Consider the following 112,533-nt stretch of genomic DNA (forward strand, 5'->3'; position numbering starts at 1 on the left):
CGAGATGCTGGCCGGCTTCCACGAGATGGACGAGCACTTCCGCACGGCGCCGCTCGCGGAGAACCTGCCGGTCATCATGGGCCTGCTCTCGGTGTGGTACGTGAACTTCTTCGGCGTGCAGAGCGTCGGCGTCATGCCGTACGAGCAGTATCTGAAGCGGTTCCCCGCCTACCTGCAGCAGCTCACCATGGAGTCGAACGGCAAGCACGTGACGCACGACGGCGCGGTCGTCGGCTACGACACCGCCCCCGTCTACTGGGGAGAGCCGGGCACCAACGGTCAGCACAGCTTCTACCAGCTCCTCCACCAGGGGACCCGGCTGATCCCCGTCGACCTGATCGGTTTCGGCAAGAGCCTCAACCCGCTGGGCGACCACCACGACCTGCTGATGGCCAACGTCTTCGCGCAGGCGCAGGCCCTCGCCTTCGGCAAGACCGAGGAGGAGGTCAGGGCCGAGGGCACCGCGGACGACGTCGTGCCGCACCGGGTCATGGAGGGCAACCGCCCGACCAACGTCCTGCTCGCCGAGCGGCTCACCCCGCAGATGCTCGGCGTCCTGGTGGCGCTGTACGAGCACATCGTGTTCGTCCAGGGCACGATCTGGGGCATCGACTCCTTCGACCAGTGGGGTGTGGAGCTCGGCAAGGTGCTCGCCGGCCAGATCGCCCCGGAGCTGATGAGTGACGAGGAGCCCGAGCTCGCCCACGACTCGTCCACCGACACCCTCATCCGCCGGTACAGGGGGCTGAAGTAGGCCTCACCTGAGCCCGGGTAAGGCCCGGGCGGAACTGGAGGAGCAATGGCGACCGACAGGCCCATGCAGCTCGGCATGATCGGCCTCGGCCGGATGGGGGCCAACCTCGTCCGGAGACTGATGCGGGACGGCCATCGCTGCGTCGTCTACGACGTGAACGAGAGCGCGGTCCGCGAACTCGAAGGTGAGGGCGCGACCGGCGCCTCCTCCCTCCAGGACTTCACGGCCAAGCTGGACAGGCCGCGGGCGATCTGGCTCATGTTGCCCGCGGCCGTCGTCGAGCCGATGCTCGGCAAGCTGGTCGAACTACTCGACGAGGACGACGTCGTCATCGACGGCGGCAACTCCTACTACCGGGACGACATCGTCCGGGCCAAGCGGCTCGCCGCGAAGGGCATCCACTACGTCGACTGCGGCACGTCAGGCGGGGTCTGGGGGCTCGAGCGCGGCTACTGCCTCATGATCGGGGGCGAGGCCGCCGCGATCTCGCGGCTCGATCCGATCTTCCGTACGATCGCGCCCGGCGCCGGCGGCGTGGAGCCCACACCGAGCCGGGCACAGGGTGACGGGACCGCCGCGGAGGGCTACCTGCACTGCGGTCCCAGCGGCGCCGGGCACTTCGTGAAGATGGTCCACAACGGCGTCGAGTACGGCATGATGGGCGCGATCGCCGAGGGCCTGTCCATCATCCACCACGCCAACGTGGGCAAGGAGGGCCGCGAGATCGACGCCGAGACGGCGCCGCTGCGCGATCCCGAGGCCTACCAGTACGACATCGACGTCGCCGAGGTCGCGGAGGTCTGGCGTCGCGGCTCGGTCGTCTCGTCGTGGCTCGTCGACCTGCTCGCCGACGCGCTCGCGCGCTCGCCGCAGCTGGACGGTTTCGAAGGACGCGTCTCCGACTCGGGCGAAGGCCGCTGGACGGTGGACGCGGCGATCGACGAGGGCGTCCCCGCGCCGGTCATCACGGCGGCGCTCATCGAACGCTTCGAGTCGCGGGGGCTCGGGCACTTCGCCGACGCGGCCCTGTCCGCCATGCGCAGCGAATTCGGCGGCCACGCCGAAAAACGCACCTGACCTAGGCGTGATCATGCGCAGGTTCGCCGGGAACCCCGCCGACCTGGCCTGATCCTGGGCGTGATCATGCACACATTCGGCCGGAGGCGCTCCGACCTGGTCCGATCCCGGGCGTGATCATGCGCAGATTCGGCGACAGCGTAATCGGCCTGCGCGGACACCTGCCGTGATCATGCGCAAGACCGCGGCCCGCCGCATGACGGAAGACGAGATCGAGGCGATCGCAGAGAAATGTCGGACGGCTTTGGTACATGTAGGCCATGGGTGTGACCGTCGACGAGTTCCTCAAAATGCTGAACGACCTTCCCGAGGTCAAGTTGAGCGACAGCGACAGCTGGATCGCGTTGAAGGTGCGCGACAAGGGCTTCGGCTACCTGTGGGAGCGCACCGAAACCGTGGGCCTCAAGGCGACGATCGAGGAACAGATCGCGCTCGTGGCGGAGCGCCCTGAGGTGTTCGAGGTCCAGTTCACCGCGGGCCGGTTCGGTTGGGTCGTCGTACATCTGGCGAAGATCGACCCTGAGGAACTGTTCGAGCTGGTCACCGAGGCCTGGTGCCTGACGGCCCCCAAACAACTCGTCGAGGCCTTCGAAGCCCGCCGCTGACCCTCGCCGTGATCATGCACGAATTCGGCAGCGCCCCCTCGCATCTGCGCCAAGCCCGTTCGTGATCATGCGCACATTGGGCGAAAGGGTGCCTGACCAGGCCCGATCTCGGCCGTGATCATGCATAGGCTCGAAAACAGTCCTCTCACATCGGACGTCTCCTCGCACGCGTCCGTCCATCCAACAGGCCTACCCAGGCGGTGAACCACGTCCTGTTCATCCAGTCCCTCGACCGTTCCGTCGCCGGATCTCGCCGGTGGAGATCCTCGTAACCACCGGCGCGATCCTGTCTACGGAGATGCTCCCCGCCGCCTGTAGGGATCGTCGTTGCTCATCCCTTGACGGTGAAAGCTACTTCTGCAGGAAGGAGCGCAGCAGAGCCGTCACTTCCTTCGGCCTCTCCTCGTTCACGAAGTGGCCGGTATTCTTCAGGACTCGTCCCTGGACGTTCACGGCGTACTCACGCCACTGGTTGGGGACCCCTGAACCGAAGGAATACTGACCACCGATCGCGAGGATGGGCATCTTCAACTTGCCCTGAGCCAGGAACTCCTTGTTCTGCTGAACATCTGTGCGGAGCCCACGGTAGACATTCATCCAGGCCGTCGCGCGGCCGGGCTCCTTCAGGAAGTGGGCGTAGTAGTCAAAGTCCGACGCCGTGAACGGCGACTTGTCGTCCGCCACGTACTCAAGCATCATGTCGTGGACGAGGACGCGTTCGTGACCGGCCATGAGCTTTTCAGCGAGGGGCAGCTGGAACAGGCCGAAGTGCCACGGCGAGGGCTTGTTCGGGTCGGCGTTGAGCGCCGGGTAGGTGTAGATGCTCTTATCCGGGATGGGAGCTTCCATCACAGCCATGCTCCGCACTTCCGACCGGAACTGCGCCGCGTAGCCGTAGGCGACCCACATACCAATATCGTGGGCGACAACCTGGACGCCGTTGTTGAGCTTCAGCTGCGTCAGCAGCTGATGCACGTCCTTCGCCAACTGCGCTGCGTCGTAACCACCCGCGGTGACCTGGGACTCACCAGCACCACGCAGGTCGACGGCGATCACGGTGTGGGTCTTGGAGAGCGGAACCATCTCCTGCCGCCACTCGGACCAATCCTCAGGGAACCCGTGGATCATCACCACAGGTGAACCTTTACCACCCCGCATGTAGTGCATACGAAAGCCATTTACTTCCGCGTACTTGGACTGAAAACCAGCGGGTGGCTGAGACTGCGGGAAGGACGACGGTGACTGCGCCGCCACGGAGCTATGCTCGCGACCCTCGCCCCATGCTCCAGAGCTCAAAGCCGCGGAGACCACCAGGAGGGCCACCAACGCCGCAATGAGCGCGATGAACCTGTTGTTCCTTCCTATTCCGATGCCCGGATCTTCGCTGGATTGCTTGGTGTCGTTCACTTTCTTGTTCTTTCTCTGTGTGTTTCGGCGTTCACTGCAGGCGCTGGTACGCGGTGCCGACGTGCACGGTTGCGGTCTGTCGATCAGGTGAGGATCGGCGCGGCCGACGCGGCGAACGAGGCCAGGGCTTGACGGGACCACTCGTCTTGAGAGGACGGCTTCAATGGCAGGCCGGTAACTGGCGAACTCGGCATGAAGCCCAGCGTTCTTACGACGTTCACGCAGTCAGCGACGCTGAGCTCGCCTGACGCAACTTCGTTCTCCGGCGCGCCCATCATGCACCACAGAGGACCATTTAGTCCAAAAAGGTGATCGACAAGCGTACAGCGATACACGCCCAGACCGGAGCCGTGCTCCTCGCCACGCCGGGCAATGAGCGGCGCGATCCCGACCTCGCAGGCCTGCCTGCGGTACTTGTCGTGGCCGTAGCCGCGGTCGGCGTAGTGCGTGTCTGGTCGCCGGCGGGGCCGGCCGCGACGGCCCCGCACTGGTGGGATCGCGTGGATGAGCGGCATCAAATGAGTCAGGACCAAGCGCACACGCTTGCCGAAGCCGCGATAGCCTAGTTTGGACGGAATCGTCCTATTAGCTCCTGGTCGACGGATCGACCGAACTCATCGGGCCAACCACCCACCGCAACTCGAGGACGGAGCACGCAGGAGCCATCAGCCGCGGAACCGACTGCGCCGATGCTGGGGTAAGACGGCGCAACGGATCTGACACTAACCAGGCGGAACAACCGTTCACGCAGCTGCGCACGGACGGATCGTTCTGACCGGTCGTACGGACAATTTCTTGTAGGGGATTTCTGACGTCGATGACACCATCCGCCGCCTCTCCGCTTACGCGGAGGCAGGAGCTGACCTCCTCTACGCACCGAACCTGCCAGACAGGGCCTCCATCAGCGCAGTCATCAGGGCTGTCGCCCCCAAGCCGGTCAACGTCCTCGTCAGCCCCCAAGATGCGGCTACCCACGCGGAACTCCAGACGATCGGTGTCCGCCGGATCAGCCTTGGGGTCGACCCGTACACGCACGCCCTCGCGGCTACACAGGCGGCTGCGGCGAAGCGTGCGAAGGGAGACCTGACGGCACTCGCATCAAATCTCAACTTCGGCCACATCATCGACCTCATCAAGGGCTAACACGGCCGCGCAGCCGCGCACTGGGCCCATGGAGCCAGATCGCAACGTGAGCTGTTTTGAATGCCCGCGTGACTCGCGCAGATACACCCTCGGGTGCTTACAGAGCGGAGCCCGGTCAGGAGCAAGCGATGAGTAAGGAGAACACATGATCCAAAACGAAGAGGCGACGGCGACACACCGCGCACCGCGGGTGCGCGTGGTCGCGGCATCGTCGTGCGCCGCGGCCGTCCCGACCCAGCTTGCAGCCGCCCGCGCTGCCACCGCTGCTGCGGAGCCCGGTAGCAGGCGGGGCTGGGCGTCCGTCGGTGCGGTCGCGCTCGGCGCGTTCGTCGTCGTCATGACGGAGACGCTGCCGGTGGGGCTGCTGCCGCAGATCGCCGACGGACTGCATGTCTCGCTCGGCCTCGCAGGGCTGATGGTGCTCGTGCCGGGCTTCAGCGCCGCGGTGTCGGCGCCGCCGTTCTTCCTCTGCTCCGGCCGCTTCAACCGGCGCTCGGTCATTCTCGTCCTGTGTCTAACGGTGCTGGTGTCGAACGCGGTCGTCGCGGTGGCGCCGAACTTCGTCCTGGTGCTGATCGCCCGTATGCTCTTCGGCGCCGCCCTCGGAGCCTTCTGGACCGTGGTCGCACCGGTCGGACCCAAGTTGGTGGGCCCGGCCGGCGGAACTCGCGCCATCACCATCATCGCGGCCGGTATTTCGGGTGGGACGGTGGTGGGGCTGCCTGCGGGACAGTTCCTCGGCAACCTCGTCGGCTGGCGTCCCACTTTCGCCATTGCGGCGGCGGCAACACTGCTTATCGTGGTTGTGCAGACGGTCCTGCTGCCGGGTATTCCGCCGGACGGGCGTACGCACCTGCGTGATCTCGTGGGAGTCGTGACGCGGCGGGCCGCCCGGTTTGGGATGGCAGCGGGCGCGATGGTGTTCATCGGACAGTTCGCCGCCTGGACCTATGTCACCCCGTTCCTGATGGACCACACGCATTTGTCCAGCGGCGTGATCTCCCTGCTGTACGTCATCTACGGCTGCGGTGGCATCGTCGGTTCACTCGTCGCCGGATCGCTGTTCAAGCGCGGAGTGATCGGCAGCTTCGCCGGGGCGGCGACGGTGGTGGCAGCGCTGCTCATCGGGCTGGCGAGCGCGGGCACCTTACCCTGGCTGGCTGGCCTGTTGCTCGTGCTGTGGGGTTTGGTCTGGGGAATCGTGAACCCGGGAACGCTGGTCTGGATGCTCGACTCGGCCCCGGAAACCCCGGAAGCCGCGTCTGCGGTGAATGTGACGAACCTTCAGATAGCCCTGGCGGCAGGGTCCGGCCTCGGCGCGATCCTTGTTTCGTCGACCACCTTGCAGACGGTGTTCCTCACGGCGGGCTTCACCGTCCTTGCCTCCGCCGTGCTCGCCGCGGTGGCGGCGCGGTTCATAACACTCGCCCGGAGGGAATGAGAAGACCGGAGCGAGGCAGGGGGTGGCCGGGCGCTCAGAGCCCCGGGCGCACTCGGCGCTCTTGAGAGCCACAGTGATCGGGCTCGCTGAGACTTCATCCGGGGCAGTCAGGAAGGTAGTCCCGACGGGTCATTCGCCCTTGGGAAATCTGCTTGACCCACCAAAACGACTCCATGATCATGCACGTCCATGCCTCCCGTACACCCTGTGCATGATCACGACCCGCATCGCGGCCGGCCGAGGGCACTGTCACCGAAGGCGTGCATGATCACGCCGGAGGGGTGGTGAGGAGGTTGGTGATTTCCCCCTCATACAACGGGGTGGGATCGAGGCCCATGGACGCGAAGTTGCCTTCGATCTCGAGGCTGACCAGGCCGTGCAGCCGGGCCCACAACGTCGTCGCCCGGACGGCGATCACCGCGGCGGCGCCCGGCATCCCCCGGCCGGCCGCCCACTCGGCCAGCGGAGCCTCCAGCTCCCCTCCCGCCACCGGCCCTTCGGCGGCGATTCCCTCCAGCACCTCCACGGCGACGTTCATCGCGATCTGCGACGCCTGGACCAGCGGCTCGGAATGCGCGTCGTAGCCGTACAGCGGCGCCCTAAACAACAGCCGGTAGCGGTGGGGCTCCTCCAGCGCCCATGCGCGATAGGCCTTCGCCAGCGCCCGCAGCCGGTCAGCCGGGTCCTTCCACGCACCCGCCGTCGCGGCCTCGCAGGCCGCGGCGAGATCCCGGTACGCGTCGACGACGAGGTCCGTGAGCAGGGCGTCCCTGTTGGCGAAGTACCGATACAAGGCAGGCCCTGACACCCCGAGGACCTTCGCGACGGCGTTCAGCGACAACGCCTGCGGTCCGCCGTCGGCGAGCTGGCGGAGCGCCACCTGCTTGATCTCGTCCCGCACCTGAGCGCGAAACCGGCCGCGCAACCCCGGTCCACCGGCGTGCGCCCGTCCGTCCACCTCGATCCCTCCCGGGCTTGACATGAACCGTACCGTACTAGTTATAACTTCTAACATACGCATGAAGCTATAACGCGGAAGGTGATGACGTGCGAGCCACCGAAGTCGTGCTTCCGGCCATCGGCGAGCCGGAGTCCATGCAGTTACGGACCAGGGAGTTGCCGGACCTCCAGGCGGGTCAGGCCCTCATCCAGGTCGAGGCGAGCGGCGTGTCCTTCGCCGAGCAGCAGATGCGGCGAGGCAAGTACTACGACCAGCCCGCCTTCCCGTTCGTCCCCGGCTACGACCTGGTCGGAATCGTCGAGGCCCTCGGCGACGGCCCGGCCGCCCCCGGCGCCGGCATCTCGGTAGGCAGCCGCGTCGCCGCTCTGACGAAGATCGGCGGCTGGGCCGACCGCGTCGTCCTCGACACCGCGGATCTGGTGGCCGTGCCGGACGGCGTGGACGCGGCGGCGGCCGAGACGGTCGTGGTCAACGGCGTGACGGCCTGGCGCATGCTCCACCGCTCGGCTCATGTGCGGGCCGGCGACACGATCGTCGTCCTCGGGGCAAGCGGCGGGGTCGGATCAACACTCGTGCAACTGGCCGCGCACGCCGGGATCCGCGTGATCGGCACGGCCTCCCCCCGCAGCCACGACCGCGTCCGCGCGCTCGGCGCGATCCCGGTCGACTACAACGACGACGTGCCCGCACGGGTCCGCGAGATCGCCCCGGACGGCGTGGCCGCCGTGTTCGACCACGTCGGCGGCCCGGGCATCGTCGCCTCCTGGCGGATGCTCGCGCGCGGCGGCACCCTCCTCTCCTACGGCAGCGCGTCGACCCGCGATCTGCCCGGCAGCGGTCTGCTCACGGTGCTCAAACTGGTCGCCCGGCTGATGATCTGGAACGCGCTGCCGAACGGGCGTCACGCGTCGTTCTTCAACCTCTGGGCCGGCAAGGCCCGCCATCTCGGTCGCTACCGCGCGGACCTGCGCGCCGACCTCACGCAGGTGTTCACCCTGCTCGCCTCCGGCGACATCACCGCCCAGGTGGCCCGCGCCTTCCCCCTGGCCGACGCCGCGAAAGCCCTGCGCTACGCCGAGGCCGGCGGCTTCACCGGCAAGGTCGTCATCCTGCCCGGCACCGAGACCGCGAACCAGGCCGAACCCCCGAGCCAGACCGAGACCCACGCCAGAATTGAGGAGACCTCATGACCATCCCGGCGACGATCGACCAGTCCGCTCCGGTGCTCTCCCACCACGATGTCGACATCCACGCGCCGATCGACACGGTCTGGCGGCTGCACACCGGCATCGACGCCTGGCCCACGTGGCATCCCGACATCACGGCCGCACGGCTCGACGGCGCCGTCGAGCCTGGCTCGTCGTTCACCTGGACCAGCTACGGCTTCACGGTCACGTCCACGATCTACGACGTGTCCGCGTGCTCCCGATTGTTGTGGGGCGGGACGGCCGACGGCATCACCGGCGTACACGAATGGCTCTTCGTCGAGACGCCCGGCGGAGTCCACGTCGCGACGAGCGAGTCCTTCGCGGGCGCGCCCGTCGAAGCCGATCCGGACACGATGCGATCGATGCTCGACATGTCCCTGCGGGCCTGGCTCGCGCGGCTCAAGGCCGCCGCCGAGCAGACCGTCTGAGCACAGGTACGGCGATGCAACAGGCACCCCCCGGGGGGTCCTCCGAGGAACGCGAACCTGCGCATGATCACGCGGAAAAGGTCAGACGCGGAAGACGGTTACGCCTGCCTCGGTGAGACGAGCCGCGGCGTCATCGGACAGGCCGTCATCGGTGATCAGGGTGTCGATCGCGTCGATCGAGCAGATCCGCGCGAAGGCCCGGCGGCCGACCTTGGACGCGTCGGCGACGACCACCACCCGGGCGGCCCTCTCGATCAGCTGGCTGTTGACGCTCGCCTCACCCTCGTGATGGGCGGTGGCCCCCGCGTCGACGTCGATCGCGTCGACCCCGAGGAAGGCGATCTCTATCGCCACCTGGTCCAGCACACCCGACGCCAGCGGGCCGATCAGCTCATAGGACTGCGGCCGGGCCACTCCCCCGGTCACCACGATCTTCACGTGCTGGCGGACGGTCAGCTCCGCCGCGATGTTCAGCGCGTTGGTGACGATCGTGAAGCCGATCTCCGGATCCGCCGCCGTGGCCAGTGCCCGCGCGACCTCGGAGGTGGTCGTGCCGCCGTTCATCCCGACCACCGTGCCCGGCTCCACGAGGGCCGCGGCGGCCTTGGCGATCCGCTGCTTCTCCCCCGCGTGCCGGGCCGTCTTGTACCGCAGGGGCAGGTCGTAGCTCACGCTCTGGGTGACCGCGCCGCCGCGCGTCCGCATCAGCAGTTGCTGGCCCGCCAGCTCGTCGAAGTCACGCCGGATCGTCGCGGTGGACACCTCCAGCGACTGCGCGGCCTGCTCGACCGACAACCGGCCCTCCTCCGCGAGGAGCTCGAGGATGGCGTTCCACCGCTCGTACCTGCTCACCGTGCCTCACCCTGCCTGCTCACGCCGCCCACACCCCACCCCGTCCCGCTGGATCTCGACCGTTCTCCGCACCGGCTCCGGCGTGCCCACCGCGCAACAGCCTGGCACACGCTGGAGACCCACCCCCAGATCTGCACAAAGCTGTTCAATAATGCTATGAAATATGCAGAAACGAACCATACCTGGAGGCGGCATGACCACCTACACCGAGGCCGAGATCGCCTCACAACCGGACTGCTGGCGCGAGGTCGCCGGCGTTCCGGCCCAGGCCCTGCCCGCCCCGGGCGAACGCGTCGCCGTCGTCGGCTGCGGCACCTCGTGGTTCGTCGCCCAGAGCTACGCGGTCCTCCGCGAGCGCGCGGGGCACGGCGAGACCGACGCCTTCGCCGCCTCCGAGGTGCCGCTCGGGCGTCCGTACGACCGCGTGGTCGCCCTCACCCGGTCGGGGACCACCACCGAGGTCCTCGATCTCCTGAGCCGGGCGAAGGAATCCGCCATCAGGACCACCGCCATCACCGCGGACGCGGACACGCCCGTGACCGGGCTGGCGGACGAGACGATCGTCCTCGGCTTCGCCGACGAGCGGTCCGTGGTGCAGACCCGCTTCGCCACGACCCAGCTCGCCCTTCTCCGCATGCATCTCGGCGAGGACCTCACCTCCGTCATCGCGGACGCCGAGCACGCGCTGGCCGAGCCGCTTCCCGAGCCGCTCCTCGCCGCCGAGCAGTTCTCCTTCCTCGGCACCGGCTGGACGTACGGCATCGCACAGGAGGCGGCGCTGAAGATGCGGGAGGCGTGCCGGGCGTGGACCGAGGCCTACCTGGCCATGGAGTACCGCCACGGCCCCATCGCCATCGCGGAGCCGGGCCGGATCACCTGGATGCTCGGGACCGCCCCCAGCGGGTTGCGCGACCAGGTCGAGGCCACCGGCGGCACACTCCTCGAATCGACCCTCGACCCCATGGCCGAGCTCGTCCGCGTTCAGCGGGTGGCCGTCGCGCGCGCCCACGCGGCCGGCCTCGATCCGGACCGGCCGCTGCACCTGACCCGGTCGGTCATCCTCCCGGCCTGACCCCGCACGCGGCCGCGTCTCACGAGGACGCGGCCCCGTCTTCCGCGAGCAGTCGCCGTACGGCGTCGACGACGGTCCACCTGCGGCGCTCGCGGTCGGCGGAGGCGTTCTTGCCCAGCTCGGGGGTGACCGAGGACCACGCCCCGGCTGTCGCGATGACCAGCGTCAGGATCTCGGCGGGCGAGTAGCGAGTGGGCACCACGCCGTCCCGCTGTGCCCGCGCCACCTTCTCGAGCTTGTTCGTGTTGGACGCCACGATGGCCTGGAGCGGGGCGCCCTGCGGGCGCTCCAGCCGGTACCAGGTGGCCAGGCGCACGGTCGCGGGATCGTCCTCATAACGGTCGAACAACCGCCCGGCGTACCCCGGCAGGTCCTCGGCGTCGAACGGCACACGCTCGATGGTCGCCGCGACGAGGGCGGTGAAGACCGCGTCGAACAGCTGGTCCTTGTTGCCGAAGTACGCGTAGATCATCGCCTTGTTGCACCCGGCGGCCTCGGCGATGCGATCGACCCTGGCGCCGGCGATGCCGAGCGCGGCGAACTCGGCGGCCGCCGCCTCCAGTAGCCGTTTCCTGGTCAGATCCGCGTCCCGCGCCATGCCGTGAGCCTACCACTGAAGCAACTAACCAGTCAGTTGACATATCCGCCCGCCGAGTGTTTCTCTATGCATGTATCCAACCAGTCAGTTAGTTACGCAAGAGGGAACACCCATGACCAGGACCTGGCTCATCACCGGCAGCTCCCGCGGCTTCGGCCGAGAGCTGGCCAAGGCGGCGCTCGATGACGGCGACAAGGTCGTCGCGACCGCCCGCAGGCCGGAGCAGCTCGACGATCTCGTGAAGGAGTACGGCGACGCCGTACGGGCCATCGCGCTCGACGTCACCGACGCCGCCGCGGCCCACGCGGCCGTGCGGACGGCGGTGGACGAGTTCGGGCGGCTCGACGTCGTCGTGAACAACGCCGGCTACGCCAACAGCGCCTCCATCGAGGACTTCACCGACGACGACTTCCGCGCGCAGATCGAGACGAACCTGTTCGGCGTGGTCAACGTCACCAGGGCGGCCCTGCCCGTGCTGCGCGGGCAGCGCTCGGGCCACTTCATCCAGTTCTCCTCCATCGGCGGACGCGTGGGCGGCACGCCGGGCATGGGCGCGTACCAGACCGCCAAGTGGGGGGTCGAAGGCTTCTCTGAAGTCCTCAGCAACGAGGTGAAGCCGTTCGGGGTCAAGGTCACCATCATCGAGCCGAGCGGCTTCCGCACCGACTGGGGCGGCTCGTCCATGCGGACCCCGCCGGTGAGCCCCGACTACGACGAGACGGTCGGCGCGTTCAACCGCTACCGGGAGTCGACCGCGCACGAGTGGCCGGGCGACCCCGCCAGGGCGGCCAGGATCATCCTCGACGTCGTGCGGCTGGACGAGCCGCCGCTGCGCCTCCTGCTCGGCGCGCGCGCGGTCGAGATGGCCGCGGAGGCGTCCCGGGTACGCGCGGCGGAGGCCGAGAAGTGGGCCGACGTCAGCCGGTCCGCCGACTTCCCCTCCTGACCGGTCACGCGGCGGGGACGCGTACGGTCTCCGCCCACGCGGGCGGGTCGGGAGGCCCGGAGTGGTCCGCGCCGATCAGGACGCAGATCACCCGGCACGACGGCGCCTCGGCGGGCCAGGGCGTGAGGCCGTCCGTGAGGACGATCAGCACGCTCGGCCGGTCGGGCGCCGCGAGCGCGGCCGCGATGCCGGCGCGCATGTCGGTGCCTCCTCCGCCGGACAACGTGACCTGGGCGGCGTCGGTCACCCGGGACACGGCCTGCACGTCGGCGTCGCACGCGAGCACCGTGACCCGGTTGCCCCGGATGCCGACCTCGCGCAGCACTCCGGCGACCTCCGCCATCGCCGCGGCCAGGTCGTCCTGGCCCATCGACCCGGAGGTGTCGACCACGACGGCCACGCGCGGCAGCGGGCGGCGCAGGCTCGGCAGCACGACCCCGCGCAGGGCGGGTGTGCGGCGTGACGGCCGGCGGTAGGTGTAGTCGACCGCGCCTCCGGCCCAGGCCACCGCCTCCCTGACCGCCCCCGCCAGCATCCTGCGCCAGTTCACGACCGGTTCGAGGACCTGGTCCGCCCATCGCCGCCACCCGCCTGGCAGGTCGCCGCGACCGCGCAGGTGAGCCCGCATCGCCTGCGCGGTCGTACGGCGTAGCGCGCCGGCCTCCACCGGGCCGATCCCCCCGGCGGCACCCCGCAGGTCCCAGGGGGCGCTCCTCCCATGGGCGCCGGAGCCGCAGTCGTGCACGTTGGCCTGCGGCGGTATCCGGGGCAGGTACGCCTCGAACAGCAGGCCCGGCGGAAGACCGAAGAGGCCGGGCACCAGGCGGCCCTCGGGCAGCGCCACGCCGTCGGCGACCAGGTCGTCGTTGATCTCGCAGTCCTGGGCGACGTTGACGCGCAGGCGATCGCGGTGGGCTGCGGCGGGCAGCCGGTCGGCCCGGCCGTGGTGGTCGCGCAGGAGGTGTGCCACCTCGTGGATCCAGACACCGGCGAGCTCCTCCACCGGGGTCGCGTCGACGAAGCCCGGCGACACGTAGCAGCGCCACCTCCGGTCGACGGCCATCGTCGGCACGGCCGTGCTCGGCACGACCGACAACGCGTACAGGGCGGAGGCGAGGTAGGGGCGGTCGAGCGCCGCGCGGTAGCGGGCGGCGAGCAGCTTGACCCGGTCGAGCCCTGCGACGTCGAGGTCACCCATCAGACGGCAACGCACCCGACAGCTGGAGCAGGTCGACGAACGCGTCGATGCCGCCCGGCACGGGCCAGTCGGTGTCACGCAGCGCCGCCAGGTCGACGGCCGCGCGAGCGGCGACGTCGGGGACGCCCGCCTCGACGGCCTTGGCCAGCACCGCCCATCCCGCCTCCCACCGGGGCCGGGTGAGGTCCGCCTGCACGGCCGCGACGACCGCGGTGAGGAAGGCCAGTTGCCGGTCGCCGCGCTCGGGCAGGTCGAAGGCCCCGGGGTCGGCCAGCACCCGATCGGGGTCGGGCAGGTCGAGGTGCTCGAGGTAGGACAACAACTCGATGCCGGCGCCTTCGCCGACGGCCCCGACCAGAGCGGCCGCCAGCGCCTCCCTCCCCGCCCGCGACGCGTGCCCGACCGCGAGCAGCCGCAGGGCCATCTCCCACGTGCGCGGCGACGGCCAGGCCCCGCCCCTGCCTTCCGCGTCGTCGGGCATCAGGTGCACCAGGCCGGGGCGCGCGGTGAGGAAGCCGGAGATGGCGCCGCGCGCACGGGCGACAGCGCCGTTGACCCTCGCCGGTTCGACGACGGGGATCGGCACATGCGGCCAGACGCCCGCCATTCCGCGCGCGACCGTACGCGGGTCGTGGGTCCATCGCAGGTGGATGAAGCGGTTGGCCAGCGGCGGGCTGAGATGCCAGCCGTCGGCGGCGCTCGACGGCGGATTGGCCGCCGCGACGATCCGCACCTGCTCGGGCAGGACGAGGCTCCCCACTCGCCGTTCCAGGACGACACGCAGCAGGGCCGCCTGCACGGCCGGAGGGGCGGAGGACAACTCGTCGAAGAAGACCAGGCCCCGCCCGGCCCGCACCAGCCGCACGGCCCAGTCGGGCGGCGCCATCGGCACACCGGTCGTGGCCGGGTCGTCGCCGACGATGGGCAGCCCGGCGAAGTCCGACGGCTCGTGCACGCTGGCGATGACCGTCTCCAGCGGGACGCCGAGCCCGGAGGCAAGCCGTTCCAGGCCCGCCGACTTCCCGATGCCGGGTTCGCCCCACAGCAGCACGGGCTGGTTGGCCGACACGGCCAGGGCCAGCGCCTCGAGCTGTGGATTCTCGCCCCGCTCCGTCCGGGACGACCGGGCGCGGCGGTTGAGCTCGTCGGCCCCCGCGAGCAGGTCCGGCGATGCGCCTGCGATGTCCATCAGCCCTCGTCGTCCTTCACCAGATGCGGGTTGCCAATGCCGGGATGCTCGCGGGCGACCTGGTCGCGCAGGAAGCGCAGGTCGCCTCGTCGCGTCCGCCGGATCACGTCGCCCAGGGACCAGCCTGACCCGTCGACCACGTCGGTGCGGGCGCCCGCGGCGAGCAGCGCGCGCACAAGAGCTTCCGGCCCGTGTCCGTAGACGGCCGCCATCAGCGGGGTCCGCCCCTGATCGTCGCGGGCCTCCAGGTCGACTCCCGCCTCCAGCAGGTGCGGCAGCAGTCGCACGTGGTCGAGCGAGGCCAGTCCGTGCAGCAGCGTGCGCAGCCCGCCGTCGCGCACGTGCGGGTCCACCCCGGCGTCCAGCAGGCGCAGCACCCCCGGGGTGTCGCCGTACTGGACCCGCCTGAACAGGTCGCGTCGCTGGCGGCGCAGTTCCTTCGGCAGGCGTCCCCGCCCCGACGTCCACGCGTCCCCGGCGGCGAAACAGCCCGCGACCGCGCCGCCGAAGGCCCGCATCGCCCGTTCCCGCCGCCGCTCCTCGACGCTGTGGGGCATGCGAAGCACTCCCCCGCCCGACGACAGCAGGTGCCATTCGCCCCGGCACCGGACGCGCACGGGGGCGGGAGGCTCGGGATCGGGCGGTCCGGCCGGGCCCTCGCCGGGTGCCAGGTCGGGAAAGAGCGCCGTTCTGACCAGAGGGTGGAGGCGGTCGGCGGTGATGCGGCCGCGCCGCATCAGGTCGAGGTCGGGCAGACGGCGCCAGCACAGGTCGGGGAGCCGGACGATCCCACCTGCCTGGGCGGTGCTGACGCGCAGAGCTCCCTCATCGGGGGCACGGTCCAGCGCCACCCTCGAGCCGTAACCGTAGACGATCTCGAAATGCCGCTCGCCTGTCTCGTCGGCCAATCGGGCCGTCTCCCGCTCGATCCCGGCCAGGTTGAGCGGCAGCGTCTCCAGCCGTCGCGTCAGGCCGCCCCACCCCCAGCCGCGCACGACCGGTTCTCGCAGGTCGAGGTGGATGCCGACGGCCGCCAAGGCCGCCTCGACCTCGCCGCGCTCGTGCAGCAGTGAGACCCATTCGGTGTGCGCGACGGGGTCGTCACGACCGGGGTCGGCCGTGGGCAGTTCATCCTCGGCGAGCGGTCGTCCGTCCCTGGTGAAGAACGGGATCCTCTCACCTCCACCGGCGCGCAGGCGCAGTTCTCCGGCGCGCCGCACGTCCCATAGATGGCGCGACGTCAGCCAGGCGCGCCCGTCCCGCCACCGGGCGGCGTCTTCCTTCGCATCGGCCGGCCCGAGGTGCAGGGTGAGCCGCTGCGTTCCCTCGACCACCGGGGGCGTCGTGACGAACAGGGAGGGACCCCAGCCGAGGGACCTCGCCCGGTACTCCGCCAGGACCACGATCCGGCCGACGGCGAGCGTCCCGTTCCACGGAGTCGTCCGGGGCAGATGCCAGCGGAGCAGGTCGGGCGCGAAATGCGTGAGGTCGTCTTCGACCTCGGCCGCCACGGACCCGCCGTATCGCTTCGCGACGGCGGCGGGATCGAAGGCGACGTCGACGCCGGCCGCCGAGCAGGCGCCCCGCCAGTCCCCGGCCAGGCGGCGCTCAGTCGCCTGCTCGATCATCCAGCGCGGCACCGCGTAACGCCGGACCCGCTGCCAGGCGGCCGCCTCCTCGTCGCCGAACGACGTCGTGGCTCGTGTGCCGGTCATCGGTAAACGCTTGCGATGGCGGCCACGTCGGGATGGCCCGGTGCGGCCGGGCGGAGCAGCGGCGCGATGGAGCGCTTCACCTTTCGCGGCACGCCGGGACCCAGCCCGAGGTATTCCAGTCGCGTGCCCGCCCCGATGCCCGACAGCAGCGTCTTGGCGCCCCGGCCGGTGACTCCCGTGTGCCGCAACTCCAGGCGCCGCAGGGGGCTGCCGACGAGTGCCTCGGCCAGCGCGTACGCCCCGGCGTCGCCGGTGGCGTTGGCGGGCGCGCCCAGGCTGCGCTCCGACGGCGGCCTGCCGAGGTCGAGCGTCTCGATGCCGCCGAGGGCCTCGGCCAGCGCACGTGCTCCGGCCGGGCCGATCCCGTTGCCGCCCAGGCCGAGCCGTACGGGCCGGGCGGGGTCGGCGGCGCCGGCGAGGACCGCGGCGCCCTCGTCGCCGAGGTGGTTGGCCGGCAGGTAGAGCTCGCGCACGCCCGCGTCACGGATGAGCGCGGCCAGCAGGGGCGCCGCCCCGGCGTCGAGGCCGTTGCCCCCGAGGTAGAGCCGTTCGATCGGCCGGGGCCTGGCCGTCAGCGCGTCGAGCAGCGCGCCGAGCCCCTTGATGGTGAGACCGGTGTTGACCAGATCGAGCGTGCGCAGGGAGGTGTTGCGGCGCACCATGGCGGCCAGCGCCCGGGCTCCCGCGTCGCCGATCGGGTTGCGCTTGAGCCACAACGCGCGCACGGTGTCGTCGGCGGCCAGCCGGTCGGCAAGCGCGGCGGCTCCGTCGGCGTCGATGCGGTTGCAGCCCAGGTACAGCGTGCGCAGGCCGTGCCCGGGGCCGAGCGCGCCGGCGATCATCCGGGCGCCTTCCGAGCCGATGGCGTTGGTGCCGAGCAGCAGGTGGACCGCGTGCGGCGAGACGGTCACCACGGGCAGCAGCCGGGTGGCGCCGGCCAGGCCGAGCCCCTGTTTGCACAGGTCGACCCGCCCGTCCTGCCGTACGGTTCCCACTGGGAACGTCTCGTCGGCCTCGACCGGGTCGGCGGCGGCGAGCCTGGCCAGGAGCGGGCCGAGCGCCTCGGGATCGGCAAGCGGTACGTCCGGATGCTCGATCGCGGGGCAGCGCACGGGGGTCGGCTGGGTCATCACCACTCCACCGGTCGGAAGTCCTTCAGAAACAGTCCGGACATCCGCTCACCGCCGACGCCCCGCACGATCGGGTCGTAGACGCGCGCGGCGCCGTCGATGACGTCGAGCGGCGGCCGGAAACCCGACTGCCGCTGCGCCGTCTTGTTCGGATGGGGCCGCTCGTCGGTCACCCAGCCGGTGTCCACGCTGTTCATGTGGATCCCGGAGACCGCGTAGTCGGCGGCCGCCGTGCGGGTCAGCATGTTCAGCGACGCCTTCGCCATGTTCGTGTGCGGATGCCTGACGGTCTTGTTCACCCGCGAGAAGCTGCCCTCCATGGCCGAGACCTGGACCACGTACCGGTCGGGGTACGGCGAGGCCTCCATCAGCCCGCGCAGCCGCGAGGTGAGCAGGAACGGCCCGAAGGCGTTCACGAACTGCACCTCCAGCCACTCGGCGGGGTCGACCTCGTGCAGGCGCAGGCTCCAACTGTTGCGCTCGCGCAGGTCGAGAGGTTGCCCGGTCTCGTCCGTACGGCCGGCGGGGAAGAGCGAGCCCGCCGGTTCGTCCGCCGCCGTCAGAGTCTCGGGGAGCGCGATCATCCCGGGGAACGCGAGCGCCGGGCGCGGCGCGGGTCCCGTGATGGAGATGCGGGCCGCGGGCCCCGTCAGCGGCGCGCCCTCGGCTGCGCGCACCTCGTGGTGGTAGGCCGGCGGCCGTCTGATCGTCTGTGCCGCGTTGTTGACCAGGATGTCGAGGTGCGCGAATCGCTCGTGCACCGTGTCGAGCAGCCCGGCCACGCCCGCCACGTCGAGCAGGTCGACGCCATGCACGTGCAGCCGGTCGAGCCAGAGAGCGGAGTCGCGCACCGCGGCGAAACGCCGGGCGGCGTCGCGGGGGAACCGGGTGGTGACCAGCACCTCGGCTCCGTCGCGCAACATCTTCAGCGCGACGTGAAAGCCGATTTTGATGCGGCCTCCGGTCACGAGGGCCGTCCTGCCGCCCAGGTCGCATCGGGCGTCGCGGCGGAGCAGGCTCTCCCGCGCGCAGTCGGGGCACATCAGGTGGTACACGGAGTGGACCTGGCCGTACGGGGTCTTGCACACATAACACCGGCGGGTGCCGACCAGCGGCCGCAGGCTCGCCGGGGGCCGCTCAGGAGACTCGGGCTCGGGGGTGGGGTCCTGGTGTGCGAAGCGCTCGGACGCGGCCACGGCCTCCAGATCGCGCCGCCGGCGCTCGGCGTACCTGGCCGCCTTCCGCGCCTTCTTTCCCGCGTGGTACAGACGCGCGGCGGCCTCGCGGACGGGCGCCCACCGCGGGTCGCCGGGGTCGGCCGCACGCGCGTGCTCGAGCACCCGCAGGCAGGCTTCGACGTCCGGTTCGGCCAGGGTGTCCGCGACCCCGGCCGCATCCGGGGGGAACGACGCCATCGGCTCTCCTCACGAACGGGCGGCGAGGCCGGCCGGATTCGAACCGGCGTCCTCCCCTTTGAGAAAGGGGCGCGACGACCCCTGCGCTACGGCCCCGCCGGGCGGAAGCTTAGCGATCTGCCATGCCTTGGGAGAAAACGGCGAAGCCGGCCGGATTCGAACCGGCGTCCTCCCGATGAGCAGTCGGGCACGACGACCTCTGCGCTACGGCTTCGCCTGCGCACACCCTAGCGATCTTTCATGACATAGCGCACTCTGCACAGAACTGCGCATTAGTGCTATGAAAGAAGCAGAAATGAACCGTCCCCTTCGGAGGCGAGCCGTGCCCCCACGCCCCCGGCCGTCCGCGCCGTGATCCTCACCGTCACCCTCAACCTGGCCCTCGACGTGACCTACGTGGTCGGCGATGTCGACTGGAACGGCATGAACCGCGTCAGCTCGGTCCATCGCCGAGCAGGCGGCAAAGGCGTCAACGTCGCCCGCGTGCTCACCTCCCTCGGCCACGAGGTCGTCGCCACGGGCCTCGCCGGAGGCCGTACCGGCGAGGACGTCCTGGCCGACCTCGCCCTCGCGGGCGTCGCCGCCGACTTCACCCCCATCGCCGCCGAGTCACGCAGCACCCTCGTGGTCTCCGAAGCCGGCCCATCCGCATCCCGGCGGAACGCCTTGTTCAACGAGCCCGGCCCGGTGGTGACCGAGGACGACCTCATGCGCTTCACCCGGCACTTCGCCGGTCTCGTCCGCGGGGCGGACGCCGTCGTGATCTCAGGGAGCCTGCCGCCCGGCGCTCCCCCGGACTTCTACGCCGGGCTCGCCGCCATGGCCGCCGAACGAGGCGTGCCCGTCATCGTGGACGCCGACGGCACGCCTCTGCGCCATGCCCTGAGCGGCCGCCCAGCGATCGTCAAGCCCAACGCGGAGGAACTCGCCCGCGCCGCCGTCCTCCCCCGGACGGCGACGCCGCCCCGGTCGGCCGACGCGGCGGAGGCGTTGCGGAGAGCCGGCGCGGAGTCCGTCGTGGTCTCGCTCGGAGCACACGGCGCCCTCGCGGTCACACCCGGCGGATCCTGGCGGGCCCACATGCCGCGCGAGGTCGCCGGGAACCCCACCGGTGCGGGAGACGCCCTCGTGGCGGGGCTCGCCCTCGGCCTGGTGGAGGCCACCCCCTGGCCGGACCGGCTGCGCCGCGCCACCGCACTGGGGGCCGCCGCGGTCGCCGCCCCTCTGGCCGGCGACGTCGACCCCGACGTCTACCTGGCCCTCCACCCCGAGATCGGCATCGAGCCCGTCTCCTGACCCCCCGACCACCAGAAAACGGAGTCCTCCCATGACTCTCGCCCGCATCGGCGACATCGTCCGCGACGCTCCGGCGGGCGTCGGCGCCTTCAACGTCATCCTGCTGGAGCACGCGGAGGCGATCGTCACCGGAGCGGAGGCCGCAGGCTGTCCCGTCGTGCTGCAGATCAGCGAGAACGCGATCCGCTATCACGGCGCCCTCGCCCCGGTCGCGGCGGCCTCACTGGCCGTCGCGGGCGCCGCCGCCGTACCAGTGGCAGTGCATCTCGACCACGCCACCGACCGCGCCCTGGTCGAGGAGGCCGTCGCGCTCGGGCTGGGCTCGGTCATGTTCGACGCCTCCGCGCTCGACGACGAGGCCAACGTGGCGGCCACCGCGGACGTCGCCGCCTGGTGCCACGAGCGCGGTGTCTGGGTGGAGGCCGAGCTCGGCGAAGTCGGCGGGAAGGACGGCGTGCACGCGCCGGGCGCCCGGACCAAGCCTCGCGAGGCCGCCGACTACGTCGCGCGGACAGGCGTCGACGCCCTGGCGGTCGCCGTCGGCACCTCCCACGCGATGACCACCAAGGACGCCGTGCTCGACCTCGACCTCATCGCCGAGCTGCGTGCCGCCGTACCGGTGCCTCTCGTGCTGCACGGCTCCTCGGGCGTGCCCGACCACACCCTCCGCGCAGCCGTACGGCACGGCATGAAGAAGATCAACATCGCCACGCATCTGAACAAGGCCTTCACCGAGGCCGTCCGCGGGCACCTCGATGCCCATCCGACCGCCGTGGACGCCCGGGCGTACGTCCGGGCCGGGCGTGACGCCGTGGCCCGCGAGGTCACGCACCTGCTCGGCGTCCTCGGCCCCGTACCTGGCTGACCGTGCCCCGGGAGGGTGCGCCTTGCATGGCCCGGCCCATCGCTCTTGAATGTGAAACAGTGCCTGGCGCTTTGGACGGAGACAGCGTTGATTCCTGGACTGGCCGATGTGGAGGCGGTCGCCCGTGCCGGGTCCACGATTCTCGGTGCGGTGAAGAAATCCGACCAACGTACACGGCGAGACGTGCGCGAATCTCTCATGGAGCTCTTCGCGATACTCGACGACTGGTGCGACATGGCGGAGGAGACGACGCTCTTCCTCACACCGGGGACCCACCCCAGAGACCTGGACATCGCTCCCCGGCAAATGCGCGCCGAGGTCCTGCCGGCGATCCTCAAGGACATCGACGGTCTCTACACGGAGAAGGCGCCGATACTGGTGCGCTGGCGCGCCTCGAAGCGCCGTCAGGCGGCCCGTCTCAGCCTCCGGACACTCCTCAAGATCTATTGCCCTGACCTGTTCGATCAGGTCCTCAACGCGACGGAGGACCGAGCGGAGTGGATTCTCCGGTACAGGGCTCAGGTCGCCGCCGTTCCGGAATTCGGGGAAGAGCACAGAGCTCTGGCCGATGACGCCACGGCGACCGCGCGTGCCCTGTTCGCCGCTCGTGCACGACTGCGGGAATTCATCGTCGCCACCTATTCGATCGGCGACATCGAGCACGCGGCGGAATAGGCCGGCGGGCGGATGTCACCCGTCGAACGAGAACCTGTGGTCACCGGCGCGGGAATGCGGGGGACGACATGCGGCTGTCCCGCCTGTAGTTCACAGAGGTGACCGGTTCCACGGGATGCCGGGCGCCGGGTAGGTGGCTAGCATGCGCGGATGCCTTCGGTGCAACTGCGTCATTCGGTCCGCGCGGTCGTCCTCGACGGAGACGACCGCATCCTGCTGTGCCGGCACGTCATTCCCAAGCCGACCGGAACGATCGTCGTGTGGGCGGCACCCGGTGGAGGCGTTGAGCCCGGCGAAGCCGACCTTGTCGCCCTGCGACGGGAGTTGGACGAAGAGGTGGGACTCGCCATCGACGCCGACCCGCCGCACGTCTGGCACCAGGAGGTCGTCGACCCTGGCCACGTGGCGGGCCATGGCGGAGTGATCAACGATTACTTCCTCGTTCGCACCGGATCGTTCCACCCCCGCGGCACGATGTCCGATGACGAACTCGCCGCCGAGAACATCGTCGCCTTCCGCTGGTGGCGGCTATCGGACATCGCGGGCTACCGCGGTCCCGACTTGTTCTCACCGCGCGATCTGGCCACGCCGTTGGCGGCGCTGATCGCCGACGGGGTTCCGTCCAGGCCCGTATCGCTCGGCCTGTGAGCCAGGTGTCCGCTCTGCCGTCCTATCGGCGCGGATGAATGCATGATCACGAAACCGGTTTGCGTAGGCCGGGGTATGCGTGACCGAATCCGCGCATGATCACGGCGGAGGGGGTGGGAGGGTGACGACGGTGGCGGTGTGGCGAGCTTGTTCGGCCGCCCACACGACTCGGTGGGAGTCGAGGCTCGTGGCCGCGTCCGTCCAGACGAGGGAGGGATCGCCCGCGGCCACCGCCCTGAGGAACGCGTCCACGAGTGCCCCGTCTCCCCCGCCGTGCCCGTCGGCCGCGGCGGCCCCGCTCTCGGCGCTCGTGTCGACGACCTCCTCCCTGCCGGTACGGAAGTCGGTCACCTTCACCAGGGTCCCGTCGCCCTCCAGGTACCCGTGTGTGCCGAAGATCCTGGTCCTGCGCTGCTCCTGCGGCGTGAAGGCCGTCATGGTGAAGGTGACGGTGCCGCCTCCGGCGAACTCCCAGGAGACGACCTGGTGGTCGACGACGGAGTTGTCGCAGGCGTAGACGCAACGGCCGTAGGGGCCTTCGCGCAGGGCCCGCCGCACGCCCTCCTCGGTGTGGTCGGAGGTGACGACGCTCAGCGGCCAGAACGTCCGGTCCGGGTCGTTCAGGCAGTCGAGGTAGAGCCGGGGCGCCGAGTAGGGGCAGGTCGCCTCGACCGCGCAGTCGAGGCACCGGTCGGCCGCGCCGTCCGGCCGGTTGGCCGGGGTGAAGTGTTTCAGCGACCCGAACGACGAGACACGTTCGACCCGCCGGCCGGTGACGTGGAGCAGCCAGTCGATGTCGTGGCACGACTTCGCGAGCAACATGGGCGCGTCCTGCTCACGCCGCCAGTTGCCGCGGACGAACGAGTGGGCCTGGTGCCACCAGCCGACCGGCTCGAGGTGCTGCACGCTCACGATCTCGCCGATCCGTCCGGCCGCGAGAAGCGAGGTGAGCACGCGGGTGTAGACGGTGTAGCGGAGAACGTGGCAGACCGTGAGGATCACTCCGGCCTCGGCCACCGCGTCAACGATGCGAAGCGCGTCGGCCTCCGAGGTGGCCATCGGCTTCTCCAGCAGGAGATGGTGGCCCGAACGGGCGAACGCCACGGCCTGGTCGGCGTGTTCGCCGTCCGGGCTGGCGATGACGGCGGCGTCCGCCGACCGCTGGGCGGCGAGGGCCGTCCAGTCGGCGTGGACGTGTTCCGGCGCGAGCCCGTGCTCGACGGCGAAGGCTTCCCGCCGCCGCGGATCGGGATCGGCGACGGCGACCACGCGGGCGCCCGCGGCCACGGCGTGCCTCGCGTAGACCGTGCCGCGCATGCCCGCTCCGACGACGACCAGTGTGACCGGTCGGCTCATCCTGGATCCTCTCCGCGGGTCACCCCTTGAGCCCGCTGAACGACATGGTGGCGATGAAGTGCCGCTGGGCCACGACGAACGCCGCGATCAGCGGGAAGGTCGCAAGCACGTTGCCCGCCATCAGCGCCGACCACTGGGTGTGCCGGGCTCCGGCGAAGGTGGTGAGACCCACCTGCAGCGTGTACGTCTCCTCGGAGTTGATGGCGATCAGCGGCCAGATCAGGTCGTTCCACGCGCCGAGGAACGTGAAGACGGCCAGGGTGGCGAGCGCGGGACGAGCGAGCGGCAGCACCACCCGGAAGAACACGCCGAGGCGGTTGCAGCCGTCGATCCTGGCGGCCTCCTCCAGTTCTCGCGGCAGGCTGAGGAAGAACTGCCGCATCAGGAAGACCCCGAAGGCCGTCGCCAGCCACGGGACGAACGCCGCGGACAGCGTGTCGATCAGGCCGAGGTTCTTGAAGACGAGGAACGTCGGGATCATCAGCACCTGGGTCGGCACCATGACGGTCGCCATGATGGCCACGAAGGCGACGCCCCTGCCGCGGAAGCGCAGCCGGGCGAAGCCGTACCCGGCGAGTGAGCACAGCACCAGATGGGAGACGACGGCGACCGCGGTGACGAGCAGCGTGTTGCCGAACCAGCGCGGGTAGCTGTCCTCGGTGAGCACCTTGAGGTACCCGCCGAAGTCGATGTGGCTGGGCCACAGGCGCGGCGGGTACGCGTTGATCTCGGCGTCCGGCATGAACGACGTGATGAGCATCCACACCAGCGGCGCCGCGAACAACAACGACAGCGGCATGAGGACCAGGTGGTAAGGCCACTGACGCCTCATGAGGGCGCCTCCCCTCGCCGGGCGTGCCAGAGGGCGGCGCCCGAAACGATCAGGGTGACCACGAACAGCGCGTAGGCCACGGCCGCCCCGTATCCGGCGTGGAACAACTGGAAGGCCTGCTGGTACAGGTAGAACACGATCACCGTGGTGGAGTCGAGGGGCTGACCTTTGGTGGTCGTGTACACCAGGTCGAACAGTTGCAACGCGTCGATCGTCTGCCAGATCACCAGGAAGACGGTGGCGGGCCTGAGCTGGGGCAGGGTCACCGCGCGGAAGACCCGCACCGCGCCCGCGCCGTCCACGCGGGCCGCTTCGAGCAGTTCGCGCGGGATGTCCTGCAACGCGGCCAGGTAGACCACGATGGGCAGGCCGACCGAGCCCCACAACGACACCACGACCAGGGTGAGCAACGCCTGGGAGGGGTCCTGCAGGAACCCCTGCCGGGCGACGCCCGCGCCGGCGAGCAGGTCGTTCACGATGCCGAACTGCGGATCGAGGATGAAGTTCGCGAGGATGCCCGTGGCGGCTGCCGAGACGACGTACGGCACGAACAGGCAGGTCCGGTAGAACGCGCGGAACCGGATCGGCCGGTTGAGCGCGAGCGCGATCGGCAGCCCGATGACGAGGGACCCGGGGACGTACAGGACGGAGTACAGCAGGGTGTGCAGGGTCGCCGCCCGCAGGTCCGGGTCGTCGAGCAGGTCGCGGTAGTTCTGCAGTCCCACGAACGAGCCGGGGGCCAGCAGGTTGTCGTCCCGCAGCGAGAGGATCAGCGCCCAGACCGCCGGGAAGATCGACAAGCCGACGATGACGAGCGTCGCCGGCCCGACGAAACCCCACCCGGTCAGCTGCGGCATCAGCCGTACCCGGGGCCTGGCGTGCCGCCTGCGCAGGGTGAGCGCGTCGGCGGCCATGTCAGCCCTTCGCCAGGATCTTGTCGGCCTCGGCGGCGGCGTCGGACAACGCCTGCTGTGCCGTCGCCTGGCCGAGCAGCGCCTTGTCGATCGCATCACCGACGGCCGCGGAGATGTCCGGGTACCCCTCGATCGCCGGGCGGGCCTGCACCGCGTTCTCCTGGTTGGCGAGGAAGGCGTCCGCCCCGGTGAACTGCTCCGCGAACTTCTCGTAGGCGGGCAGCTTCGAGGTCGCCTGGCGGATCGGCAGGTTGCCCGACCCGAGCGACCAGCGGGCGTCCTGCTCGGGCTTGGTCAGCCAGGCGAGGAAGTCCTTGGCGGCCTGGGCCCGCTTGGAGCCGTTGTCGAACACCACCCAGTTGTCCGGGCCGGAGATCGTCTGGTGGTTGCCCCCGTAACCGGGGAGCGGCACGACGCCGTAGTCGACCTGGTGGTCGGCGAGGTCGCGCATCGCCCACGGGCCGGCCATCTCCATGCCGACCTTGCCGCTGTAGAAGAGCGGCAGGAACTTCTCGCCGTTCTGGTCCAGGTAGACGGACTTGTCCTCGACGGCCATGGCCCGCCACAGGTCGAGGCTCTGGGCGGCCTGCGGCGACGCGAAGGCGGCCGTCTTGCCGTCGGAGCCGAGGATCGACCCGCCCTGTTGCCAGAGCATCGGCCAGAAGCGCCAGACCGTGTCCTCGTCACCGGTGACCACGTACGACGTGCCGAAGACGCCCTTGCCGGGGTCGGTCAGCCTCTTCGCCGCCGCGCGGAAGTCGTCCCAGGTCCAGTCCTTGGTCGGGTACGGCAGGCCGGCGGCGTCGAAGAGCTTCTTGTTGTAGATCAGGCCCAGGTTGTCGACGACGGACGGGACGCCGATGACCTTTCCGTCGACCGTGGCGGCCTCACGCGCGGCGGGCCAGAAGTCGTCCCAGCCGAACGACGGGTCCTTGACCATGGAGGACAGGTCGACGACCTTGGGCGTGGCGGCGAGGGTCGAGGACCAGGAGCCGTACATGTACGCGACGTCCGGCGGCTCGCCGCCCGCCAGCGCGGCCTGGACCTTCTGCAGCATCTCGTCCACGTTGGTCGTGCCGACCTCGGGGTCGACCTCCACGCCCGGGTGGGTCTTGTTGTACTCGTCGGCGAGGTCCTTGAGGATCTGGCCCTCGGCCTCGGTCTGGCCGTGCCACCACACGACCTTGACCTTGCCGCCTTCATCGTCGGACTGGCCGCCGCACGCTGTCGCGAAGCCGAGCGCGGGGACGATGGCAAGGACGATGGCGAGCTTGCGGATCATGGCTTCATCTCCTCTCGGAGCGACTCGGGCAGCAGGTCGGAGTGTGCGCGCACCATCTCGTCGCACAGATCCCAGATCTGCTCCAGGGTGAGGGTCGCCGCGGTGTTCGGGTCCACCATCGCGGCGTGGCGGATGTGCTCGGGCCTGCCGTCCACGGCGGCCCGGACGGTGAGTTCGCCGACGGCGGCGAAGGAGCGGTTCAGCGCGGCGCACTGCGGCGGGAGGTCGCCGACGGCCATCGGGCGGACGCCGAGCCGGTCCACCAGGCAGGGCACCTCGACGGCGTAGCCGGAGGGCAGGTTGGAGATCAGCCCGTGGTTGGGCAGGTTGCCATACACCACGCGCGGCCGGCCGGTCACCATGGCGTGGATGATCTGCGGGGCGTACTCCATCGTGGCGTCGGGCGGCTCGAACTCCCCGGCCCGGGCACGTTCGTAGGTGGCCACGTTGTCCGCGCTGATCCGCACGTACTCGGCGACGTCGAGCCGGAACCGCTCGATCTCCCCGTCGTGACGCAGGAACCAGGGGAGGTACTCGGAGGAGTGCTCGCTGGACTCGGTCGGGTAGTAGCCGAGCCGCCGGTACATCTCCACCCGGACGCGCCGCCGCAACCCGGGGTCCTTGTCGATGGCCGCGTCCAGGCGCGGGTAGAGGTCCTCGCCGTTCGCCGAGAACTTCAGCACCCACGACTGGTGGTTGACGCCGGCGCACAGGTAGTCGATCTCGTCGTACGGCACCCCGACCAGGTCGGCCAGGCCGTCCATCGTCCAGTGGACCGAGTGGCACAGGCCGACCACCCTGGGCAGTTTCCGTGCCAGGTACGTGATGTTCATGGCCATCGGGTTGGTGTAGTTGAGCAGCCACGCGTCGGGACAGACGTCGGCGATGTCGTCCGCCAGCGCGTCCAGGAAGGGGAAGGTGCGCAGCGCCCGGAAGATGCCGCCGACGCCCAGTGTGTCGCCGATCGTCTGGCGCAGGCCGTACCGCGCGGGGATCGCGAAGTCGGTCACGGTGGCGGCGTGCATGCCGATCTGGACCATGTTGATCACGAAGTCGGCTCCGGCGAGCGCCTCGCGCCGGTCGAGGTGGGTGGTGACGACCAGACCGGTACGGCTGTCGCCCACGATCCCGCGTGCCCCGTTCTCCGCCACCGCGAGCCGTTCGGCCGAGATGTCGTGGAGGGCGATCTCACTTCCCGCGAGCTCGGGGAGGCCCGCCAGGTCGGCCAGCAGTCCCTGGGTGAACACGACGCTGCCGGCGCCGATGAAAACTATCTTCAATGGGTCGCTCCTTGCGGGTGGGCCCTGATGAGGGCCCACCCCGGGGGGGTTCAGACGCCGCGGCAGGCCACGCGGTAGGCGTCCAGTTCGAGATGTTTCCTGAGTGAGTTGAAGTTCTGCGCGTTGGCCTTCGCGCAGAACTTGGACGTGGCGAGGGAGTACTCGACCTGCATGACGGCCTTGCCCGCGGCGACGAACTGGTCGTAGCCGTAGGAGCCGTTGTCCGCGGTCGTGCACTCCTTGTAGGAGAAGCACTCTTCGTTCAGGGCCCAGTCGAAGTACGGCAGCAGCGTGGGGATCTGCTCGATGTCGTTCTTCAGTGCCACGGACAGGCCGCGCGCGTGGGCCTCGTTGGCCAGCCAGGTGTTGTACGCCAGCTGGTCGGCGGCCGTGAGGGGGAAGCCCGTCTTGTTCGTGTAGCCGTCGACGTTGTCCGGTTCGACGGCGTCGAATCCCTTGGCCTTGCACATGTCGAGCCGTGCCTTCATGATCGCGCCGAGCGGGCCGTCGTACTGACGGATGTCCAGCCAGCGCTCGCCGGCCCAGCCGGCCAGGTTCTTGCCCAGCACGGAGGCGGGGAACTGCGCGGCGTCCGAACGCCAGTTCTCGTAGGAACCGGCGCTTATGTAGCAGACGACCTTGCGGCCCTGCTTCGTGGCGTGCAGGTCGGCCACCAGGCCGGCCGGTGCATCAAATCCGTCGATGTCGTACATGTCGACATTCAGATACGGACTTGTGGGCAGCGACGACAGCTGCCACTGCCAGCTGGTCTGCAGGGCAGGGTGCCAGCAGCCGGGGCAGGCGACAGGGGCCGGCAGGGCGGCGCCCTGCGCGGGGCTCGCGGTGACGATCAGGCCGGCCGTGAAGACGGCGGCGAACAACGCCTTGAGATAGCGCATGTGCACTCCTCGCATGGACTGACGTTCAGGCAAGGGGCGTCATGCGTGCTGTTCCTCACTCTCCCTCGCCGCCCGGCCCACGATGCGGTGGGAGTGACATGACCCATAGTGATCAGCAGGACCATGTCAGCACGCCTCGTTCGGCTTCCTTCCTCCCGGCTGGCTCAAGACTTGCGCGTATTAGCTCGATTCGCAATGCTTTCGAGCATTAATTCGCACGAAATGGGAGCCTGGATGTTCGATCTCCTGGTCGTGGGCGACGCGAACCCCGATGTGATCCTCTCCGGCGCGCCCCGGCGTCCCGCGTACGGCCAGCGAGAAGAACTCGTCGACACCGGGGTCCTCACCGTCGGCGGCTCCGGCGCGATCATGGCGTGCGGGGCGGCGCGTCTCGGTCTGCGCACGGCGTTCGTGGGCCGGGTCGGTGACGACGAGGCGGGCCGCTTCATGCTGACCTCGCTGGAGGCACGGGGGGTGGACGTGTCGGCCTGCGTCGTGGACCCCGCACTGCCGACGGCGCTGACGGTCGTCCTGGTCGACGGGGGCGGAGCCGCGCATCGCGAGGCGGGCAAGGAGCCGACCGGGGCGGGTCTGGACCGGGCCATCCTGACCGCTCCCGGCTGCCTGCCGTTCCTGTCCGGGACGGACGTCCCCCGCACCCTGCTCGCCTCGGCCCGTCACGTGCACGCGGCGTCGTTCTTCCTCCAGCCGCGCCTGGCCGCGGACCTGCCGTCCCTCTTCTCCGCCGCCCGGTCTCACGGGGCGACCACGTCGCTCGACACCAACGACGACCCGGAGGGCAGGTGGGAGGGGCTGGCGGAGGTCCTCGCCGTGACCGACGTGCTGCTGCCCAACGAGGCCGAAGTGCTGGCGATCACCGGCGCCGGGGGCACACCGTCCGGCCCCTCGCCGCACGGCTCCCCTGCCGGCTCCCCCGTCGAGGAGGCCGCGCGTGAACTGGCCGCGCGGGGGGTGCTTCCCGTCGTCAAGCTCGGACGGGACGGCGTGCTCGCGTGGACGGACGCGGGAGCCGTACACGCCCCTGCCATGGAGGTCGACCCGGTCGACACGGTGGGGGCGGGCGACAGCCTCGACGCCGGGTTCGTCGCGGCACGACTGCGCGGGTTGCCGCTGGACGCCGCGCTGCGGATCGCCGCGGCCTGCGGCTCGCTGTCGACCCGGGCGGCGGGTGGCACCTCGGCCCAGGCGACCTGGGACGAGGCGGTGAGTGCCGCCTCCGTTCCCTCGCCGTAGTCCGGGCGGCGAAAAGCCGGTCCGATCACCCGCGGTCGCCGGTCTGGACGGCCGCCTTCCCTCCTCCGGCGCGTCGTTACTCTGCAACCTTGAATATCATGTCTGCCGATATATCATGGACGCATGACACCGCGGGCGATGACAGAACCCGCGTTCCTCGTCCTCACCGCACTGGTCGACGAGCCGCGGCACGGTTACGGCATCGCGCAGGAGGTCGAGCGGATCTCCGGCGGCCGGGTCCAGTTGAAGATCGGCACCTTGTACGGCGTGCTCGACCGGCTCACGGCCGACGCGTTCGTCGAGCCCGACCGGGAGGAGGTGTGGCAGGGACGGCTGCGCCGCTACTACCGGCTGACCGACGAGGGGGCGCGGGCCCTGGAGGAGGAGGCCGTTCGGCTGGCCGACAACGCGCGCCGCGCCGTCGAACGGCTGCGCCTCAGACAGGCGGAAGGTCTGACATGAGCGTCCTCGAGGACAGCTACCGGTGGGTGCTGCGACTGCTGCCCGCGCCCTACCGCGCCGAGCGCGAGGAGGAGATGGTCTCGGCCTTCCTCGAAGGCGCCCAGCACGGAGAGGCGGGTCTCGACGACCAGCGCCCGCGCTGGATGGAGATCGCCAGCGTGGCCGCGCTCGCGGTGCGACTGCGAGTCGGGGGCCCGGGGGCGCCGCCGAGGTCGTTCCTCTGGGGAGAGGCGGTCCGCCGGGTTGCTCTGCTGGGCCTCGTCTTCTGGACGATGATCGGCTTCCTGTCCGCCGCGCAGGCGCTGATCGCGTACGGCATCCTCGCCGACGCTCTGCCCGACGACGTGATCATGGGAATCGGCTACGCCGGGTCGCCTGATCGCCTGCGGCACGTGCTGGCGGATCTCGTGCCGCTGATGTGGGCGGGGAGCCTCGGCGCGCTCGTTCTCGGCCGCCCCCGCATGGCCAAGGCGGTGGCCGTGGCCGCACTGGTCCTGCCGCACATGCTGGTTCCCCCCGTGTTCCCCGGCGGGTGGGAGATCGTGGCCCGCTGGGCCTGCATGGTGCTGCCGGCCGCGGTGACGGTGCCGGCGTTGGTCATCGGATTCCACCGCGACGCACCGCCGCCGCCCCTGCCTCGGGGGCAGGCCCTGCGCATGGTCGCGCTTCCGGCCGTTCCCGGCATCCTGCTCTCCCTGGTCGTCACCGCGCTCAGTTCGCTCTCCAGAGCCGATACCGTCCCGGTGACGCTTCTGGTACAGGCATCACTGTGGGTCGACGTCCCCGGTCTCGCGTGCGTTTCGCTGCTCATCGTGACGGTGTGGTGTCTGGCCCGGCGCCGAACGTCGGGGCCGACGGCGTTGGCCGCGGCGATTCTGACCGTGCCCGCGGTTCTCTCCCGGGCGGCCACGCTGCACCCCGGTGCGGCCGATTCCATCACCGAGACGATCAACCTCGTCGGAGGGCTGCAAATCGCTCTGCTACTGGCAGGCGGAATCACGCTCGTCGCCTTGAGCACACAGGCGCTGCGAACAGTGGTGGACGGCGACCTCACCGGGATTCGCGGGCAGCACGGATAGCGACGCGTGAACCGGCGCCGCCGTTTCCGCGCCCTCCCGCGCATGCCGAAGCCCCGCGCCGGATGCGGCGCGGGGCCTCCGCCGGAAGGGGTCCCGTCCTAGTCGAACGCCTTGGCCGTGGAGTCGTCGTCCTGCCTCTGCCACGGGTTGGCCTTGGTGTCGGCGGTCTGGAACGGCGACACGACGAGCGTGAAGTCGCGCATCAGGTGCTGGTTCTGATGCTGGCGCTGGTGCTCCTGCTGCCACTGCCGGTTGTGGTTCCGGTTGTGGTTGCGGTTGTGGCCACCCCGGCCCCAGCCGCATCCACCGCCGCCGCATCCACCGCCGCCCATGACGGTCGAGGCGTTCGCGGCGCTGGTGGTGACGGCCGCACCGAGGGCGACGGCCCCGCCGGTGAGTGCGGTGCTGATGGCGAGGGCGCCGACGAGGCTCTTGAAGTTGGGCATTTCATTCTCCCTTTAGGACTGTCGCCCTTATATGCATGCTCTGACGTTTTCCAAACGAAGTGGAAAATGTCGCTATTTGCGACCTTCGATAGGTCCTGCCTGCAATGACTATTTTCCTCCCTATCTGACCAAGCAAACGATGAACATCGCCTTTTGTCGCACACTTATCTCTTTATTGACACTGTTGGCCCTATAAAGATCTATTTGATCTGAAATGTCATTTATATCCGATTTCAATATGTCCCTTATGAGCGATATGCATGCTTTTGTAGTGAAGGGACCGAGGTCATTCAGCCGTGATGGATCGACGAGGCGGCGGGCCGGCCGGGGCATCTGTTCTCGTCTGGACGCCGGCACGACGGCGGAGACGGCCCCGGCGTACACGCCGGCTGGATACGGTCCCGATGTCGGCCCGCGCCGGAGACCTGCCGCGAATTCGTGCGAACTTTCCGCGGCCTGCGGGAGATAAGCGGCTGAACCATCCCCGACCGAGACGAGGCCGCCATGACGAAAGAGCCCTGCCGGTGCCGACTGAGATGACGGGCGCCCTCGCGGCCGCGTCGTCCGCCGCGGACGACGCCGAGCTGATCATGGCGTCCCTCACCGACTCCGAGCGTTTCGCCGCCATCTTCGACCGGCACGCGGAACCGATTCACCACTACGTCGCCCGGCGAGTGGGGACGGATGCTGCCGACGACATCGTCGCCGAGACCTTCCTGACCGCCTTCCGCAGGCGGTCGTCCTACGACCCGGCGCGTCCCGATGCCCGCCCGTGGTTGTACGGCATCGCCACCACGCTCGTCGCCCGGCATCGCCGTTCGGAGGTGCGGTACCTGCGGGCGCTGAGCCGTACGGGCGTGGACCCGTTGCCGGAGTCGCCGGCGGACGGCGTCGTCGAGCGGATCACCGCACAGGACCACATGCGCAGGCTGGCGGGGGCGCTGGCGACGCTGGGACGCGGTGACCGGGACACCCTGCTGCTCGTGGTGTGGGGCGAGCTGACCTATGAGGAGGCGGCGCGGGCCCTCGGCATCCCTGTCGGGACGGTCCGGTCGCGCCTCAACCGCGCACGCCGCAAATTACGCGAGCGACTCGGCGGAGTCGACCCGATGAAGGAGGCCCACGATGGATGAGCTGGACCTGCTCGCCGAGCTGCGCGGGGACACGCCTCGCATCAGCACGGGCGCGGCGAGGGCCGCCCGGGCACGGCTGATCGAGGCGATGGCGGCTCCCGAGCGCCCGCCTCGGTGGGTCGGGCCCGCCGTCTGGCGGACGGGACTCGTCGCGGCCTTCGCCGTCGCGATCGTCATCGGGACTGTCTTCTTCGAAGGAGACACCCCGGCACCCGGGCGTGGCCCAGGCCTCACCGGCGTGCTGCCGATCGCGCAACCCGCCGTGGCTGCTGTGGCGGAGCGGGCTCGTACCGTCGCCGGCAGAGGACCCGCCGACCGCCTGGAGCCGACCGCCTGGGTGTACGTGGAGACCCTGCAGAGAGAGAGTCAGTCGCACGAGATGTCGACGTTGTCGGACTGGTACACCCTCGACGGCCTGCACTCCGCGGGCGTGGACGACAGAGGCCGCCTCAATGTGTTCCATGCCGAACCCCTCCGGGACGTGCCGTCGCAGGCCTTCCTCCTCGACGCGCCGGACGACGCGGAGGGCATGGCCCGGCACGTCTACGCGGAGGTGGATCGGATCATCCGGGGCGAACGCGACCACACCATCCGACTGGCGCGCGTCGACACCTCGCGGGGGCGGGACGTCGCGGCGTTCACCCTGGTCCAGACGGTGCTGAAATACTTCTACGCAACGCCGCGACAGCAGGCGGCCCTCTATGGCGCGCTCGCGTACATCCCCGGGGTGGAGGTCGTCGACGACGTCGCGGACGCGGCCGGACGGCACGGCCAGGCGTTCGGCATCACCGACAGCCAGTCGGTCCGGTCGGAGATCATCCTCGACAAGCGGACCTACCGGTATCTGGGCACCCGCGCGATCTTCACGAAGGACTGGACCGAACCGTCGTATCCACCCGACATCTCACCGGACTCCGACCCGGCCCACCCGCTCCACTTCCCCAAGGGCACGGTCATCGAACTGACCGCCAAGGTGGCCTCCGGCATCGTCGGCGGCCCGGGGGAACGCGACGAACGCGGGCAACGCCCCTAGCTAGCCGATCGACGGCCGGTCGATGAGCGGGCCCGCCGGCCCGCTCATCGTTCCGGAGCCCGTCAGGCCGAGGCCGTCAAGGGCGCGGAGAGGTTCTGCTTGACGAGCCGGGTGGGTTCGTCGGCGATGATCTCGACGGCTCCGTCGGCGATCCCGTCGAGGGCGGCGGCGGCGACCACGGCCGGGTCCGTCTTGTTCTCCGGTGCGACGTAGGAGGCCATGTCGGTGTCCATGTAGCCGACGTGCAGGGCGGCGACCTGGATGCCCCGGGGGGTCAGCTGCTGCCGGATCACGTTGGTCATCGCCCACGCCGCGGCCTTCCCCGCGGAGTAGGCGCCGTAGTCCACCGGGTGGGCCCACGAGAGGATGGACAACACGTTGAGGATCGCACCGCCCCCGTTGGACTCGATGACCGGCGCGAACGCCCGCGCCACGGCGAGGGTGCCGAAGTAGTGCGTCTCCATCTCCAGCCGGATCCGGTCGAAATCACCGTCGATCAACGGCGTGTGCGTGGAGATTCCCCCGTTGTTGATCAGCAGGGTCACGTCGGTCGCGATCCGCGCTGCCTCAGCCACCGACTCCGGCTCGGTGAGGTCCAGCCGCAGCGGCACCGCCCCTGGCACGTCGACCGTCTCGGGCCTGCGCGCGGCGGCGTACACCTTCGCGCCACGGTCGATCAGCTGGGTGACGAACTGACGGCCGAGCCCGCGGTTGCCGCCGGTCACGATCGCCACAGAATTCTCGATCTTCATCGCGTTCCCTTTCACAGTGCGGCGAGGATCGCCTGTAGGCGATCGGCCGACGCATACGAAATTTCAAGGTGACCGGTCGTCTCAAACAGCTTGACCGGCTAGGTCCGAAATCCAAAGCTAGCCGCCCTTGCTTGGATAAATCAAGTCAGGGGGTACGGTGGTGGAGTGAGAAGGACCACCCGTCACGCCATGCTCGACTCCGCGTGCTCGATCCAGCGCAGCCTGGACGTCATCGGCGACCCCTGGACGGTCCTCGTCCTGCGCGAGGCCTTCATGGGGGTCACGAGGTTCGGCGACTTCGCGACCGCCCTCGGAATCTCGACCGATCTGCTCTCCGACCGCCTGACGACGCTGGTCGAGGCCGGTGTCATGGAAAGGCGGCCCTACGCCGAGCCGGGCAGGCGCTCGCGGTACGACTACCACCTCACCTCCATGGGCGAGGAGTTGCGCCTCGTGCTCGGCGCGCTGCAGCAGTGGGGTGACCGCCACCGTCTCGACGACGACTCTCCGTCCGTGGAACGTCGCAGCCGCACCACCGGCGGGCGTCTCGCTGTCGCGTTCGTCGACGAGTCGGGCGGCGCGGTCGAGCTGGAGGACGTCGCCTTCGTCTCCGTGCCCGATCCGGCCTGACCGGGCTCCCCCACTCACTCCAGGTCGACTTCGACCTCCACGCCGACCGGATCGGCCAGCCGCAGCGCGCCGAAGAACGCGCTGTACGGCTTGACGCCGTACTCCGACTGCACGACCGTGCCCGTCGCCCGGTGACGACCGTCTTCCGTCCGGGTGACCTGAAGCCGGAACGGGCGTTCCACGCCGCGCACGGACAGGGTGCCCTCGACGACGCCCTCATCGGGGCCCGTGACGGTGATCGCGCTGGAGACGAACCTCGCCTCCGGGTACCGCTCGGCGTCCAGCAGCTTCCCGGCGGTCTGCGCGATCTCCCGCTTGTCCCCGTCCGTGAGGGGAACGGCGCCTCCCTCGCCCTCCAGGACCCGCAGAGATCCCATCTCGGCCGTGACGGTCACCGAGCTCGCGGGGAGGTCGTCCTCCTCGAAGTAGACCTCGCCCGCCCATCGCACCACCTCGATGGTGAGGTCGTGCCCCATCCGCCCGGCGAAGCCCTGCCTCGAGGTCTTCAGGATCAGCGTGCCGCAGCCGGGGCCGATCCGATGATGTCGTCCTGGTACCGCCATACACGCACCGTAGGGCGGCGGACACGCGACGCAAAGGATCCGCGCCGTCCGACCGGCCCGCCGTCACTCGCGCGCGGTCTCCGGCAGGTGGTCCCGTGCCGCGGCGACGGCCGCCTGGCCGACGCTGATCCCGCCGTCGTTCGGCGGCACCCGGACGTGTGTGAGCACCCGGAAGCCGCTCGCGTTCAGCCCTTTGGCGACCCGGCCGAGCAGGAGCAGATTCTGGAAGACCCCGCCGGAGAGCGCCACGGCCGAGACGCCGGACTCGTCGCGCAGCATCTCGCAGACGCGCACGACGACGTCGGCCGTCCCGTTGTGGAACCGGGCGGCGACGACGGCGGGCGCCACACCCGCGAGAAGGTCATCCGCCGCCGCCCTGACCAGATCAGCGCCGGCCACCACGACCGGACGCCCGGCCGAGACTCCCGCGCGGTAGGCGCCGTGTTCGGCGGGGTCGGCGTGCTGCTCCAGTTCGACCGCCGCCTGCCCCTCGTAGTTGATCGTGTCGCGCAGGCCGAGCACGGCGGACACCGCGTCGAACAGCCTCCCCGCGCTGGAGGTCGTCGGGGAGTTCACCCCGGCCCTGCCGAGCCGGAGGACGTCCGCCCACGCCGCCTCATTTCGGCGGACCACGTCCAGCCCCTCAGGCGGCCCACCGCCGTACGCCGCGTCGAGATAGGCGGCCGCCATCCGCCACGGCTGCCGGATCGCCGCGGTTCCGCCCGGCATCGGCACCGGTGCGAGGTGGCCGAGCCGCCGGAAGGAGACCAGGTCGGCTAGGAGGAACTCGCCGCCCCAGATGGTGCCGTCGGCGCCGTAGCCCAGACCGTCGAAGGCCACGCCGAGCACCGGTCCCTCCTCCCCGTTGTCGGCGAGGCAGGACGCGATGTGCGCGTGGTGGTGCTGCACGCCGACCGAGTCGACGCCGGTCATCTCCAGCGCGTGCTTGGTCGACAGATATTCGGGATGCAGGTCGTGCGCCACGAGTTCGGGGCGGACGTCGAAGAGCCTGGTGAAGTGGTCGATGCCGGTGACGAAGGACCGCATCGTCTCGTAGTTCTCCAGATCCCCGACGTGGTGAGAGACGAACGCGTGCCTTCCCTTGACGAGGCAGAACGTGTTCTTGAGCTCGGCGCCGCACGCGAGGATCGGCCTCCTGGCCGGCCGGCTGAGCCGTACGGGGTCGGGCACGTGGCCCCGGGAGCGGCGCAGCACCGCCTCCCGGCCGAGGAACGGACGCACGACGGAGTCGTCGGTGCGGATGTGGATGGGCCGGTCGTGGACGAGGAAGGCGTCCGCGATGCCCGCGAGCCGCTCAAGCGCGTCGGCGTCGTCGTAGGCGATCGGCTCGTCGGACACGTTCCCGCTGGTCAGCACGATGGTGGTGCCCAGCTCCGCGAGCAGCAGGTGGTGGAGGGGCGTGTACGGCAGCATGAGGCCGAGCCGGCGGTCGCCCGGAGCCACCGAGTGGGCCACGGCAGGCGCCCCCGGCAGCCGTCCGGTCGCGGCACCCCGTCGCGGGAGAAGCACGATGGGCCGGGCTCGGCCGGTGAGCGACGCCACGGCGCCCTCGTCGAGCTCGCAGAGCGCCGCCGCCGTCTCCACGTCGGGGACCATGACGGCGAACGGCTTGTCCTCGCGGTGCTTGCGGGCCCGCAACGTCGAGGCGGCCGCCTCGTCGTCGGCTCTGACCGCCAGGTGGTAGCCGCCGAGGCCCTTGATCGCCACGACCCCGCTCCCTCGCAGCAGCGCGGCGGCGGCCCGCAGGGGATCACCCGGGAGTTCGGCCCCGTGCGCGTCGACCAGCCGGAGCCGGGGACCGCAGTCCCAGCAGGAGATCGGCTGCGCGTGGAACCGGCGGTCGCCCGGGTCCGCGTACTCCGCCGCGCAGGCAGCGCACATCGGGAAGGCCGCCATCGTCGTGTTCGGGCGGTCGTACGGCACGTCGCGCACGATCGTGAACCGCGGCCCGCAGTTGGTGCAGTTGATGAACGGATAGCCGAACCGGCGGTCGGCGGGATCGGCGAGCTCGGTCAGGCAGTCGCCGCAGGTCGCGGAGTCAGGGGAGACGAGGGCCTGCCGCGGCCCCGAACCGTCGCTGCCCACGATCGTGAACTCACCGCCGCCGTCGGGCTCGCCGGACCTGACGGTGACCCGTTCGATCTCGGCGAGCGGAGGGGCGTCGCGTTCGAGGGCGGCCAGGAACGCGGCGATCCCGGCCGGTGTCCCCTCGACCTCCACGAACACGCCGCCCGCGTCGTTCCCCACTCGTCCGGCCAGGCCGAGCCGGGTGGCCAGGCCGTACACGAAGGGCCGGAAGCCGACGCCCTGGACGACGCCCTCCACCCGCACGTGCCGGCGTATCGGCCCGTCGAGTGGCTCAGTGTGCATTCCGCGGGCCTTCCGGCCCGACGAACAGATGGGCGTGTTCCACGACGAACCGCTCCACGGACTGGGCGGGCGTCCCCGTGACCTCCTCCACGGTCCCGGTCGACCGGTCGTACCGGTTCTCGCGATGCAGCCGGGCCATCGTGATGAGGTGCTGAGTCACGTGGGGCGGCAACTCCGGATGGGCCGCCAGCCGCTGCGCCCAGACGTCGGGGGGCACGTCCACATAGGTGACGGGTTTGCCGAGCGCGCGGGAGTACTCGGCGGCGATGCCGTTCATGTCCTGCGACCGCGGCCCGGTCAGCTCGAGCACCTGGCCGATGTAACGGTCAGGATCGTCCAGGACGGCCAGGACCACGCGGGCGACGTCGGCGGCGGCGACCGGAGACGTGCGGCCCTCGCCGAAGGGCAGCGGAAGCGTCCCGCTCTGCGCGACCGGCCGCGCGACCAGGCTCGTGAACAGCACGTTGTCCAGGAACGCCGTGGGCCGGACGTACACGACGGGGAGCCCGGACCACTCCAGCACCTGCTCGGAGAGCCAGTGCAACCGCTGCTGGCTGGACTCCTCGGTGCTCACCGCGGTCATCTGGGACACCGTCATCTGGGAGATGTTCACCAGCGCCTCGAGGCCGCCCCGCGCGCGGGCCACGGTGGCGACGGTCGCCGTCGCCTCCAGGTAGGAGGAGGACACGCTCAGGCTGAAGAACATCCGGGTGATGCCGTCGAGCGCCTCGGCGACGTGGTCGGGCCGTGTGAGGTCGCCCACCACCACGTCCGCGCCGATGGAGCGCAGATGGCCGGCGCGCTCGTCGTCGTGGTGCACCATCGCGCGCACCGGGACGCCCTGTCGGCAGAGCGTCTCGACGACCATGCGGCCGACGCCGCCACCTCCGGCACCGCCGCCCGCTCCGGTCACCAGGATCCGCGGCTTCGCCATCATCGGGCCCGCCCCTCCTCCGTAGAACCTGCCCTGACCTGCGGCGCAATCCTATGATCGCCCGAGCTCCCAGAGGCGGTACGGCACGGCACGGGCCAGCCCCGGTTCCCCCACAGCTCGGCGAAGACACTCCGCCACCCGTGATCGGAACGGGCCGGCCGGACGCCGCGGCCATGGCGGCGCCCTCTCCCTCTCCCGCACGGCGGGGCGGCGCCGACAGGCAGGACGGCGCCTGCAGGGTGGCGCCTGCGGGGTGGGCAGTGCCCGCAGAGCGGCACCTGCCGGTCGGCCCAGACGGGGGCGGCACTATCTTGCGAGACGATAGGAAAGCGCGCCGGCGCGGACGACGTCTGGCGGCGCGCAGGCGACTTTGACATGATCGGCCGCCACCGACCCAGGGTCACACCGATCATCACCGCGGAGGGGGCTTCCCGATGGCCGACCGAGACGACGACTTCGACGAGGATTTCCAGGAGGACATTCTGGAGGACGACGGCGTCCTCGAGCCCTCGGACTCCTTGCTGACCGACGACCTCGACGACGACCCACTCGACACCGGCCTGACCGCCGCCGAGCGCTGGTCGGCCGGCCAGCGCTACGGCACGACGGCCGCCGAGGCCGAGGAGGGCGAGTCGCTCGACCAGCTGCTGGCTGAGGAGGAGCCCGAACCCGACCCGGCCATGCTCGCCGGGCGCTGGGACGAGGCGGAGGCGCGCAGCGGACGGCTGATCGGAGAGGACGGCGATCGTTCCGGCGCGCTCCTGGGCCGTGACGTCGGCGTCGACGCCGGTGCGGCGAGCGCCGAGGAGGCGGCCGTGCATCTCACCGACGAGGACACGGACCGGGACGCCGAACTCGACGACCCCCTGGACGAGGATCTCGACGAGGCCCTCGCCAACCTCGCGGCCGACGAGGCCCGCGACGCCGACTGACGCAGGACACCCCGGCCGAGGGACACTCGCCCGGCCGAGGACATCGGCCGGGCGAGGACACCGGCGGAGCGGTCGGGCCCGTCCGCGCGCGCCAGCGAGAAGGGCCTCGCCTGCAGAAAGTCGGGAGGTTCCCCCGCGACAGGCGGCTCATCGGCCAGTCATCCCGGCCGTTGTGTTCGGCCCGCACAAGCGGGGCGACCTCGTCGCCGAGCAGTCTCTGATCCGATGGAGTCTTCAGAACATCTCGGCGATCGATGAGGCGCGCGCGGAGTTCGACGGCAGAGCGAATCCGCCACACTAGCCCGGCACCGGACTCCGTTTCCCCCGCGAACCATCCATGTCCTGAAATAGGCGCCGCTGTGTGCCATGTCGGGGAACTTTCCGCAGTTCAGAAAGACGGCGTTCCGGGAACCGCATCCTCACGCGCCGGGAATCCGGCCCCGGCCGGAACCCCGACGTGGCCGATCGTTGGCCGCCCGTTCACCTTCGCGTACTAAATACGGAAGTAACCGTTAAGTCAGACGGAATTGGGTTTCATTATCTGCATCCACTATCTGAACTTTTATGTCCAGAAAGGTGCACTTGTGAACTCTCCCATTTCCCGTCGAAACCTTCTCCGTTCCGGCGCGGTCGGCGGTCTGGGCATCGCCATCGTCGGCAGCATCGAGGCGATCGCCGGCCCCACGGCGGCGCAGGCCGCCCAGGCGGGCGCGGGCAGGACCGTCGGCTACGGGCCCGTCGTCCTGGACCCGAAGGGCCTTCTCTCGCTCCCCCGGGGCTTCTCCTACAAGATCGTCGCCGAGGCGGGCAAGACCCTCCTCGAGACGGGCCACCCCACGCCCAGCGACGCCGACGGCACCGGCTGCTTCCGCGGGCCCAAGGGCTTCGTCCTGGTGAACAACCACGAGATCGGCGGGGGCGAGCCGTACGGCGTGCCGCCTCTCGCGGGACTGACCTACGACCCGGGCGCCCAGGGCGGCACCACCAACATCGAGGTCGACAAGCACGGGAACCGGGTCCGCGAGTACGTCAGCGTGGCCGGCACCCACAACAACTGCGCGGGCGGCATCACGCCGTGGGGCACCTGGCTCACCTGCGAGGAGACCGAGCAGCGCGCCGGCGGCGTCTTCCAGAAGGACCACGGGTACGTCTTCGAGGTCGACCCGTTCGACCGCAAGGCCAACCAGAACCCGGTCCCGCTGAAGTTCCTCGGCCGGTACGCCCACGAGGCGGTCGCGGTCGACCCCCACACCTCCGCGATCTACCTCACCGAGGACGCCGGTAGCCCGAACGGGCTGTACTTCCGCTGGCTGCCCCCCAAGCACTTCCACGGCCGCAAGGGCGAACTGCGAGAGCTCGCGCTCGGCAAGGGCGGCGACACCGCGGGCAAGCTGCAGGCCATGAAGTGCTCCAAGGGCGGCAAGCACATCGGCGACCTGTCGGAGGCCACCACCCCGGGCACGCGCTACAAGGTCACCTGGGTCGACGTCCCCGACCGCGACGCCAAGACCGTCTCGGTGCGCAAGCAGTTCACCGATGACCAGATCACCCGCAGCCGCAAGCTCGAAGGCGCCTGGTGGGGCGACGGCGGCGCCTACTTCGTCGCCAGCTACGCCCGCCATGACGACGGCAGCCGCAACGAGCACGACGGCCAGGTCTGGTTCTACGACCCCGACTCCGAGACGATCACGCTCAAGACGATCTTCGGTGTGAACCCGGACCCGGAGGCGGACACCAACTACGACGGGCCGGACAACATCACCGTCTCGCCGTACGGCGGCGTCATCCTGGCCGAGGACGGCGAGGGCCTGTCCCACCTGGTCGGCGTCACCGAGGGCGGCAAGCCGTACGCGCTGGCTCGCAACGAGCTCAACGACAGCGAGTTCACCGGCCCCACGTTCAGCCACGACGGACAGATCCTGTTCGCCAACATCCAGTCGCCCGGTTACGTCTTCGCCATCACCGGGCCCTGGGGTCGCAAGGACGACCACGGCCACGACCACGGCGGACACGGTCACGACCACCACTGAGCCGCCACGCCGGTCGCCGGGGACAGGTGCGTCCCCCTCGACCGCCCCAGGCACCTCCCCTGCCTGCGGACCGCGGCCGCGACGCCGCCCTCTCCCGTTCGGGAAGGGCGGCGTCGTGCATCCGGCCGTCGTTCATGCGCCGCACTAATGGGACCAATCCGACGGCCGTTCGGCTCCGAAGTCTGGTCGGCAGGTTCTGTCCGGTGATTTGATCGGGTCACTCGACGCCGCGAGGGAGTTCGCATGAGGCCGGAGGATGAGGCGCCGCCGGAGGGTCGGCCGCATGCCGCCCCGCCTGAGCTGGAAGACCTCCTGCGCTGGGTGGCGCGGGGTGACCGGGACGCCTTCGAGCAGGTGTACGCGCTGGTCGCGGGACCCGTCTTCGGCATGGTGCTGCGCGTCGTCCGTGACCGGGCGCAGAGCGAGGAGGTCACGCAGGAGGCCCTGGTGGAGGTGTGGCGCGCCGCGGCCCGTTACGACCCGGAGCGGGGCTCGGCGATGGCGTGGGTGATGACCATCGCCCATCGCCGCGCCATCGATCGCGTCCGTTCGGCTCAGGCGGGGGCCGACCGGGAGACCCGCGTGGCGCGGATGGACGTGCACCGGCCGTTCGACGAGGTGGCCGAGTCGGTGGCCGCCCGCTTGGAGCAGGAACGGCTCCGGCGCTGCCTGGGAGGATTGACGGATCTTCAGCGTGAATCGGTTACTTTCGCCTATTACGGTGGATACTCCTACCGGGAGGTCTCCGAGCTGTTGAAGGTTCCGCTGGCGACGGTGAAGACACGGATGCGAGACGGGCTGATCCGCCTGCGCGACTGCCTGGGGGTGGAGCGGTGAGCGTCAGAGGATCCGACGTGCACGCGCTGGCCGGGGCCTACGCCCTGCACGCCATCGACGACGACGGCGAGCTGCGTCTGTTCGAGGAACACCTGTCGGGGTGCGCCGAGTGCGCGCAGGAGGTGCGCGGACTCGCCGAGACGGCCACGCGGCTCGGGCTGGCCGCGGCCGTCGAGCCCCCGCCCGCGCTGCGTGATCGGATCATGGCGGAGATCGGTCAGGTCCGTCAGCTGCCCCCACTGGTCGCGCCGTCGCCGAGTATCCGGGAGTCCCGCTCCTCGGCGGAGCGGCGAAGCCCCCTGGCCGGGTGGCTCCGCTGGCGGCCCCGGCTCGCGGCCGCGCTCACCGCGACGGCGGTCGCGGCCGCGGTCCTGCTGGGGGTCGTCGCGGTCAGGACCCAGGCCGGGCTCGACGAGCTGCGCGCGACCGACCGCGAGGTGACCGCCGTGCTCGCGGCGCCGGACGTGCGGTCGGCCACGGCTCCGTCGGGAGCCGCGGGCGGCACCGTGGTGGTGTCCCGGTCCCAGGGCAAGATGGTGTTCGTCGCCTCGGGGCTGGCCTCTCTGCCGGACAGCCGCACCTACCAGCTCTGGCAGATCGGCCCGGAGGGAGCCCGCTCGGCGGGCCTCCTCCGCCCGGACGGCACCGGCCACATCTCTCCCGTGGTGTCCGCGACGGTGGACGGAGCCACCACGGTGGGAGTGACCGTCGAGCCCGCGGGAGGCTCGGAGCAGCCCACCACCCAGCCGCTCCTCCTGCTCGACCTGCCCCAGGCCTGAGCGCCTGACTCCGCTCCGCGACAGACCAATCCGAATGCGTGAGGGCTCCGAAGCCCTCATGTGACAGCTGAGAAACGGGTTCACTCCCCGATCGCGGCGGCCGTCTCCGGCCTGCTGTCGGCGGCGGCGGCCCTCGGCGCGGCGGAACTGGCCGCCGCGCCGCTCCGGCCGCAGGCGAGCCCCCTTCTCGCTGTGGGTTCGGCGTTCATCGACCTCACCCCCGAATGGCTCAAGGATTTCGCGATCCGGACGTTCGGGGCCGATGACAAGACCGTCCTGCTGCTCGGCCTGGTGGCCGCGGTGGCCGCGTGCGCGATCGCCGCCGGTCTCCTGTCGACCCGCCGGCCCCGCCTCGCGGCCGGGGGGCTGATGACGCTCGGCGCACTCGCCACCGTGGCGGCGCTGTCGCGCCCCGGCGCGGTGCCCGCCGACGCGCTGCCGTCCCTGGTGGCGGCCGTCACCGGCGCTTTCGCCCTTCACGTGCTGCGCCGGGCGCGCCGACCGCGCCCACCGCGCCCTGGCCTCCCGGCGCCGGCAGAGGCGCCGCGTACCGACAGAAGGGCACTGCTGCGGACGGGAGTCGCGGTGCTGGGCTTCGCAGCAATCAGCGCCGCGACCGGGCGCATGGTGAACGGTGCACGCGACGCCGCCGCCGGCGGTGGGGGTCTCGCCCTGCCCCTTCCCTCTGACCCCGCGCCGCCGTTGCCTTCGGGCAGCGACCTGCGTCTGCCCGGACTGAGCTCCTTCACGACGCCGAACAGGAGCTTCTACCGGGTCGACACCGCCCTGGTCGTCCCGCGCGTGCCGTACCGGGACTGGCGGTTGCGCGTCCACGGGCTCGTCGACCGGCCCGTGGAGCTGACCTTCGACCAGGTACTCTCGCGGCCACTGGTCGAGCGGGACATCACGCTCACCTGCGTGTCGAACGAGGTCGGCGGCCCGTACACCGGGCATGCGCGGTGGCTCGGCATCGATCTGGCCCGGTTGCTCCGAGAGGCTGGCGTACGGTCCGAAGCCGATCAGATCCTCTCGCGCTCCGCCGACGGGTGGACCTGCGGCACTCCCGTGGAGGCCGTCCTGGACGGCCGCGACGCGCTGCTCGCCGTCGGCATGAACGGCGAGGTGCTCCCCGCCGCGCACGGCTTCCCCGCCCGCATGATCGTCCCAGGCCTGTACGGCTACGTCTCGGCGACCAAATGGGTGACCGAGATCAAGCTCACGCGCTTCGCCGACGAGCAGGCCTACTGGACCCGCCGCGGCTGGGCCGAGAGCGCCCCGATCAAGACCGCCTCCCGCATCGAGGTGCCCAAGCCGTTCGCCCGCATCCCGGCCGGCCGTACGACCGTCGCCGGGACCGCCTGGGCCCAGCACCGCGGCGTGGCCGCGGTCGAGGTGCGCGTCGACGAGGGGCCGTGGACGCGGGCCCGGCTCGCTCCGTCGCCGACCCCCGACACCTGGCGGCAGTGGCACCTGGACTGGTCGGCCACTCCCGGCGACCACCACCTGGAAGTCCGCGCCATCGACGCGACCGGCCAGGTCCAGCCGTCGCAGCGGACGCCGCCGTTCCCCGAGGGCGCGACCGGACGGCACTCGGTCCTCGTGACCGTCTTATGACCATTCCCGCCATCTGTCCGACCGATCAGAAGGAAGATCAGCATGAGGAAGACCCTGCTCGCCCTGCCCGTCCTCGCCGGCGCCCTGTGCCTGTCCGCCGCGTGCGGCGGCGACGCGGAGACGACCCCGGCGTCCCCCGCCGCCCCGGCCACCCAGGCGCCCGTGTCCCAGGCTCCGGCCGCGGCCATGCCGTTCGGCACGGCCTGCTCGGCCGTGCCGACCTCGGGCGAGGGCAGCTTCAGCGGGATGGCCGACGACCCGGTGGCGACGGCCGCGTCCAACAACCCCGTCCTGTCCACGCTGGTCACAGCGGTGAAGAAGGCCGGGCTGGTCGACACGCTCAACTCCGCCGAGGACATCACCGTCTTCGCGCCGACCAACGACGCCTTCGCCAAGATCCCCAAGAACACGCTGGACAAGGTGCTGGCCGACAAGAAGACGCTCACGAACATCCTCACCTACCACGTGGTGCCCGGCCGCAAGACCCCGGCCGACCTGGAGAACGGCTCGTTCACCACGCTGGAGGGCGCCAAGGTGACCACGACGGGCTCGGGCGAGACGTTCACGGCGGGCGGCGCCAACGTCGTCTGCGGCGACGTCCCGACCAGGAACGCCACCGTCTACATCATCGACACCGTCCTGATGCCGGAGAGCTGACCCTGTTCCGGTTCGCGCGGGTATTCCGGGTCGCGCGGGCCGCGGCATCGCCCTTTCTCCAGGGAGGGCGATGCCGCCCGCAGGTCCACCGGGCGGCGGGACCCTCTCACCGCCATCCTTCGCCGAGGAACCTGCGCACGTGGCCCACGGTGACGTCGAGACGGCGATCACCGTCATCGCGGCAAAGTGCTCGTCAACTGGCGTTACCGGAGACGCCGGGCCGGGCATCGCGGGCATACGACGTGATTCACCGCCGCCGTTCGACTCGTGCTCTACACGCCTCAGGAGGACGCCATGGCCAACCGATCGCACGTCGTCGCCACGGTCCGCCAGCGGCTCGACGAGCCGCAACGGGTCACCCTGCCGCTGGTCGGGGCCGTGACCGTCCCGCCGCCCGACCGGCTCGTGTTCTACGCGGTTCTGGGCCTGCTCGGCGTCATGGAGATCGTCGAATGGCCGATCGTGCTCATTGTCGGCGCCGGCCACTTCCTCGCCGAACAGCACCGCTATCCCGTCCTCATGCAGCTGGGCGAGGCCGCCGAGGCGGCGTGACGGATCACGAGGTGAGCGTCTCCGAGGTGATCTCGCCGATCGCCGGGATACCGCACACCATCATCGTGATCTCCAGGTCGGCCAGCAGGCTGCGGATCACGTGCCGGACTCCCGCCTCACCGGCGAGCCCGAGCCCGTAGACGTAGGGACGGCCGAGCAGGACGGCCCGGGCTCCCAGAGCCAGCGCCTTGATCACATCGGACCCGGTGCGGACCCCGCTGTCGAACAGGACGCCGACCCGATCCCCGACGGCCGCCGCGACCGTGGGAAGGGCATCCAGCGAGGCGATCGCGCCGTCGGCCTGCCGTCCGCCGTGGTTGGAGACGACGACGCCGTCCATTCCGGCGTCGGCGGCGCGCCGGGCGTCGTCGGCGTGCAGGATGCCCTTCAGGATGATCGGCCCGTTCCAGTGGTCCCGCAGGAACGGAAGGTCCTTCCAGCTCAGCGAGGCGTCGCCGAAGATCTCCGTCCAGGCGAGGGCGGCCTCGCGCAGGTTGTGGTCACCGATCGGAGAGCCGACCGCCTTCTGGAAGACTGGGTCGGTGACGTAGTTGGCGATCCCGACGCCGCGCAGGAAGGGGAGATAGGCCTGGTCCAGGTCGCGCGGACGCCATGCGAGCGTGTGATTGTCTAACGTGACGACCAGGGCGCGGTATCCGGCCGCCCGCGCCCGGTCGAGGAAGCTCTCGGCCAGGTCGCGATCCTTCGGCCAGTACAACTGGTACCACCGGGGACCGCCCGCGCTCGCCTCCGCCACCTGCTCCATCGAGTGCGCGGCGGCCGTGCTCAGCACCATGGTCGTCCCGAGGCCGGTCGCCGCGCGGGCGACGGCGAGCTCGCCGTCGGGGTGCATGATCGTCAGAACGCCCACCGGTGCGAGCAGAACCGGTGCGGCCATCCGCTCACCGAACAACTCCAGCGACGTGTCGGGTTCCGAGACGCCGCTCAGCATCCTCGGGATGATGCGGCGCCGCTCGAAGGCCGCACGATTGGCGCGAGCGGTGGATTCCGTGCCCGCGGCCCCGGCGACGTAGGCGAACGCCCGGGGCTCGAGCCGCCTCTCCGCCGTCCGCTCCAGGGCGTCGAGGTCGGTGGGCAGGGCGGGCAGCACGCCGTCGAGCCCGCGGAAGTAGATTTCGCGCTGGTAATCGGCGAGCACGGCCATGACCGCCTCCTTTCGGGGCCCGCCTCCGTTCCATCGGCGCTGCCGCGGCAGGGCGGTCCGCGAGGATCTTGCACGTGACGACTAACCGTCTCACCTCATAACTTGCAATATGCAAGCCCTCGATACCGCCGACCCTACGCCTTAGACTCGAGCCGGGGCAAGATAGCTTGGCACTCTCATGGAGGCCGACGTGACAACCCGTGAACAGGTGTCCGCCCCCTGCCCGATCGGGCGAGCGGTGGGCCTGCTGGGCGAACGGTGGACGTTACTGATACTGCGCAATGCCAACCTGGGGACGACCCGGTTCGACGCGTTCCGCTCCGAACTGGGCATCGCCGACAACATCCTTTCCAACAGGCTCGCCCGGATGGTCGACGCGGGCCTGCTCGCTCGCGTGCCGTACCGCGACGGCGGGCGGCCCCGTCACGAGTACCGCCTCACCGCCGCCGGGGCCGACGTGCTTCCCGTGCTGCACGCTCTGGCGGCCTGGGGGCAGGAGCACACGAAGCCGGGCGAGCCGTCCGCTCCGATGCAGGTGATCCACCGGGCCTGCGACCACGCCACCGCGCCCAGCGACATCTGTGACCACTGCGGGGAGCCGATCCGGCGTGAGGACGAACTGTGGCTGCGCCCCTGGCGTTCGGCCGAGCCGTTCCCCCTCGCGGAGCCGGTCGCCTGATCAGCACAGGACCACCTGGCCCCCAGAACGTGACAGGTACAGGGTGGCGAGCGACGTCCATGCCACACCGTCGTCTTCGAGACCGGTGACGTCCACCTTCTCCATGTTCATTTGCCGCTCCGATCGTCACGGCTCGCGTGCGGAAACCTCTCGACCACGCCGTCCATCGCGAAATGCGCCTGTCGGCGTCGATGGTCGGGCGGCTTCACCAGGGGACGCCCGGCCCGCTGCGCGCTGCGGGAATTCCAGATGCGGCCGCGCCCGGGACGCCCGACGCGGGCCGTAGTCTCACCGGTATGAATCTTGGACGGTTGACGCGGGCCTGCCGGACGGATCTCGAGGCCGGGCTGGGCATGGCTGCGCCGTCGTCCACGAGGTCCCGGTGCGGGGCGTGCGCGTCCGTGCAGGCACGATGAGCGCGGATCTCGAAACGGGGGCACGCCGATCCTTCGGTCTTCGTCTGCCTGCGGCACTGCTGGCCTGCGTGGCGGTGCCCGTGGGGCTGATCACGCTGCCCTGGGCGGTGTTCGTCATCGTGGTCTTCGTGGGACAGATTTCTCAGGGCGATGACGGGGCCTGGTCCGGACTGATGGCGATGGGCCTCCCCCCACTCATCGGGTACCCGGCGGCGGCCGTGTTGTGGTCGCACTCTCGCCGGGCCGCGACCCGTCGCCGGGCATGGGTCCTCGCGCTCCTGGGCGTCATCGCGATCGTCGCCGTCTCGTTCCTGCCCGTCTTCGCGCTCGGGTACGGCTTCTACGACGAATGGCGGGAGACCCAGCCCGGCGGCCGCGGCTACCACCCCTGATACCCGCCCGTCAGCCGATCCGCCCGGTGGTGAGGCCCGACGAAGTGGGGCCGCGGCTACATCGAGACCTGAAGTCTGTCATCGTCCCGGCCAGGCCTTAGCCGAACAGCTCACTACACGACGGCCCGATCAGGACACCGGCGAAAACGAGTCGATCATCCGGCAGAGCGGGGTTACGCTCTCGCTCGTTTCGCACCGCTTGCCGGTGGATTCGGTGCCCGGTGGAACAGGGAGAACAGGAAGCCCAGTCATGGCCATTCCCAAGAAGGGCTCACGCCTCATCACTGTCGACGACATCGCCTACCGCTGGAGGGTCCGTCACAAGCCGACGTACTGCCAGGGAAACAGCTGGGGCCCGCTGACCTTCGCGGTTGAGCTGGTCGATCCGCCGGGTCGTGTTCTCCTCGTGTCACTTCCTTGCTCTCGGCCGGATGCATGGCTCGGGGAACGAACGATGGCCGTACGTCCAGCGCTTGTGGCAGCGGCCATACGTGCAGCTCACGAGCGTGGCTGGGACCCACAGCACGCAGGCAACGCCTTCGAACCCAGCCTCACCGATGACGACCTGACCAATTTGATGAACGGTCGGCCACCTGCCTACGAGGTTCCTTTCATGCGATGACCACGTCAGAGTCAGGACGAGCTCTCGGTGACAAGTCTCCATCAAGCTTGCATGCTCACCGCCGGCAAGATCAGGCCATCTCCAACAGGTGAGCAGTGGGGCCGTAGTCGATCTTCCAGTCCGCGTATACGCCCAGGCCCCCGTCTTTCAGGCACCGCAGGCCGACGCTGACCCAGCGCACCTCACCGTCGCCGCGGAACGCGAACCCGACCGCTACACCGAACTCCTCTCCTCCGCATGGGCAGGCGCACTCACCGAGGTCGGCGTCATCCTCGTACTCAGCGCTGTCAGCGATGTAAAAAGCGTCCCCACACACGACGCAGACCCGTTGCACGCATCCTTCAACGTCATCGGCCAGAACGTGGAAGGACTTTCCAGTACATCCCGCGCACACTGCCTCACGCACACGCTCAACGGCATAGCCACCCGGTTGGCATTCGCGGATGAACTCTGCGAGATCCTCGAAGCCCTCACCGCGCCACAGCTCGCCCGACGTGTCGATCGCCACAGTGCCCGAGTGTATGGCCGGAGAGCCACGGCACTAGGTGGGGCGCAGCCGGGTGCGGCTCACGTCCGATTTGTTCAAGACGGCCACCTGACCCACCCATACCATCGCCGTCATGAATGAGCGATTCGCCGCTGGACGGGAGTTCCTTTTGCGCCAGGGCAGGCTCCTGGAGCAGCGCCTGTTCGCCACCTGCTTCGAGGGCGCTCCCGGCAACGGGGTCGTCGACGTCCTGAGAGGTTACGCCAACGACGACGGCGGGTTCGGCCATGGACTTGAGCCCGACAAGCGCTGTCCTGCCAGCTTGCCCATCGACGTCGAGGTCGCCCTTCAGACGATGGCCGCGGCTCAGACCGTCGATCCGCCCCTGGTCCGCGGTGCGTGCGAGTATCTCGCCAAGGTCGCCGCCGACATGGGCTGCGGTGCAGCCGTTCCGCTCGCCTTCCCGGTGATCGAGGCGTACCCGAGGGCAGCGCATTGGACGGAGTGGACCTATCAGCCGGGTCTCAACCCGACCGCAGGGATCGTCGGCCTGCTCTACCGACTACGCGTGAACCACCCCTGGATCCCCGCGGCAGCGGGGTATTGCTGGGAACAACTCGACAAGGCGGACCTGCCCACTGACGCTCATGCCTTGAACGAGGTCCTGGTCTTCTTGGAGCACACCCCGGAGCGCGAACGCGCCAGTTCGGTGGCGGCCAAGGTGCGCGAAAGCCTCCTCGACGCATCCTGGTTCCGGTTGGACCCGGACGACACCAGCTACGGGCTGTCGCCGCTCAGCGTCGCGCCTTTTGCCGACAGCCTGTGGCGCGGCCTGTTCGCCGACGATGTCATTCAGGCGCATCTCGACCGTATGGAGCGCGACCAACAAGCCGACGGCGGATGGCCGATCGCGTGGGAGCCCCCCAGCCAGGCGTCACTTCTCGAATGGCGAGGCATCGTCACCCTACAGAGCATGCGCACCCTGGTGTCCTTCGGCCGACTCGACCCTGAGCATTGACCGTGCTGCCTCTGCACGCAGGCATACGCGAGCGCCCTCGCTGGTGTGGGGCATGGCGGGCCCTTCACGACCGGCCACGACGAGGGACCGCGTCGCCCGCCCCCGACCAAAGTCGTAGGCGGGCGTCACCTCGGTCGAACTCGGGATGACCGCACGCCCGATGCGTCGCCGTGCCGTGGCGGCGACGCTGTCCACATGACTCCCCCCATCGGTTACCTGATCGCCATCGCTCTCACCGCGATCTGTCTGGTGGTCGCCCTGCGACCGGTCAACAGGCCGTGGTCGCTCGCCTACCTGAGCTTCCGAATCGGCATCGTGATCAACGAGCTGCCCTTCGTCGTCCTCTACTGGATCCTGGCCTCGACGGCGCTGGCACTCGGCCAGGGCTCCATCGACGCACTGGGCGCGTGGCCGGCCGTCGTCGTGGCCGGTGGGCTGGCGGTCGTCGTCCGGCTGGGGCTACGGGCGGGCACGGCCGTCGACCACGCCCTGACCGAGGGCCTCGGCAGCGGGTGGCGCGCCGCCGACGTCGATCGGCACCGCCGGCTCCCGCTTCTCCGCATCCTCTTCCTGCCGGTCGCGTTCCGCCCCCGCGACGTCGAGCGGCAGGCGAACATCAGCTACGGCGACGCGGGCCGGCGCAATCTCCTCGACGTCTACCGTCACCGTTCCCACCCCTCTGGTGGTCCCGTGCTGATCCATCTGCACGGGGGCGGGTTCTACAGCGGCAGGAAGAACAGCCAGTCGCTTCCCCTCATCCACCGGCTCGCGCGCCGAGGGTGGGTGTGCATCAGCGCGAACTACCGCCTCAGGCCGTCGGCGCACTTCCCCGACCACCTGGTCGACCTCAAGAAGGTGATCGCCTGGGCGCGGGAGCACGCACACGAATACGGCGCCGACCCGTCGGCGATCTTCGTGTCGGGCAGCTCCGCCGGAGGCCACCTCGCCTCGATCGCCGCTCTCACCCCCAACGACCCCGCCTTCCAGCCGGGATTCGAGGACGCGGACACCTCGGTCACCGCCGTCGTCTCCCTGAACGGCTGGTACGGGAACTACTACGACCAGGGCCCGGAATCCTCCCCTGTGGACTACATCAGGCAGGACGCGCCGCCGTTCTTCATCGCCCACGGCGACCGGGACTCGATCGCGCCCGTCGAAGGCGCGCGGCTCTTCGCCGGGAAGCTGCGGAGCACCTCGTCCTCTCCGGTCGTCTACGCGGAGTTGCCCGGCGCGCAGCACGCGTTCGACCTGTTCCACTCCCCGCGCTTCGAAAGGGTCGTCGACGGGGTCGAGGCCTTCGCCGCCTGGGTGCTCTCCCACCGGTGACGAGGACGCCGCCTCTTGGGGTGCACGGCTGCACGCCCGAAGAGGCGGCGTTAGGTGCACGTTGACCGCACGTTAGGACCTGCTTCGCATACTGACCGCGTGAATCGCATCGCGGTGTACGTCCAGGCTCACGACCCCATCCTCCGAGCCGGGGTGACCAGTCAACTGCGCCAGCGCCCGGAGGTCCGGCTGGTGGGCCAGGACGAGGCACGGGTCGCCCTCGTCGTCGGCGACACGGTCGACGAGGAGTTGCTGCGGTCGTTGAAGGCCCTGCGTTGCCGCCCGGACCTGCGTATCCTCGTGATCTCCCGGCACGTCGACGACGCCGGGCTGATCGCGGTCATGGAGATCGGGGTGGCCGGGCTGGTCCGCCGGGCGGAGGCCACACCCGACCGGCTCCTGTCCATCATCGAGGCCGCGGCCAAGGGAGAGGGCTCGCTCCCGCCCGACCTGCTGGGCCGGCTGCTCTCCCAGGTGGGCAGCCTCCAGCGCGACGTGCTCGGCCCGCGCGGGCTGTCGTTCACCGGCCTCGCCGACCGGGAGGTGCAGGTGCTGCGCCTGGTCGCGGACGGTTACGACACCGCCGAAATCGCGGCCCGGCTCTGCTACTCCCAGCGCACCGTCAAAAGCGTCATGCACGACGTCACGACGCGGCTCAACCTGCGCAACCGCTCGCACGCGGTGGCCTACGCCCTCCGGAACGGCCTCCTGTGATCCACGAAATCGACGAGGCTCTGCGGAGCCTGATCCGCGAGAACGCGCTGGCCGGCAGCGGGATCGAGGTCCTGCTCGAGGCTCCGACGAAGGAGTGGGCGGCCCGGCGCAACACCCCCACCGTCAACATGTATCTCTACGACATCCGTGAGGACCTGCGCAGACGTGAGCTGGGCCGGATCCCGGAATACGACGCCGGCGGCCGGATCGCGGCGCGGCACCGGCCGCCTCGCCACATGAAGTTGTCCTACCTCGTCACCGCGTGGACACAGCGGCCCGAGGACGAGCACCGGCTGCTCTCGTCGATGCTCGTCGTCCTGCTCGCGAACGAGATGATCCCGCCGTCGCGGCTCACCGGCTCCCTGGCCGAGCTGGGACTCCCCGTCCCGATGACCGTGGCGTCGCCGCCTCCGGAGGACCGCGCCTTCGCCGACGTCTGGACGGCGCTGGGCGGTGAGCTGAAGCCCTCGCTGGACGTGGTGGTCAGCGTGCCCGTCCCGGCCGCGCCGCCCGAGCCCGCCGCCCCACTGGTCACGGAGAACCTGGTCACCCGCGTCGTGAACAGGCAGACCCGCATCGCGATGTCCCGCCACACGAAGGGCCGTCCGCCGAAGGGCCGCGAACCCGCGGACCACAGGCCGGAGGAGCGCCTCGTTCAGCCTCCCCGTGGAACACCCGAGGACGCGGCGACGCCGTCCGAGACGACGAAACGGAAGCGGCGACAGTGACCGATCCCAGCGTGACGCACCTGTTCGGGCGGCTTGGTCTCTTCGAGCGGCGGGTCCGCGGAGCCGTCGCGGCGTTCCGCGCCCGCGATCCACTCCCGGACGACCCCTTCCGCGGCCTCTACCTCTCCGACCGGGTCGTCGACGAGGTTCTGCGTTCCAGGCGGCTGCCCATCGGGGACGGCGATCCGGGGCTCGCCGACGTGGAGGCCGCCGCGGACCGGACCGAGGAGGCGGGCGGCCGGTCCCGGCTCCGCGACCTCGCCGCGGCGGCCGCCCTCAGTCACCTCGACGTCGAACTGCTGCTCGCCGCGATGCTGCCCGACGTGGACAGCCGGTACGAGCAGCTCTACGGCTATCTCAACGACGACGTCACCCGGCGGCGGGCCACGGCCGGGCTCGCCCTGCGGCTCTGCGGCATGCCGGAGGCGGCCGCGCACGCGCGGGCCCGCCTGGACGTGCTGGCCGGCCTCGGGCTGCTGGTCGTGGAGGAGCCCGAGCGGCCGCTGCTCTCCCGGACGCTGCGGGTGCCGGACCGGGTGGTCGCGCACCTGCTCGGCGACGACCGTCCCGACACCGCGCTGGCGCCGGTGCTCAGCCCCGCCACCGATACGACGCCGGATGTCACGGGCCCCGCGGCGGTGACGCTCCCCGGAGCCGAACGGCTGGCGCGAGCCGTACGGAACGGAGTGCGTCTCATCTACCTGCGTGAGCGGTCCGGAGGGGGCGGGCGTGCGCTCGCCGTGGCCGCGTTGTCCGCCGCGGGCGCCGGGGCGCTCTGCGCGGACGCCGCGCTCCTCACCCCCGACCTCGCCCGCTCGCTCTACCGGGAGGCGCTGCTCACCGGGCGCGGAATCGTCCTGGGCCCGATCTGCGGGCCGCTTCCCGCGCCGCCGGGCGCGTGCGTCGTCGTCATCCTGTACGGCACGGCCCCTTTCGATCCGCACTGGAGCGACACTCCCCCGCTGCCCGCGGACGTGGAGGCCGTGCCCGCCACGGTGCGGGCGCGGTTGTGGCGCGACGCACTCGACGGGCTGCTCGCGCCGGGCGTCGACCCGGACGCGGCGACCGCCCATTTCACGCTCGGCCCTCAGCAGATCACCCGGGCCGCGGCGGCCGCCACCCTCGTCGCGCTCGCGGAGGAGAGCCCGCTGCGCGCCGACCACCTGCGGCTCGGCGCCCGCGCCCAGAACGCCGGCGGGCTCGAACGGCTGGCCCGCAGGATCGAGCCGGCCGTGGGCTGGGACGACCTCGTCCTGCCCGCGGACGTGGCGGCCCAGTTGCGCGAGCTCGCCGCGCGTGCGCGCCACCGGGACACGGTGCTCGGCGAATGGCGGATGCGGCCGGGAGGCGGGCGCGGCCGGGGCGTGACCGCCCTGTTCGCCGGCGACTCCGGCACGGGCAAGACCATGTCGGCCGAGGTCATCGCCGCCTCCCTCGGCCTCGACCTCTACACGGTGAACCTGGCGACCGTCGTCGACAAGTACATCGGCGAGACCGAGAAGAACCTGGAGCGGATCTTCGCCGAGGCGTCCGGAGTGAACGGCGTCCTGCTGTTCGACGAGGCCGACGCCATCTTCGGCAGGCGGTCGGAGGTGCGGGACGCGCACGACAGGTACGCCAACATCGAGAGCGCGTACCTGTTGCAGCGCATGGAGACCTTCGACGGCCTCGCAATCCTGGCCACCAACCTGCGCGCCAATCTCGACGAGGCGTTCACCCGGCGGCTCGACCAGGTGGTGGACTTCCCTGTGCCCTCGCCCGAGCTCCGGCACACGTTGTGGGACCGGTGCCTGGGGGCGCGGCTGCCCCGCGACCCCGACGTGGACCTCGATTTCCTCGCGCGCTCCTTCGAGCTCGCGGGCGGGCACATCCGGTCGGTCGCGATCACGGCCGCCTACCTGGCGGCCACGTCGGGGGAAGCGGTCCGCATGGCCGACGTCGTCGGCGCCGTCGCGCGGGAGTACCGCAAGCTCGGGCGCCTCTGCCTGGACCGGGAGTTCGGGCCCTATCTCTCCCTCGTCAGCGCGGAGCGGCAATGAACTGCGCCAGTTGCGGCACCACCAATCCACCCGGAGCCCAGTTCTGCTCGAACCCCGGCTGCGGCGCGTATCTCTCCTGGTCCGCCGGGCCGCAACCCGGCGAGCCGCGGCAGCCTGGAGAACAGCCCACCGAGCGGCCGCGACCGGAGACGCGGCAGCCCCAGACGTCGTTCATCCCCCAGTCTTCCGGGCAGGCGGGAATGCGCCTGGAGCTGGACATGGCGGAGGCCGCGGTCGAGCCGGGCGGCCAGGCACGCGTACGGGTCACCGTGTACAACACCGGAACGCGGGTCGAGCGGTTCGCGCTCGCCGTCACCGGCACGGCCGCCCGTTGGGCCACGGCGGACCCCGCCGAGCTCACCGTCTATCCGGGCGCCGCCGCCACGTCGACGGTGACGTTCGCGCCGCCGCGCGGCCCCGGAGGTCCCGCCGGAGTCTGGGACTTCGCCGTGCAGGCGGCCTCCGAGGTCAGCGGAGGCCTGCGCCAGAGCGCGCCAGGCACGCTGTCCGTCGCGAGGTTCCACGCGCTGACCGCCGCCCTGTCCCCCGTCGCCGCCCGGGGCGGGAGCCGTACGCGGCAGGTGCTGGTGCTGGACAACCAGGGCAACGCGCCCGAGGACGTGTGGCTCAGTGCCACCGACCCGGAGAACGAACTGCGCATCGCCCTTCCCGCGAGCGCGCGGCTCGCTCCGGGGAAGACCGAGGTGGCGGTCCAGGTCGGGGCGACGCCCGCGACCTTCGGCCTGCCGAAACGGGTGCCGTTCACGATCACCGTGACCCCGTCCGGCGAGCGGCCCCTGACCGTGGAGGGCACGCGGATCGTCGCGCCGAGGTTCGGCCGATGGCCGCTGATCGTGGCGCCGCTCGTCGCCGCCGCCCTCGTCGGCGGGGCGCTGGCGCTGACGCGGTCGACCGGGGACCCGGCGGCGCCGGCCGGAGCGGCGGGCGAGGCGGCACCCGGCGGCTCCGAGAGCGAACCCGCCAAGGCAACGGGCAAGGACGCGAGCCCGAGCGCGCGGGCAGGCGGGACGAAGGCCACGCCCAAGCCGAGCCCCAAAAAGCCGCCGCCTCCTCCGTCGTACTACGCCGGCAAGGGCGAGCTGTCCGGCGGCGCCGCGGACGTCCCCGTGACGAGCCTCGCCTCCGACGCGAAGATCTTCCTCACCCCCGACCTGACCGCGATCACGATGTCGGGCACCACCGTGACCGACTCCCGGCCGCGCACCGGCGGCAACTTCCCCGCCGCGGCCCTGCGCGTGGCGGGGCGGGAGAAGAAGTCGTTCCGGGTGGAGGCGATGTCCGACGCCCCGCCCGACGGGCTGCGGTTCAGCTACCTCGTGCTCACCCGGTCACAGGGGACCGTCGGAGGCCTGCCGTACCAGGCGGGCAGCTCGCGGATCGGAACCGGCCAGCAGCGGGTGCGGGTGCCCGGCGTCGAGACGGCGACGCCGGACAGTGTGATCATTCTGACCGTCCGGGACGGCGGCCAGGCCGTGCGGATCGACGCCAAGGAGGACGGCGGTTTCATCGCGTCGACCCTCGACGCCCTGCCCGCGGCCGCTGAGGTGTCCTTCGACTACCTCGTGGTCGACCCGGACGGGAAGGGCACGGGGCGGCGGAAGGCGGCCGCCGGGCTCGACAGGACCGAACCGGGGAACGTCGGCACCGCCGCTCCCCGGCTGGAGGACGACCTGATCGGAGAACGGTCGGCTGTCCTGCTCACCCCCGACGCCACGAGCTACCGCGACGACGCGGGCCTGTACGCCACAGCCCTGGCCGACGTGTGCGTGCTGAGCCAGGGCGACGGCTTCGCCGAGGTCGAGCCGTTCTACTCCCAGCGGCCGTTCGTGAAGATCCCCTATGACTGGCTGGTCGTGACATGACATCGACATGCGCCAAGTGCGGCTTCCAGAACGTCGGCGGAGCCCAGTTCTGCGCGAACCCGGCGTGCGGCGCCTACCTTCCGTGGGACCGCGCCCGGCAGCCGGAGACGGGCCGGGTGCCCGTCGCCGAGCAGCGCGCGGGCGTCCGCGTCGAGCTCGCGGAGACGGCCCTGACCGTCGAGCCCGGCCAGACGGCCGAGACCCAGGTGACGATCCACAACACCGGGACCCGCGTCGAGCAGTTCGAGGTGCGGCTGTTCGGGCCCGCCGCGGTGTGGGGGCAGGCGGATCCGGCCGAGCTCGCCGTCTACCCGGGCACCAAGGCCACCTGCGCGGTGCGCTTCACCCCGCCCCGTTCCTCATCGGCCGGTGCCGGCCGGTGGGATTTCGGCGTCCTCGTCGAGTCGTCGGTCAACGCCGGCCTCCACGCGGACGCGACCGGCTGGCTCACGGTCGGCACGTTCTCCGCGCTCACCGCCGAGTTGTGGCCGCAGGTCACGCGTGGCCGGGGCACGACCGAGCACTCCCTCATCCTGGTCAACGGAGGCAACCTGTCCGAGGTGGTGAAGCTGGGCGCCGCCGACGATTCGGGCGAGCTCCGGCTCGACCTGCCCGCGTCGGTCTCCGCCGGGCCGGGGCGCACGACCGTGCCGGTCAGGGTGACCGTGGTGAGCGGGCAGGACGACGGGCGGACCTACCGCTTCACCGTCACCGCGACCCCGCGCGACCGCACGCCGATCGTCGTGAACGGCTCCCGCGCGGTCCCCGCCGCACCGCGGCCACAACCGGCGCCGGCCCCCGCACCCTCTCCACCGCGGCCCGAGCCGCCGCCGGAACCCCCGCGTCCGCAGGTCGTGTACGTCCCCGCGGGCGCCCCACGGCAGCGGACGGCCGGTTGTCTCGGCGGACTGATAAGGCTGGTGCTGTGGTGCGCCTTCATCGCCCTGCTGCTCGCGGCGGCGTCCTGGGCATACGACAACCAGGACCAGGTGCGATCGTGGTTGGAGAGTCTGCAATGAACGTCACCTGCGCGGTCTGCGGCCAGGTCAACGCCGAAGGCACCCAGTTCTGCGTCAACCCCGCCTGCGGCGCGTACCTGCCGTGGGACCGGACGGCGGCCCACCACCAGCCTCCCCAGGAACCGCCGCCACCGGTTCCGCACCCGCCGCCATCTGAATCGCAGCCGCGGACCGCCCGGCACGAACGAGTGGAGCCGGAGCATCGGCCGGGGGCCCGGATCGAGCTCGCGGACGCGGCGCTCGCGGTCGATCCCGGGCAGATCGCGGAGACCCAGGTCACCGTCCACAACACCGGGAACCGGGTCGAGCGGTTCCTGGTCCGCGTCTCCGGCCCGGCGGCGCCCTGGGCGAGCGTCGACCCGGCCGACATCACCGTGTATCCCGGACGCCCTGCCGTGTGCACCGTGAGGTTCGCGCCCTCCCGCCAGGCCGCGACGTCCGCGGGCACGTGGAACTTCGGCGTGCTGGCCGACTCCCAGGTCACCCCAGGCCTGCAGGCGAGCGTCGTCGGAGCGGTGCACCTGGGCGACTACCGGTCGCTCACGATGACGCTCGAACCCGGCGCCGCACGCGGCGGGAGCCGTACCACGCAGACGCTGCTGATCGACAACCAGGGCAACGTCCCCGAGCGGTTACGGCTCACCGCGTCCGACACCGACGGGCTGCTGCGATTCGAGCTTCCGGGAGAGGCGACGGTCGAGCCGGGCAGGTCCGCGGTCCCGCTCCAGGTGCACGCCCGTCAGAAATGGTTCGGCAGGCCGCAGCGGGTGCCGTTCCACGTCGTGGCCACGCCCGAGGAGGGACGCCCGGTGGGCGCCGACGGCGTGCGGATCGTCCGGCCGCGCCTGGGTGTGCTGCCACTGGTACTGGCCGGGGCACTGGCCGCCGTCCTCGCCGGAGGCGTGGCGCTCAACCTGGGATCGTCAACCGACTCCGCCGACTCGGGATCCGGTCCGATCGGGGTGGCGGGCTCGCCGTCTCAGGAGGCCGTCTCCCCCGCGCCGGGCGTGACGATGCGGCCGCCGGAGTCGCCCTCGCCGACCCCCACTCCGTCGCCTTCGCCGTCACCGTCGCCACGGGTGAAAAGCCCCGCGCCCCCTCCCGTGGACCCCGCGTCGAAGCTGCTCGTCGAGTATCGCCGCTCGGGCGGCTTCGCCGGATTCGCCGATCGGATCACGGTGTTCGGCGACGGCCGCGCCACGGTCACCCGGGTGACGACCAACGTGGACACGACCCTCACACCGGACGAGCTGGCCGCGCTGAACGAGAAGCTCGAGGTGCTGGAACTCGGCGAGCCCGCCGCCGAACCGGGAGGCGCGGACCACATCACCTACGAGTTGCTCGTGAACGGCCGGCGATCCGTCCGTTACGACGTCCTGCCGCCGGACTGGCAGGACGTCACCGCGATCCTGGACCAGGTGATCGAGCGCCAGTAGGGGCGATGCCCGAAGGGGCGGCCTCCACCGCCCCTTCGTACGGACCTGCGGCCCTTATCGCCGGCCGGGGAGCGTGTCAGCGTCGGGGAGACGACACTGCTCCCAGGGGGCGCTATGCACAGGCATGCCGGTGACCTCGGCTCGGAGTTCCGGCCACCGGGCGACCGCGCGCGAGCCGACGAGGGGGCGGCTCCCGAGGCGTGGGGTGCGGATCCGCGCGGCCTGCTCGGCCTGCAGCGCACGGCCGGCAACGCGGCGGTCAGCGGCATGCTGGAGGAGGAACGCTCGCCCGTCCACGACGCGATCTCCTCGGCGGGTCAGGCGCTCGACGACGAGGTCAGGGCCGACATGGAGGGCCGGTTCGGCGCGGACTTCTCCGACGTGCGGATCCACACGGGCGAGCAGGCCAGGCACTCGGCCACCTCCGTGAACGCCCAGGCGTACACGGTCGGTCCGGACGTCGTCTTCCAGGACTACGACCCGTCGTCGGCCGCCGGCCGCCACATGCTGGCCCACGAGCTCACCCACGTCATCCAGCAGCGCAACGGGCCGGTTGACGGCACGGAGGCGGGAGGCGGCGTGCGGGTCAGCGACCCTTCGGACCGCTTCGAGCGCGAGGCCGCGGCCACCGCCGACCAGGTCATGTCGGCCCCCCCTCCCGCCGTGCAGCGCGAGGAGACTCCGGATGAGGAAGAGGCGGCGGCCCAGACGTACGTCCAGCGCCAGGAGGACGACGAAGAAGAGACGACCGAAGGATAGGGGCCACGTGGTCCTCGTTGTCCGCCTCGGACGTGCCGGTGACAGCACGGCGATCAGCGAATGGCATCCACCACGCCGGCCCGCCGGCCGCCAGTAAGGAGTGTCACCTTGTCGAGCGAACGGTTTGGCCAGGCGCCGCGCGAACCGCTGGCGCGACCCGGGCAGGCACTCGCGCGCGCCGTCGCCCCCAGACCCTCACCGGCACCGGAATCTTTCGAGCGGCTGCAGCGGCTGGCGGGGAACGCGGCCGTGCAACGGCTGGCATCCTGGCCCGCCGGACTCACCCGCCTGCCTGTGCAACTGGCCCCGCCGACCAAGGGCACGGACACTTCGAAGTCTCCGAGCGACACGCTCGCGGAGCAGGTGACCGAGGGCAGGTTCAAGGAGGCGCTGGAATACCTCAACGGGCTGCCCATGGAGTACCTGCTCGTCCAACTGGACAAGCTGGGCTTCGCCAACGCGAACTACCTGCTGACCAATCTGAGCGCGGCCGCCTGGCTCGGGCCCTTCGCGCTCGCCAGGCTCGAGGCCGCGATCCGCTCCGTCGGGATCAGGCAGACGGGTACGGTCTCGGATCTGCTGATCCCTCTGATCAACGCGGTCTCCCGATCCGGTGTGCGCCAGTACTCCGACCAGTTCTCGGCCATCCGCGCGAAGGTACGGGCGCCGGCAGGCGGGTGGACCTCACTGATCCAGGGGTATTTCGCCATGGCCGACCTGGCACCGATCGCCGCGCTGACGGCGACGGACAACGTCTTCCGAGTACTCGACTTCGTCACAGACGTGGAACTGAACCAGGCACTGCGCGACATGCAGGAGCCACAACTGCGCCTCCTGATCGTCAACAGCCGAGGCGCCGACCGCGTCTTCGACGGAGAGCGGATCAAGCGGGCGCTCGACGCCACCTGGCGCGGCAGATTCCCGAAGACGGAGCCGCCGTGGCCGAAGGCGGTGACCGCTGAGGGGCTCAACGTGGCCACCATGTCGAGCGTGGACAAACTGGGCACGGCGATCCGCTGGTCGGAACGGCACGGCGGCGAAGAACTCGCGGGCAAGCTGGAGGAGTTGCTCAGCTTGAAGTCGCTCGCGTTCATCGCCGGGACGACGATTCTCTTCGCCGTCCTGGAAATGGGGACGGGCGGCGCGGCGGGCGCGGTGATGCTGGTCGTGTCGGCGGCGATGGTCGGCCCCGAGGTGTACACGATCGCGAGCGACATCCAGTCGTTCATCACGACGGCGCTGGGAGCCAAGGACGAGACCGACCTCGACCTGGCCGCGCGTTACTTCGCCAAGGCCGCCGTGGCGATCGGCGTCGACATCCTCACCGCCATCCTGCTGCACAAGCCGACCAAGATGGTCACACCCAAGATCCAGGCCGGAGCCCGTGTGGCGGGTGAGTTCCTCAAGGCCAGGGTGGCCTCCGGCGGTGGCGGCCTTGTCCCGGCCCTGGTCATGGGCGAGGGGCCGCCGAGTTTCGTGCATGCTCCGCCGGAACGGCTCACCACCCTGGAGACGAGGGGAGGACCCGCCCCCCAGTTGCCCAAGGCGCCCAAGGCACTGCGGAACCTGGCCAAGAACGACGACGCCGCGGCCTGGGCACTGCTCGACCGTTATTGGCGCATGCCTCGGGCGCAGCTGAGCAGACTCGCGAAGATGCAGGACGAGACTGCGATATACGTGCTGCAGGAGCGGATCAAGCCCAACGACGAGGCATTGATCAAGGCTCAGGGCAGCAACTACCGCCCCCCGCACGAGGCCGAGGTGACCATCACCCGGCCGCAGTACGCCAAGAAGATCTGGGAAGGCAAGATCCAGAGCGGCAGGATGACCGACCAGGAGGCGGCACTCGGCTGGCCGGACAGCATGTTCGCCACCCACACGGAGGCGCGTGCCGTGAAACACACACAGCTGAAATCGGGCGACGTCCTGACGATCTTCGGTCAGTACAACCCCTGCGCGGCATGCCGTGCCGCCATGGCGGAGGCGGCGATCCGTCTCGGCATCCGCGTTCACTACCACTGGATGGGCGGCCGGGAGTCCTTCTATCCCTGACCGTTGCCCTTTGGGGCACTGGACGAGGGACCAAAGGGTGGGCGGACGGACGCTGTGCTCCCGGCCTGGGCGTCTGATTCTGGATGCGGGACGAGATTCCGCGAACGGAGGCAAGAATGCCCACGTATCTGACCCCAGGTGTGTACGTCGAGGAGGTCGAGGCGGGCTCACGGCCGATCGAGGGGGTCGGTACGGCTGTCGCCGCGTTCGTCGGCTTCGCGCCGCTCGGGCCGTACAACACCGCGACCCTCGTCACGAGCTGGAGCCAGTTCACCCAGACCTTCGGGGACTTCATCCCTGGATGCAACCTCGCGCACGCCGTTTACGGATATTTCCTGAACGGCGGGGGCACGTGCTATGTCGTCCGCATCGGCGGCGACGGCGCGGCGACCGTACCGGAGCCGCAGGCAATGCTCGGCACCTACCGCGTCGCCGCGAAGGAGCTGGGGAACGGCAAGCCCGAGATCGTCGTCGAGGTGGCGCAGCCGACCGGCCAGGACGAGGCGGGCGACCGCTTCACCCTCGTCGTCAAGCGTGACGGCAAGGTCGAGGAGACCTACGAGGGCGTCACCGCCAAGCGCGGCAAGGACAACGTGGCGACTCAGGTGCAGAGCAAGTCGCGCCTGATCACGCTCGAGGACACCGGCACCACCGCCGCCGTGCCGGCCCCCCAGTCGGTCACGCTGCGGACGCCGCCCGCCCCCGCCCCCGTGCCCGACCACGTCTCGGCCGACGACTACGTCGGCAACGTCGCGGAGCGCACGGGCTTCGGCGGCCTTGAGGCCGTCGACGAGATCACCATGGTGGCCGTCCCCGACCTGATGGGGGCCTACGAGCGGGGCGCGATCGACCTCGAGGGGGTGAAGGTCGTCCAGGACGCGATCATCGCGCACTGCGAGCTGATGGGCGACCGCATGGCGATCCTCGACGCGCCTCCCGGGATGACGGCCCACCAGGTGAAGGAGTGGCGCACCGACCTCGCCGGCTACGACAGCAAGTACGCGACGCTCTACTACCCCTGGGTCAAGGTCTTCGACCCGGCGGTGAACGCCACCCGGTTCCTTCCGCCCAGCGGCCACGTCGCCGGGATCTGGGCGCGCAGCGACGCCACGCGCGGCGTGCACAAGGCGCCGGCCAACGAGGTCGTGCGCGGCGCGGTCGCCCTGCAGACCCAGCTCACCAAGGGGGAGCAGGAGCTGCTGAACCCCATCGGGATCAACTGCATCCGCGCGTTCTCCGGGCGCGGCATCCGGGTCTGGGGCGCGCGGACGTTGTCGTCCGATCCGGCCTGGCGCTACCTCAACGTCCGGCGGCTGTTCAACTACCTCGAGGAGTCGATCCTGACCGGCACGCAGTGGGTGGTGTTCGAACCCAACGACGACGCCCTGTGGGCCCGGATCCGGCGGTCGATCAGCGCGTTCCTGATCCTCGGCTACCAGCAGGGCTCGTTGTTCGGCCGTACGCCCGACGAGGCCTTCTACGTCAAGTGCGACGCCGAGACGAACACCGCGGAGAGCATCGAGGCGGGACAGGTCATCTGCGAGATCGGCGTCGCCCCGGTGAAGCCCGCCGAGTTCGTGGTCTTCCGGCTCGCCCAGATATCGGGCGGCGCCGGCCTCATCGGCGAATAGCGCGGGCATCCCCCGGACCCGCACCCCACGGACCGCACCCAAGGAGTTAGGTGATGGCACTCCCCGAGATGGACACCTCTGTCGGTCACTCCTTCGGCCTGGAGATCGACGGCATCGTCATCAAGCAGATCAGTGAGGTGTCCGGGCTCAAGATGGAGCAGGACGTCATCGACCTGCCGCAGAATACGGCCGACGGCAAGTTCATGCGCAAGAAGCTGCCCGGCCGCCCGAAGGCCGGGGAGGTGACGCTCTCACGCGGCCTGACCAACGACCAGAGCTTCGAGAAGTGGGCCAAGGACGCCCAGTTCGGCAAGATGAAGGACGCCCGCAAGGGCGGCGCCATCATCGTGTACGACTTCGAGGGCGTGGCCATCAAGCGGTACAAGCTGCACAACGCCTGGCCGAAGAGCCTGGAGATCGGCACCCTCAAGGCCGGCGACACCACCGTGCTGATGGAGAAGCTCGTCATCGTGCACGAGGGGATGGAGCCCGCGTGATGCGCCGCACCGCCCCGAGCGCGATGTCCGTGTCCGCCGACTCCGACGCGGGCGCCCCCGGCATGGGCGGGCACACGCAGGACGGCAGGCCGTACGGCGGAGCCGAGCCCCGGCGCGAGACCATGCGCACGGAGTTCGCCTTCGAGCTGCCCCGGGGCTACGTCGACGAGTACGGCACCGTCCACCGCGACGGCGTCATGCGCCTGGCCACCGCGAGGGACGAGCTGGTTCCGCTCAGGGACGACCGGGTGCGCGAGAACCGGGCCTACCTCACGGTGGTGCTGCTCGGGCGCGTCATCACGCGCATCGGCACCATCACCGACGTCCATCCCGGGCTGATCGAGAACTTCTTCGCGTCCGATCTGGCCTTCCTGCAGGACCTGTACCGGCGGGTGAACAGCGAGGGCCGGTCACGCGCGGCCGTCGCCTGTCCCGAGTGCCGCCACGAGTTCACGGTCGACCTCTCGGGCAGCCGCCTGGGGGAACCATGACCGACCGGCTGTACGAGGAGGTCACCTATCTCGCCTACCACCTGCACTGGCCGCTCGACGACCTCCTCGACCTGGAGCATCACGAGCGCCGCCGGTTCGTCGCCGAGACCGGCCGGCTGGTCCGGTAGGCCGCGATGCGGTGGCCATGGACGCGCTCCGGACGGCCCGGCCGACCCGGCGGGGACGGCGCAGGGTCCGGAATCCAGGCGGACGCCGGGGCCGGGGAATCGGCCGCAGCGCAGCCGTACGCGAAGCCGGCTCCCGTGCATCGCGGCGAGTGGCGGACGTTGCCGCCGCTCCAGCGCGCGCTCGGCCCGCATCCCCTGGCCGACTCCGGGGACGCGTTCTCCGGCACGCTGACCACGTGGCGGAACCCGTCGTCGCTGGCGCCGCTCGGCCACCACGTCGTGGACGGGCCCGGCGGTCTCGTCGGCCCCTTCTCCCCCGGTACGGCTCCCGCCACCGAACGGCCGGGCACGCCGGACGACGATCGGCCACCGGTGCGGCACGCGCCTGGGCACGAACCCGTGACGATCGCCCGCTGGGCGGCTCCCATGCCCTCCCTCGACGCGCTGCCGGTCGTGAGCCGCGACCACGAAGCGGAACCGCGAGCCGAGATGAGGGATGACGTGCCCGCCGACGGCTCTCGTGGATACGCCCCGGACGATCCGGGACGCTCGTGGAGCGGCGTCCTCCCCCCAGGCGCCCACGCGGACGGCGTCCCGGACGCCCACGCCTGGGACGGCCCGGAGCAGGTGCATGCCGTCGACGCGGGCTCCGCACGAGGGACGCGGCCGCTCTCCGGCGACACGACAATGAGCACCTCTGTCACCGAGACCGCTCAGCGGCTGTCACCCGAGACCGCGATCGGGCAGGCCCCCGCGAGCCCCGCCCCGCCGGCCGGTCATCCCGGATCCGCCGTTCAGCGGACGGCGGTGAGGCGGCTCGGGCTCGGGCCGCCGATCGAGACCGGCTCGCCGGGCGGCGCGGCGCCCTGGAACGCGCGAGCCGACACGCTGACCGGCTCCCCACCCGGCTCACGACAGGCGTCGGGTCAGGCGTCAGGTCAAGCGGGCCGATCCGGCACGACGCCCACGGTCGCGCGGATCGAGGTGCACGGCGCCCAGAACCCGGACCCCGGCTTCGCCCGGTCCGCCCCGCATGACTCTGCGGAGCAACCAGCCGGCGCCCGGGGGCAGGCGGAGGCGACCCCCGTCGCGCCGACGCTGGGGTGGGATCAGCCCGGCATGACCGTGTCCACGCCCGTTTCGCCGGGCGACTCCGGCCGCACCAGCACGGGCACACCGCCGGGACGCTCAGGCGTCACCGCCGCCCGCGGAATCGGCGAACCCGTTCAACGGACACCCACGGGCACGCCCGCAGCCGACGGTCTCCCCCGCGCGGCCGTCGACCGCCCGCATGCTGACCACCCGCATGCCGACCACCCGCATGCCGACCACCCGCATGCCGACCACCCAGATGCCGCGCGTCCGGATGCCGCGCGCCTGGATGTCGTCGCGCGAGCCGTACTGCCGGAGTCGATCACGACGCGTCCTCTCCTGGGGTCGCGCGGGATCGAGGCGACGCAGGCCGTCTCCGTCCCGCTCGTGGACGCCGGCGCGGACCTGTCCCCCGGCGCGGGCGAGCCTCCGCTGCCGCGCACGGGCGGGGCGGAACCGCTCGCGGCGCTCCAGCGCTCCGCGGCCCCGGCCGTGCCGGCCGTTCCGATGCGGCCGGCTGCCCGGGAGGCGTCCTCGCCGGTGGGCTACGCGCCGACCCTGACGGCCGCGTCCGGCTCGGACACGGCGCCGGCCGTGCAAGCCGTACACACGCCCGCCGTGAGCGCCGCGGACTCGCAGGCCGAATCCGGCACGGCACCGCCGTACGGCAAGGCGGAGATGGCCCGGCAGGTGGTGATGCGGCTGGCCGCGGCGGGCGTCCCGGTCGCCCGCGAGGAGGACCCCGTCGCCGAAGAGGTCGTGCGGGCCCCTGCGCAGGACGCGCCCGCAGCGGGAGCCGTACCGGCGGGGCGCGCGCCCGGTGACGCGAAACAGGACCAGGAACTGGTGGGACGGCTGCTCGAACCGCTGCTGCGCCGGCTCAGGGCCGAGCTCTGGCTGGAGCGCGAGCGCCGTGGCGACCTGTCGGAACCGGGCGGGAGGCGTTTCTGAATGACCACTTCGAATGGCGACCCGATGGCTGACTGGGATGGGTGATCCGCATGGATGACGACCTGATCGCGGTCTCGGTGTGCTTCGTCGTCACGATCGACGGCAAGAACATCGGGGCGTTCAACAGCTGCGAGGGCCTGGGCTGCGAGGTCATGATCGAGCAGCGCGAGGTGGGCGGCAACAACGGCATGGTGCTGCAGCTGCCGACCCGGTTGAAGTACCCGAACGTGAAGCTGACCAGGCCGATCACCAAGGCGACCGCGGACAAGATCCCCCAGTGGCTGACGGGCCTGGCCAAGGGTGTGCAGCGCAGGACCGCGACCATCGAGGCCCGCACGGCCATGGGTGAGGTCATCGTCGCGTGGGGTCTCACGGGGGTGGTCCCCGTCCGGTGGACCGGCCCGCAGTTCACGCTCGACTCGCCCAAGGTGGCCACCGAGACGCTGGAGCTCGCCCACCACGGCTTCACCGGACCGGGTTGGGGTGCCTGAGCGATGGCCGCCGCCCCCGTCACCTTCAGCGCCCCCGGCGTCACCGGCGCGGCCCCGGCCAGCGTGCAGGAGGCGTTCCTCGCGATCCACGAGCCGCCGAAGACGCCAACGGACCGCAATCCCGGCGCGCAGATCGGCACCGTCAAGTTCCAGTACAACCCGAAGGAGCTCTCGCTCACCAAGTCGGCGAGCTGGGAGCGCAAGGCGCAGAAGAAGACCGATCACGGCGCCCGGCCGCAGTATCTGGGGTCCGATCCCTGCAAGCTGCAGCTGGAGATGTTCCTCGACGCCACGGAGAAGATGGACGACGGCGTCGTCAAGGCGGTGGAGCGGCTGTTCTCCTGCATGGTCTGCGGCGAGGGCAGGCCGACACCACCGTGGGTGATCTTCAACTGGGGCGGCCTCACCGGCTTCCCGGCGTTCGTCAGCAGCGTCACCGCGAAGTACACCCTGTTCACTCCCGGCGGGATGCCCGTGCGCGCCCTGTGCACGATCGCCGTCGAGGAGGTGTTCGGCACCACCAAGCGGCAGAATCCGACATCGGGTTCCCTTGCCGCCAGAGACGTGCACGTGGTGGTCGCCGGGGACACCCTGGCCGGCATGGCCTACGCCTACTACGGCGAGCCCGGGTTCTGGCGGGAGATCGCGAAGGCCAACCGCATCGGCGACCCGATGAGACTGCGGCCGGGCGCCCGGCTGCTGATCCCCGCGAGGGAGGAACTCGGTGGCGGCTGAGACGTTCTCCAGCACCCTCGTGGTGGAGGTGGGCGGCGCCGAGCTCGCGCCGGAGATCGCCGCGCTGCTCGTCCACGGCTACGTGGAGGACAGCAGAAACCTGCTCGACACGTTCCTGCTGCGCTTCCGCGACCCGGGGCACCTGGTGGTGGAGAAGGGCGGTCTGGCCGTGGGGGCGAAGGTGACGCTGAAGGCGCAGACCTCCGACCCCGGACCGCCGGTGACGCTGATGACGGGCGAGGTGGCCGGGCTGACGCTCGACCTCGACGCGGCGGGGACGATCACCGAGGTGCGCGGCTTCGACGAGGCGCACCGGCTGATGCGCGGCCGGCGGGTCGCGGCGTACCCGAACATGACGGTCAGCGACGTGGTCCGCCAGGTGGCCAGGCGCGCGAACATCCCGGTGGGCCGGATCGACCCGCTGCCCGGCGTCGGCGGGCGGCTGCACACCCAGCTCAGCCAGGACAACGTAAGCGACTGGTCGTTCCTGACCCGGCTCGCCGACCGGGTGGGCGCGCAGGTGGGCGTGGCCGACGGCAGGCTGTTCTTCCGCCTGCCCGCTCCCCCGTCCGGCGCCCCGGGCCCGGCGGAGAAGGCCGAGCAGAACCCGCTCGTGCTGGAGGCCGACGCGAACCTGATCTCACTGCGCGCCTCGGTGACCGCCGCCTCGCAGACCGAGGAGGTGGAGGTGCGCGGATGGGACTACGAGCACAAGCAGGAGATCACCGCCACCGCCACGCCGGCCCTGAAGGAGGCGGGCGCGGATCCGGCCGAGCTTGGCCGGACGTTCGCGGCGCCGGCGGTGCTGGCGGGAGTCAGCGGGCACCGGACGCAGGCCGAGGTGAAGGCCGCCGCGGACGCGCTCGCCGCCGACCTCGGCGGCACGGCCGTCGAGCTGGACGGTGTGGCCAAGGGGAACCCGCGGCTGCGTGCCGGCGTCGCGGTCTCGCTCGCCGGGGTCGGCGCCCCGTTCGCCGGCAAGTACACCCTGAGCGGCACGCGCCACCTGTTCTCGCCCGCGACCGGGTACACGACCGCGTTCACCGTGTCGGGCCGCCAGGACCGCTCGCTCTACGGCCTGACGTCGCGGGGCGCGTCCGGCATGGCCCACGGGCTGGTCCCCGCCATCGTGAGCAACATCAAGGACCCGCTCGCGATGGGCCGCGTGTGTCTCACGTTCCCGTGGCTGAGCGGCGAGTTCACCAGCGGCTGGGCGCGGGTGGCCCTGCCGGGCGCGGGCAGGGACCGCGGGCTGGAGTTGCTCCCCGAGGTCGGCGACGAGGTCCTCGTCGGGTTCGAGAACGGCGACTTCGACAGCCCCTACGTCCTGGGAGGCCTGCACAACGGGACCGACACCGCGCCGAGCCTGTCGGCCGCGATCGTCGACGGCACGAGCGGTCAGGTCGCCGTGCGCGCGCTCGTGTCCCGCGCCGGCCACCGGCTGGAGCTCGTGGAAGAGCCCGGCGTCGTACGGCTCAGCACCGGCGACGAGCAGGTGACGCTGACGCTGGACGAGAAGTCGGGGGCCGTCGTGATCAAGGGCTCGAAGGGCGTGACCGTCGACGCGGGCTCCGGCTCCGTGGAGGTCACCGCGACCTCCGGCATCACCCTCGACGCGGGCGCCGGACCGCTGGAGCTCAAGGGGAGCCGGGTCACCGTCAGCGGCCAGACCGACGTCACGGTCACCGGCGCGATCATCAAACTCAACTGACCACGGGAGACGTGAGATGCCACCCGCCGCACGTGTGGGAGACCCGACCGGGCACCCGGGAACGATCAGCGGACCGGGGGCGCCGACCGTGCTGATCGGCGGCATGCCCGCCGCCACGGTGGGCACGATGCACGCCTGCGCCTTTCCCGCGGTCCCTCCGGCTCCCCCGCATCCGCCGACCCCGCTGGCCGGGCCCGGGGTCCCGACGGTGCTGATCGGCGGCATGCCCGCCGCCGTCGTGGGCGACCTGACGGGATGCGGAGCACCCGTCGTCGCGGGCTGCCCCGTCGTTCTGATCGGAGGCTGACCATGGCGTCCGACTTCATCGGGGCGGGCTGGACCTTCCCCGTGCGCACCGACGCGACCGGCTCGATCGCCCTGGTCCGTGGGGAACGGGAGATCGCGGAGAGCATCCGGCTCATCCTCGGCACCTCACCGGGCGAGCGGCCGATGCGGCCCGAGTTCGGCTGCGCCATCCACGACCTGGTCTTCGCCCCCGCAGACGCCCGGACCGCGGGCAGGCTCGCCTCGGAGGTGCGCCTCGCGCTCGAACGGTGGGAGCCCCGCATCGACCTCGACGACGTCGTCGTCCACTTCGACCAAGTGGACGAGGGGATCCTGCTCCTCGACATCAGGTACGCGCTGCGCGGTGACAACGATCCCCGCAACCTCGTGTTCCCGTTCTACGTGATCCCCGACGACGCGGGCCCCGCCGACCGCGCGGCTCCCACCGATGACGAGGGAGAGATCTGATGGCCCTGCCCGTGCCCGACCTCGACGACCGGCGGTTCCAGGACCTCGTTGACGAGGCCAAGCGCCTGGTCCAGCAGCGTTGCCCCGAGTGGACCGACCACAACGTCTCCGATCCCGGCGTGACGCTGATCGAGACGTTCGCGTTCATGGTCGACCAGCTCCTGTACCGGCTCAACCAGGTGACCGACCTGCACTACCTGCGTTATCTGGAGCTGATCGGCGTGCGCCTGTTCCCGCCGACGGCGGCGCGCACCCACGTCACCTACTGGTTGTCGGCCGCGCAGCGGCAGCCGGTGGTGATCCGGTCGGGCGCGCAGATCGCGGCCGAGCGCAGGGAGGGGGACGAGCCGGTCGTCTTCACCACCGAGGACGAGCTGGCCATGCCGCCGTCCGCGCTGGTCCGCGTGATGACCCGGAACGGCGGCGGCGAGCCGGTCGACCGCGGCGACGACCTCGCCACCGGCCAGGGCTTCGCCTGCTTCGCCGAGGCGCCGGTCGCCGGCGACCTGCTGTATTTCGGCCTGTCCGTGGCGGTGCCCCGATGCGCGGTGCTGCTGCGCGTGGAGTGCGAGCTCACGGGCGCCGGCGTGGACCCGCGCGACCCACCGCTGGTGTGGGAGGCCTACACGGGGGCCGGCTGGACCGCCTGCGAGGTCGACCGGGACACCACCGGAGGGCTGAACCGGCCCGGCGACGTGGTGCTGCACGTGCCCGAGGGGCACGTCACGTCGGTGGTCGGCCAGCACGCGGCCGGCTGGCTGCGCTGCGTCGTGTCCGAACCGGCGGCGGGCCAGCCGTTCTACACCTCCTCGCCCCGGCTGCACGCCGCCGCCGCCTCCACCATCGGCGGCACGGTGGCGGCCGTGCACTCCGACTTCGTGTACGACGAGGTGCTCGGCACGAGCGAGGGCGTCCCCGGCCAGCGGTTCGCCACCCAGCACGCCCCGATCATCAGCTCCGACAAGCCTCTGGTGGTGCTGGTGGTCGGCGACGGCGGCTTCCAGGAGTGGTGGGAGGTCGCCTCGTTCGCCGAGTCGGGGCCCGCCGACCGGCACATCCGGGTGGACAGGGCGGAGGGGACGATCGAGTTCGGGCCCGCGGTCCGGGAGGCCGACGGGTCGCTGCGGCAGCACGGCGCCGTCGCGCCCAAACGAGGCGTCGTCCGCATCCCCGTCTACCGGACCGGCGGCGGACGGCGGGGCAACGTCGCCCGCAACACGCTCGTCGTCCAGCGCGACGCCGTGCCGTACGTCGCCTCGGTGACCAACCGCAGGCCCGCCACGGGCGGAGTGGACGCGGAGTCCGTCCAGGACGCGGCGGTGCGCGGCCCGTTGCTGCTGCGCACCCGGGACCGCGCCGTGACCACCGGGGACTACGAGCAGCTCGCGAGGGAGGCGGCGCCCGACCTCGCCCGGGTGCGGTGCGTACCCGTTGGCGCGGACGAGCGTGGTGTCGCGGCAGGCGTGCGCGTGCTGCTCGTCCCCGCCGTGCCCGACCCGGTCGAGGTGGCCTTCCGCGACCTCCGGGTCCCCGCGCCGCTGCGCGACCGGGTGACCGCCTACCTCGACGAACGCCGTTGCGTCGGCGCAAGGGTCGTCGTCGAACCGCCGTTCTACCAGGGGATCACCGTCGTGGCCCGGCTCAGGGCGTCACGGGACGCCTCGCGCGACGGGGTCCGCGACCGCGCCCTGCTGGCGCTGCGGACCTATCTCAACCCGCTGGCCGGCGGGCCGGACGGCAGGGGCTGGCCGTTCGGCAGGGCCGTACAGACCGGGGAGGTCTTCGCGGTGCTGCAGCGGGTGGCGGGGGTCGAGCTCGTCGAGGAGGTCCTGCTGTTCAAGGCCGACCCGGTGACCGGGGAACGCACGACGCAGGCCCAGGTCATCGACCTCACGCCGAACGCGCTGGTCTTCTCCTACGCTCACCAGATCAAGGTGGAGGTCTAGATGCGCGGCGGCCTGAGCGGGCTCGGCACCGCCTTCCCCATCGGTGAGGCGCTGCCCTCCCTGTACGCCGAGGACGGATACACCCAGCGTCTCACCGAGGCGCTGGACGAGGTGCTCGCGCCGGTGTTCACCACGCTCGACTGCCTGGACAGCTACCTGAGCCCCGAGCTCACCCCGGAGGACATGCTGGACTGGCTCGCGGGATGGGTGGCGCTGGGCCTGGACGAGCACTGGACGGTGCGGCAGCGCCGCGCGATGATCGCCCGCGCGGTCGCCGACTCGCGCGCCCGCGGCACGTTGCACGGGCTGCGGGACCAGCTGCGGCTGCTCACCGGCAGGGACCTGGAGGTCGTCGACACCGGCGGATGCGTCGGCTCGGACGAGCCGGGCAGCCCGCTTCCCGGCTCGGTGGCCAATCAGGTGCTCATCAAGGCGCCCGGCCTGGATCCCGACCGGCTGCGCGCCGCGACCGAGCGCATGTTGCCCGCCCACGTCCGCGTCGTCGTCGACACCGGTACGGCGCCCGCCTAAGGGCGTGTTTCCTCACGGTGTTCCCCGGCATGGGTGAGACCTGACGAACGGCTTCAGCTATGTCGTCGGGCCGGTCAGAGCATTGGCCAGGATCGCTGCGAACTCGACGGGCTGGGACCAGTAGCCGGTGTGGTCACCGGGGAAATCGACAATGCGCTTTCCCCATCGGTTGGCCAGGGTGGTGCTGGGGCGATAGGGAAAGTGTTGTCGCGAGTCGCGGCCGCCCGCCATTGTGATCCGCGCCTGCTGAGCGTCCAGCGCCTTGAGGTCAGGGCGATACCCGGGCGCCTGCCGTACCTCATGACGAAGGAAGAAGTCCAGATTGCCCGAGAGCCGGTTGATCAGCTCGGGGTCGACGCCGGCCGGCCGCTCGAGCGTGTCCGCGCCGATGCCGGTCATGAACACCTGCATGGCCCGGCCGGCACCGTCACGTCGGTACGTCTCGTAGACCTCTTCGAAGAACGCTCGCCACTCCGACGCGTCTGGCAGCACTTCTGCCAGGGGCGGTTCGTGGGCGATCAGCCTGGTGACCAGGTCGGGGCTCTGGCTGATGAGCGCGAGTCCGACGACCGCGCCTGCACTGCTGCCGAAAACGTGGGAAGGTCCGGTGGCGACGGTCTTAAGCAGGCGACGCGCGTCGCCTACGTGCGTCTCGCTCCACCCGGCTTCCAGGGGCCCGTCGAGCGTGCTGCGTGAGAACCCACGTCGGTCGTAGGTGATCACGGTGAACCGGTCGGCGAGCAGGTCCGCAACGGCGTCGAAGAGGCCGGCGTCGCCGTTGCTTCCGGGGATCAGCAGGAGCGTGGGCCCCCTGCCGCGGAGCTCGTAGTAGAGGCGGCCGCCGGGCACGTGCAGGGCGTGAGTCTGTTTGACAGGCATGACGCGGTCCTCCCGTAGCTTACTTGCCGTCAGGTAAGTACTCTACTTGCCTGCCGTCAAGTAAGGCCCAGTTCGTCGAAGCGACCTGCATCGCGGGGTGCGCGGGTCACCGGGCAGGGGCGGCTGCTTCGGCGATCAGCGCGGTGCCGATGGAGCGGAAACCGAGCCGCGCGTAGATCCGGGCGACGTCCGCGTCACCCGCGGAGAGGAACACCGTCGTGACGCCCCTCGACCGGGCGTCGGCGGCCAGCGCGGCGGTGACGGCGGACGCCAGCCCGCGTCGGCGCGCGGCGGGCAGGGTCCCGACACCGACGATCTCGCTGACCGACCCGACCGGCTGGTGGCGGCCCGAACACAGGGCGACGCCGTCGGGCGTCGTCGCCGCCGCGACGACGGTCAGACCGGCGCGCATGCGTGCCCTGACGGCCTCCACCGGCTGGTCGCCGCTCTCGGCGACCTTCGCCGCCAGCTCCGCGACACCGGCCGGGCCGACGCCTGTGCCCGGATCGGCGAACGCCAGATGCACCAGCGCCAGGGCGGAGGGCAGAGCCGGATCGTCCACGTCGAGCACCCGCGCACCGGCGTTCGCCGCCGTCCACGACGGCGCGTCGGCGTCGAGAATCATCAGCGGATGTTCGTGCACTTCGAGCCCCGACGCCTCGACCGCCGCCCGCAGGGTGGGTGTGGTCTCGGCGACCCATTCGAAACTCTCGGGGATCCCCAGCTGCCGCTGCCGTTCCCGCACCCGCGACACGTCGGCGACTCCTGCCGTGCCGGACCATCCATGGGTCGGGCGAGCGTAGTACGGGAAACCTTCGCCTTCGCGCACGAAAAGGGTCAGCGGACCGAACTCCTCCGCCTGTGCCGCGGATCGGGGAACCGCGTCGTAGTAGCACTCGAGTCGATCCAGCACGGCCCGGCGGGCATTCTCCATAGTCACGGGAGCACGCAATCAGACCCGGCGCCTCCGTGGCCACTCGGTTTCCAATCCGCGGGCAATCTCCCGCCCATCGGGGTCGCATCGCCGTGCAAGCCGGATCCGGGCGCGGGGAACCGCGAAGTCATGTCAATCCTCTTAATGGCTCCGGAGCCGGCCCAATACCCGCCAACTCGCCTAGACGCTTCCGGAGACCGATGCCAACGATGGTTGGAGATCCGCAATCGCCGCACGCCGGCGATTCGGAGAGGAGGCACCATGCGCAGGTATCGATCCTCGGCACCGTTAGGCGCGGCAATCCTCGGGGCCTTGGTGTTCGGGCTGGCCCAGGCTCCCGCCGCCCCGGCTTCGGCCGACGCGTCGGCGACGCCCACCACGGCGAAACTCGCGAAGGCGGCGCAGGCGACTCAGCTGAAACCTCCGCCACGTCCCGACCGCGAACGCCACAGATACGGGCACCTCGAACAGCCCCGGTACCGGCACCACCAGCGGCTGCACCACCGACCGCATCATCCGCCGATCAAGCACCGGGTCCCGCAGGAGCAGAGCCAGGCACAGTCGGGCATCGGCAAGTTCGAACAGCACCAGAAGCAGAAAGGCCAGGAGCAGAGCCAGAAACAGGACGGCATCGGCACCCAGACGCAGAGCCAGAAGCAGGCTGATGCGCCTCTGGCCCGGACATGAGCGGCCTCTTTCGACACCGGCATCGCGTTGACGGCGGTGCCCGCGAGAGGTCGCCGGAACGCGGACGACCCCACAAGTGACGGCTCGCGGGGTCGTCCGTCCCGCTCAGGTGCGGACGCGGCGGCAAGGCACGGATCCCGTCAGATCTCCGAGGACGCGAACAGTTCCAGGTGAGCGCACCTCGGGCAGCGGTAGGCGTCGACCTGCCAGCGCTGCCGGCCCAGCCTCTTGGCTCCGCCGAACGGTCCCCGTTCGAGGGCGCCCTCGATCCATCGCAGGTATCCCTGCGAACTCTGACCCGCGTCCTCGACGAAGCCCGGTTCCAGCCCGATCTCCCCGCATTGCGTGCACTTGAAGTCGTTCACGCTGCGGAGCCTAATCGCCGCGACATCCGCGGCGACTCCTGACGGGGCACGGGTGCCTGGGACAGGTCAGTCAGTCGCAGTCGCACTGTCGAAAGCCGCCTGGTGGCGGCGGATCTCCGCGTGGTGGTCTGCGGACCACCCCGCCAGCGCGAGGACGGTGGACAGGAGCGAGCGGCCGAGCCCGGTCAGGCAGTATTCGACCCTGGGCGGGACCTCCGGATAGGCCGTGCGGGTGAGCAGGCCGTTGCGCTGCAGGTGCTTCAGGGTCAGCGTCAGCATGCGCTGGGAGATGCCCGGAATCGCGGCGGCGAGGTCCGAGTAACGGGTCGGGCCGTCGGCGAGAGTGCCGATGATCAGCACGCTCCACTTGTCCCCGACGAGGTCCAGCACCTCGCGGATGAAGTCGGCGTCCTCGTCGTCCCACCGCGCACACGGTCCGGGGACGTCGCGCACCCGCGCTCGCACGTTCTTCGCCGCCACGTCGTCACCTTCCACGCACATGAATGTGCATTTTGTAGGCCTCCCGAATCTTATGCATCATGCGGCTAAGAACAAAAAGTAAGTAGAACGGAGGCCGGACGAACATGAAGATCGAGTTCTGGTCGGATGTGATCTGCCCGTACTGCGGCCTGATGGAGCACCGGCTCAAGCGCGCGCTGGAGCGGTTCCCGCATGCCGCGCGAGTGCAGGTCGTCCACCGGTCGATCCAGCTTCACCCCGACCTGCCGCGGACGGGCGTCACGCAGCGCCGCCTGTTCGACCTGGCGGGGATGCCGCAGGCGACGGGCGAGCGAACCCTGAGGTCGATCGAGGCGGCCGCCCACGCCGAAGGGCTGGTGCCGTACCTCGCCCTCGAACGCACCCTGGGGCCGACCGACTTCGCGCACCAGTTGCTCGCGTACGCCACCGAGCAGGGCCGCGGCGACGAGGCCTGGAGCGCGATCTTCCGAGCCCACTTCGGGCAGGCCCGCAGGCTGTGGACCGCCGAGGAGGTGCTGGACTTCGCCGCCGAGATCGGTCTGGATCGTGCCGGAGCAGCGGAGGCGCTGCACTCCCGGCGTTTTCTGGCCCAGGTGACGGCCGACCAGCGGGAGGCCGAGCGCCTCGGCGCCGGCGGGGCGCCCTTCCTGGTGCTCGACCGCAAGTACGCCATCCCCGGTGCCGTCGGCACCGACGAGCTGCTGGCGGCCATCACCCGGGCGTGGACGGAGCGGAGCGTGGATCCCGTGCCGCTGCCGACGCTCGCCGACGCGGACGGGATCTGCACCCCGGACGGCTGCACCGTCCCGGACCACGCCTGAAGGCTTGAAGGGATCGACACCACGCCGGCGTGCCGGGGCCTGAGGCGCCACGTTCGTCCACTCGGCGTCCGGCACCGCCGGCCGTGCGCGCGCCGAGTCGCTCAGAGCCCGCTCGTGATCACCTCGTCGAGTCTGGCGGCGAACGCCTCGGGCAGCGCGCCGAAGCCTCCGTGGTCGCCGGGGAACGCCACTGGGCGCGTCCCCATCCGCTCGGCCACCGCGATCGCGGCCCGGTTGGGCGGCTCGCCGTCCGAGGCCTCGCCCATCGCGGCCACCACCCGCACCCGCGACTCCTCAAGGGTGGCGAGGTCGGGGGCGTACCTGGAGAACGGCGGCACCTCGTAGCCGATGAAGAACTCCACGTTGCCTTCCAGCCTGGCCATAATCTCCAGCATCTCGGGGTCAGGCGCTCCCTGCGGGGCCTCCCCGCCTCCGGGGATGCGCCGCCCCTCACCGTCACCGGAGGACTCGTCCGCCGGCTCGCCGCCGCGCATCCGCAGGCCGGCGGCGAGCGCCTGCTGGGCGGCTCCGGCCCCCTCCTTGAGGAAGGCGTCCTCCACGTCCCGCATGACGGCTCGCCAGTGGTCGCGGTCGGGCAGCAGCTCGAACAGGGGCGGCTCGTGGGCGACCAGCAGTCGCACCTGCTCGGGGTGCCGGGCGGCCAGTTCCAGACCGATCATCGCGCCGGAGCTGTTGCCGAACACGTACGCCGGCTCGCCCGCCGTGACCCCCACGGCGTCCAGAACGCGGTGCGCGTCGTCTCCGTGAACCTCGATGCTCTGGTGCTCACGGGGGCCGTCCAGCGGGCTGCGCGAGTTGCCCCGCCGGTCGTACGTCACCACCGTGTACCGGTCGGCCAGGCGGTCGGCGAGGCCGGCGTACCCGGCGGCGTCGTACACCCCGCCGCAGATCAGCAACAAAACCGGGCCCGACCCGCGGACCTCGTAATAGAGGTTCGCACCGGGCACCTTCAGCAGGTCCGTCTTGGCGGCAGCACTCATCGTCGTTCTCCTCGGAATCCGGTCGACATTCAGTCGATCACTTGGCCACGCGGTACTTGAGGTGGGCGACCCGCCCCTCGGTCCGCAACCTGACGTCCCCCGTCACGCCCTCGAACAGCCGGTTGCCCGCGCCCAGCAGCACCGGGGCGAGGTCGATGTCGAGTTCGTCGACCAGGCCGGCGGACAGGTACTGCCGGACGACGTCCGCGCCGCCCGAGATGCGCACGTCCTTGTCCCCCGCGGCCGCCTTCGCCTGGGCGAGGGCGCTCTCGATGCCGTCGGTGACGAAGAAGAACGTGGTCCCGCCCTTCCTGACCCAGGGCTCGCGCGCGTGGTTGGTGACGACGAAGACCGGGGTGCCGAACGGCGCCTCCTCCGGCCATGCCACCTCTCCCTCGTCGAACATGCGCCGGCCCATGATGTTGGCGCCGATCCGGTCGAAGGTGTGCCGGACGATGTCGTCGTCGGGCCCGGTCTCGCCGCCTGTGCCGAACCGAAGACGCTCGCGGAAGGTCGCCGTCTCGTACATCCAGGTGTGGATCCGCTCCCCGCCGTCTCCCAGCGGGTTGCCCGGCCGGGCGTTCGGCCCGGCGATGTAGCCGTCGAGGGACATGCTCATCGAGACGAATACCGTGCTCATCGCTCTCTCCCCTGTTCGTGAGGTTTCACAGGGACGTCGGAGCCGCCGGCCACATCTCTACATCCCGCCGGAGAAAACTTTTCGCCGCCCCGAGGACGAGCGACCCCGCCCCGCCGGGGCAGGTCACCGTGCCGGGACCTCCAGGTCGTCCAGCATCGCGGAGTAACGCCTGCGCGCCCTCACCGCAGCCATCACGTCGCCGAGCCGGTCGTAGGCGTCGATGAGGGTCCGCCACGCCGGGTCGTGCCACTCGTCGATCTCCAGGCATCGGACGGCCGCGAGCACCGCCGCGTCCGGCCGTCCCGCCGCCAGCCGCAGGGCCGCCAGTTCACCCGCGCACTCGGCCGCCTGGGTGCGCAGCACCTCCCTCTCGTGCACGACCCACTCCGCTGCGCCGTCCTCGGGAAGCAGATCGCCGCCGTACATCGCGAGCAGGCTCTCCAGAGCCGGGGCCGTGCGCGGCCCGCGCAGCGCCCGGCGGAACTCGGCGACGTCGCAGGGAGCGTCGAGGAGATACGCCTCCCCTCGCCGGGCGACCACGCCCGCCAGGCGGTGGGCGGCCAGTGAGGTACGCAACGCCGACAGCGCGACGTGCAGGCCGCGCGTGGCCGCCGCGGGGTCGCTCTCGGGCCACAGCGCCGCGAGCAGCACGTCGCGGTGCACCGGGCGGCCCGCGTTGACCGCGAGCAGGCGCAGCACGGTGCGCGCCTTCGGGCGCACGCCGGACAGGTCCAGCGCCTGTCCGGCGGCCTCTACGGCGAAACCGCCGAAGCAGCGGACCACCAGGTCGCCCTCCTCCGGCAGGCCGGGTGCCCGCGCAGATCCGTGCTCCGGCGGGCGGGGATCGTCCGGCACGCGCGCGGCCTGCTCGGGGCGGAACGCGTGAACGGTGCGCGCGACCGCTGAGAGCGTCCGCGCGGCGGGCACTCCTGCGCTCCTCGCCTGCGCGTCCGCCCGCCTCGCCTCCTCAGAGCCCGCCCCTGCGAGCACGCCGTGCACGGCGCCGGCCCAGGCGGCGAACACGCCCGCGCCCAGGGGCCGGGCCAGCCGGACGACCTCGTCGGCGGCCTCCCCCGCTGGCCGGCCCCACACCAGGTCGGCGGCGCACCACACGGACGCGGCCAGCAACGCCCCCCACGGATCGTGGTCACGCTCGCATTCCTCCGCGATCCTGCGGGCCTCCTTCCTGTCGGGCTCCGACCCGCCGAGTGCGGGCGCGACCCTCGCCATCCGCGACAACCAGGGCAGGCGGGCCCGCTCGGCGTCGTCGGCGAGCCTCTCCAACTCGACGGTGGCGCCGGCATCCCCGTCGGCCGCCGCGAAGGCTCCGCGTACGAGCCGCAGCGCCAGGCCGTCCAGATCGAGGGCGTCCGGATCGGCGGTCGCGGCCAGCCGCCGCGCGGCGGCCAGGTCCCCGGAGAGCAGCCGCGCGGCGAGCACGGCCACCGGCCGCGAGCCGCTCACCTCGCCGGGGTTCGCCCGGGTCGCCGCGCGCAGTTCGGCCGTCCAGTGCGGAGGTGTGCCGCCGACGGGGGCGCGGGGCGACCATGTGGCGGCGAGTGCGCGATGGCGCCTGCAGGCCGCGAGCGTCGAGGGATGCCGCGCCCGCTGCTCCGCCTGCCGCAGGACGTCCACGGCCTGGTCGACCCGCCCGCGGCTGAAGAGATGACGGCCCTGCGCGAGGAGCAGCAGGGGTTCCTCCGCGACCAGCCAGGCGGGCAGCTCGTCATGCCAGAGATCGCCCTCCTCCCGTGACCCCGCTTCCCACGGGCTCGTGACAGGACCCGCGTCGGGTGAGCGCGCCTCTCCTGGTCCCTCGCCGAGCCCGGTCTTCGGGATGAGACGCCGTACGGCAGGCCAGTCGGCGGCCCGCGCGTACGCCTGCGCGGCGTCCGCGTAGGCGCCTTCGGCCTCGAGCAGGGCGGCGGCTCTGCCATGCCACTCCCTGGCGCCCTGCTCCCCGAGATCCTCGGCGAGCTCGATCTCCAGATGCGCGCGCAGCGCCTCGTGATAGCGGAAGGTGCGCCCGTGGTCGGGGCTGAGCGTGAACGCCTGGAGGGCGGCGAGCCGGTGAAGGTGGTGGCGGGCGTCATCGGTGCCGAGCAGCAGGTCGCACCGCTCCGCCGTCAACACGGTGAAGACGCACGTGCGCACCAGGAAGTCCCGCGCGCCGTCGGGGAGGTCGCCGAGGACGGTCCGCGCCAGATACGCCTGCGACTGCGGAAGCCTGCCGTCCAGGGCGCGGACGGCCGCTTGGCGTTCCCCCTGCGACCGCCCGGACGTCGACAGGTGGAACATGTGCAGCCCGGCCGCCCAGCCGCCCGCCCTCCTGGTCAGGACGGCCGCGTCCTCAGGCAGCAACGTCTCCGCGTAGACGTCGCGGAACAGGCGCTCCACCTCCCACGTGCGGAAACGCAGCGCGTCCTGCCCGACGAGGTTCACCGGGCCGAGTTCGTGCCGATGCAGGTTGATGGCGGGCATCCGGCGGCTCGCGAGCACGGCCTGGACGGGCGCTGCGCTCAGCAGGCGCTCGATGTGGGTCTCGGCGGCCGTGCCGTACAGGTAGTGGAGGTCGTCCACGACCAGAAGGCCGCCGGGAGGGATCCCCCGGGACGCGTCCACCAGCGCGGCGGCGTCCCCGCCCGGATCGGACAGGACCGGATCGGGCAGAAGCGGAGCGAGGGCGGTCCTGAGCCGGCGCGCCAGTGCCGCCGGGGCGGCGTCGCCGGGCTCGAGACGGAGCCAGGCCACCGGACCGGGAAAGCTCGCGGCGTGGTGGGCCAGCAGCGTCGTCTTCCCGCACCCCGCGGGCGCGGCGACCACCGTCACCCGCCGCGCCGATTCTTTCCCCGGCGCTCCGCACAGCTCGGCCACCAGCCGGCTCCGCACCAGCCCGTCCCGCTCCCGCACCATGCCGCCCAGCGTGACCCCGGACCCGGGGGCGGCGCATGAGTAGCCCCCTACCCAACCGTCAAGGGCTATTCCGTGCGCAGCCCCTCCGGCCGGGTCAGCCGCCACAGTGTCGGCAGGCTCAGCCCGGTCACCAGCAGCACCACGGCCGCGCCGAGGCCGGCCGACCAGCCGACCGCCGGCCAGCTGACGGAGACCTCCACGCTGACCATGCGGAGCAGGACGATCCCGAGGCCGAGTCCGAAGCACACCGCGAGGGCCAGACCGACCAGGACCGGAACGACGGTCTGCCAGAGCACCGACCAGGTCAGCGAACCGCGGCGGACGCCGACGGCGACCAGCATGGCCAGCAGCCTGCGCCGTTCCCTGAGCTGTTCCAGGACTCCGACCAGCATGCTCGCGGCGATCAACAGCAGGGTCACCACGATCCCGACGTAGAGACCGCGCCGGATGCCGTCGAACCTCCTCGCCACCTCGGTGGCGGACAGGACGCCGACCGAGCCGAGCGGGTCGATCCGCGCGGCCGTGTTCCGCAGCCGCTCCACCGCGTCGGGATCGTGCGGCGCGAGGCTGACGAACGTCATGGCGACGAGCCCGGACCGGCGACCCGTGTCGATGACGCCGGGGGTGACCAGGATGGACTCGGAGGACGAGATGGGAGCGTCCTGACGCGCCGGCACCGTCCTGGCGCCGGACGGCACCGTCCACGCCGGGCCGCCGTCGACCGAGGTCACCCGGGATCCGGGGCGGAAGGCGGCCTCGCCGGACGGATCGCCTGGGCCTGCGTGGACGAGGAAGACCTCCCCGTCGGAGCACTCGCCGAGGTGGGCGAACTCGGCCAGTGCGGAGCAGTCGCCGATCCGGAGATCGGCGACCGGCGGCGGGGCCCCGTCCGCGGGCGGTTTCCCGTTCACCGTGTCCGTGAGCGTCCCCGCGGCTCCGGTCACGCCCGGGGTGGCGCGCAGCCGGGCCACGGTCTCCTCGATGCCCGCGGACGCCCCGGCGGACACCTGGGTGCGGACCACCGCCTGCGCCCGCGCGGTGTTCTCACCCGTCGAGGTGACCGACCTGCTCTGCACCCCCGCGAACAACATCTGCAGGCCGATGGTGCCCGCGACCGCGACCGCGATCCCGTTGACCAGCCGGGCCGATGTCGCGCTGTCGAACTGGAGCCGGCGCACGGCGAGCTGCCAGGCGACCGGCCCGCCCCGCAGAGGCCGTACGACCAGGTCGATCAGCCAGGGCAGCAGGGCCACCGCGCCGACCAGTAACAGGACGGCCCCCGCCGCGGCCTGGTACTGGCCGGCGACCGCGCTCCCGTCGAAGCCGCCGATCATCGGCACGAGCAGGACGAGGCCGGCCCCGGGCAGGATCAGCCGCCACCAGAGCCGCCGGCGGGCCGTGGCCGCCCGCCGTGCGACGCCGAGCGGCTCGACGGAGACCCCTCGCAACGCGATGAGGCTCACCACGACCGCGACCAGCGGCACGGCCACCGCGATCGCCGTGACCAGCGGGAGGTTGGGGCGCACGTCCCCGGCGTACACGCTGATGTCCCAGAGGGTGACCAGCGGGACGATCTGCCGCCCGGCGAGGAAGAACGCCGCGCCGGCGGCGAGGCCGAGGACCGCCCCCGCCGTCGCCTCGCCCGCGGCGATCCGCCGAGTCATCCGGAGGTCGGCTCCGATCAGCCGGAGCGCCGCCAGCCGCCGGTCACGGCGTTCGCCGCCGAACCGCACCGCGGCGGCGAGGAAGACCCCGGTGGGCAACAGCAGCACCACGAAGATGATCACAACGAGGAGGGTGAGCAGCGGACCGAGCCCCTCCCGCTCCGTGGGGAAGGAGCCGAAGGCGTCGAGTCTGGTCGCCCGGTCGGCGGTCAGCGTGTCACTGCCCAGGTAGTACGCGAGCTCACCCGGCCCGGTGAGGCCCGCAGGCGCGATCATCCCGACGACCCGCGCGCCACCGAGCCGCGGGGCGAACAGGGGACCGTCCGGCGAGGCGAGCACCTCCTGCAACGCCGGGGAGACGACCGCTTCGCCGGGCCCGGGAATCGCCGGGACACCCGGCGGAACCGGCGCCCTCGGCCCCTCCGCGCGCAGGACGCGCCCCCGCACCTGGCTGTCGCGGAAGACCGTGTCGGCGGTCCCGACGAGCACCGTGCGATCAGACGCGGGAATCTCGCCGATCCCGTAGTCGGTGCGTGCGTCGTTCCTCACGTCCCTGGCCTGCAACGCGCCCGGCACCGCGGCGGCCAGCAGGAGCAGCGCCACGCCGATGCCCACGCCGAGCGCGGTGAGGACCGTCCGGGTCCAGCCGTCGCGGCCACCGGTGAACGCGAACCGGGCGCCGAGCAGCACATCGTGCAGAACGGCGCTGCCGCCGTGAGACGCGCCGCGCCCGTCCCCGGGTTCGTGCCGGGCGCTCACAGCGTGCGCTCCAGGTCACGTGTGCGGCCGTCGCGCACCACGACCTCGCGGTCGGAGTAGCCCGCGACGCGTGGCTCGTGCGTGACCAGCACCACGGCGGCACGGGTGTCGCGGGCCGCCGCGGTCAGCAGCCGCATCACGCGTTCGCCGTTGAGCGAGTCCAGGGCGCCGGTCGGCTCGTCCGCGAAGATCACCCTCGGGCCGGTGACGAGCGCCCGGGCGACGGCCACCCGCTGGCCCTGGCCTCCGGACGCCTCCCCGGGCCGCTTGTCCGCGACATCGGCCACCTCCAGGCGCTCCAGCCATTCGGCGGCGCGGCTCTCCGCCTCGCGGCGGCGGACCCGTTCCATGCGCAGTGGGAGGGCCACGTTCTCCAGGCAGGTGAGCTCCGGGACGAGCTGGCCGAACTGGAAGACGAAGCCGAACCGGGTACGCCGAAGCGCGCTGCGCTCGGCGTCGGACATCGCCTGGACCTCCCGGCCTTCATAGCGCACGCGACCGGAGTCCGGCCGCACGATGCCCGCGAGGCAGTGCAGCAGGGTCGACTTGCCCGACCCGGACGGCCCCATGATCGCGACGATCTCCCCCGCGCTCACGGCCAGCGAGGCGCCGTCCAGCGCCGCGGTGGGCCCGTAGGACTTGTGCAGGTCCTCCGCGGTGAGCAGCGGCGCGGCGGTCATGCCCGCACCGTCTTCGCGAGCTCGTCGAGCCGTGCGGCCGTCAGCTCCAGCCAGCGCAGGTCGGCCTCGAGATGGAAGAGCGCGTGGTCGCAGATGAGCTGCTCGGCGAGGTCACCCGCGGTCTTACGGCGGGTCAGCTCACGCATGAGGCGCAGGTGCTCGGCCCGCTGCACGTCGAGCAGGTCGGCCGCCGACCGGCCGGTCAGCACGGCGAGCACCACCTTGGTGTACAGCGTGTTCTGCAGGTACGGCTCGGGCTTCTCCGGGGTGGAGAGCCAGCGCTCCACGTCGGTGACCCCCGCGGAGGTGACGGCGTAGCGCTTGCGCTCCGGCCCCTCCCCGGGCTCGACGGCGTCGAGTTCGACGAGGCCGTCCTTCAGCAGTCGCGACAACGTCGCGTAGACCTGGCCGTAGTGCAGCGGCCGGGAGTGCCCGAACCGATCGTCGTACGCCCGCTTCAGGTCGTATCCGTGGCTGGGACCCTCCTCGAGAAGGCCCAGCAGGGTCTGTCCGATCGACATGCCTCGTGACTATACATGCGGTGTATACCTGATGTGTATAGCAAATGAGGTGCTGCTCCTCACCTGATCAGAGGCGAGGAGCAGCAGGACGAGACCGGACGGCCTCAGACGCCGAGGATGTACCTGCCGACGAACTCGTTGGCGAAGACGCCCGCGGGGTCGAGCGCGCAGGCGAGCGCGCGGAAGTCGTCCATCCGGTCGTAACGGGACCGCAGGACCTCCAGCGCCACGGTGAAGAGCTTGCCCCAGTGCGGCCTGGGGTCGAAGGGCGCCAGCCGCTCCTCGATCATGGCGAGCACGGGGAGCACCGCCTCCGTGTCCTTGACCCACGTGAAATGAAAGGCCACGGTGTCACGCCCGTAGGAGGGGCTCAGCCACAGGTCGTCGGCCGCGACGGTGCGGATCTCCGAGATCTGCAGGACGGCGGCGATCCGGTCCCGGATGTCGTCCAGCGCGTGCAGCGCCGCGACGGCGTGCCGCCGGGGCATCAGGTACTCCGCCTGCAACTCCTCGCCGCTGCTCGGGGTGAAGTCGGGCCGGAAGTGCGGAAGGCGCTCGAACCAGGGCCCGGGGACGCCCATCTGGGTCGTGCAGGCGTCGGCCGCCACACCGGGAACGGGGTGCCGCGGGCCGTCCGCGGGCGTGGCCCCGAACAGGCTCGGCGCGGGCGCGTTCCCCTCCCCCTCGACGCGCTCCTTCACCCATACCTGGTTGATCCGGGACGACCGCCAGTCGGTGAACAGGCTCACGCTGTAGGCCGAGGAGACGACGTCCTCGAAATGCTCGTCCACGACCTCGCCCGCGAGCCCCTCATAGACGTGCTGCCGCACCTCGAAGGCGGGGACGATGTCCAGCGTCATCGTGACGACGGCGCCGAGCGCGCCGAGCGCCACGACGGCTCCGGGGAAGCGGTCCCCGTCCGCGTCCCGGCTCAACGTGACGAGGTCGCCGTCGGCGGTGACCATCTCGATCGCCGCGACCGCGGTGGCGAGGCCCCCGTTGGCGTTCCCCGAGCCGTGCGTGCCCGTCGCGCAGGATCCGGCGACGGAGATGTGCGGCAGGGACGCGAGATTGGGTACGGCCCAGCCCTTCTCGTGCAGGCGGCGGCCGAGTTCGGCGTAGCGCACACTCGCGGCGATCTTGACGGTCGCGGAGGCGCTGTCGATCTCCACGTCGGCCGGCAGGCCGTCGAGCGCGACCAGCGACCCGGACGAGTCGGCGATGTCGTTGAACGAGTGCCCGCTGCCCAGCACACGGACCTTCGGGCTCCGCGCGACCAGTCCGCGCAGTTCGTCCAGAGAGGCGGGACGTTCGACGCGCTCCGCGCGGAATGCGACGTTGCCCGCCCAGTTCGTCACTGTATGGGTCACTGGAGGTGTTCCTCCGATTCAGTTGACGGAGTCGGATCTGCCGTATGTGCACGATAGAGCACGAGCACAGACGGAGACCGGGCCAGGTCAGCCGGTGCCGCCGGGGGAGATCAGGCCGGTCTCGTAGGCGACCACCACGGCTTGCACACGGTCACGCAGGCCGAGCTTGGACAGGATGCGCGCGACGTGGGTCTTCACCGTGGCCACGCTGAGGGTCAGCCGGTCGGCGAGTTCGGCGTTGCTCAGGCCGGTGGCGAGCAGGCGCAGCACGTCCAGTTCCCGTGGCGTCAGCTCGGACAGATCGCGGTGGAGGGCGGGCTTCACGTTGTCGCGGAGGGCGAAACGTTCGACCAGGCGGCGGGTGATGGTGGGCGCGAGCAGGGCGTCGCCGGAGCGCACCATGCGTACCGCGGCCACCAGGTGTTCGGGTGTGACGTCCTTGAGCAGGAACCCGCTCGCCCCCGCTGCGAGCGCGGCGTACACGTAGTGGTCGAGGTCGTAGGTGGTCAGGATCAGCACGCGGGTGTCCTCGGCGCCGCCCGCGAGGATCCGCCGGGTGGCTTCGAGGCCGTCCATCTGCGGCATCCGGATGTCCATGAGCACGACGTCGGGCCTGGTACGGCGGACCGCGGCGACGGCTTCGTCCCCGTTGGCGGCCTCGGCCGCCACTTCGATGCCGTCGGCGGTGAGGATCATGCGGAATCCCGTGCGTACCAGTGCCTGGTCGTCGGCGATGACGGCGCGCAACCGCTCGGTCATGTCGTCCTCCATGGGACGCGGGCCTTGATCCGGAATCCGCCCCCGACAGTCCGTCCGGCGTCCAGAGTCCCACCGTAGACGGCGAGCCGCTCGCGCAACCCGATCAGCCCCCTGCCGTCGCCGGTCCGCGGCCAGGCGCTCCGTGTCCCGCCGGTGTCGGTCACCTCGATCTCCAGCCAGTCGCCGTCATGACCGATCGTCACCGACGCGGCGGCCCCGGCCGCGTGCTTGATCGTGTTGGTGAGGGCCTCCTGTACGACGCGGTAGGCGGCGAGGTCGATCCCGGGAGGCAGCGGCTCCGGCGGCGACACCTCGACGCTCACCGGCACGCCGGCGGCGCGGACCCGCTCCACCAGGGCGTCGAGCTGGTCGAGCCCGGGTTGGGGTTCGAGGCCGTCGGAAGGCCCGTCGAGACGCTCGCCGCCCGGGCCTGCGAGCAGGCCCATGACGTTGCGCAGTTCGGCCATGGCGGCCCGGCCGCCGGACTCGATCGCGAGCAGAGCCTGCTTCGACTGCTCCGGTTCCACGTCCATGACCTTGCGGGCCGCACCGGCCTGGATCACCATCACGCTGACATTGTGGGTCACCACATCGTGGAGCTCGGCGGCGATCCGGGAGCGCTCCTCCGCGACGGCCCTGCGCATGGCGTCCGCCTGCGCCTGCTGCAGCTCGGCGAGCCGATGCCGGCTGGCTCCCAGCTGTCTCCGCCAGAAACGGACGAAGCTCCCGAAGACGCCGACGCTCAGCAGGACGACGAACGGCCCCATCCAATTCGGCAGCCCAGGCGCGACGTCCCGGAAAGCGCTCCCAGCGAGCACGGCCGCGAGCACGAGGCCACCCATGGCCAGGAGCCGGTTACGGCTGTAGGCGACGGCACCGTACGCGGCGACGGCACAGGTCAGCACGGTGATCCAGGTCGCACCCGCGTGGGTGGCCAGCGCCGCGGCCAGCACCACCCAGAAGGTGATGAGCGGGTACCGGCGCCGCGCCGCCAGCGGCAACGCCGTCAGCGCCACAAGGAACACGGGCGGGTCGTAGGGCCGAGGCTGGGCAGACGCGTCGCCGGACGGGTTGCCAGGAGGTCGGGATGGGACGTCGGGCAGGACGCGAGGAGGTGGTGGGTGGCCGGTCGGGGGATCAGGAGCGGGCGGGAGATCAGGAACCGGCGCCGGGGGCGGCGGAGCAGGTTGGAGCCGGAAGTATTCGATCACTTGGGACCGATCCGCATCAGAGTCGTTCACGGAATAGCTCACCGATACGGTCACCGCGATGACCGTCAGGACGATCGCGACCACCACGTCGGCGGCGAGTGCTCTACGAGACAGCCGTGGAGGTCCTTCGCTGCTCAGCCCCGGCGTCTCCCGGACGCCGCGCCGGTCCGGGTAGTCCAGCCGGCTGTCCAGGTCGAGCACATGCCGCCACCACGGCAGTCGTTCACCGGTTTCCACCGGCACATTGTCACCGCCTGCCTGTCCATCACGCATCGGCCGTTGTGACGGGGCTCATGGTCTTGGGGAGTACATCGCAGGGATGACCTGACGGCCCTTCGTTCTCAGGAGGTACGCGATCTCGGCATGACGGCCGACGCGCACCGGCAAGGGCGGCGCCTAGTTTCGTTCCCGCCATCACGCCGCTCTGAAGCCGCGACCTCGATGAAGGCATCGCGGCGCTGTTCATGACCACCTTTCGGACCACCTCTCAGGAGGACACAGCGTGACTTCTGCTCTACAGGCCCAGGCACTGGGCAAGAGGTACGGCAAGCGCTGGGCGCTGAGCGACTGCACCATCGACATCCCGGCCGGCCACGTCGTCGGGCTGGTGGGCCCCAACGGCGCCGGCAAGACCACACTGCTGAAGCTGGCCGGCGGTCAGCTCCAACCGACGACGGGCGGCATCACGGTGCTCGGCGAGCGGCCCGGGAGCACGCCCGCGCAACTGGCCAGGGTCGGGTTCGTCGCCCAGGACACCCCGCTCTACGCGGCACTGACCGTCGCCGAACACCTGCGATTAGGCGCCCGGCTCAACCCCCGCTGGGACGCCGCGCTTGCACGGGAGCGCATCACGCAGTTCGGCCTCGACCCCGCGCACCGCGCGGGCAAGCTGTCGGGCGGCCAGCGCGCCCAGCTCGCCCTCACCCTGGGCCTGGCCAAGCGGCCCGAACTGCTGATCACGGACGAGCCGGTGGCCTCACTCGACCCTCTGGCCCGCCGGGATTTCCTGCAGGGGCTGACGGAGGCCGTCATCACGCACGAGCTCAGCGTGGTGCTCTCCTCCCACCTGGTCTCCGACCTGGAAAAGGTCAGCAACTACCTGATCGTCCTCGTCGACTCCCGCGTCCGGATGGCCGGGAAGGTCGACAGGCTGCTGGCCACCCATCACCGCCTCACCGGTCCGCGCCGCGATCCCGTTCGGCTCCCCGCCGACCAGCGAGTGATCTCCGTCAGCCACACCGATCGGCAGAGCACGTTCGTGGTCCGTACCGAGGCCCCGATCCACGATCCCGCCTGGACGGTCAGCCGGCTCAGTCTGGAAGACCTCGTCCTCGCCTACATGGAAAAGCCCGCGGAGAACCGGCGGGCCGCCGTGGAGGTGCAGCGATGATCTGGCTCACCTGGCGGCAGTTCCGCGGCTCGGCCGTGATGACGGCCGCCGTACTCGTCATCCTCACCGTCGTGCTCGCCCTCACCGGCCCGGACCTGGCCTCCCAATACGCCACCGGGATCGCCGACTGCACCCCGGACAACACCTGCGACCAGTTCTTCGACCGCTTCTTCGACGGACATCAGCTCCCTTTCCTGGCCGTCAGCCTTGTCGTGCTGGCCCTGCCCGCTATGGTCGGGCTCTTCTGGGGAGCCCCGTTGATCTCCCGCGAGCTGGAGGCGGGCACGCACCTGCTGGTGTGGAACCAGAGCGTCACCCGCGGCCGCTGGCTGGCGGTCAAGCTCGGGCTCACCGGCCTGGCGGCCGTTGCCGCCGCCTGCGTGTGCGGCCTCGCGGTGACGTGGTGGTCCGACCCCCTGGACAAGTCGGCCTTTGCAGACTTGGCCCAGATGGCTCCCCCGGTGTTCGGCGCGCGTGGCATCGTCCCGATGGGGTATGCGGCCTTCGCCTTCGTCCTGGGCGTCGCCGTGGGCATGCTGGTGCGCCGCACGCTGCCCGCCATGGCCCTCACCCTGGCCGCGTTCGCCGCGATCCAGATCGCGATGCCGATGCTGGTCCGGCCCCACCTGATGCCCCCGGTCACCTCGACCTTCGAGATCGGCAACGTGAACGGGGGCGGCATCCACGTAGAGGGGCAGGGGGGCGGACCTGTGTACCTATCCTTGCGGGCGGCCGTTCCCGGCAACGCGGGCGCCTGGGTCCTGTCCGGCGACCTCCTCGATCCGTCCGGACGTACGATCGCCGGCACCGGCGAAGAAGCGCCCGTCCCCGTCTCCGTGACGTCGGGACCCTGCGCGCCGCAGGAGGCGGTACCACACGGCTTGGACGCGTGCTGGGCCGAGATCAACCGGCTCGGCTACCGGCAGCAGGCGACCTACCAGCCCCTCGACCGCTTCTGGCCCTTCCAGTGGATCGAGACCGGGATCTACGCCCTGCTCACCCTCGGCCTCACGTGGTTGTCCTTCTGGTGGGTCCGGAGACGCCTTTCATGACCATCATCAGGACCGCGGCCGCCGGGCTTGCCCTCCTCCTGGCGGCGGCCTGCACGGCACCGACGCCGCCGCGCAGCCAGGCGAGCACGGCGGGCGCAACGGCCTGCGCGCACCCCCAGGGACCTCTCGGGACCGAGACGGCCACCACGATCGACGTCATCGAGCAGGCGTACTTCTGCATCCTCGGCAACTACTACAGCGGCCCGACGCTGGACGCCCGCACGCTGCTGACCGCCGGATTCCTCGCCCTGACCCAGGAACTCAACCGCGACGGGCGCGACGTGCCCGACGCGACCATGCCGGCGCTGACCGGCGACCGGAAAGCCGACTGGGCCGCCTTCGCGACCGCCTACCGGAAGATCACCGATCAGGTCCCCGACCTGCGTGACAAGCTGGCCGTCGCAACCCTCGAGGCCATCGTGGCCGCCCTCGGCGACAACCACGCCCGATGGACGCACGATGACGCACGGCCGCTCGACTACTACGACGGCGACGGCTACGGCCTGGGTCTCCAGGCGAACGTCAGCAGCTCGCAGACGGACGGCAGCAGCCCCCGCGTCGCCCTCGCTCCGCTGTTCGTCACCACCGTGCTCGGCGGCGCGGCGCGGGCCGCCGGACTGCACCCGGGGGACGTCATCGAAGCGGTCAACGGCTCGGCGCCCTTCGTCGACGGCAAGGTCACCCCCGCGATCGCCGCGCTCTATCCGACGTATCCCGAGGCGCGCCCGGTCGAGTTGCGGCTCCTGCGGCAGACCACCGGCCGCCGCTGGACGGTCACGCTCAAGCCCGGCCTCTACCAGCGAGACCTGGCCGCCTTGCAAGTGGTGAGGTCGAAGCTGCTGAACGACGACGTCGCCTACGTACGGATGACCGGATTCGCGCCCGACTCCGCGAACAGGGTTCTCAAGGCGATCTCCCGGCTGCGCACCGGCCGGACCCTCACCGGGGTCGTGCTGGACCTGCGCGGCAACGGCGGCGGCAGCCCTGTGGAGGCGATCCGGCTGCTGAGCGCGTTCGTCCACGGCAAGATCACCGCCTACCAGTGCACCGTGGACAACAGATGCGCGACCGCGCGGACCGACGACACCGTCGAACTGCTCCACCTGCCGCTGGTCGTGCTCATCGACCACGGCTGCGTCTCGGCCTGCGAGCACGTCAGCTCCGCGGTCAAGGACCTGCACCTCGGCCAGTTGGTGGGCACCAGAACCGCCGGCGTGATCTCCGGCCCGGCGCAGTCCTACCTGCTCGCCAACAACACCGTCCTGGGCTTCCCCAACAGGCACCACCTGGGGCCCGATCGCGAGGTGATCGACCGGATCGGCGTGCCGCCCGACCACTACGTGCCCCTGACCCCGCAGGACGCGGCCGCCGGGCGCGACCCCGCGCTGGCCGAGGCCCTGACCCTGCTGCACAAGTGAACGGATCCCCATGAGACAGATCCTGGTCATCGCCGCGGGACTGGCCGTCGTCCTGACCGCGTCCGCCTGCTCCACCCCGGCACCGCCCCGGTCCGACGCCCCGCCGGTCACACCGACCGGCCCCACCACCCTGCCCGCGCCTACCGGTGACCGTCCGGTCGGCACCACCGTTCTGTATCTGACGGACACCTCCCGCCCCGACCCCTGGAACCTCGACGTCGACGCCAGGGAGCTCAAGGTCACCCTGTGGTACCCGACCGAGCAGCGCGACGGGCAACGTGCTCCGTACATGACACCCAAGGAGTCGGAGCTCCTGATGAAGGGCTCGGGGATCGCGAGCGCGCCGTACGACACGCTGAGCAAGACCCGCACGAACGCCGTCCAGGACGCCGCACCCACGGGACGAAAGTTTCCCCTGGTGGTGCTCTCCCCCGGCTTCACCAAGCCGATGAGCACACTCACCTCCCTGGCCGAGGACCTGGCCAGCCGAGGCTATGTCGTGGCCGGGATCGACCACACCTACGAGAGCTACGCCACCACCCTCTCCGATGGACGGGTCGCCGAATGCCTCGCCTGCGACAGCGACACCGACCCCGGCTTCGGCACGTGGGCGGTCCAGGGCCGGGTCGCCGACGTCTCCTTCGTGCTCGACCGGTTGCCCTCGGTGTGGGACGGTTCCCGCCTGATCGACCGGTCCCGCATTGCGATGGTGGGCCAGTCGATCGGCGGGGCCGCCGCCCTGGCCGCCATGGTGCAGGACCCCCGGGTACGCGCCGGAATCGACCTGGACGGCACCACCTACGCCCGCATCCCCAAGACCGGGTTCTCCAAGCCGTTCCTGTTCATGGGCACGGAGCAGCACCTTCCCGGCGGGCGCGACAACTCCTGGGACCGCGACTGGAAGCTGCTGACCGGATGGAAGCGCTGGCTCGTCCTGACGGGCGCCGAACACCAGTCCTTCACCGACAGCCCACTGATGGCGGACGCCCTCGCCATCAAGCCCCTACCCGGCACCCTGCCCGCGGCCCGTGGCGCAGAGCTCACCCGCACCTACGTGGCCGCCTTCCTCGACCAGCACCTGAAGTCACAGCGACAGTCCCTCCTGGAGAAGCCGTCATCCCGCTACCCCGAGGTCAAGTTCTGCCCCGAGACCTGCGGTCGATCCTGAGACCCTACGCACGGCGGACGAACTACGGGCGTTCTATTCGCCGGCGGGACGGCCGGGCACGCCGCCGGAGTGATAGCGCCGCCGCTTGGCGGACGCGGCCAGCGCGGCCGCCCTCGCCGCCTCCGTCGGCGTGAACGGCAGCGCCGGGCGGCTCACCAGGAGCGCGCGTTCCGGATGGACGGACACGACCAGGGTCGTCCCGCGTTCCCCCGCGCCATCGACGGTGTCGCCGGGACGCCGCCAGTGGACCGCGGGTGCGCGCAACAACTTCGCCATCGCCTCGGGCAGCCGATCCGGATCCTCGCTGACGCGATGCGCCAGGACCAGTGCCTGGACCCCGGGATCGACCAGATCCTCCACATGAGCGCGCACGATCACCGTGTCGAGCCCTCCGGCCCCGCCGACGGCCGCCCCCAGGTCCCGCATGCTGAGGCCGGCGGGCGCCTCGATCACGAACTCGTCGAGGGCGTCGCATCCGGAGGGCGACACGGCGCTCCCGCCGGTGGCCGCGATGTGCAGAGCGAGGACGTTGCAGCGCAGGCCGGCGAACGCGCCGGCGAGGTCGGCCAGCCGGCCCGGCCTGTCGACCACGCGGGTGCGGATGCGCCACAGGCTCATGGGCCGGTCCTCAGCAACGTCGCGCGTCTCGCGGGGAAGGCGGACGCGCCCGCGCCGCGCGCTCAGCCGTTTGTGGACGAAGGCGCCCGCGATCACCGCTACCCCCAGGCCCACCAGCACCATCGGACCGGGGTCGGTGTGACCGAGGAGAATGGCGAGCAGATGGGCCAGCCCCACTGTCATGAACAGCACCGCCAGTTCCACGGCCTCGCGCTTCCATGACGCGGAGACCTCGTCCGGGGTGCGGGCCCGATCGGCACCGTGCGCTTCGCTCATGAAGCCAGGCTGACCGTCGGTTGTTTCGCGATCACGCAGTGTGCAATTACGGCAGCATTAAACCGCCCGCACGTCTCGTCCGCCGATCGTCACCCCACGCCGCCGGGCGGCGTCCGGCGGAGCACATGACCACGGGCGGCCGCGTCACCGGGCCCGCCCCGCTCGGCGAGCCGGTCCGCGACATGACGCCGGTGCGCCTCGTCGACGTTGCCACCGTACTTGAACTTGCCGTTGATCTTCTGGACGGCCAACCGCAGGCCGCGGATGCCGGGAAGCCGCCGGGAGTGCTCGCGAGGATCGGCCAGTCCACCGTCCAGGCGGGCCAACTGCGCGCGCAGGATGTCGAGCACGCCCTCCGCGTCGGTGACGACCTCCGCCCGGCAGACGAGTTGCACAGCGGCGTAGTAGGTGGTGGGAACACCCAGACGAGGGTCCTCGTCCGTCCCCGGCAGAGCCTTCCATGCGCCTTCGACGTAGGCCCAGTCACCCGCGACCGACAACACGACCATGGGGTTCTCCTCGATCGCCCCCCAGATCGGGTTGGGGCGCGCGAGGTGCAGCACCACCGTGGAGTCGCCGGTCACAAGGAACTGCGTCGGCACCACGACCGGCACATCCCGATCCCGGCCGGAGGCGACGAGATGGCCGAACTCGTTGGCGCGGACGAACGCCATCGCCTCGTCGTCATCGGCGGCGTCCCACGGATGGATCAACATGCGGTGAAATCTATGCGACGCGACATCCGGCACAGTTGGGTGGCCCTCACGGCACCGTCGGATCGTCGGCTCCTCGCGCGAGACTCGCACCACGCCGTCGATCGAGGCCAGTGCCGCGGTGAGCTCGCTGATCGCTCCAGGACCCTGGACGGCGAACCGCACGGAGACGAGCCGCGGATCGCGCACCTCGTCATGCCGCGCCACGGAGAGGTCGCTCACCGTGAAGCCGCGCCCCGTGCACCCGGCCAGGACGGCCGGCAGCACGCCACGCAGGTGCTGGTAGGTCAAATCCTCCTGTGACCAGGGCTTTCTCCGGCGACGCGCCGCGATTGAGGTCGAGGACGGCCCCGCGCCTCCCCGGGGGGAGATGCGGGGCGATCTCGCGGCGCGGCCCTCAGTTGTTGGGCGGGGCCGCGCTTATTTCGGACAACGCCGAGGTCGGATCCCGCTCCACGGCCATGTCTCCGATCGAGACGATGCCGACGGGATGGCCGTTCTCCACGACGGGAACCCGGCGTACGGCCTTCTCACGCATCAGCCGCACGACTTCGTCGGCGTCCTGATCGGGGGTGACGGTCACCACGTCGGCGCTGCACAGCACCCCGATCGGCGTGGCCGTCACGTCACGGGTCTCGGCGACGCCGCGTACCACGATGTCACGGTCGGTCACCACGCCGCACAGGCGCTCGCCGTCCCCGATCACCAGGACGTCGCCGATTCCCTGGTCGCGCATGAGCCTGGCGGCCTGGGTGACGGTCGCCTCTCTGGTCAGCATCACCGGACCAGGAGTCATGACTTCTCGTACTTTCTGCGTCATCTTCCACCCCTCCTTCCGGTCAACCGCTCTACCCGGCGAGGCGGGGGCTAACCCGGACGCCGGGGCGGGCGGCCCCGGCCGAGTCTCAGGCGAGACCGGCGTCGTGGGCGAGGAGCGCGATCTGCGTGCGGTTCCCGAGGCTGAGCTTGTTCAGGATGTGGGTGATGTGCGCCTTCACCGTGCCCACGCTCATGAAGAGCTCGGCGGCGATCTCGGCGTTCGTCAGCCCCTGGGCGATGGCGAGGACGACGTCGTGCTCGCGGGGGCTCAGGCCGGCCAGGGCGTCACGCGCCCGCTCGTACGCGCCGGACGCGGTGGCCACCTTCTCCATCAACCGGCGGGTGATCGCCGGAGACAGGATCGGGTCCCCTGACGAGACCCGGCACACCGCGTCCACGATCTGGGCGGGCGGGGTGTCCTTGAGCAGGAATCCGCTGGCCCCGGCGCGCAGCGCCCGTAAGACGTTTTCGTCGGTGTCGAAGGTCGTCAGCACGATGACCTCCGGGGGGTTCTGTCGTCGCCGCAGCCGGTTAATGGCCGTGATCCCGTCCACCCGCGGCATCCGCAGGTCCATGAGCACGACCTGGGGGGCGTGCGCGTCGATCGCGGCAGGGACCTCGTCCCCGTCGGCCGCCTCGGCGACCACCGCGATGCCGTTCGCGCCGTCGAGCATCAGCGAGAGCCCGGCACGCACCAGAGGGTCGTCGTCCACGATGAGAACGCGTACAGCATGGCTCACGCCGGCCATGGTAGCGAGGCGCGGAGGCGGAACTCTCCAGAAGTGATCTCGTGGTCGAGCCGTCCCCCGGCGAGCCGCACCCGCTCGGTCAGCCCGATCAGGCCGGTGCCGCTGCCCGGGATGGCGGGGACGGCCGGCGGGCCGTCCGGCAGCGGGTTGCGCAGGTCGATGACCAGGTCCGTCCCCGGCCGCCCGTCCAGCGTCACCTCGACGGGTACGCCGGGAGCGTGCTTGCGTGCGTTGGTCAGCCCTTCCTGGACGACCCGGTAGGCCGTCCGCCCGGTCGTGGCCGGCATCGCCGCCGGATCCGCCGTCCGGTCGTCCAGCCGCACCCGCATCCCCGCGTCGAGCGACTCGCCGACCAGCCGGGGCAGGTCGGTGAGCACGGGCTGCGGGCGTCCGTCGGCCGCCTCGGGGTCGTCGTCGCGCAGCAGGCTGATGACCTCACGCAACTCGTCGAGCGCCTCATGCACGCCCGCCCGCACCACGCCCGCGGCGCGGGAGAGCTTCTCCGGAGACGCGTCGGGACGGAACTCCAGCGCGCCCGCGTAGGTGGCCACCAGCGAGAGCCGGTGGGCCAGCACGTCATGCATCTCGCGGGCGATCTGAGCGCGCTCTGCCACCCTCGCCTCCGCGACCCGGCGGCCCTGCTCCGCCTCCGCGCGGTGGGCCCGTTCACGCAGCGACACGATCAGGCTGCGGCGAGCCTGTCCCAGCGCGCCCCAGCCGACCAGCGCGGCGTACGCGACGACGACCACGAACACCCACCAGCCGAACGACAGTCCCCCCTGCGGACGCGACACGCCCTGAATCGCATGCGCCCCGACCCCCGCCACCGCCACCGCGACCGCGACGGGGAAGCGGCGCCATCGGGCGACGTACGAGGCACCGAAGGTGGCGGTCGGAGTGGCGACCGGTGACAGCGCGGCCAACACCGTCAGCGCCAGCGCCCCGGTGACGGGCCGGTGGAGCAGCACGGGCATGAGGGCGCATGCCGCCGTGCCGACCACCAGGTCGAGGAGCAGGACCGTCGTCGTGCCGTGCGCGTCGGAGTGCCCCCAGAACGCGAGCGCGGTCATCGCGGTCATCACGATCGTCACCACGGTCGTGACGACCCGCCCGGGGACGCCCGCACGCGGGCTCATCACCTCGGCCGGTGCGCAGTCCACGAGATTCACACGCCCAGATTAGGTCGGGGTCCGGATCCCCGACACCGACCAAAGTCGGTACTCCGCCCGACCTGGGTCGTACCGCCCGCGGCCCTGCGGCCGATGCGACGGGCGGCGCACGCGGGCCATTCTGCACTGGACCGCAAGGGACGCGAACCCGATGAAACGTCCCCCACACCCCCGCGAAGGGAAAGCAGATGTCCGCTCGCCCCGATCTCACTTCCGTCTCCACCGCACCGGCCGCCGACCGGCCCACCCGCGGCCGCCGGCTCGTCGTCGTGGCCGGCGCCTCGGTCGCCGCGCTCGCGATCTGGGCGCTCGCCGGTCCCGTGGCCGGGATCGATCTGACCGTACGGCTCAACGGCGCCGACCAGCAGGTCGGCGCGGGCGCCGTCATCGCAGCGAGCCTGGCCGCCGGGCTGGCGGCCTGGGCGTCACTGGCGCTGCTGGAGCGCCTCACTGACCGGGCCCGCCGCATCTGGACGATCATCGCCGTCGTGGTGCTCGTGTTCTCGCTCACCGGTCCGCTCGGCGCGGCCGGGGCCGCGGGCATGGCGGTGCTGGCCTGCATGCATCTCACCGTCGCCGCCGTGCTGATCCCGGGTCTGACCGTACGGCGCCGCGGGTGAGCGCGGCACCTCCCGCCGGGAGCCGGCCGCCACTGGGAGCCGCGCTGGGCCCGGCGGGAGCAGGCGACCCGATCGGCGACATGGCCGGCTACACCAGGCGCAAGCACCGGCTCCTCGCATCCCTGACCGGCACCGTCCTCGAACTCGGAGCCGGCAGGGGAGCCAACTTCGGGCTCCTCCCCGCGGGTGTCACCTGGATCGGCCTCGAACCGGACCGGCGGCTGCACGGACGGCTGGCGCGCGCCGCCGCCGCCCACGGCCGCCGGCCCACGATCCTCGGCTCCCCTGCTGAGGAGATCCCGCTGCCCGACCGGAGCGTGGACGCCGTCCTGACGACGGTCGTCCTGTGCTCGGTGGCCGACCAGGGCCGCGTGCTCGCGGAGATCCGGCGGGTGTTGCGGCGCCCGGGCCGTTTCGTGTTCTTCGAGCACGTCGCGGCACCGTCCGGCACGTGGGCGCGAAGGTCGCAGCGACTCTGGGCCGGCGTCTCCCGGCTCTACGGGGACGGCTGCGATCCCGGCCGGGAGACCTGGAAGACCATCCGGTCGGCGGGCTGGACCGACCTCGACCTGCGATGGTTCACCTCCGGAAGGCGCCTCGCCGTGTACGGGCCGTACATCGCCGGGCAGGCGGACATCCGCTGACCGCAGAATCATTTGGTCGCGAATGTCGCCCCATGTCGCTACGGTCGGTCCGGCGAAAGGAGATCATGCGCATGACTGGGACAGAGGGCGATGCAGAGGGCGTGACATTCCGGAGCAGGGTACGCGGCTGCCTGCTCGGCGGGGCGATCGGCGACGCCCTGGGCGCGCCCATCGAGTTCGACTCCCTCGGCGTCATCCGGCGCAATCACGGCCGCGAAGGGCTGACGGACCTCGTGCACGACTGGCGCGGCAAGGTCGGCCTGGTCACCGACGACACGCAGATGACGCTGTTCACCGTCGAGGGGCTGATCCGAGCCGGTGTGCGCCAGAGGGAGAAGGGGATCGGCGGCGCCGAGGTCGACGTCGTCAGGAATGCTTACCTGCGCTGGCTCGACACCCAGGAGCACCAGGCGCCGCCCGCCGCGGACGACCTCGTCCGCACGGGACGGCTCCGCGAGCAGACCTGGCTGTACTCGCGGCGCGCGCCGGGAAACGCCTGTCTGTCCGGCCTGCGCCAGAAGCTCGGCCCGCTCGCGGGTCCGGGCATGCCTGGGCCGGTCAACCCCGGCTCCAAGGGCTGCGGCACCGTCATGCGTTCCGCGCCCTTCGGCCTGGCCGCGTCCGACGCGCCCGGCGCCTTCCGGCTCGCCGCGGAGTGCGCCCAGATCACCCACGGGCATCCCACGGGGTACGTCGCGGCCGGGGCCTTCGCCGCGATCGTCTTCTACCTCTCGCGGGGCGCCACGATGAGCGAGGCCGTACGGGAGACCCTCGGCCTGATCGGCGACCTGCCCGCGCACGAGGAGACGACTGCGGCGGTCGAGGCCGCGGTGGCCCTGGCGGCCGAGGGACGGCCGTCGCCGGAGGCCCTGGAGACACTCGGCGGCGCCTGGGTCGCCGAGGAGGCGCTCGCGATCGGGGTCTACTGCGCCCTCGTCAGCGAGCACGACATCGAGCGCGCGCTGCTGCTCTCCGTGAACCATTCCGGCGACAGCGACTCCACCGGCTCCGTCTGCGGCAACCTCCTGGGGGCCCGCCACGGCGAGGCGATCCTCCCGCGCTCCTGGTCGTCCCGGCTGGAGGGCAGGGACACCGTCGTCGAACTCGCCGACGACCTCACCGACCTGGTCACCGGCTCCGGCGACCCGCGGCCGGACAGGTATCCCGGGAACTAGCGGCGCGGGTCCACGTGGACTTTCGGGGCGTCGCCCCATTCGGGGCGTCGCTCTCCGCCGAGGACGGCCGCGAGGTCCTCCAGGGCCACGGTCGCGGCGACGAGCGGACGCGGGTCGACGGCGCCGGAGGTGTAGAGGTCGACGGTGCCTTCGAGACCGCCGGAGGCGCTGAGCACGCCGACGGCGGTGACGTCCTTGAGGGCGATGGTGCGGGTGTCGACGAGGCTCGGCTCGCCGGCGAGCCCGATGTAGACGACACGGCGTCCGGGCTCGACCAGGTCGAGCGCGAGCGCGGGCAGAGCTGCCGCGTTCGACGCGTCGATGACGGCGTCGAACCGGAGCGCCGGCAACGTCTCCGCGGTCCACACGTGGGCGAACCCGAGACGCCGGGCGAAGTCCAGTGACTGTCTCGTACGGCCGAGCAGGTGGACCTCGGCCCCTTCCGCCTCGGCGATGCGTGCGGCGAGCAGCCCGATCGTGCCGGGCCCCAGGACGAGGAGCCGCTCACCGGGCAGCAGGCCCGCTCCCCGCACCGCGCGCAGCGCGTTGCCGCCCGGCTCGACCAGGGCTCCGAGCGCCGGATCGAGCGTGTCGGGCAGCGGCTGAAGGGCGCTCACCGGCACGGCCAGTTGCTCGGCGAGGCCGCCCGGCCGGCCGTTGCGGATGCCGATCTCGTAGCGGTCGGCGCACAGATGCCGGCGGCCGGCTCGGCAGCGGTGGCAGTGCCCGCAGCCGAGCATGGTGTCGCCGGTGACCCGTCGGCCGATCCAGGAGGGGTCGGCCGCGTCACCCACGGCGGAGACGACGCCGGCCCATTCGTGGCCGATCCGGATGGGGTAGCGCGCCTCACCGGTGTGCAGGTAGGCCATGTCTCCGGAGAAGAACTCGGCGTCGGTTCCGCAGACGCCGGCACGCTCGACGTCGACGACGACCTCGTCGGGAAGGGGCTCCGGCCGGGGCACGTCCCGGACCTCGGCCCGGCCGGGCCCGGTGATCACGAACGCGCGCATGGTCATCGAGGCGCCGGAGCCCGCCGGACGTGAGCGGCGTTCCGTCCTGTGCCCGCTCGCGGCGGGCTGTGCACGTCTTCGGGCTCCACAGGGCCGTATCGTATCGGCGTTTCCGATCATCAGAGCATTGTTCCGGTAAGAACCGGGCGATTCGGACGAATACTCGCGATCCGTCTCAGGGGGAAGGGCCGGACTCGTCCAGAGGGATCCTGAACACGAACCTGGCTCCCCCGCTGGACGACTCGCCTGCCCGTAACGATCCGTCGTGCGAGTGGGCGACGTCACGCGCGATGGCCAGGCCGAGGCCGGTGCCGCCGTGGTCGCGGCTGCGTGCCGAGTCCAGCCGGGTGAACCGTTCGAAGACGCGCTCCCGGTCGGCCTCGGGGATGCCCGGCCCGTCGTCGGCCACGATCACCTCCGCGAAGCCGCCGCATGTCCGCACCTGGACGTCAACGGCGTCCCGCGCGTGCCGCTGGGCGTTGTCGAGCAGGTTCCGCAACGCCCGGACGAGCTGGGACTGGACCGCCACGACGTGCACGTCCCGTTCGGCCCACAGCCGCACCTCCGGCCTGGCCGTCCGTGTCGCGACCTCACGCCGGACCAGAGCCGTCAGATTCACCGGCAGCCGCTCGCCGTCGGCGTGGGCCTCGACCCGTGCCAGCAGCAGCAGATCGGTGATGATCTGCTCGAGCCGGTCGACGTCGCCCATCGCGTCCCCGAGCAGGGCCGCAAGGTCGGTCTCCTCCGGGTGCATCCGGGCCTCCTCCAGCTCCGTCCGCAGTCCCGCGAGGGGCGTGCGCAGCTCGTGCGAGGCGTCGGCGACGAACTGCCGCTGCCTGGTCAGGATCCGGTCCCTGGACCGCTTGGCCCGCTCGATCCGGCTGAGCGTGCCGTTCACGGTCCGGGCGAGGTTGGCGATCTCGTCGTCCCCCGGGGGCTCGGGCACCCGTCCGCTCAGGTCGTTGAAGTTGATCGTGGCGAGCTCGGTGCGGATCGCCTCCACCGGCCTGAGCGTGCGGCCGACCACCAGCCACGTCGCCCACGCCGCCAGAAGGACCAGCACGGCGTCCTGGATGCCGAACAACCGGGCGAAGATCTCCGTCGAGGTCAGCGCGGCGACCGGCCGGCCCGCGTAGACGACCGGCGAGCTCGCGCCCGGCTGGACCCGGAGCGCCGACAGCCGCACGCATCCCACCCGCGGCGAGGCGCAGGTCTGCACGTCACGTTCCGGATCACTCGCACTCGGCCAGACCGAGCTGAGGGGCGGCAGCCCCCGGGCGTCCTTGGAGGCGCCGATCACGTGGTGATCCGGCGCCACCACCTGGACCAGGTTCGCCCCCGCCACCTGCGGCAGGATCAGATCGGACGCGGTCCCCGCCCGGACGGCGGCCGCCGTGAGGTCGGCCTGTTGCCTGACCTCCAGCCAGATGGCGTCGGCGACCGCCTGCCGTCCCACCGCGCCCTCCGCCATGGCGGTGGGGATGAGGAGAGCGAGGGCCAGCAGGGTGACCAGGGCGGTGATGCGACCGCGAATGGAGCGAGGACGCGCATACGACAGCAGGCGCCGGATACGCGCGGCGCATCGGGACCTGCCGTCCACGGCGTGTCCTCCCTGCAGATGGACCATCTCCCCCGTCTAAGAGATTTCCATACTGTATGCAGCCCTGTGCTCCGTACCTCCGCTCGCCGGGCCTGCTCCGGCCCGGTGCCATGCGAACGGAGGTCGGCGATGACTCCTCCACGATCCCAGCCCGGGCGGCGTCAGTCTTTACCGTTAGCCACCATTGGGGACACCTGCTCGCGCCTATGCGCGAAGGCCGGCGAACAGGTCGTCCTCCTGATCCGGCGCATCGATGCGGCAGAAGTGACGGGTGAAGCACTCCGGGGAGAAGACGCGTGGCTGGACGTCCTCGGGCAGCCGCAGGAGGAATGCGCCGTCCGACTGGCTCGCGTGCGCCCGCAAGGCCTTGATCTTGTTCTCGACGTACGGCGAGACGTCGACGACGGTGGTGACGAGCTCGTCCGGGGTGCCGAAGTCGTCGGGCATCTCGGCGTCGGCCCAGTCCGCGCCCAGGGCGCGCATGTGCTCGAACATCTCCCGCATCCTGGCGCGGGGCATGGCACCGTAGTAGAGCTTGTCGGGAATCCCGGTCCTCTCGGTCGCCGCCACCGCGATCCGATGGGCCTGGATGTGGTCGGGGTGGCCGTAGCCGCCGTTCTCGTCGTAGGTGACGACCACCTGGGGCCGGTAGTGCTCCATGAGCTTCCCGAGCTTCGCGGCGGCGTCCTCCACCGGGGCGTTGCTGAAGGCGTCGGGGTGATCGTTGGCCGGCCAGCCGTCCATGCCGGAATCCCGGTATCCAAGCAGCTCGACGTGGGCGATGCCCAGATGCGCGGCCGACTCCCGCAACTCGCCGAGCCGGTGCTCCGCCACCGCCCGGGGGTCGTGGCCCTCCTCCCCCGGCTTCACTCCGCCGGGCCCGTCACCCTGCTCCCCGTTGGTGCACGTCACCAGAACCGTGCGGATTCCCTCATGGGCGTAGCGGGCCAGGATCCCGCCCGTGCTGATCACTTCGTCGTCCGGATGGGCGTGCACGGCCATCACGGTCAGTTCTCGAGACATTCGATCCTCAGTTCCGTTCGTCACGGCCGGCAGGCGACGAGGTGGGCTCCTCGCCGGCCGGGCCGTCCCCTTCGTGGTCACCATCCTGGACGCCGTTCGGCCCACGAGCGCGGACGGGCCTCCTCACCCCGGCGTGGATCACCCAGGCCGCTCCGGCGCCCACGGCGTACCAGAGCAGGTCAGGAGGGTTGAACGTGCTGCCGAGAATCGGGCGCGCGATCGCGGGCAGATCGAGAAGCTGCGAGAACTCGATCAGCCAGCTGGCGGCGAGCGAGATCGCCGCCACTCGGGAGGGGCGGGCGGCCGGGACCGCGAGCAGCACGAGCAGATACAGCAGGACGGTGTAGAGCGCGTCCCCCGCGTACTTGGCGAACGGACCGTCGAGGAACGCTCTGATCAACAGCCCGGCCGCGATCGTCACGACCGCGGCCACGGCGACGGGGAAACGCGACATGCGATCACCGTAGCGGCGGCCACCGACAGACTTCCCGCGGCATCGTCCTCAGCGGCTGAGACGCCGCCGCGGCACCGTCCTCGGCGGCGTCTCTGCGGCGTCTCTGCGCTGCCGTGGCCACGCTGTGGTCGGCTGCCAGGTTCCCTCCGGCCGGCCTGTCAGGCGATCACTCATCCTCCGGCAGGGGCCGTCCGGCGGCGAAGGCGTGGATGAGCCGCCAGACCTCCGCGGGCGCCTCTTCCTGAGCGAAGTGGCCCGCGCCCGGCACCAGGGCCGTGGTCAGGTTCTCCAGCCCGGCCGCGCGGAGTCCGGCGGCGTATGCCGCGATCTCGCCCACTTCACCGTCGCCCCGCAGGTAGAGCACCGGGGTGCGCACGGCACCCGTCGCGGCGGCGTTGTCCCTGGCGTCCTGGCCGAAAGCCCGATAGAGGTCGAACCCGGCGGTGAGTGAGGCGTCGCTGCCGTAGGCGGCGGCGTGGGCGGCACGCGACTCCTCGGTGATCTTCGACGGGTCCACCGACAGAACGTCATAGAAGTAGGTGAAATACTCAGCCTGACGCCCCCGTACCAATGTCTCGGGCAGCGCCGGCACGTTGTGCAGGCCGAAATGCCAGATATAGGGATTCCTGATGACATCGGCCCACGGCTCCACACCGGGGATCACGGTGTTCATGATGACGACGCGGGCGATCTCCGGATACTGCCGGAGGAACGCGTAGGCCACCATCCCGCCGGCGTCATGGCCGACCAGGGTGACATCGGTGAGCTCGAAGGCCTGGATCAGCTCCCGGACTCTCTCGGCCACGATCCGTTTGCTGCCGCCGTCTGCCGTGGTGGTGGACTCGCCCACCCCCGGCAGGTCGATGGCGACGGCACGGGAGTCCCGCCCGGCAAGCGCCATGACCTCCTTCCAGGTCCGCCACGATTCCGGCCAGCCGTGCAGGAACAGGTAGGGCCGGCCGTGGGGGTCGCCGGCCTCGACGACGTGCAGGGTGCAGTCTCCGGCGTCCAGGTGCCTGTGGCTGAACTCAATAGGCATGAATCATGCATATCTGAAAGACATGAATCGTGCCGGTCCTGGATCAGATGGCGGCCAAAGCGCGCACGCGCATGATCATTGATCAGTGGGGACACGATCATCCCGACCCCGTGGGACGCGGCGGCACCCTCGGGACGGCACTAGCATCGTTCGGGATATGAGCGCAACGATCGTGGTGAAGGACCTGGCCGCCGGGCACGGAGAGCGGGTCCTGTTCTCGGGGCTCGATCTCGTGGTCGCCCCCGGCGACGTCATCGGGCTGGTCGGAGTCAACGGCGCGGGCAAGTCCACGCTGCTCCGCCTGCTCGCCGGTCTCGACGAGCCGGAGGAGGGCGCCATCCGGATCTCGCCGCCCACGGCGGTCGTCGGCCACCTTCCCCAGGAGCCGGAGCGCAGGCCGGACGAGTCCGTCCGGACTTTCCTCGGCCGCCGCACCGGCGTCGCCCAGGCGCAACGCGACCTCGACGCCGCCACCCAGGCGCTGGTCGAGGGCCTGCCCGGCGCGGACGACTCCTACAGCACGAGCCTGGAGCGCTGGCTCACCCTGGGAGGCGCGGACCTCGACGAGCGCGCCGCCGAGGTGGCCGCCGACCTTGGTCTCAGCGTCGACCTCGACCAGCCGATGACCTCGCTGTCGGGTGGTCAGGCCGCGCGCGCCGGCCTCGCCTCGTTGTTGCTGAGCCGCTACGACGTCTTCCTGCTCGACGAGCCGACCAACGACCTCGATCTCGACGGCCTCGACCGGCTGGAGAGGTTCGTCACCGGCCTGCGGTCGGGCACCGTGTTGGTCAGCCATGATCGCGAATTCCTGGCCAGGACGGTCACCTCCGTGCTCGAACTGGACCTCCCCCAGCAGCAGATCAAGCTGTACGGCGGCGGCTACCAGGCGTATCTGGAGGAACGCGAGGTCGCTCGCGCGCATGCCAGGGAGCAGTACGACGAGTACGCCGACACCCGGTCCCAACTCGAGGCCCGGGCCCGCGCCCAGCGCTCCTGGATGGAGAAGGGCGTGCGCAACGCCCGCCGCAAGATGCCCGACAACGACAAGATCGGACGGAACGTCCGCATCGAGTCGACCGAGAAGCAGGCGGCCAAGGCCCGCCAGACGGAGAAGCTGATCGAACGGCTCGAGGTGGTCGAGGAGCCGCGCAAGGAGTGGGAGCTGCGGATGGAGATCGCCGCCGCGCCCCGGGCCGGCGCGGTCGTCTCCACCCTCCGCGGCGCCGTCGTCCGCCGCGGCTCCTTCACACTCGGGCCCGTCGATCTGGAGATCGGCTGGGCGGACCGGGTGGCCATCACGGGGGCCAACGGCTCGGGCAAGTCCACGTTGCTGGCCGCGCTGCTCGGCCGGCTGCCGCTCGACGAGGGCCACGCCTCGCTCGGCCCCGGCGTCGTCGTCGGCGAGGTCGACCAGGCGCGCGGGCTCTTCCTGGGAGACGAGCCGCTGCTCGACGCCTTCGGCGCCCTGGTCGCGCCGATGCCGCCCGCCGACGTCCGGACGCTCCTGGCGAAGTTCGGCCTGAGGGCCGCGCACGTGACCCGACCGGCGGCCACCCTGTCGCCCGGCGAGCGGACCCGGGCGGCACTGGCGCTGCTTCAGGCGAGTGGGGTCAACCTGCTCGTGCTCGACGAGCCGACCAACCATCTCGACCTGCCCGCGATCGAGCAGTTGGAGTCGGCTCTCGCGAACTACCCGGGCACGCTGCTCCTGGTCACGCACGACCGGCGGATGTTGTCGGCCATCCAGGTGAACCGCCGCCTGCAGGTCGAGGCCGGGCGGATCTCCGAGGTCTGAGGTCCGAGATCTGAAGTCCGAGGTCCCGCCCGCCGGCCACGCCGGTTCCTGCCCGGGCCCGTCACTCCCGTCAATCCTGGCCGCACCCCTGACCGGGCGCCGCGACCCGCCCCGCGGTCCCGATGAGCGCGAAGTTCCGCTTGAGCACTGTGTGACTCGTTTCAAAGGGGCCGACTACGTTCCAGCACCTTTCGAGTCATACCGTTGTCACTATGAGCGCCAAGAAGCCACTTGGCGATTTTCTTCGAGCCCGGCGTCAGGTCACGAGCGTCGCCCAGGCGGGGCTCGCGCGCGGTGGCCGCCGCCGCATCCCGGGGTTGCGCCGCGAGGAGGTGGCCACGCTCGCCGGCGTCAGCACGGACTACTACATCCGGCTGGAACAGGGCAGGGAGCGCCACCCCTCGGCTCAGGTGCTCCAGGCCCTGGCACGGGTCTTCGACCTCACGCCCGACGCCACCGAGCACATGTTCGAGCTCGCCAGCCCCCGTGCGCACCGGCGCAGGACCTCCGGCGCGTCCGAACAGGTCAGCGAGGGCGTGTTGCGCCTTCTGGACAGGTGGGACCACGCGCCGGCGTTCGTGGTGAACCGACGACTGGACGTGCTGGCCAGGAACCATCTGTCCCGATGCCTCGTCTCGGGACAGGACCTCTACGACAACCTGCTGCGCTTCACCTTCCTCAACCCCGCGTCGCGCGAGTTCTACGTGGACTGGGAGCGGGAGGCCCTGGCCAAGGTGGCCGATCTGCGCGCCGCTGCGGACCCCGACGATCCCGCGACGCTCGAACTGGTGGAGGAGCTCTCCCAGACGAGTGAGGACTTCCGCCGGATGTGGGCACGCCACGACGTCCGGGCCAAGGCCGACGAGCCGAAACGCATCCACCACCCCGTGGCCGGCGACCTGATCCTGTGGCACGAGACGTTCGCCATCGCCAGCGCCCCCGATCTGCGCATATTCGTCAGTACGGCCGAGCCGGGCAGCCCTTCTGAACGCGCTCTCGCACGACTGGCCCGCCTCGGCCCCGGCGATCGCCGGGTGCGGCCCGCTCGCCGTTCCGCTCCGGTCGCCGAGCCTCGCGGGGAACACGCGTCGCGGGGCAGGAGACTCCGTCACGAGTGACGGGCCTGCCCCGTCTCCCTTCGTCCCCTCAGCCGAAGTCCTCTTCGGAGCGGCGACCGGGCGGGACCACGGTCGCGGGAAGGCCCGCCGTACCTGACGGGCCCGGGCGGGGCCAGCCGCGCCCCTCGTGGTCCTCGACCGCCATGTTGAACCGGGCCAGAACACTAGCGAAGCCGGCGAGGTCCTCCCGCGTCCAGCCGGCGAGCACGACGCCCAGCCCGTCGGTCGCCCAGGCACGATCGGCGTGCAGGCGGCGCAGTCCCTCGGGCGTGATGCGCACCTTGCGCGCCATCCCGCCGTCCGGGTCGGGGATCCGCTCGGCCACGCCGGAGCGCAGCAGCGCCGCGGTCTGGCGGTTGACCGTGGACGTGTCGAGCCCGAACGCCTCCGCGAGCTGGCCGATCGACATCGGCCCCTCGATCTCGATCCGGCTGAGCAGGAGGTACGCGCTGCGATCCAGGCGGCCCCTCGTCCCGAACGCTCCCATGGCGACATGACGGCCGATCAGCCTCAACTCGCGCTCGATCTCCGCGATCTCCCTCTGCATGCCCGTACCTCCCTCGTGCCTCGGCGGTCCCCGACCCCCCGATTATGCATGCTGCATAGCATATGTAGGATGCATATCGCCTGGTCCGGGAATCCGAACCGGGCTTTTCCAACGTCGAGTGGAGACGTCATGAGCACCACCGCCCCCGTATCGCGCACCGGCGCGATCGTGAGCGTGCTGGCCGCCGCCGGAATCACGGTGTCGGTCATGCAGACCCTGGTCGTCCCCCTCATTCCAGAGCTACCACAGCTGCTGCACACCTCGGCGGCCAACGCCACGTGGGCGATCACCGCCACCCTGCTGGGAGGAGCCGTCGCCACGCCGGTCGTCGGCCGGCTCGGCGACCTGTACGGCAAGCGCCGCCTGCTGCTGATCAGCACCCTCCTGCTGGTGGTCGGCTCGCTGGTGTGCGCCCCCGCGAACACGCTCGCCCCGATGGTCGTCGGCCGGACGCTGCAGGGCTTCGGGATGGGCGTGATCCCTCTCGGCATCAGCATCATGCGTGACGTCCTGCCGCAGGAGCGGCTGGGCTCGGCCATGGCGATCATGAGTTCCTCGCTCGGGGTCGGCGGCGCACTCGGCCTGCCGGCGTCGGCCGCCGTCGCGCAGAACGCTGACTGGCACGTGCTCTTCTGGGGGTCGGGCGCACTCGGCCTCATCGCCGGCGTGCTCATCCTCGTGTTCATCCCCGAGTCCTCCGTACGGGCGGGCGGGCGCTTCGACTTCGCCGGCGCGCTCGGCCTGTCGGCCGGGCTGATCTGCCTCCTGCTGCCGATCTCCAAGGGCAGCGACTGGGGCTGGGGCAGCGCCACCACGCTCGGGCTCTTCGCCGCCTCGATCGTGATCCTCCTGGTGTGGGGCGTGTGGGAGCTGCGTCACACGGCGCCGTTGATCGACCTGCGCACCAGCTCACGCCGCCCGATCCTCATGACCAACCTGGCGTCCGTCGTGATCGGCTTCGCGATGTACGCGATGTCGCTGATCGCCCCGCAGTTGCTGCAGCTTCCCGAGGTCACCGGATACGGCCTGGGCCAGAGCATGCTCGAGGCCGGTCTCTGGATGGCCCCTTCCGGGCTGGTCATGATGGCCGTCTCGCCCTTCGCCGCCAAGCTCTCCGCCGCGCGCGGCCCCAAGATCTCCCTGCTCGTCGGCGCGCTCGTGATCGCCGGAGGGTACGGCGTGGCGCTCGCGCTCATGGGCAGCGCGGCGGGTGTGCTGGCCTTCGCCGCGGTGATCAGCGCCGGTGTCGGCTTCGCCTACGCGGCCATGCCCGCCCTGATCATGAGCGCCGCCCCCGCCTCGGAGAGCGCCGCAGCCAACGGCCTGAACAGCCTGATGCGTGCGATCGGCACCTCGACCGCCAGCGCCGTCATGGGCGTCGTCCTGGCCCACATGACCGTGCGGCTGGGTCCGGTCACCGTGCCCTCCGAAGCCGGGTTCCGCGCCGACTTCATGATCGGCGCGGGAGTCGCCCTGCTCGCCGCTCTCGTCGTCCT

109 protein-coding genes, 2 tRNA genes and 1 pseudogene (2 of these 112 running past the window's edge) are annotated in these 112,533 nt (G+C 71.1%); 63 read left to right on the top strand and 49 right to left on the bottom strand.

Annotation, left to right across the window (positions count from 1 at the left end; all coding sequences use genetic code 11):
- From pgi to Pph01_RS05895, 3 genes are all read left to right on the top strand, one after another.
- Positions 1–754, top strand: partial view of a glucose-6-phosphate isomerase gene (pgi, locus tag Pph01_RS05885; RefSeq protein WP_204071930.1) — the 3' end only. It extends 872 nt beyond the left edge of the window; only the last 754 of its 1,626 coding nucleotides appear in the window; its start codon lies beyond the left edge, outside the window; the stop codon is at positions 752–754.
- A 45-nt stretch (positions 755–799) separates the two neighbouring features.
- Positions 800–1,831: a phosphogluconate dehydrogenase (NAD(+)-dependent, decarboxylating) gene (gene gnd / locus Pph01_RS05890; protein WP_239116467.1), complete on the top strand. Its 1,032-nt coding sequence runs from the start codon at positions 800–802 to the stop codon at positions 1,829–1,831.
- A 260-nt stretch (positions 1,832–2,091) separates the two neighbouring features.
- Positions 2,092–2,436, top strand: coding sequence for an MmcQ/YjbR family DNA-binding protein (locus tag Pph01_RS05895; protein ID WP_204071931.1), 345 nt, complete (start codon positions 2,092–2,094; stop codon positions 2,434–2,436).
- Between the two features lie 351 nt (positions 2,437–2,787).
- Here Pph01_RS05895 and Pph01_RS05900 read toward each other — a convergent pair whose 3' ends face one another.
- Together Pph01_RS05900 and Pph01_RS42655 are read right to left on the bottom strand one after the other, a co-directional pair.
- Positions 2,788–3,843, bottom strand: a complete 1,056-nt coding sequence (locus Pph01_RS05900) for an alpha/beta fold hydrolase (protein ID WP_204071932.1) — start codon at positions 3,841–3,843, stop codon at positions 2,788–2,790.
- A gap of 326 nt (positions 3,844–4,169) precedes the next feature.
- Positions 4,170–4,370: pseudogene (locus Pph01_RS42655) on the bottom strand (IS5/IS1182 family transposase); the annotation flags it as partial.
- 277 nt (positions 4,371–4,647) lie between these two features.
- On the opposite strand from Pph01_RS42655, the gene Pph01_RS43645 reads away from it, so the two are divergent.
- Together Pph01_RS43645 and Pph01_RS05915 are read left to right on the top strand one after the other, a co-directional pair.
- Positions 4,648–4,986: an isocitrate lyase/phosphoenolpyruvate mutase family protein gene (locus Pph01_RS43645; protein WP_204072284.1), complete on the top strand. Its 339-nt coding sequence runs from the start codon at positions 4,648–4,650 to the stop codon at positions 4,984–4,986.
- 145 nt (positions 4,987–5,131) lie between these two features.
- The gene (locus Pph01_RS05915; RefSeq protein WP_204071934.1) at positions 5,132–6,427 is read left to right on the top strand and encodes an MFS transporter; all 1,296 of its coding nucleotides are present in this window, start codon (positions 5,132–5,134) and stop codon (positions 6,425–6,427) included.
- A gap of 268 nt (positions 6,428–6,695) precedes the next feature.
- On the opposite strand, the gene Pph01_RS05920 is transcribed toward Pph01_RS05915, so the two are convergent.
- The gene (locus Pph01_RS05920) at positions 6,696–7,409 is read right to left on the bottom strand and encodes a TetR/AcrR family transcriptional regulator (protein WP_204071935.1); all 714 of its coding nucleotides are present in this window, start codon (positions 7,407–7,409) and stop codon (positions 6,696–6,698) included.
- 65 nt (positions 7,410–7,474) lie between these two features.
- Between Pph01_RS05920 and Pph01_RS05925 the strand changes: the two genes are divergently transcribed.
- Both Pph01_RS05925 and Pph01_RS05930 read left to right on the top strand, forming a co-directional pair.
- The gene (locus Pph01_RS05925) at positions 7,475–8,578 is read left to right on the top strand and encodes a medium chain dehydrogenase/reductase family protein (protein WP_239116468.1); all 1,104 of its coding nucleotides are present in this window, start codon (positions 7,475–7,477) and stop codon (positions 8,576–8,578) included.
- Positions 8,575–9,024 (top strand): SRPBCC family protein, encoded by a 450-nt coding sequence (locus Pph01_RS05930; protein WP_204071936.1) that lies wholly within the window; start codon positions 8,575–8,577, stop codon positions 9,022–9,024. Before Pph01_RS05925 ends, Pph01_RS05930 begins: the two co-directional genes overlap by 4 nt.
- Positions 9,025–9,105: 81 nt before the next feature.
- On the opposite strand, the gene Pph01_RS05935 is transcribed toward Pph01_RS05930, so the two are convergent.
- Entirely contained in the window at positions 9,106–9,876 is a 771-nt protein-coding gene (locus Pph01_RS05935) for a DeoR/GlpR family DNA-binding transcription regulator (RefSeq protein WP_204071937.1), read from the bottom strand.
- A 193-nt stretch (positions 9,877–10,069) separates the two neighbouring features.
- Between Pph01_RS05935 and Pph01_RS05940 the strand changes: the two genes are divergently transcribed.
- On the top strand, positions 10,070–10,948 hold the full coding sequence (locus Pph01_RS05940; RefSeq protein ID WP_204071938.1) for an SIS domain-containing protein: 879 nt from the start codon (positions 10,070–10,072) through the stop codon (positions 10,946–10,948).
- A 19-nt stretch (positions 10,949–10,967) separates the two neighbouring features.
- On the opposite strand, the gene Pph01_RS05945 is transcribed toward Pph01_RS05940, so the two are convergent.
- A complete protein-coding gene (locus tag Pph01_RS05945) occupies positions 10,968–11,546 on the bottom strand; it encodes a TetR/AcrR family transcriptional regulator (RefSeq protein WP_204071939.1) in 579 nt (192 codons plus the stop codon).
- Positions 11,547–11,658: 112 nt separating this feature from the next.
- Between Pph01_RS05945 and Pph01_RS05950 the strand changes: the two genes are divergently transcribed.
- Complete coding sequence (locus tag Pph01_RS05950; RefSeq protein WP_204071940.1) at positions 11,659–12,492, top strand: oxidoreductase; 834 nt, start codon at positions 11,659–11,661, stop codon at positions 12,490–12,492.
- A gap of 4 nt (positions 12,493–12,496) precedes the next feature.
- Here the strand turns inward: Pph01_RS05950 and Pph01_RS05955 are convergent, their stop codons facing one another.
- The 7 genes from Pph01_RS05955 to Pph01_RS05985 all read right to left on the bottom strand — a co-directional run bounded on the left by Pph01_RS05955 (position 12,497) and on the right by Pph01_RS05985 (position 19,353).
- Positions 12,497–13,690, bottom strand: a complete 1,194-nt coding sequence (locus tag Pph01_RS05955; protein ID WP_204071941.1) for a vWA domain-containing protein — start codon at positions 13,688–13,690, stop codon at positions 12,497–12,499.
- Positions 13,683–14,879: an AAA family ATPase gene (locus Pph01_RS05960; RefSeq protein ID WP_204071942.1), complete on the bottom strand. Its 1,197-nt coding sequence runs from the start codon at positions 14,877–14,879 to the stop codon at positions 13,683–13,685. The genes Pph01_RS05955 and Pph01_RS05960 overlap by 8 nt, the downstream gene beginning before the upstream one ends.
- Complete coding sequence (locus Pph01_RS05965; protein ID WP_204071943.1) at positions 14,879–16,594, bottom strand: ankyrin repeat domain-containing protein; 1,716 nt, start codon at positions 16,592–16,594, stop codon at positions 14,879–14,881. Before Pph01_RS05965 ends, Pph01_RS05960 begins: the two co-directional genes overlap by 1 nt.
- Positions 16,591–17,724, bottom strand: coding sequence for a leucine-rich repeat domain-containing protein (locus Pph01_RS05970; RefSeq protein WP_204071944.1), 1,134 nt, complete (start codon positions 17,722–17,724; stop codon positions 16,591–16,593). Before Pph01_RS05970 ends, Pph01_RS05965 begins: the two co-directional genes overlap by 4 nt.
- The gene (locus tag Pph01_RS05975; protein ID WP_204071945.1) at positions 17,724–19,139 is read right to left on the bottom strand and encodes an SDR family NAD(P)-dependent oxidoreductase; all 1,416 of its coding nucleotides are present in this window, start codon (positions 19,137–19,139) and stop codon (positions 17,724–17,726) included. The genes Pph01_RS05970 and Pph01_RS05975 overlap by 1 nt, the downstream gene beginning before the upstream one ends.
- 23 nt (positions 19,140–19,162) lie before the next feature.
- Positions 19,163–19,235, bottom strand: a tRNA-Glu gene (locus Pph01_RS05980).
- Positions 19,236–19,280: 45 nt separating this feature from the next.
- Positions 19,281–19,353, bottom strand: a tRNA-Ser gene (locus Pph01_RS05985).
- A 137-nt stretch (positions 19,354–19,490) separates the two neighbouring features.
- On the opposite strand from Pph01_RS05985, the gene Pph01_RS05990 reads away from it, so the two are divergent.
- The 4 genes from Pph01_RS05990 (at position 19,491) to Pph01_RS06005 (ending at position 22,623) form a co-directional block, all read left to right on the top strand.
- A complete protein-coding gene (locus tag Pph01_RS05990) occupies positions 19,491–20,435 on the top strand; it encodes a 1-phosphofructokinase family hexose kinase (RefSeq protein ID WP_204071946.1) in 945 nt (314 codons plus the stop codon).
- Positions 20,436–20,466: 31 nt separating this feature from the next.
- Entirely contained in the window at positions 20,467–21,300 is an 834-nt protein-coding gene (locus Pph01_RS05995) for a class II fructose-bisphosphate aldolase (protein ID WP_204071947.1), read from the top strand.
- A 108-nt stretch (positions 21,301–21,408) separates the two neighbouring features.
- Entirely contained in the window at positions 21,409–21,975 is a 567-nt protein-coding gene (locus Pph01_RS06000; RefSeq protein WP_204071948.1) for a hypothetical protein, read from the top strand.
- 150 nt (positions 21,976–22,125) lie between these two features.
- A complete protein-coding gene (locus Pph01_RS06005; protein WP_204071949.1) occupies positions 22,126–22,623 on the top strand; it encodes an NUDIX domain-containing protein in 498 nt (165 codons plus the stop codon).
- Between the two features lie 99 nt (positions 22,624–22,722).
- On the opposite strand, the gene Pph01_RS06010 is transcribed toward Pph01_RS06005, so the two are convergent.
- From Pph01_RS06010 to Pph01_RS06035, 6 genes are read right to left on the bottom strand one after another with little or no spacing between them, the layout of a single operon-like run.
- Positions 22,723–23,979, bottom strand: coding sequence for a Gfo/Idh/MocA family protein (locus Pph01_RS06010; protein ID WP_204071950.1), 1,257 nt, complete (start codon positions 23,977–23,979; stop codon positions 22,723–22,725).
- A gap of 19 nt (positions 23,980–23,998) precedes the next feature.
- A complete protein-coding gene (locus tag Pph01_RS06015; protein ID WP_204071951.1) occupies positions 23,999–24,811 on the bottom strand; it encodes a carbohydrate ABC transporter permease in 813 nt (270 codons plus the stop codon).
- A complete protein-coding gene (locus Pph01_RS06020) occupies positions 24,808–25,725 on the bottom strand; it encodes a carbohydrate ABC transporter permease (RefSeq protein WP_204071952.1) in 918 nt (305 codons plus the stop codon). Before Pph01_RS06020 ends, Pph01_RS06015 begins: the two co-directional genes overlap by 4 nt.
- A gap of 1 nt (position 25,726) precedes the next feature.
- A complete protein-coding gene (locus Pph01_RS06025) occupies positions 25,727–27,007 on the bottom strand; it encodes an ABC transporter substrate-binding protein (protein ID WP_204071953.1) in 1,281 nt (426 codons plus the stop codon).
- Positions 27,004–28,287: an alpha-glucosidase/alpha-galactosidase gene (locus Pph01_RS06030; RefSeq protein ID WP_204071954.1), complete on the bottom strand. Its 1,284-nt coding sequence runs from the start codon at positions 28,285–28,287 to the stop codon at positions 27,004–27,006. Before Pph01_RS06030 ends, Pph01_RS06025 begins: the two co-directional genes overlap by 4 nt.
- A gap of 50 nt (positions 28,288–28,337) precedes the next feature.
- Complete coding sequence (locus tag Pph01_RS06035) at positions 28,338–29,186, bottom strand: endo alpha-1,4 polygalactosaminidase (RefSeq protein ID WP_204071955.1); 849 nt, start codon at positions 29,184–29,186, stop codon at positions 28,338–28,340.
- 234 nt (positions 29,187–29,420) lie between these two features.
- Here Pph01_RS06035 and Pph01_RS06040 point away from each other — a divergent pair, with 234 nt between their 5' ends.
- The 3 genes from Pph01_RS06040 (at position 29,421) to Pph01_RS06050 (ending at position 31,981) form a co-directional block, all read left to right on the top strand.
- Positions 29,421–30,440 carry a carbohydrate kinase family protein gene (locus Pph01_RS06040; RefSeq protein ID WP_204071956.1) on the top strand — a complete coding sequence of 340 codons (1,020 nt, stop codon included), beginning with the start codon at positions 29,421–29,423 and terminating at the stop codon, positions 30,438–30,440.
- A gap of 123 nt (positions 30,441–30,563) precedes the next feature.
- On the top strand, positions 30,564–30,902 hold the full coding sequence (locus tag Pph01_RS06045) for a PadR family transcriptional regulator (protein ID WP_239116469.1): 339 nt from the start codon (positions 30,564–30,566) through the stop codon (positions 30,900–30,902).
- Positions 30,899–31,981, top strand: coding sequence for a hypothetical protein (locus Pph01_RS06050; protein WP_204071957.1), 1,083 nt, complete (start codon positions 30,899–30,901; stop codon positions 31,979–31,981). The genes Pph01_RS06045 and Pph01_RS06050 overlap by 4 nt, the downstream gene beginning before the upstream one ends.
- A 98-nt stretch (positions 31,982–32,079) precedes the next feature.
- On the opposite strand, the gene Pph01_RS06055 is transcribed toward Pph01_RS06050, so the two are convergent.
- Entirely contained in the window at positions 32,080–32,427 is a 348-nt protein-coding gene (locus Pph01_RS06055) for a hypothetical protein (RefSeq protein WP_204071958.1), read from the bottom strand.
- Between the two features lie 524 nt (positions 32,428–32,951).
- Between Pph01_RS06055 and Pph01_RS06060 the strand changes: the two genes are divergently transcribed.
- Positions 32,952–33,560 carry an RNA polymerase sigma factor gene (locus Pph01_RS06060; RefSeq protein WP_308441876.1) on the top strand — a complete coding sequence of 203 codons (609 nt, stop codon included), beginning with the start codon at positions 32,952–32,954 and terminating at the stop codon, positions 33,558–33,560.
- Positions 33,553–34,593 (top strand): CU044_5270 family protein, encoded by a 1,041-nt coding sequence (locus tag Pph01_RS06065; RefSeq protein ID WP_204071959.1) that lies wholly within the window; start codon positions 33,553–33,555, stop codon positions 34,591–34,593. The genes Pph01_RS06060 and Pph01_RS06065 overlap by 8 nt, the downstream gene beginning before the upstream one ends.
- A gap of 62 nt (positions 34,594–34,655) precedes the next feature.
- On the opposite strand, the gene Pph01_RS06070 is transcribed toward Pph01_RS06065, so the two are convergent.
- Complete coding sequence (locus tag Pph01_RS06070; protein ID WP_204071960.1) at positions 34,656–35,345, bottom strand: SDR family oxidoreductase; 690 nt, start codon at positions 35,343–35,345, stop codon at positions 34,656–34,658.
- A gap of 165 nt (positions 35,346–35,510) precedes the next feature.
- On the opposite strand from Pph01_RS06070, the gene Pph01_RS06075 reads away from it, so the two are divergent.
- Positions 35,511–35,975 (top strand): winged helix-turn-helix transcriptional regulator, encoded by a 465-nt coding sequence (locus Pph01_RS06075; protein ID WP_204071961.1) that lies wholly within the window; start codon positions 35,511–35,513, stop codon positions 35,973–35,975.
- Between the two features lie 14 nt (positions 35,976–35,989).
- On the opposite strand, the gene Pph01_RS06080 is transcribed toward Pph01_RS06075, so the two are convergent.
- The 3 genes from Pph01_RS06080 to Pph01_RS06090 form a co-directional block, all read right to left on the bottom strand.
- Complete coding sequence (locus tag Pph01_RS06080) at positions 35,990–36,538, bottom strand: YceI family protein (RefSeq protein ID WP_204071962.1); 549 nt, start codon at positions 36,536–36,538, stop codon at positions 35,990–35,992.
- A 63-nt stretch (positions 36,539–36,601) separates the two neighbouring features.
- Entirely contained in the window at positions 36,602–38,929 is a 2,328-nt protein-coding gene (hypF, locus tag Pph01_RS06085; RefSeq protein ID WP_204071963.1) for a carbamoyltransferase HypF, read from the bottom strand.
- Positions 38,919–39,866, bottom strand: a complete 948-nt coding sequence (locus tag Pph01_RS06090; protein ID WP_204071964.1) for an NmrA family NAD(P)-binding protein — start codon at positions 39,864–39,866, stop codon at positions 38,919–38,921. Before Pph01_RS06090 ends, hypF begins: the two co-directional genes overlap by 11 nt.
- Positions 39,867–40,297: 431 nt before the next feature.
- Between Pph01_RS06090 and Pph01_RS06095 the strand changes: the two genes are divergently transcribed.
- The 7 genes from Pph01_RS06095 (at position 40,298) to Pph01_RS06125 (ending at position 47,264) form a co-directional block, all read left to right on the top strand.
- Positions 40,298–40,795, top strand: a complete 498-nt coding sequence (locus Pph01_RS06095) for a DUF5709 domain-containing protein (protein ID WP_204071965.1) — start codon at positions 40,298–40,300, stop codon at positions 40,793–40,795.
- Positions 40,796–41,379: 584 nt separating this feature from the next.
- Positions 41,380–42,825, top strand: coding sequence for an alkaline phosphatase PhoX (locus Pph01_RS06100; RefSeq protein WP_239116470.1), 1,446 nt, complete (start codon positions 41,380–41,382; stop codon positions 42,823–42,825).
- 243 nt (positions 42,826–43,068) lie between these two features.
- Entirely contained in the window at positions 43,069–43,662 is a 594-nt protein-coding gene (locus Pph01_RS06105; RefSeq protein WP_204071966.1) for a sigma-70 family RNA polymerase sigma factor, read from the top strand.
- Positions 43,659–44,441, top strand: a complete 783-nt coding sequence (locus Pph01_RS06110; protein ID WP_204071967.1) for an anti-sigma factor — start codon at positions 43,659–43,661, stop codon at positions 44,439–44,441. The genes Pph01_RS06105 and Pph01_RS06110 overlap by 4 nt, the downstream gene beginning before the upstream one ends.
- A gap of 60 nt (positions 44,442–44,501) precedes the next feature.
- Positions 44,502–46,055 (top strand): molybdopterin-dependent oxidoreductase, encoded by a 1,554-nt coding sequence (locus Pph01_RS06115; RefSeq protein ID WP_204071968.1) that lies wholly within the window; start codon positions 44,502–44,504, stop codon positions 46,053–46,055.
- Between the two features lie 42 nt (positions 46,056–46,097).
- Positions 46,098–46,712: a fasciclin domain-containing protein gene (locus tag Pph01_RS06120; protein ID WP_204071969.1), complete on the top strand. Its 615-nt coding sequence runs from the start codon at positions 46,098–46,100 to the stop codon at positions 46,710–46,712.
- Between the two features lie 294 nt (positions 46,713–47,006).
- Complete coding sequence (locus tag Pph01_RS06125) at positions 47,007–47,264, top strand: hypothetical protein (RefSeq protein ID WP_204071970.1); 258 nt, start codon at positions 47,007–47,009, stop codon at positions 47,262–47,264.
- 4 nt (positions 47,265–47,268) lie between these two features.
- On the opposite strand, the gene Pph01_RS06130 is transcribed toward Pph01_RS06125, so the two are convergent.
- Positions 47,269–48,429, bottom strand: a complete 1,161-nt coding sequence (locus Pph01_RS06130) for a lactate 2-monooxygenase (RefSeq protein ID WP_204071971.1) — start codon at positions 48,427–48,429, stop codon at positions 47,269–47,271.
- A 190-nt stretch (positions 48,430–48,619) separates the two neighbouring features.
- Here Pph01_RS06130 and Pph01_RS06135 point away from each other — a divergent pair, with 190 nt between their 5' ends.
- The 3 genes from Pph01_RS06135 (at position 48,620) to Pph01_RS06145 (ending at position 50,538) form a co-directional block, all read left to right on the top strand.
- Complete coding sequence (locus Pph01_RS06135) at positions 48,620–49,108, top strand: winged helix-turn-helix transcriptional regulator (protein WP_204071972.1); 489 nt, start codon at positions 48,620–48,622, stop codon at positions 49,106–49,108.
- Positions 49,109–49,499: 391 nt separating this feature from the next.
- Complete coding sequence (locus tag Pph01_RS06140; RefSeq protein ID WP_204071973.1) at positions 49,500–49,916, top strand: hypothetical protein; 417 nt, start codon at positions 49,500–49,502, stop codon at positions 49,914–49,916.
- A gap of 250 nt (positions 49,917–50,166) precedes the next feature.
- Positions 50,167–50,538, top strand: coding sequence for a hypothetical protein (locus Pph01_RS06145; protein ID WP_204071974.1), 372 nt, complete (start codon positions 50,167–50,169; stop codon positions 50,536–50,538).
- A 70-nt stretch (positions 50,539–50,608) separates the two neighbouring features.
- Here the strand turns inward: Pph01_RS06145 and Pph01_RS06150 are convergent, their stop codons facing one another.
- Positions 50,609–51,046, bottom strand: a complete 438-nt coding sequence (locus Pph01_RS06150) for a hypothetical protein (RefSeq protein ID WP_204071975.1) — start codon at positions 51,044–51,046, stop codon at positions 50,609–50,611.
- 112 nt (positions 51,047–51,158) lie between these two features.
- Here Pph01_RS06150 and Pph01_RS06155 point away from each other — a divergent pair, with 112 nt between their 5' ends.
- The 22 genes from Pph01_RS06155 (at position 51,159) to Pph01_RS06255 (ending at position 74,956) form a co-directional block, all read left to right on the top strand.
- Positions 51,159–52,043: a hypothetical protein gene (locus tag Pph01_RS06155; RefSeq protein WP_204071976.1), complete on the top strand. Its 885-nt coding sequence runs from the start codon at positions 51,159–51,161 to the stop codon at positions 52,041–52,043.
- Positions 52,044–52,238: 195 nt separating this feature from the next.
- Positions 52,239–53,369 (top strand): alpha/beta hydrolase, encoded by a 1,131-nt coding sequence (locus Pph01_RS06160; protein WP_204071977.1) that lies wholly within the window; start codon positions 52,239–52,241, stop codon positions 53,367–53,369.
- Between the two features lie 99 nt (positions 53,370–53,468).
- A complete protein-coding gene (locus Pph01_RS06165) occupies positions 53,469–54,083 on the top strand; it encodes a helix-turn-helix transcriptional regulator (RefSeq protein WP_204071978.1) in 615 nt (204 codons plus the stop codon).
- Positions 54,080–54,811, top strand: coding sequence for a Pvc16 family protein (locus Pph01_RS06170; RefSeq protein ID WP_204071979.1), 732 nt, complete (start codon positions 54,080–54,082; stop codon positions 54,809–54,811). The genes Pph01_RS06165 and Pph01_RS06170 overlap by 4 nt, the downstream gene beginning before the upstream one ends.
- Positions 54,808–56,850 (top strand): ATP-binding protein, encoded by a 2,043-nt coding sequence (locus tag Pph01_RS06175; RefSeq protein WP_204071980.1) that lies wholly within the window; start codon positions 54,808–54,810, stop codon positions 56,848–56,850. The genes Pph01_RS06170 and Pph01_RS06175 overlap by 4 nt, the downstream gene beginning before the upstream one ends.
- Positions 56,847–58,733 carry a zinc ribbon domain-containing protein gene (locus Pph01_RS06180; protein ID WP_204071981.1) on the top strand — a complete coding sequence of 629 codons (1,887 nt, stop codon included), beginning with the start codon at positions 56,847–56,849 and terminating at the stop codon, positions 58,731–58,733. The genes Pph01_RS06175 and Pph01_RS06180 overlap by 4 nt, the downstream gene beginning before the upstream one ends.
- A complete protein-coding gene (locus Pph01_RS06185) occupies positions 58,730–59,752 on the top strand; it encodes a zinc ribbon domain-containing protein (protein WP_204071982.1) in 1,023 nt (340 codons plus the stop codon). Before Pph01_RS06180 ends, Pph01_RS06185 begins: the two co-directional genes overlap by 4 nt.
- Positions 59,749–61,188, top strand: a complete 1,440-nt coding sequence (locus Pph01_RS06190) for a hypothetical protein (protein ID WP_204071983.1) — start codon at positions 59,749–59,751, stop codon at positions 61,186–61,188. The genes Pph01_RS06185 and Pph01_RS06190 overlap by 4 nt, the downstream gene beginning before the upstream one ends.
- Positions 61,189–61,302: 114 nt before the next feature.
- Positions 61,303–61,947, top strand: a complete 645-nt coding sequence (locus Pph01_RS06195; protein WP_204071984.1) for an eCIS core domain-containing protein — start codon at positions 61,303–61,305, stop codon at positions 61,945–61,947.
- 108 nt (positions 61,948–62,055) lie between these two features.
- Positions 62,056–63,999, top strand: coding sequence for a hypothetical protein (locus Pph01_RS06200; RefSeq protein WP_204071985.1), 1,944 nt, complete (start codon positions 62,056–62,058; stop codon positions 63,997–63,999).
- A 116-nt stretch (positions 64,000–64,115) separates the two neighbouring features.
- The gene (locus Pph01_RS06205; RefSeq protein WP_204071986.1) at positions 64,116–65,630 is read left to right on the top strand and encodes a phage tail sheath family protein; all 1,515 of its coding nucleotides are present in this window, start codon (positions 64,116–64,118) and stop codon (positions 65,628–65,630) included.
- Positions 65,631–65,683: 53 nt separating this feature from the next.
- On the top strand, positions 65,684–66,127 hold the full coding sequence (locus tag Pph01_RS06210; protein ID WP_204071987.1) for a phage tail protein: 444 nt from the start codon (positions 65,684–65,686) through the stop codon (positions 66,125–66,127).
- Entirely contained in the window at positions 66,124–66,618 is a 495-nt protein-coding gene (locus Pph01_RS06215) for a hypothetical protein (protein ID WP_239116471.1), read from the top strand. Before Pph01_RS06210 ends, Pph01_RS06215 begins: the two co-directional genes overlap by 4 nt.
- Complete coding sequence (locus Pph01_RS43250) at positions 66,615–66,746, top strand: DUF6760 family protein (RefSeq protein ID WP_275412800.1); 132 nt, start codon at positions 66,615–66,617, stop codon at positions 66,744–66,746. The genes Pph01_RS06215 and Pph01_RS43250 overlap by 4 nt, the downstream gene beginning before the upstream one ends.
- Before the next feature lie 135 nt (positions 66,747–66,881).
- Entirely contained in the window at positions 66,882–68,789 is a 1,908-nt protein-coding gene (locus Pph01_RS06220; protein WP_204071988.1) for a hypothetical protein, read from the top strand.
- Positions 68,790–68,839: 50 nt separating this feature from the next.
- Positions 68,840–69,280 (top strand): phage tail protein, encoded by a 441-nt coding sequence (locus Pph01_RS06225; RefSeq protein WP_204071989.1) that lies wholly within the window; start codon positions 68,840–68,842, stop codon positions 69,278–69,280.
- Between the two features lie 3 nt (positions 69,281–69,283).
- Complete coding sequence (locus Pph01_RS06230; RefSeq protein ID WP_204071990.1) at positions 69,284–70,015, top strand: CIS tube protein; 732 nt, start codon at positions 69,284–69,286, stop codon at positions 70,013–70,015.
- Positions 70,005–71,726, top strand: a complete 1,722-nt coding sequence (locus Pph01_RS06235; RefSeq protein ID WP_204071991.1) for a VgrG-related protein — start codon at positions 70,005–70,007, stop codon at positions 71,724–71,726. Before Pph01_RS06230 ends, Pph01_RS06235 begins: the two co-directional genes overlap by 11 nt.
- A gap of 16 nt (positions 71,727–71,742) precedes the next feature.
- Positions 71,743–72,033 (top strand): PAAR domain-containing protein, encoded by a 291-nt coding sequence (locus Pph01_RS06240; RefSeq protein ID WP_204071992.1) that lies wholly within the window; start codon positions 71,743–71,745, stop codon positions 72,031–72,033.
- Positions 72,034–72,035: 2 nt separating this feature from the next.
- The gene (locus tag Pph01_RS06245) at positions 72,036–72,479 is read left to right on the top strand and encodes a GPW/gp25 family protein (protein ID WP_204071993.1); all 444 of its coding nucleotides are present in this window, start codon (positions 72,036–72,038) and stop codon (positions 72,477–72,479) included.
- The gene (locus Pph01_RS06250; RefSeq protein WP_204071994.1) at positions 72,479–74,425 is read left to right on the top strand and encodes a putative baseplate assembly protein; all 1,947 of its coding nucleotides are present in this window, start codon (positions 72,479–72,481) and stop codon (positions 74,423–74,425) included. Before Pph01_RS06245 ends, Pph01_RS06250 begins: the two co-directional genes overlap by 1 nt.
- Positions 74,426–74,956 carry a phage tail protein gene (locus Pph01_RS06255; protein ID WP_204071995.1) on the top strand — a complete coding sequence of 177 codons (531 nt, stop codon included), beginning with the start codon at positions 74,426–74,428 and terminating at the stop codon, positions 74,954–74,956.
- 57 nt (positions 74,957–75,013) lie between these two features.
- On the opposite strand, the gene Pph01_RS06260 is transcribed toward Pph01_RS06255, so the two are convergent.
- Together Pph01_RS06260 and Pph01_RS06265 are read right to left on the bottom strand one after the other, a co-directional pair.
- Positions 75,014–75,835 carry an alpha/beta fold hydrolase gene (locus tag Pph01_RS06260; protein ID WP_204071996.1) on the bottom strand — a complete coding sequence of 274 codons (822 nt, stop codon included), beginning with the start codon at positions 75,833–75,835 and terminating at the stop codon, positions 75,014–75,016.
- A 106-nt stretch (positions 75,836–75,941) separates the two neighbouring features.
- Entirely contained in the window at positions 75,942–76,769 is an 828-nt protein-coding gene (locus Pph01_RS06265; protein WP_239116505.1) for a GNAT family N-acetyltransferase, read from the bottom strand.
- 312 nt (positions 76,770–77,081) lie between these two features.
- On the opposite strand from Pph01_RS06265, the gene Pph01_RS06270 reads away from it, so the two are divergent.
- Complete coding sequence (locus Pph01_RS06270) at positions 77,082–77,456, top strand: hypothetical protein (RefSeq protein WP_204071998.1); 375 nt, start codon at positions 77,082–77,084, stop codon at positions 77,454–77,456.
- 140 nt (positions 77,457–77,596) lie between these two features.
- Here Pph01_RS06270 and Pph01_RS06275 read toward each other — a convergent pair whose 3' ends face one another.
- Positions 77,597–77,821, bottom strand: coding sequence for a hypothetical protein (locus Pph01_RS06275; protein ID WP_239116472.1), 225 nt, complete (start codon positions 77,819–77,821; stop codon positions 77,597–77,599).
- 66 nt (positions 77,822–77,887) lie between these two features.
- Positions 77,888–78,316 (bottom strand): winged helix-turn-helix transcriptional regulator, encoded by a 429-nt coding sequence (locus tag Pph01_RS06280; RefSeq protein ID WP_239116473.1) that lies wholly within the window; start codon positions 78,314–78,316, stop codon positions 77,888–77,890.
- An 89-nt stretch (positions 78,317–78,405) separates the two neighbouring features.
- On the opposite strand from Pph01_RS06280, the gene Pph01_RS06285 reads away from it, so the two are divergent.
- On the top strand, positions 78,406–79,122 hold the full coding sequence (locus Pph01_RS06285) for a DsbA family oxidoreductase (RefSeq protein WP_204072000.1): 717 nt from the start codon (positions 78,406–78,408) through the stop codon (positions 79,120–79,122).
- Between the two features lie 101 nt (positions 79,123–79,223).
- On the opposite strand, the gene Pph01_RS06290 is transcribed toward Pph01_RS06285, so the two are convergent.
- The 9 genes from Pph01_RS06290 to Pph01_RS06330 form a co-directional block, all read right to left on the bottom strand.
- Positions 79,224–80,123: an alpha/beta fold hydrolase gene (locus Pph01_RS06290; protein WP_204072001.1), complete on the bottom strand. Its 900-nt coding sequence runs from the start codon at positions 80,121–80,123 to the stop codon at positions 79,224–79,226.
- A 37-nt stretch (positions 80,124–80,160) separates the two neighbouring features.
- The gene (locus Pph01_RS06295) at positions 80,161–80,763 is read right to left on the bottom strand and encodes a dihydrofolate reductase family protein (RefSeq protein ID WP_204072002.1); all 603 of its coding nucleotides are present in this window, start codon (positions 80,761–80,763) and stop codon (positions 80,161–80,163) included.
- 123 nt (positions 80,764–80,886) lie between these two features.
- Positions 80,887–83,676 carry an AfsR/SARP family transcriptional regulator gene (locus tag Pph01_RS06300; RefSeq protein WP_204072003.1) on the bottom strand — a complete coding sequence of 930 codons (2,790 nt, stop codon included), beginning with the start codon at positions 83,674–83,676 and terminating at the stop codon, positions 80,887–80,889.
- A gap of 65 nt (positions 83,677–83,741) precedes the next feature.
- A complete protein-coding gene (locus Pph01_RS06305; protein WP_204072004.1) occupies positions 83,742–86,099 on the bottom strand; it encodes an ABC transporter permease in 2,358 nt (785 codons plus the stop codon).
- The gene (locus Pph01_RS06310; protein ID WP_204072005.1) at positions 86,096–86,779 is read right to left on the bottom strand and encodes an ABC transporter ATP-binding protein; all 684 of its coding nucleotides are present in this window, start codon (positions 86,777–86,779) and stop codon (positions 86,096–86,098) included. The genes Pph01_RS06305 and Pph01_RS06310 overlap by 4 nt, the downstream gene beginning before the upstream one ends.
- Positions 86,776–87,300: a PadR family transcriptional regulator gene (locus tag Pph01_RS06315; RefSeq protein WP_204072006.1), complete on the bottom strand. Its 525-nt coding sequence runs from the start codon at positions 87,298–87,300 to the stop codon at positions 86,776–86,778. The genes Pph01_RS06310 and Pph01_RS06315 overlap by 4 nt, the downstream gene beginning before the upstream one ends.
- 104 nt (positions 87,301–87,404) lie before the next feature.
- On the bottom strand, positions 87,405–88,670 hold the full coding sequence (locus Pph01_RS06320) for a D-arabinono-1,4-lactone oxidase (protein WP_204072007.1): 1,266 nt from the start codon (positions 88,668–88,670) through the stop codon (positions 87,405–87,407).
- A gap of 87 nt (positions 88,671–88,757) precedes the next feature.
- A complete protein-coding gene (locus Pph01_RS06325; RefSeq protein WP_204072008.1) occupies positions 88,758–89,429 on the bottom strand; it encodes a response regulator in 672 nt (223 codons plus the stop codon).
- Positions 89,426–90,877, bottom strand: coding sequence for a sensor histidine kinase (locus Pph01_RS06330; protein WP_239116474.1), 1,452 nt, complete (start codon positions 90,875–90,877; stop codon positions 89,426–89,428). Before Pph01_RS06330 ends, Pph01_RS06325 begins: the two co-directional genes overlap by 4 nt.
- A 265-nt stretch (positions 90,878–91,142) precedes the next feature.
- Here Pph01_RS06330 and Pph01_RS06335 point away from each other — a divergent pair, with 265 nt between their 5' ends.
- The 4 genes from Pph01_RS06335 to Pph01_RS06350 are packed head-to-tail and all read left to right on the top strand — an operon-like array spanning position 91,143 to position 95,668.
- On the top strand, positions 91,143–92,030 hold the full coding sequence (locus Pph01_RS06335; RefSeq protein WP_204072009.1) for an ABC transporter ATP-binding protein: 888 nt from the start codon (positions 91,143–91,145) through the stop codon (positions 92,028–92,030).
- Positions 92,027–93,082 (top strand): ABC-2 membrane transporter-related protein, encoded by a 1,056-nt coding sequence (locus tag Pph01_RS06340; protein ID WP_204072010.1) that lies wholly within the window; start codon positions 92,027–92,029, stop codon positions 93,080–93,082. Before Pph01_RS06335 ends, Pph01_RS06340 begins: the two co-directional genes overlap by 4 nt.
- Positions 93,079–94,500 (top strand): S41 family peptidase, encoded by a 1,422-nt coding sequence (locus Pph01_RS06345; protein ID WP_204072011.1) that lies wholly within the window; start codon positions 93,079–93,081, stop codon positions 94,498–94,500. The genes Pph01_RS06340 and Pph01_RS06345 overlap by 4 nt, the downstream gene beginning before the upstream one ends.
- A 10-nt stretch (positions 94,501–94,510) precedes the next feature.
- Positions 94,511–95,668, top strand: coding sequence for an alpha/beta hydrolase family protein (locus Pph01_RS06350; protein ID WP_204072012.1), 1,158 nt, complete (start codon positions 94,511–94,513; stop codon positions 95,666–95,668).
- 33 nt (positions 95,669–95,701) lie between these two features.
- Here Pph01_RS06350 and Pph01_RS06355 read toward each other — a convergent pair whose 3' ends face one another.
- The 5 genes from Pph01_RS06355 to Pph01_RS06375 form a co-directional block, all read right to left on the bottom strand.
- Entirely contained in the window at positions 95,702–96,562 is an 861-nt protein-coding gene (locus Pph01_RS06355; RefSeq protein ID WP_204072013.1) for an ACT domain-containing protein, read from the bottom strand.
- An 89-nt stretch (positions 96,563–96,651) separates the two neighbouring features.
- Positions 96,652–97,566: an FMN-binding negative transcriptional regulator gene (locus Pph01_RS06360; RefSeq protein WP_239116475.1), complete on the bottom strand. Its 915-nt coding sequence runs from the start codon at positions 97,564–97,566 to the stop codon at positions 96,652–96,654.
- A 106-nt stretch (positions 97,567–97,672) separates the two neighbouring features.
- On the bottom strand, positions 97,673–98,095 hold the full coding sequence (locus Pph01_RS06365; protein WP_204072014.1) for a CBS domain-containing protein: 423 nt from the start codon (positions 98,093–98,095) through the stop codon (positions 97,673–97,675).
- Positions 98,096–98,180: 85 nt separating this feature from the next.
- A complete protein-coding gene (locus tag Pph01_RS06370) occupies positions 98,181–98,843 on the bottom strand; it encodes a response regulator (RefSeq protein ID WP_204072015.1) in 663 nt (220 codons plus the stop codon).
- Positions 98,831–100,012, bottom strand: a complete 1,182-nt coding sequence (locus Pph01_RS06375) for a sensor histidine kinase (RefSeq protein ID WP_239116476.1) — start codon at positions 100,010–100,012, stop codon at positions 98,831–98,833. The genes Pph01_RS06370 and Pph01_RS06375 overlap by 13 nt, the downstream gene beginning before the upstream one ends.
- A 188-nt stretch (positions 100,013–100,200) precedes the next feature.
- On the opposite strand from Pph01_RS06375, the gene Pph01_RS06380 reads away from it, so the two are divergent.
- The 3 genes from Pph01_RS06380 (at position 100,201) to Pph01_RS06390 (ending at position 102,451) form a co-directional block, all read left to right on the top strand.
- Positions 100,201–100,632: a DUF6069 family protein gene (locus tag Pph01_RS06380; protein ID WP_239116477.1), complete on the top strand. Its 432-nt coding sequence runs from the start codon at positions 100,201–100,203 to the stop codon at positions 100,630–100,632.
- Complete coding sequence (locus Pph01_RS06385) at positions 100,629–101,276, top strand: class I SAM-dependent methyltransferase (protein ID WP_204072016.1); 648 nt, start codon at positions 100,629–100,631, stop codon at positions 101,274–101,276. The genes Pph01_RS06380 and Pph01_RS06385 overlap by 4 nt, the downstream gene beginning before the upstream one ends.
- A gap of 71 nt (positions 101,277–101,347) precedes the next feature.
- Positions 101,348–102,451, top strand: a complete 1,104-nt coding sequence (locus Pph01_RS06390) for an ADP-ribosylglycohydrolase family protein (RefSeq protein ID WP_239116478.1) — start codon at positions 101,348–101,350, stop codon at positions 102,449–102,451.
- Here Pph01_RS06390 and Pph01_RS06395 read toward each other — a convergent pair.
- The 5 genes from Pph01_RS06395 to Pph01_RS06415 all read right to left on the bottom strand — a co-directional run bounded on the left by Pph01_RS06395 (position 102,448) and on the right by Pph01_RS06415 (position 107,577).
- Positions 102,448–103,467 (bottom strand): zinc-dependent alcohol dehydrogenase, encoded by a 1,020-nt coding sequence (locus Pph01_RS06395; RefSeq protein WP_239116479.1) that lies wholly within the window; start codon positions 103,465–103,467, stop codon positions 102,448–102,450. The two genes, Pph01_RS06390 and Pph01_RS06395, sit on opposite strands and share 4 nt — an antisense overlap.
- 169 nt (positions 103,468–103,636) lie before the next feature.
- A complete protein-coding gene (locus tag Pph01_RS06400) occupies positions 103,637–105,061 on the bottom strand; it encodes a sensor histidine kinase (RefSeq protein WP_239116480.1) in 1,425 nt (474 codons plus the stop codon).
- 204 nt (positions 105,062–105,265) lie between these two features.
- The gene (locus tag Pph01_RS06405; protein WP_204072019.1) at positions 105,266–106,084 is read right to left on the bottom strand and encodes a PIG-L family deacetylase; all 819 of its coding nucleotides are present in this window, start codon (positions 106,082–106,084) and stop codon (positions 105,266–105,268) included.
- A gap of 7 nt (positions 106,085–106,091) precedes the next feature.
- Positions 106,092–106,538, bottom strand: a complete 447-nt coding sequence (locus Pph01_RS06410; protein ID WP_204072020.1) for a ribosomal maturation YjgA family protein — start codon at positions 106,536–106,538, stop codon at positions 106,092–106,094.
- Between the two features lie 166 nt (positions 106,539–106,704).
- Complete coding sequence (locus tag Pph01_RS06415; RefSeq protein WP_204072021.1) at positions 106,705–107,577, bottom strand: alpha/beta fold hydrolase; 873 nt, start codon at positions 107,575–107,577, stop codon at positions 106,705–106,707.
- A gap of 157 nt (positions 107,578–107,734) precedes the next feature.
- On the opposite strand from Pph01_RS06415, the gene Pph01_RS06420 reads away from it, so the two are divergent.
- Both Pph01_RS06420 and Pph01_RS06425 read left to right on the top strand, forming a co-directional pair.
- Positions 107,735–109,372 (top strand): ABC-F family ATP-binding cassette domain-containing protein, encoded by a 1,638-nt coding sequence (locus Pph01_RS06420; protein WP_204072022.1) that lies wholly within the window; start codon positions 107,735–107,737, stop codon positions 109,370–109,372.
- A 212-nt stretch (positions 109,373–109,584) separates the two neighbouring features.
- Entirely contained in the window at positions 109,585–110,490 is a 906-nt protein-coding gene (locus Pph01_RS06425; RefSeq protein WP_204072023.1) for a helix-turn-helix domain-containing protein, read from the top strand.
- Between the two features lie 28 nt (positions 110,491–110,518).
- On the opposite strand, the gene Pph01_RS06430 is transcribed toward Pph01_RS06425, so the two are convergent.
- Entirely contained in the window at positions 110,519–111,037 is a 519-nt protein-coding gene (locus tag Pph01_RS06430; protein ID WP_204072024.1) for a MarR family winged helix-turn-helix transcriptional regulator, read from the bottom strand.
- Positions 111,038–111,166: 129 nt separating this feature from the next.
- Here Pph01_RS06430 and Pph01_RS06435 point away from each other — a divergent pair, with 129 nt between their 5' ends.
- A protein-coding gene (locus Pph01_RS06435) for an MFS transporter (protein WP_204072025.1) crosses the window boundary here: on the top strand, positions 111,167–112,533 show its 5' portion. 94 nt of this gene lie beyond the right edge of the window; 1,367 of the gene's 1,461 nt are visible here — the first part of the coding sequence; its start codon is at positions 111,167–111,169; its stop codon lies off the right edge, out of view.

This window comes from Planotetraspora phitsanulokensis (genome assembly GCF_016863295.1).
Classification (GTDB): Bacteria; Actinomycetota; Actinomycetes; order Streptosporangiales; family Streptosporangiaceae; genus Planotetraspora; species Planotetraspora phitsanulokensis.

Bases quoted from the DNA above. Each gene is read 5' to 3' on its own strand.
- Pph01_RS06015 (WP_204071951.1), bottom strand. From the start codon at position 24,811: ATGAGGCGTCAGTGGCCTTACCACCTGGTCCTCATGCCGCTGTCGTTG.
- Pph01_RS06205 (WP_204071986.1), top strand. From the start codon at position 64,116: ATGCCCACGTATCTGACCCCAGGTGTGTACGTCGAGGAGGTCGAGGCG.
- Pph01_RS06010 (WP_204071950.1), bottom strand. From the start codon at position 23,979: ATGAGCCGACCGGTCACACTGGTCGTCGTCGGAGCGGGCATGCGCGGC.
- Pph01_RS06090 (WP_204071964.1), bottom strand. From the start codon at position 39,866: ATGATGGCGAAGCCGCGGATCCTGGTGACCGGAGCGGGCGGCGGTGCC.
- Pph01_RS06130 (WP_204071971.1), bottom strand. From the start codon at position 48,429: ATGGCCGTGCTCGCCGATTACCAGCGCGAAATCTACTTCCGCGGGCTC.
- Pph01_RS06190 (WP_204071983.1), top strand. From the start codon at position 59,749: ATGAACGTCACCTGCGCGGTCTGCGGCCAGGTCAACGCCGAAGGCACC.
- Pph01_RS06300 (WP_204072003.1), bottom strand. From the start codon at position 83,676: ATGGTGCGGGAGCGGGACGGGCTGGTGCGGAGCCGGCTGGTGGCCGAG.
- Pph01_RS06005 (WP_204071949.1), top strand. From the start codon at position 22,126: ATGCCTTCGGTGCAACTGCGTCATTCGGTCCGCGCGGTCGTCCTCGAC.
- Pph01_RS06035 (WP_204071955.1), bottom strand. From the start codon at position 29,186: ATGCGCTATCTCAAGGCGTTGTTCGCCGCCGTCTTCACGGCCGGCCTG.
- Pph01_RS06255 (WP_204071995.1), top strand. From the start codon at position 74,426: ATGCGCGGCGGCCTGAGCGGGCTCGGCACCGCCTTCCCCATCGGTGAG.
- Pph01_RS43250 (WP_275412800.1), top strand. From the start codon at position 66,615: ATGACCGACCGGCTGTACGAGGAGGTCACCTATCTCGCCTACCACCTG.
- Pph01_RS05915 (WP_204071934.1), top strand. From the start codon at position 5,132: ATGATCCAAAACGAAGAGGCGACGGCGACACACCGCGCACCGCGGGTG.
- gnd (WP_239116467.1), top strand. From the start codon at position 800: ATGGCGACCGACAGGCCCATGCAGCTCGGCATGATCGGCCTCGGCCGG.
- Pph01_RS06230 (WP_204071990.1), top strand. From the start codon at position 69,284: ATGGCCGCCGCCCCCGTCACCTTCAGCGCCCCCGGCGTCACCGGCGCG.
- Pph01_RS06415 (WP_204072021.1), bottom strand. From the start codon at position 107,577: ATGCCTATTGAGTTCAGCCACAGGCACCTGGACGCCGGAGACTGCACC.
- Pph01_RS05970 (WP_204071944.1), bottom strand. From the start codon at position 17,724: ATGACCCAGCCGACCCCCGTGCGCTGCCCCGCGATCGAGCATCCGGAC.
- Pph01_RS06070 (WP_204071960.1), bottom strand. From the start codon at position 35,345: ATGAAGATCGAGAATTCTGTGGCGATCGTGACCGGCGGCAACCGCGGG.
- Pph01_RS06045 (WP_239116469.1), top strand. From the start codon at position 30,564: ATGACACCGCGGGCGATGACAGAACCCGCGTTCCTCGTCCTCACCGCA.
- Pph01_RS06340 (WP_204072010.1), top strand. From the start codon at position 92,027: ATGATCTGGCTCACCTGGCGGCAGTTCCGCGGCTCGGCCGTGATGACG.
- Pph01_RS06055 (WP_204071958.1), bottom strand. From the start codon at position 32,427: ATGCCCAACTTCAAGAGCCTCGTCGGCGCCCTCGCCATCAGCACCGCA.
- Pph01_RS06245 (WP_204071993.1), top strand. From the start codon at position 72,036: ATGGCGTCCGACTTCATCGGGGCGGGCTGGACCTTCCCCGTGCGCACC.
- Pph01_RS06180 (WP_204071981.1), top strand. From the start codon at position 56,847: ATGAACTGCGCCAGTTGCGGCACCACCAATCCACCCGGAGCCCAGTTC.
- Pph01_RS05945 (WP_204071939.1), bottom strand. From the start codon at position 11,546: ATGGCGCGGGACGCGGATCTGACCAGGAAACGGCTACTGGAGGCGGCG.
- Pph01_RS06040 (WP_204071956.1), top strand. From the start codon at position 29,421: ATGTTCGATCTCCTGGTCGTGGGCGACGCGAACCCCGATGTGATCCTC.
- Pph01_RS06025 (WP_204071953.1), bottom strand. From the start codon at position 27,007: ATGATCCGCAAGCTCGCCATCGTCCTTGCCATCGTCCCCGCGCTCGGC.
- Pph01_RS06355 (WP_204072013.1), bottom strand. From the start codon at position 96,562: ATGAGCGAAGCGCACGGTGCCGATCGGGCCCGCACCCCGGACGAGGTC.
- Pph01_RS06370 (WP_204072015.1), bottom strand. From the start codon at position 98,843: ATGGCCGGCGTGAGCCATGCTGTACGCGTTCTCATCGTGGACGACGAC.
- Pph01_RS06080 (WP_204071962.1), bottom strand. From the start codon at position 36,538: ATGGCGGTACCAGGACGACATCATCGGATCGGCCCCGGCTGCGGCACG.
- Pph01_RS06155 (WP_204071976.1), top strand. From the start codon at position 51,159: ATGAATGAGCGATTCGCCGCTGGACGGGAGTTCCTTTTGCGCCAGGGC.
- Pph01_RS06120 (WP_204071969.1), top strand. From the start codon at position 46,098: ATGAGGAAGACCCTGCTCGCCCTGCCCGTCCTCGCCGGCGCCCTGTGC.
- Pph01_RS06105 (WP_204071966.1), top strand. From the start codon at position 43,069: ATGAGGCCGGAGGATGAGGCGCCGCCGGAGGGTCGGCCGCATGCCGCC.
- Pph01_RS05975 (WP_204071945.1), bottom strand. From the start codon at position 19,139: ATGGCGTCGTTCCCCCCGGATGCGGCCGGGGTCGCGGACACCCTGGCC.
- Pph01_RS06315 (WP_204072006.1), bottom strand. From the start codon at position 87,300: ATGTCGATCGGACAGACCCTGCTGGGCCTTCTCGAGGAGGGTCCCAGC.
- Pph01_RS06345 (WP_204072011.1), top strand. From the start codon at position 93,079: ATGACCATCATCAGGACCGCGGCCGCCGGGCTTGCCCTCCTCCTGGCG.
- Pph01_RS05960 (WP_204071942.1), bottom strand. From the start codon at position 14,879: ATGGACATCGCAGGCGCATCGCCGGACCTGCTCGCGGGGGCCGACGAG.
- Pph01_RS06225 (WP_204071989.1), top strand. From the start codon at position 68,840: ATGGATGACGACCTGATCGCGGTCTCGGTGTGCTTCGTCGTCACGATC.
- Pph01_RS06285 (WP_204072000.1), top strand. From the start codon at position 78,406: ATGAAGATCGAGTTCTGGTCGGATGTGATCTGCCCGTACTGCGGCCTG.
- Pph01_RS06210 (WP_204071987.1), top strand. From the start codon at position 65,684: ATGGCACTCCCCGAGATGGACACCTCTGTCGGTCACTCCTTCGGCCTG.
- Pph01_RS06425 (WP_204072023.1), top strand. From the start codon at position 109,585: ATGAGCGCCAAGAAGCCACTTGGCGATTTTCTTCGAGCCCGGCGTCAG.
- Pph01_RS06250 (WP_204071994.1), top strand. From the start codon at position 72,479: ATGGCCCTGCCCGTGCCCGACCTCGACGACCGGCGGTTCCAGGACCTC.
- Pph01_RS06020 (WP_204071952.1), bottom strand. From the start codon at position 25,725: ATGGCCGCCGACGCGCTCACCCTGCGCAGGCGGCACGCCAGGCCCCGG.
- Pph01_RS06430 (WP_204072024.1), bottom strand. From the start codon at position 111,037: ATGCAGAGGGAGATCGCGGAGATCGAGCGCGAGTTGAGGCTGATCGGC.
- Pph01_RS06310 (WP_204072005.1), bottom strand. From the start codon at position 86,779: ATGACCGCCGCGCCGCTGCTCACCGCGGAGGACCTGCACAAGTCCTAC.
- Pph01_RS05895 (WP_204071931.1), top strand. From the start codon at position 2,092: ATGGGTGTGACCGTCGACGAGTTCCTCAAAATGCTGAACGACCTTCCC.
- Pph01_RS06145 (WP_204071974.1), top strand. From the start codon at position 50,167: ATGGCCATTCCCAAGAAGGGCTCACGCCTCATCACTGTCGACGACATC.
- hypF (WP_204071963.1), bottom strand. From the start codon at position 38,929: ATGCACACTGAGCCACTCGACGGGCCGATACGCCGGCACGTGCGGGTG.
- Pph01_RS06420 (WP_204072022.1), top strand. From the start codon at position 107,735: ATGAGCGCAACGATCGTGGTGAAGGACCTGGCCGCCGGGCACGGAGAG.
- Pph01_RS06195 (WP_204071984.1), top strand. From the start codon at position 61,303: ATGCACAGGCATGCCGGTGACCTCGGCTCGGAGTTCCGGCCACCGGGC.
- Pph01_RS06160 (WP_204071977.1), top strand. From the start codon at position 52,239: ATGACTCCCCCCATCGGTTACCTGATCGCCATCGCTCTCACCGCGATC.
- Pph01_RS05920 (WP_204071935.1), bottom strand. From the start codon at position 7,409: ATGTCAAGCCCGGGAGGGATCGAGGTGGACGGACGGGCGCACGCCGGT.
- Pph01_RS06410 (WP_204072020.1), bottom strand. From the start codon at position 106,538: ATGTCGCGTTTCCCCGTCGCCGTGGCCGCGGTCGTGACGATCGCGGCC.
- Pph01_RS06065 (WP_204071959.1), top strand. From the start codon at position 33,553: ATGGATGAGCTGGACCTGCTCGCCGAGCTGCGCGGGGACACGCCTCGC.
- Pph01_RS05930 (WP_204071936.1), top strand. From the start codon at position 8,575: ATGACCATCCCGGCGACGATCGACCAGTCCGCTCCGGTGCTCTCCCAC.
- Pph01_RS06395 (WP_239116479.1), bottom strand. From the start codon at position 103,467: ATGACCATGCGCGCGTTCGTGATCACCGGGCCCGGCCGGGCCGAGGTC.
- Pph01_RS05965 (WP_204071943.1), bottom strand. From the start codon at position 16,594: ATGACCGGCACACGAGCCACGACGTCGTTCGGCGACGAGGAGGCGGCC.
- Pph01_RS06095 (WP_204071965.1), top strand. From the start codon at position 40,298: ATGGCCGACCGAGACGACGACTTCGACGAGGATTTCCAGGAGGACATT.
- Pph01_RS06405 (WP_204072019.1), bottom strand. From the start codon at position 106,084: ATGTCTCGAGAACTGACCGTGATGGCCGTGCACGCCCATCCGGACGAC.
- Pph01_RS06295 (WP_204072002.1), bottom strand. From the start codon at position 80,763: ATGAGCACGGTATTCGTCTCGATGAGCATGTCCCTCGACGGCTACATC.
- Pph01_RS06325 (WP_204072008.1), bottom strand. From the start codon at position 89,429: ATGACCGAGCGGTTGCGCGCCGTCATCGCCGACGACCAGGCACTGGTA.
- Pph01_RS06365 (WP_204072014.1), bottom strand. From the start codon at position 98,095: ATGACGCAGAAAGTACGAGAAGTCATGACTCCTGGTCCGGTGATGCTG.
- Pph01_RS05940 (WP_204071938.1), top strand. From the start codon at position 10,070: ATGACCACCTACACCGAGGCCGAGATCGCCTCACAACCGGACTGCTGG.
- Pph01_RS05955 (WP_204071941.1), bottom strand. From the start codon at position 13,690: ATGGGTGACCTCGACGTCGCAGGGCTCGACCGGGTCAAGCTGCTCGCC.
- Pph01_RS06390 (WP_239116478.1), top strand. From the start codon at position 101,348: ATGACTGGGACAGAGGGCGATGCAGAGGGCGTGACATTCCGGAGCAGG.
- Pph01_RS06260 (WP_204071996.1), bottom strand. From the start codon at position 75,835: ATGCCTGTCAAACAGACTCACGCCCTGCACGTGCCCGGCGGCCGCCTC.
- Pph01_RS06240 (WP_204071992.1), top strand. From the start codon at position 71,743: ATGCCACCCGCCGCACGTGTGGGAGACCCGACCGGGCACCCGGGAACG.
- Pph01_RS06290 (WP_204072001.1), bottom strand. From the start codon at position 80,123: ATGAGTGCTGCCGCCAAGACGGACCTGCTGAAGGTGCCCGGTGCGAAC.
- Pph01_RS06265 (WP_239116505.1), bottom strand. From the start codon at position 76,769: ATGGAGAATGCCCGCCGGGCCGTGCTGGATCGACTCGAGTGCTACTAC.
- Pph01_RS06050 (WP_204071957.1), top strand. From the start codon at position 30,899: ATGAGCGTCCTCGAGGACAGCTACCGGTGGGTGCTGCGACTGCTGCCC.
- Pph01_RS06380 (WP_239116477.1), top strand. From the start codon at position 100,201: ATGTCCGCTCGCCCCGATCTCACTTCCGTCTCCACCGCACCGGCCGCC.
- Pph01_RS06185 (WP_204071982.1), top strand. From the start codon at position 58,730: ATGACATCGACATGCGCCAAGTGCGGCTTCCAGAACGTCGGCGGAGCC.
- Pph01_RS05995 (WP_204071947.1), top strand. From the start codon at position 20,467: ATGACTCTCGCCCGCATCGGCGACATCGTCCGCGACGCTCCGGCGGGC.
- Pph01_RS06350 (WP_204072012.1), top strand. From the start codon at position 94,511: ATGAGACAGATCCTGGTCATCGCCGCGGGACTGGCCGTCGTCCTGACC.
- Pph01_RS05950 (WP_204071940.1), top strand. From the start codon at position 11,659: ATGACCAGGACCTGGCTCATCACCGGCAGCTCCCGCGGCTTCGGCCGA.
- Pph01_RS06125 (WP_204071970.1), top strand. From the start codon at position 47,007: ATGGCCAACCGATCGCACGTCGTCGCCACGGTCCGCCAGCGGCTCGAC.